The sequence below is a fragment of the Achromobacter xylosoxidans genome, from assembly GCF_002192695.1.
GTDB lineage: Bacteria > Pseudomonadota > Gammaproteobacteria > Burkholderiales > Burkholderiaceae_B > Achromobacter > Achromobacter xylosoxidans_C.
Map to the genome: position 1 here is coordinate 55,338 of NZ_MTLG01000086.1, position 113,108 is coordinate 168,445.

At 66.0% G+C, this 113,108-nt stretch carries 108 protein-coding genes, 1 tRNA gene and 2 pseudogenes (2 of these 111 cut by a window edge); 61 read left to right on the forward strand and 50 right to left on the reverse strand.

All coding sequences use genetic code 11. From position 1 onward, the window contains the following. The 4 genes in view from BRO63_RS21790 to BRO63_RS21805 are tightly spaced (at most 8 nt apart) and all read right to left on the reverse strand, a layout consistent with a single transcriptional unit that may run on beyond the window. A protein-coding gene (locus tag BRO63_RS21790; protein WP_088141804.1) for an acetyl-CoA acetyltransferase crosses the window boundary here: on the reverse strand, positions 1-81 show its 5' end (the start). Its footprint begins 1,125 nt before the window's first position; only the first 81 of its 1,206 coding nucleotides appear in the window; the start codon lies at positions 79-81; the stop codon falls past the left edge of the window. Beyond that, positions 62-1,534: a 3-oxoacyl-[acyl-carrier-protein] synthase III C-terminal domain-containing protein gene (locus tag BRO63_RS21795; protein ID WP_088141805.1), complete on the reverse strand. Its 1,473-nt coding sequence runs from the start codon at positions 1,532-1,534 to the stop codon at positions 62-64. The genes BRO63_RS21790 and BRO63_RS21795 overlap by 20 nt, the downstream gene beginning before the upstream one ends. Further along, positions 1,531-2,406, reverse strand: a complete 876-nt coding sequence (locus BRO63_RS21800; RefSeq protein WP_088141806.1) for a MaoC family dehydratase — start codon at positions 2,404-2,406, stop codon at positions 1,531-1,533. Before BRO63_RS21800 ends, BRO63_RS21795 begins: the two co-directional genes overlap by 4 nt. 8 nt (positions 2,407-2,414) lie before the next feature. Next, on the reverse strand, positions 2,415-3,332 hold the full coding sequence (locus tag BRO63_RS21805) for an SDR family NAD(P)-dependent oxidoreductase (RefSeq protein ID WP_088141807.1): 918 nt from the start codon (positions 3,330-3,332) through the stop codon (positions 2,415-2,417). A gap of 346 nt (positions 3,333-3,678) precedes the next feature. Here BRO63_RS21805 and BRO63_RS21810 point away from each other — a divergent pair, with 346 nt between their 5' ends. The 6 genes from BRO63_RS21810 to BRO63_RS21835 all read left to right on the forward strand — a co-directional run bounded on the left by BRO63_RS21810 (position 3,679) and on the right by BRO63_RS21835 (position 10,049). Beyond that, positions 3,679-4,683, forward strand: coding sequence for a LysR family transcriptional regulator (locus tag BRO63_RS21810; RefSeq protein ID WP_179215177.1), 1,005 nt, complete (start codon positions 3,679-3,681; stop codon positions 4,681-4,683). A 76-nt stretch (positions 4,684-4,759) separates the two neighbouring features. Continuing rightward, a complete protein-coding gene (locus tag BRO63_RS21815) occupies positions 4,760-5,743 on the forward strand; it encodes a Bug family tripartite tricarboxylate transporter substrate binding protein (protein ID WP_088141809.1) in 984 nt (327 codons plus the stop codon). Between the two features lie 206 nt (positions 5,744-5,949). After that, positions 5,950-7,185, forward strand: a complete 1,236-nt coding sequence (locus BRO63_RS21820) for a CaiB/BaiF CoA transferase family protein (protein ID WP_088141810.1) — start codon at positions 5,950-5,952, stop codon at positions 7,183-7,185. After that, positions 7,178-7,963, forward strand: coding sequence for a crotonase/enoyl-CoA hydratase family protein (locus tag BRO63_RS21825; protein ID WP_088141811.1), 786 nt, complete (start codon positions 7,178-7,180; stop codon positions 7,961-7,963). Before BRO63_RS21820 ends, BRO63_RS21825 begins: the two co-directional genes overlap by 8 nt. A 70-nt stretch (positions 7,964-8,033) precedes the next feature. Further along, complete coding sequence (locus BRO63_RS21830) at positions 8,034-9,014, forward strand: Bug family tripartite tricarboxylate transporter substrate binding protein (RefSeq protein ID WP_088141812.1); 981 nt, start codon at positions 8,034-8,036, stop codon at positions 9,012-9,014. A 63-nt stretch (positions 9,015-9,077) separates the two neighbouring features. Continuing rightward, entirely contained in the window at positions 9,078-10,049 is a 972-nt protein-coding gene (locus BRO63_RS21835; RefSeq protein WP_088141813.1) for a Bug family tripartite tricarboxylate transporter substrate binding protein, read from the forward strand. Between the two features lie 16 nt (positions 10,050-10,065). On the opposite strand, the gene BRO63_RS21840 is transcribed toward BRO63_RS21835, so the two are convergent. Further along, on the reverse strand, positions 10,066-10,983 hold the full coding sequence (locus BRO63_RS21840) for a LysR family transcriptional regulator (protein WP_088141814.1): 918 nt from the start codon (positions 10,981-10,983) through the stop codon (positions 10,066-10,068). A 199-nt stretch (positions 10,984-11,182) separates the two neighbouring features. Between BRO63_RS21840 and BRO63_RS21845 the strand changes: the two genes are divergently transcribed. The 14 genes from BRO63_RS21845 (at position 11,183) to BRO63_RS21905 (ending at position 26,797) form a co-directional block, all read left to right on the forward strand. Continuing rightward, entirely contained in the window at positions 11,183-12,343 is a 1,161-nt protein-coding gene (locus tag BRO63_RS21845; protein ID WP_088142026.1) for an acyl-CoA dehydrogenase family protein, read from the forward strand. Between the two features lie 27 nt (positions 12,344-12,370). After that, on the forward strand, positions 12,371-13,432 hold the full coding sequence (locus BRO63_RS21850) for an acyl-CoA dehydrogenase family protein (RefSeq protein ID WP_088141815.1): 1,062 nt from the start codon (positions 12,371-12,373) through the stop codon (positions 13,430-13,432). A 4-nt stretch (positions 13,433-13,436) separates the two neighbouring features. Next, the gene (locus tag BRO63_RS21855; RefSeq protein ID WP_088141816.1) at positions 13,437-14,633 is read left to right on the forward strand and encodes a thiolase family protein; all 1,197 of its coding nucleotides are present in this window, start codon (positions 13,437-13,439) and stop codon (positions 14,631-14,633) included. Between the two features lie 42 nt (positions 14,634-14,675). Then, complete coding sequence (locus BRO63_RS21860) at positions 14,676-15,806, forward strand: CaiB/BaiF CoA transferase family protein (RefSeq protein WP_088141817.1); 1,131 nt, start codon at positions 14,676-14,678, stop codon at positions 15,804-15,806. 176 nt (positions 15,807-15,982) lie between these two features. Continuing rightward, positions 15,983-16,498 (forward strand): sigma-70 family RNA polymerase sigma factor, encoded by a 516-nt coding sequence (locus BRO63_RS21865; RefSeq protein ID WP_088141818.1) that lies wholly within the window; start codon positions 15,983-15,985, stop codon positions 16,496-16,498. Beyond that, entirely contained in the window at positions 16,495-17,451 is a 957-nt protein-coding gene (locus BRO63_RS21870; protein WP_088141819.1) for a FecR domain-containing protein, read from the forward strand. The genes BRO63_RS21865 and BRO63_RS21870 overlap by 4 nt, the downstream gene beginning before the upstream one ends. An 86-nt stretch (positions 17,452-17,537) precedes the next feature. Further along, positions 17,538-20,030: a TonB-dependent siderophore receptor gene (locus BRO63_RS21875; protein WP_088141820.1), complete on the forward strand. Its 2,493-nt coding sequence runs from the start codon at positions 17,538-17,540 to the stop codon at positions 20,028-20,030. After that, positions 20,027-20,299 carry a hypothetical protein gene (locus BRO63_RS34240; protein ID WP_179215178.1) on the forward strand — a complete coding sequence of 91 codons (273 nt, stop codon included), beginning with the start codon at positions 20,027-20,029 and terminating at the stop codon, positions 20,297-20,299. The genes BRO63_RS21875 and BRO63_RS34240 overlap by 4 nt, the downstream gene beginning before the upstream one ends. Continuing rightward, entirely contained in the window at positions 20,296-21,792 is a 1,497-nt protein-coding gene (locus BRO63_RS21880; protein WP_179215179.1) for a PepSY-associated TM helix domain-containing protein, read from the forward strand. Before BRO63_RS34240 ends, BRO63_RS21880 begins: the two co-directional genes overlap by 4 nt. 81 nt (positions 21,793-21,873) lie before the next feature. Next, positions 21,874-22,788 carry a LysR family transcriptional regulator gene (locus BRO63_RS21885; RefSeq protein WP_179215180.1) on the forward strand — a complete coding sequence of 305 codons (915 nt, stop codon included), beginning with the start codon at positions 21,874-21,876 and terminating at the stop codon, positions 22,786-22,788. 153 nt (positions 22,789-22,941) lie between these two features. Beyond that, positions 22,942-23,157 carry a hypothetical protein gene (locus BRO63_RS21890; protein WP_088141823.1) on the forward strand — a complete coding sequence of 72 codons (216 nt, stop codon included), beginning with the start codon at positions 22,942-22,944 and terminating at the stop codon, positions 23,155-23,157. 13 nt (positions 23,158-23,170) lie between these two features. Then, entirely contained in the window at positions 23,171-23,569 is a 399-nt protein-coding gene (locus tag BRO63_RS21895) for a RidA family protein (protein ID WP_088141824.1), read from the forward strand. 12 nt (positions 23,570-23,581) lie between these two features. Beyond that, positions 23,582-25,870 (forward strand): FdhF/YdeP family oxidoreductase, encoded by a 2,289-nt coding sequence (locus BRO63_RS21900; RefSeq protein ID WP_088141825.1) that lies wholly within the window; start codon positions 23,582-23,584, stop codon positions 25,868-25,870. A gap of 6 nt (positions 25,871-25,876) precedes the next feature. After that, a complete protein-coding gene (locus tag BRO63_RS21905; RefSeq protein ID WP_088141826.1) occupies positions 25,877-26,797 on the forward strand; it encodes a bestrophin family protein in 921 nt (306 codons plus the stop codon). A 23-nt stretch (positions 26,798-26,820) separates the two neighbouring features. On the opposite strand, the gene BRO63_RS21910 is transcribed toward BRO63_RS21905, so the two are convergent. Further along, the gene (locus tag BRO63_RS21910) at positions 26,821-27,912 is read right to left on the reverse strand and encodes a hypothetical protein (protein ID WP_088141827.1); all 1,092 of its coding nucleotides are present in this window, start codon (positions 27,910-27,912) and stop codon (positions 26,821-26,823) included. Between the two features lie 150 nt (positions 27,913-28,062). Here BRO63_RS21910 and BRO63_RS21915 point away from each other — a divergent pair, with 150 nt between their 5' ends. Then, positions 28,063-30,981, forward strand: a complete 2,919-nt coding sequence (locus tag BRO63_RS21915) for an autotransporter family protein (protein ID WP_256943376.1) — start codon at positions 28,063-28,065, stop codon at positions 30,979-30,981. Between the two features lie 64 nt (positions 30,982-31,045). Here BRO63_RS21915 and BRO63_RS21920 read toward each other — a convergent pair whose 3' ends face one another. The 10 genes from BRO63_RS21920 to BRO63_RS21965 are packed head-to-tail and all read right to left on the reverse strand — an operon-like array spanning position 31,046 to position 40,554. Then, the gene (locus BRO63_RS21920) at positions 31,046-31,459 is read right to left on the reverse strand and encodes a hypothetical protein (protein ID WP_143219496.1); all 414 of its coding nucleotides are present in this window, start codon (positions 31,457-31,459) and stop codon (positions 31,046-31,048) included. After that, a complete protein-coding gene (locus tag BRO63_RS21925) occupies positions 31,459-33,072 on the reverse strand; it encodes a GMC family oxidoreductase (protein ID WP_088141829.1) in 1,614 nt (537 codons plus the stop codon). Before BRO63_RS21925 ends, BRO63_RS21920 begins: the two co-directional genes overlap by 1 nt. Next, positions 33,069-34,565, reverse strand: a complete 1,497-nt coding sequence (locus BRO63_RS21930) for an aldehyde dehydrogenase family protein (protein ID WP_088141830.1) — start codon at positions 34,563-34,565, stop codon at positions 33,069-33,071. The genes BRO63_RS21925 and BRO63_RS21930 overlap by 4 nt, the downstream gene beginning before the upstream one ends. 9 nt (positions 34,566-34,574) lie before the next feature. Further along, on the reverse strand, positions 34,575-35,588 hold the full coding sequence (locus BRO63_RS21935; protein WP_088141831.1) for an ABC transporter substrate-binding protein: 1,014 nt from the start codon (positions 35,586-35,588) through the stop codon (positions 34,575-34,577). Positions 35,589-35,611: 23 nt separating this feature from the next. After that, positions 35,612-36,436 (reverse strand): ABC transporter permease, encoded by an 825-nt coding sequence (locus BRO63_RS21940; protein WP_256943377.1) that lies wholly within the window; start codon positions 36,434-36,436, stop codon positions 35,612-35,614. Beyond that, a complete protein-coding gene (locus tag BRO63_RS21945) occupies positions 36,433-37,236 on the reverse strand; it encodes an ABC transporter ATP-binding protein (protein ID WP_256943378.1) in 804 nt (267 codons plus the stop codon). Before BRO63_RS21945 ends, BRO63_RS21940 begins: the two co-directional genes overlap by 4 nt. Positions 37,237-37,256: 20 nt before the next feature. Next, the gene (locus tag BRO63_RS21950) at positions 37,257-37,859 is read right to left on the reverse strand and encodes a glutathione S-transferase family protein (RefSeq protein WP_088141834.1); all 603 of its coding nucleotides are present in this window, start codon (positions 37,857-37,859) and stop codon (positions 37,257-37,259) included. 40 nt (positions 37,860-37,899) lie between these two features. Then, on the reverse strand, positions 37,900-38,277 hold the full coding sequence (locus BRO63_RS21955; protein ID WP_088141835.1) for a RidA family protein: 378 nt from the start codon (positions 38,275-38,277) through the stop codon (positions 37,900-37,902). A gap of 1 nt (position 38,278) precedes the next feature. Further along, positions 38,279-39,415 carry an LVIVD repeat-containing protein gene (locus tag BRO63_RS21960; RefSeq protein WP_088141836.1) on the reverse strand — a complete coding sequence of 379 codons (1,137 nt, stop codon included), beginning with the start codon at positions 39,413-39,415 and terminating at the stop codon, positions 38,279-38,281. An 11-nt stretch (positions 39,416-39,426) separates the two neighbouring features. Further along, a complete protein-coding gene (locus tag BRO63_RS21965; RefSeq protein ID WP_088141837.1) occupies positions 39,427-40,554 on the reverse strand; it encodes a cupin domain-containing protein in 1,128 nt (375 codons plus the stop codon). 268 nt (positions 40,555-40,822) lie between these two features. On the opposite strand from BRO63_RS21965, the gene BRO63_RS21970 reads away from it, so the two are divergent. Then, entirely contained in the window at positions 40,823-41,518 is a 696-nt protein-coding gene (locus BRO63_RS21970) for a FadR/GntR family transcriptional regulator (RefSeq protein WP_088141838.1), read from the forward strand. Here the strand turns inward: BRO63_RS21970 and BRO63_RS21975 are convergent. Next, the gene (locus tag BRO63_RS21975; RefSeq protein WP_088141839.1) at positions 41,515-42,408 is read right to left on the reverse strand and encodes a LysR family transcriptional regulator; all 894 of its coding nucleotides are present in this window, start codon (positions 42,406-42,408) and stop codon (positions 41,515-41,517) included. The genes BRO63_RS21970 and BRO63_RS21975 overlap by 4 nt on opposite strands. Before the next feature lie 110 nt (positions 42,409-42,518). Here BRO63_RS21975 and BRO63_RS21980 point away from each other — a divergent pair, with 110 nt between their 5' ends. The 6 genes from BRO63_RS21980 (at position 42,519) to BRO63_RS22005 (ending at position 47,820) form a co-directional block, all read left to right on the forward strand. Beyond that, on the forward strand, positions 42,519-43,877 hold the full coding sequence (locus BRO63_RS21980; protein WP_088141840.1) for an acyclic terpene utilization AtuA family protein: 1,359 nt from the start codon (positions 42,519-42,521) through the stop codon (positions 43,875-43,877). Between the two features lie 2 nt (positions 43,878-43,879). Further along, a complete protein-coding gene (locus BRO63_RS21985) occupies positions 43,880-44,206 on the forward strand; it encodes an AtuA-related protein (RefSeq protein ID WP_088141841.1) in 327 nt (108 codons plus the stop codon). A gap of 11 nt (positions 44,207-44,217) precedes the next feature. Beyond that, entirely contained in the window at positions 44,218-45,135 is a 918-nt protein-coding gene (locus tag BRO63_RS21990) for an SMP-30/gluconolactonase/LRE family protein (RefSeq protein WP_088141842.1), read from the forward strand. Between the two features lie 57 nt (positions 45,136-45,192). Then, positions 45,193-46,164 (forward strand): Bug family tripartite tricarboxylate transporter substrate binding protein, encoded by a 972-nt coding sequence (locus BRO63_RS21995; protein WP_088142028.1) that lies wholly within the window; start codon positions 45,193-45,195, stop codon positions 46,162-46,164. A gap of 7 nt (positions 46,165-46,171) precedes the next feature. Then, complete coding sequence (locus tag BRO63_RS22000; protein WP_088141843.1) at positions 46,172-47,281, forward strand: SDR family oxidoreductase; 1,110 nt, start codon at positions 46,172-46,174, stop codon at positions 47,279-47,281. Between the two features lie 152 nt (positions 47,282-47,433). After that, positions 47,434-47,820 (forward strand): VOC family protein, encoded by a 387-nt coding sequence (locus BRO63_RS22005; protein ID WP_088141844.1) that lies wholly within the window; start codon positions 47,434-47,436, stop codon positions 47,818-47,820. Between the two features lie 425 nt (positions 47,821-48,245). Here BRO63_RS22005 and BRO63_RS34530 read toward each other — a convergent pair whose 3' ends face one another. From BRO63_RS34530 to BRO63_RS22020, 3 genes and pseudogenes are all read right to left on the reverse strand, one after another. After that, entirely contained in the window at positions 48,246-48,677 is a 432-nt protein-coding gene (locus tag BRO63_RS34530; RefSeq protein WP_256943379.1) for a restriction endonuclease, read from the reverse strand. A gap of 144 nt (positions 48,678-48,821) precedes the next feature. After that, positions 48,822-49,031: pseudogene (gene ligD, locus BRO63_RS34535) on the reverse strand (non-homologous end-joining DNA ligase LigD); the annotation flags it as partial. Between the two features lie 31 nt (positions 49,032-49,062). Next, positions 49,063-49,302, reverse strand: a complete 240-nt coding sequence (locus BRO63_RS22020; protein ID WP_143219497.1) for a hypothetical protein — start codon at positions 49,300-49,302, stop codon at positions 49,063-49,065. A gap of 946 nt (positions 49,303-50,248) precedes the next feature. On the opposite strand from BRO63_RS22020, the gene BRO63_RS22025 reads away from it, so the two are divergent. From BRO63_RS22025 to BRO63_RS22050, 6 genes are all read left to right on the forward strand, one after another. Then, a complete protein-coding gene (locus tag BRO63_RS22025) occupies positions 50,249-51,859 on the forward strand; it encodes a bifunctional aspartate transaminase/aspartate 4-decarboxylase (RefSeq protein ID WP_088141847.1) in 1,611 nt (536 codons plus the stop codon). Positions 51,860-51,917: 58 nt separating this feature from the next. Then, positions 51,918-53,606 carry an aspartate-alanine antiporter gene (aspT, locus tag BRO63_RS22030; protein WP_088141848.1) on the forward strand — a complete coding sequence of 563 codons (1,689 nt, stop codon included), beginning with the start codon at positions 51,918-51,920 and terminating at the stop codon, positions 53,604-53,606. Between the two features lie 60 nt (positions 53,607-53,666). Continuing rightward, positions 53,667-56,408: a decarboxylase gene (locus BRO63_RS22035; RefSeq protein ID WP_088141849.1), complete on the forward strand. Its 2,742-nt coding sequence runs from the start codon at positions 53,667-53,669 to the stop codon at positions 56,406-56,408. Positions 56,409-56,523: 115 nt separating this feature from the next. Further along, positions 56,524-57,636: a porin gene (locus BRO63_RS22040; RefSeq protein WP_088141850.1), complete on the forward strand. Its 1,113-nt coding sequence runs from the start codon at positions 56,524-56,526 to the stop codon at positions 57,634-57,636. A gap of 83 nt (positions 57,637-57,719) precedes the next feature. Then, a complete protein-coding gene (locus BRO63_RS22045) occupies positions 57,720-57,977 on the forward strand; it encodes a hypothetical protein (RefSeq protein WP_088141851.1) in 258 nt (85 codons plus the stop codon). 135 nt (positions 57,978-58,112) lie between these two features. Further along, positions 58,113-58,712 carry a BPSL1445 family SYLF domain-containing lipoprotein gene (locus BRO63_RS22050; RefSeq protein ID WP_088141852.1) on the forward strand — a complete coding sequence of 200 codons (600 nt, stop codon included), beginning with the start codon at positions 58,113-58,115 and terminating at the stop codon, positions 58,710-58,712. A 210-nt stretch (positions 58,713-58,922) separates the two neighbouring features. Here BRO63_RS22050 and BRO63_RS34025 read toward each other — a convergent pair whose 3' ends face one another. Next, positions 58,923-59,177 carry a hypothetical protein gene (locus tag BRO63_RS34025; protein WP_143219498.1) on the reverse strand — a complete coding sequence of 85 codons (255 nt, stop codon included), beginning with the start codon at positions 59,175-59,177 and terminating at the stop codon, positions 58,923-58,925. Positions 59,178-59,561: 384 nt separating this feature from the next. Continuing rightward, positions 59,562-59,666, reverse strand: coding sequence for a CrpP-related protein (locus tag BRO63_RS34670; protein WP_373557790.1), 105 nt, complete (start codon positions 59,664-59,666; stop codon positions 59,562-59,564). Between the two features lie 622 nt (positions 59,667-60,288). Between BRO63_RS34670 and BRO63_RS22055 the strand changes: the two genes are divergently transcribed. The 6 genes from BRO63_RS22055 (at position 60,289) to pdxK (ending at position 64,633) form a co-directional block, all read left to right on the forward strand. Beyond that, entirely contained in the window at positions 60,289-61,254 is a 966-nt protein-coding gene (locus tag BRO63_RS22055; protein ID WP_088141853.1) for a Bug family tripartite tricarboxylate transporter substrate binding protein, read from the forward strand. 2 nt (positions 61,255-61,256) lie between these two features. Continuing rightward, entirely contained in the window at positions 61,257-61,898 is a 642-nt protein-coding gene (locus tag BRO63_RS22060) for a glutathione S-transferase family protein (RefSeq protein WP_088141854.1), read from the forward strand. 28 nt (positions 61,899-61,926) lie between these two features. After that, the gene (locus tag BRO63_RS22065; RefSeq protein ID WP_088141855.1) at positions 61,927-62,709 is read left to right on the forward strand and encodes an aldolase; all 783 of its coding nucleotides are present in this window, start codon (positions 61,927-61,929) and stop codon (positions 62,707-62,709) included. A 93-nt stretch (positions 62,710-62,802) separates the two neighbouring features. Further along, complete coding sequence (locus tag BRO63_RS22070; RefSeq protein WP_088141856.1) at positions 62,803-63,357, forward strand: helix-turn-helix domain-containing protein; 555 nt, start codon at positions 62,803-62,805, stop codon at positions 63,355-63,357. A 43-nt stretch (positions 63,358-63,400) separates the two neighbouring features. After that, complete coding sequence (locus tag BRO63_RS22075; protein ID WP_088141857.1) at positions 63,401-63,763, forward strand: cupin domain-containing protein; 363 nt, start codon at positions 63,401-63,403, stop codon at positions 63,761-63,763. A 36-nt stretch (positions 63,764-63,799) separates the two neighbouring features. Further along, positions 63,800-64,633, forward strand: a complete 834-nt coding sequence (gene pdxK, locus BRO63_RS22080) for a pyridoxine/pyridoxal/pyridoxamine kinase (RefSeq protein WP_088141858.1) — start codon at positions 63,800-63,802, stop codon at positions 64,631-64,633. Here pdxK and BRO63_RS22085 read toward each other — a convergent pair. Then, a complete protein-coding gene (locus BRO63_RS22085) occupies positions 64,630-65,922 on the reverse strand; it encodes a phospholipase A (RefSeq protein ID WP_088141859.1) in 1,293 nt (430 codons plus the stop codon). The two genes, pdxK and BRO63_RS22085, sit on opposite strands and share 4 nt — an antisense overlap. Positions 65,923-66,059: 137 nt before the next feature. Continuing rightward, positions 66,060-67,562 carry an L-piperidine-6-carboxylate dehydrogenase gene (gene amaB / locus BRO63_RS22090; protein ID WP_088141860.1) on the reverse strand — a complete coding sequence of 501 codons (1,503 nt, stop codon included), beginning with the start codon at positions 67,560-67,562 and terminating at the stop codon, positions 66,060-66,062. Positions 67,563-67,711: 149 nt separating this feature from the next. Here amaB and BRO63_RS22095 point away from each other — a divergent pair, with 149 nt between their 5' ends. From BRO63_RS22095 to BRO63_RS22125, 7 genes are all read left to right on the forward strand, one after another. Then, complete coding sequence (locus BRO63_RS22095; protein WP_088141861.1) at positions 67,712-68,461, forward strand: amino acid ABC transporter ATP-binding protein; 750 nt, start codon at positions 67,712-67,714, stop codon at positions 68,459-68,461. 142 nt (positions 68,462-68,603) lie between these two features. Continuing rightward, entirely contained in the window at positions 68,604-69,395 is a 792-nt protein-coding gene (locus BRO63_RS22100) for an ABC transporter substrate-binding protein (protein WP_063640959.1), read from the forward strand. Positions 69,396-69,399: 4 nt separating this feature from the next. Then, the gene (locus BRO63_RS22105; protein ID WP_088141862.1) at positions 69,400-70,092 is read left to right on the forward strand and encodes an amino acid ABC transporter permease; all 693 of its coding nucleotides are present in this window, start codon (positions 69,400-69,402) and stop codon (positions 70,090-70,092) included. Positions 70,093-70,094: 2 nt separating this feature from the next. Further along, positions 70,095-70,784: an amino acid ABC transporter permease gene (locus tag BRO63_RS22110; protein ID WP_088141863.1), complete on the forward strand. Its 690-nt coding sequence runs from the start codon at positions 70,095-70,097 to the stop codon at positions 70,782-70,784. An 11-nt stretch (positions 70,785-70,795) separates the two neighbouring features. Further along, positions 70,796-72,088, forward strand: coding sequence for an NAD(P)/FAD-dependent oxidoreductase (locus BRO63_RS22115; RefSeq protein ID WP_088141864.1), 1,293 nt, complete (start codon positions 70,796-70,798; stop codon positions 72,086-72,088). Positions 72,089-72,100: 12 nt separating this feature from the next. Continuing rightward, positions 72,101-72,685: a helix-turn-helix domain-containing protein gene (locus BRO63_RS22120; protein WP_088141865.1), complete on the forward strand. Its 585-nt coding sequence runs from the start codon at positions 72,101-72,103 to the stop codon at positions 72,683-72,685. 95 nt (positions 72,686-72,780) lie between these two features. Next, positions 72,781-72,857, forward strand: a tRNA-Arg gene (locus tag BRO63_RS22125). Between the two features lie 121 nt (positions 72,858-72,978). On the opposite strand, the gene BRO63_RS22130 is transcribed toward BRO63_RS22125, so the two are convergent. From BRO63_RS22130 to BRO63_RS22150, 5 genes and pseudogenes are all read right to left on the reverse strand, one after another. Continuing rightward, positions 72,979-73,374 (reverse strand): type II toxin-antitoxin system HicB family antitoxin, encoded by a 396-nt coding sequence (locus tag BRO63_RS22130; protein WP_088141866.1) that lies wholly within the window; start codon positions 73,372-73,374, stop codon positions 72,979-72,981. 61 nt (positions 73,375-73,435) lie between these two features. Next, positions 73,436-73,522, reverse strand: a pseudogene (locus BRO63_RS22135) (type II toxin-antitoxin system HicA family toxin); the annotation flags it as partial. A 38-nt stretch (positions 73,523-73,560) separates the two neighbouring features. Beyond that, the gene (locus tag BRO63_RS22140; protein ID WP_088141867.1) at positions 73,561-74,601 is read right to left on the reverse strand and encodes an XdhC family protein; all 1,041 of its coding nucleotides are present in this window, start codon (positions 74,599-74,601) and stop codon (positions 73,561-73,563) included. A gap of 2 nt (positions 74,602-74,603) precedes the next feature. Further along, complete coding sequence (locus tag BRO63_RS22145) at positions 74,604-76,895, reverse strand: xanthine dehydrogenase family protein molybdopterin-binding subunit (RefSeq protein WP_088141868.1); 2,292 nt, start codon at positions 76,893-76,895, stop codon at positions 74,604-74,606. After that, positions 76,892-77,365, reverse strand: coding sequence for a (2Fe-2S)-binding protein (locus BRO63_RS22150; RefSeq protein WP_088141869.1), 474 nt, complete (start codon positions 77,363-77,365; stop codon positions 76,892-76,894). The genes BRO63_RS22145 and BRO63_RS22150 overlap by 4 nt, the downstream gene beginning before the upstream one ends. Positions 77,366-77,675: 310 nt before the next feature. Here BRO63_RS22150 and BRO63_RS22155 point away from each other — a divergent pair, with 310 nt between their 5' ends. After that, positions 77,676-78,065, forward strand: a complete 390-nt coding sequence (locus BRO63_RS22155) for an OsmC family protein (protein ID WP_088141870.1) — start codon at positions 77,676-77,678, stop codon at positions 78,063-78,065. Between the two features lie 51 nt (positions 78,066-78,116). Here the strand turns inward: BRO63_RS22155 and BRO63_RS22160 are convergent, their stop codons facing one another. From BRO63_RS22160 to BRO63_RS22175, 4 genes are all read right to left on the reverse strand, one after another. After that, the gene (locus BRO63_RS22160) at positions 78,117-78,722 is read right to left on the reverse strand and encodes a hypothetical protein (RefSeq protein ID WP_088141871.1); all 606 of its coding nucleotides are present in this window, start codon (positions 78,720-78,722) and stop codon (positions 78,117-78,119) included. A 63-nt stretch (positions 78,723-78,785) separates the two neighbouring features. Then, complete coding sequence (locus BRO63_RS22165; RefSeq protein WP_088141872.1) at positions 78,786-79,904, reverse strand: glycosyltransferase family 4 protein; 1,119 nt, start codon at positions 79,902-79,904, stop codon at positions 78,786-78,788. Beyond that, positions 79,879-80,835, reverse strand: a complete 957-nt coding sequence (locus tag BRO63_RS22170) for a glycosyltransferase family 9 protein (protein ID WP_088141873.1) — start codon at positions 80,833-80,835, stop codon at positions 79,879-79,881. Before BRO63_RS22170 ends, BRO63_RS22165 begins: the two co-directional genes overlap by 26 nt. A gap of 185 nt (positions 80,836-81,020) precedes the next feature. Beyond that, on the reverse strand, positions 81,021-81,371 hold the full coding sequence (locus BRO63_RS22175; protein WP_088141874.1) for a hypothetical protein: 351 nt from the start codon (positions 81,369-81,371) through the stop codon (positions 81,021-81,023). Positions 81,372-81,683: 312 nt separating this feature from the next. Between BRO63_RS22175 and BRO63_RS22180 the strand changes: the two genes are divergently transcribed. The 4 genes from BRO63_RS22180 to BRO63_RS22195 all read left to right on the forward strand — a co-directional run bounded on the left by BRO63_RS22180 (position 81,684) and on the right by BRO63_RS22195 (position 83,198). Then, positions 81,684-81,863, forward strand: coding sequence for a hypothetical protein (locus BRO63_RS22180; protein ID WP_088142029.1), 180 nt, complete (start codon positions 81,684-81,686; stop codon positions 81,861-81,863). A 137-nt stretch (positions 81,864-82,000) separates the two neighbouring features. Then, positions 82,001-82,372, forward strand: a complete 372-nt coding sequence (locus tag BRO63_RS22185) for a four-helix bundle copper-binding protein (RefSeq protein WP_256943380.1) — start codon at positions 82,001-82,003, stop codon at positions 82,370-82,372. A 56-nt stretch (positions 82,373-82,428) separates the two neighbouring features. Continuing rightward, positions 82,429-82,827, forward strand: coding sequence for a PRC-barrel domain-containing protein (locus tag BRO63_RS22190; RefSeq protein WP_088141875.1), 399 nt, complete (start codon positions 82,429-82,431; stop codon positions 82,825-82,827). 167 nt (positions 82,828-82,994) lie between these two features. Beyond that, the gene (locus BRO63_RS22195; protein WP_088141876.1) at positions 82,995-83,198 is read left to right on the forward strand and encodes a hypothetical protein; all 204 of its coding nucleotides are present in this window, start codon (positions 82,995-82,997) and stop codon (positions 83,196-83,198) included. A 3-nt stretch (positions 83,199-83,201) separates the two neighbouring features. On the opposite strand, the gene BRO63_RS22200 is transcribed toward BRO63_RS22195, so the two are convergent. The 10 genes from BRO63_RS22200 to BRO63_RS22245 all read right to left on the reverse strand — a co-directional run bounded on the left by BRO63_RS22200 (position 83,202) and on the right by BRO63_RS22245 (position 93,900). Further along, entirely contained in the window at positions 83,202-83,435 is a 234-nt protein-coding gene (locus tag BRO63_RS22200) for a DNA-3-methyladenine glycosylase (protein ID WP_088141877.1), read from the reverse strand. 94 nt (positions 83,436-83,529) lie between these two features. Further along, entirely contained in the window at positions 83,530-84,090 is a 561-nt protein-coding gene (locus tag BRO63_RS22205; protein WP_088141878.1) for a DUF4142 domain-containing protein, read from the reverse strand. Positions 84,091-84,177: 87 nt separating this feature from the next. Beyond that, positions 84,178-84,450, reverse strand: coding sequence for a hypothetical protein (locus tag BRO63_RS22210; RefSeq protein ID WP_088141879.1), 273 nt, complete (start codon positions 84,448-84,450; stop codon positions 84,178-84,180). Between the two features lie 89 nt (positions 84,451-84,539). After that, positions 84,540-85,652 carry an NAD(P)/FAD-dependent oxidoreductase gene (locus BRO63_RS22215; protein ID WP_088141880.1) on the reverse strand — a complete coding sequence of 371 codons (1,113 nt, stop codon included), beginning with the start codon at positions 85,650-85,652 and terminating at the stop codon, positions 84,540-84,542. Beyond that, positions 85,649-87,037, reverse strand: a complete 1,389-nt coding sequence (locus tag BRO63_RS22220; RefSeq protein ID WP_088141881.1) for an FAD/NAD(P)-dependent oxidoreductase — start codon at positions 87,035-87,037, stop codon at positions 85,649-85,651. The genes BRO63_RS22215 and BRO63_RS22220 overlap by 4 nt, the downstream gene beginning before the upstream one ends. Continuing rightward, the gene (locus BRO63_RS22225) at positions 87,028-87,330 is read right to left on the reverse strand and encodes a (2Fe-2S)-binding protein (RefSeq protein WP_088141882.1); all 303 of its coding nucleotides are present in this window, start codon (positions 87,328-87,330) and stop codon (positions 87,028-87,030) included. Before BRO63_RS22225 ends, BRO63_RS22220 begins: the two co-directional genes overlap by 10 nt. Further along, complete coding sequence (locus tag BRO63_RS22230; RefSeq protein ID WP_088141883.1) at positions 87,327-89,012, reverse strand: thiamine pyrophosphate-dependent enzyme; 1,686 nt, start codon at positions 89,010-89,012, stop codon at positions 87,327-87,329. Before BRO63_RS22230 ends, BRO63_RS22225 begins: the two co-directional genes overlap by 4 nt. Further along, on the reverse strand, positions 89,009-90,745 hold the full coding sequence (locus tag BRO63_RS22235; protein ID WP_088141884.1) for a hydantoinase B/oxoprolinase family protein: 1,737 nt from the start codon (positions 90,743-90,745) through the stop codon (positions 89,009-89,011). Before BRO63_RS22235 ends, BRO63_RS22230 begins: the two co-directional genes overlap by 4 nt. A 10-nt stretch (positions 90,746-90,755) precedes the next feature. Next, the gene (locus BRO63_RS22240) at positions 90,756-92,831 is read right to left on the reverse strand and encodes a hydantoinase/oxoprolinase family protein (RefSeq protein WP_179215181.1); all 2,076 of its coding nucleotides are present in this window, start codon (positions 92,829-92,831) and stop codon (positions 90,756-90,758) included. A gap of 124 nt (positions 92,832-92,955) precedes the next feature. Next, on the reverse strand, positions 92,956-93,900 hold the full coding sequence (locus BRO63_RS22245; RefSeq protein WP_088141886.1) for a LysR family transcriptional regulator: 945 nt from the start codon (positions 93,898-93,900) through the stop codon (positions 92,956-92,958). Between the two features lie 136 nt (positions 93,901-94,036). Here BRO63_RS22245 and BRO63_RS22250 point away from each other — a divergent pair, with 136 nt between their 5' ends. Beyond that, positions 94,037-95,002 (forward strand): Bug family tripartite tricarboxylate transporter substrate binding protein, encoded by a 966-nt coding sequence (locus BRO63_RS22250; RefSeq protein ID WP_256943381.1) that lies wholly within the window; start codon positions 94,037-94,039, stop codon positions 95,000-95,002. Between the two features lie 189 nt (positions 95,003-95,191). Then, a complete protein-coding gene (locus BRO63_RS22255) occupies positions 95,192-96,697 on the forward strand; it encodes a tripartite tricarboxylate transporter permease (protein ID WP_088141888.1) in 1,506 nt (501 codons plus the stop codon). Between the two features lie 46 nt (positions 96,698-96,743). Here BRO63_RS22255 and BRO63_RS22260 read toward each other — a convergent pair whose 3' ends face one another. From BRO63_RS22260 to BRO63_RS22275, 4 genes are all read right to left on the reverse strand, one after another. Next, entirely contained in the window at positions 96,744-97,217 is a 474-nt protein-coding gene (locus BRO63_RS22260; RefSeq protein WP_088142031.1) for a DUF4148 domain-containing protein, read from the reverse strand. Positions 97,218-97,375: 158 nt separating this feature from the next. Then, on the reverse strand, positions 97,376-98,725 hold the full coding sequence (locus BRO63_RS22265; protein WP_088141889.1) for a heavy metal sensor histidine kinase: 1,350 nt from the start codon (positions 98,723-98,725) through the stop codon (positions 97,376-97,378). Further along, positions 98,725-99,414: a heavy metal response regulator transcription factor gene (locus BRO63_RS22270; RefSeq protein WP_088141890.1), complete on the reverse strand. Its 690-nt coding sequence runs from the start codon at positions 99,412-99,414 to the stop codon at positions 98,725-98,727. Before BRO63_RS22270 ends, BRO63_RS22265 begins: the two co-directional genes overlap by 1 nt. A 153-nt stretch (positions 99,415-99,567) precedes the next feature. Continuing rightward, entirely contained in the window at positions 99,568-99,909 is a 342-nt protein-coding gene (locus BRO63_RS22275) for a DUF4148 domain-containing protein (RefSeq protein ID WP_088141891.1), read from the reverse strand. A gap of 227 nt (positions 99,910-100,136) precedes the next feature. Here BRO63_RS22275 and BRO63_RS22280 point away from each other — a divergent pair, with 227 nt between their 5' ends. From BRO63_RS22280 to BRO63_RS22300, 5 genes are read left to right on the forward strand one after another with little or no spacing between them, the layout of a single operon-like run. Further along, positions 100,137-101,399: a TolC family protein gene (locus tag BRO63_RS22280; RefSeq protein WP_088141892.1), complete on the forward strand. Its 1,263-nt coding sequence runs from the start codon at positions 100,137-100,139 to the stop codon at positions 101,397-101,399. Between the two features lie 44 nt (positions 101,400-101,443). Continuing rightward, positions 101,444-102,598 (forward strand): efflux RND transporter periplasmic adaptor subunit, encoded by a 1,155-nt coding sequence (locus BRO63_RS22285; protein WP_256942981.1) that lies wholly within the window; start codon positions 101,444-101,446, stop codon positions 102,596-102,598. A gap of 13 nt (positions 102,599-102,611) precedes the next feature. Then, positions 102,612-105,782: a CusA/CzcA family heavy metal efflux RND transporter gene (locus BRO63_RS22290; protein ID WP_088141894.1), complete on the forward strand. Its 3,171-nt coding sequence runs from the start codon at positions 102,612-102,614 to the stop codon at positions 105,780-105,782. Between the two features lie 21 nt (positions 105,783-105,803). Further along, entirely contained in the window at positions 105,804-106,829 is a 1,026-nt protein-coding gene (locus tag BRO63_RS22295; protein ID WP_088141895.1) for a glycosyltransferase family 2 protein, read from the forward strand. Further along, the gene (locus tag BRO63_RS22300) at positions 106,820-108,256 is read left to right on the forward strand and encodes an ArnT family glycosyltransferase (protein ID WP_088141896.1); all 1,437 of its coding nucleotides are present in this window, start codon (positions 106,820-106,822) and stop codon (positions 108,254-108,256) included. The genes BRO63_RS22295 and BRO63_RS22300 overlap by 10 nt, the downstream gene beginning before the upstream one ends. Before the next feature lie 73 nt (positions 108,257-108,329). Here BRO63_RS22300 and ggt read toward each other — a convergent pair whose 3' ends face one another. Together ggt and BRO63_RS22310 are read right to left on the reverse strand one after the other, a co-directional pair. Next, on the reverse strand, positions 108,330-109,925 hold the full coding sequence (ggt, locus tag BRO63_RS22305; RefSeq protein ID WP_088141897.1) for a gamma-glutamyltransferase: 1,596 nt from the start codon (positions 109,923-109,925) through the stop codon (positions 108,330-108,332). Between the two features lie 24 nt (positions 109,926-109,949). Beyond that, on the reverse strand, positions 109,950-110,924 hold the full coding sequence (locus tag BRO63_RS22310) for a Bug family tripartite tricarboxylate transporter substrate binding protein (protein WP_088141898.1): 975 nt from the start codon (positions 110,922-110,924) through the stop codon (positions 109,950-109,952). Positions 110,925-111,079: 155 nt separating this feature from the next. Here BRO63_RS22310 and BRO63_RS22315 point away from each other — a divergent pair, with 155 nt between their 5' ends. Next, positions 111,080-111,736, forward strand: a complete 657-nt coding sequence (locus tag BRO63_RS22315; protein ID WP_013395291.1) for a GntR family transcriptional regulator — start codon at positions 111,080-111,082, stop codon at positions 111,734-111,736. Positions 111,737-111,788: 52 nt separating this feature from the next. Beyond that, a complete protein-coding gene (locus BRO63_RS22320) occupies positions 111,789-112,277 on the forward strand; it encodes a cupin domain-containing protein (protein ID WP_088141899.1) in 489 nt (162 codons plus the stop codon). Here BRO63_RS22320 and BRO63_RS22325 read toward each other — a convergent pair. Then, a protein-coding gene (locus BRO63_RS22325) for a DMT family transporter (RefSeq protein WP_088141900.1) crosses the window boundary here: on the reverse strand, positions 112,274-113,108 show its 3' portion. It continues 50 nt past the right edge of the window; the window shows 835 of its 885 coding nt (coding positions 51-885); its start codon lies off the right edge, out of view; it ends in the stop codon at positions 112,274-112,276. The genes BRO63_RS22320 and BRO63_RS22325 overlap by 4 nt on opposite strands.

A 113,108-nucleotide genomic window follows, 5' to 3' on the forward strand; every position in this document is an offset into this window, starting at 1 on the left:
GGCGCTGCGATCCCAGCGCTCGCCAAAGTGCGAGCAGCCCATCCCCAGGATCACCACCTTGTCACGAATTCCCGTTGCCATGCCTGTTCTCCTTGGGGTCGGCGACGGTCGCCTTCCAGAAATAGCGGGTGTAGCCGCGCGCGGCGTCATGCGCCTTGATCCGAAAGCTCATGCGCAGCGCAAGACCGACAGCCAGCTCGTCTTCGTCCATGTCGGCGTAGTCCATCATCAGGCGGCCTCCGCCCTCGAACTGCACCATGCCGTAGCAGGCCGGCGGATCGGGGGTATAGGCCAGGCGGTCCGCCGTGTAGCTCATGATCCTGGCCGGGGTGTCGGCGAACGGCAGGTCTTCTTGCGTGCCGCTGGCGCCGCAGGCGGGATTGACGCAGATGTCGGTGCGCGGCCACTGGGCCGTGCCGCAAGCGCCGCAACGTCCGCCGACGAAGCCGTGCACCGCCTTGCGGTTGCGGTACTCGACGGAGAGCGGCGTGAGCTTGTCGTTGTCGGCGCGCATGCCGCGTTCCAGCGGAAGCTGGTCGTTGAACACCAGGAACTTCATGTAGTTGTCCTCCGCCTTGCCGCGCGCCAACCAGCCTTGCGCGCCCCGCCGACCGGGCAGGGCGGCCAGGGCCGGGGTGGTGCGCAGGACCAGCACGTCCACGCCCTGGCCGAAGGCGACCAACACCAGCACCTGCCCTGGGGCGGCCGCGCCCAGCGCATGCGCCAGCATCAGCAGCGGATGGGCGCAGCCCGCGTTGCCTACCGTGGCCGCCAGCGTGTCATGCACGCGGTCGGCGGCAATGCCGGCGAGTTTGGCGATCCGCTGCGCCGCGCCCTTTTGCGGCAGCGCCACGCACAGCGTATCCACTTGGCCGGGTTCCAGCCGGGCCTGGCGCAGCGCAGCCGAGATGGCCTGCGGAATCTGCGCGCCGTGTCCTTCCTCGCGTATCCAGCGCTCTTCCCAATAGGTGTCGGTGGCCGCGCCGGCGCCGCGATAATGGTCGGCCATGTCGATGCTGCGGCTCTCCAGCGCCAGGGGCTCGGCGATGGCCTCGCCATCACCCACCAGCACCGCGCCCGCGGCATCGCCGTACAGCAGCTCCTGCGCGCTGGCTACCTTGGCCTTGCGGCGGTCGCTCGCCACGACCAGCGCGCTGCGTCCAGCGCCCCCGCGCAGGGCCTGCATCAAGGCAGAGGTGGCGCCGCGCTGCGAGGATGCGATGTCGATGGCGCCGATGTCCTCGGCCAGATTCAAGGCCTGCGCCACGATGCTGGCGTTCAACCGGCTGGCGTAGGGCAATGAAGTCGAAGCCAGCAGCAGGTCGTTCACGGCGGGCGTATCGAGCCCGTGCAGGCAGTCGCGCGCCGCCTCGACCGCCATGGTGATGGCGTCCTCGTCGTAACCGCACATGGAACGCTCGCCGGCGCGATGCGCCGCCAGCGAGGCGTCGTACCAGGAATGGCTGCGCACGATCGCCTCACGTCGCAGGCGCAGGCGCGGAATGTAGGCGCCGAAGGAAAGTATGCCCCTCATGCGCCTGCTCCCTGGGCCGCGTCGATGATGGCCAGACCGTTGTTCAGCACCACTTTCTGGCGTTCCAGCGCCGTGGCGCGGAAGCGCACTTCGCCGCTGGCGCCCCAGGCCTCGACGCGGATGGTCTCGCCGGGATAGACCGGCGCGCTGAAGCGCACGTCGATGCGCTTGAGCCTGGCCGGCTCGTAGTCGCACAGCATGCGCAGCAGCCCGTGGCAGGCGATGCCATAGGAGCAGAGGCCATGCAGGATGGGGCGCTCGAAGCCGCCCGCGCGCGCAACCTCGGGGTCCGCATGCAGCGGATTCAGATCGCCCGACAGGCGGTAAAGCAGGGCCTGGGACGTCAGCGTCGGCAGGTCGCAGACGTGTTCGGGCGTGCTTTCCGGCAGCTTGGCGGGCGCCGGTGACGGGCCGCTGGCGCCGCCGAAGCCGCCGTTGCCGCGCGCCATCACCGCCTGTTCCACGGTGGCAAGCAGGGCGCCGTCAGGTGTTTCCAGCGTGCGCTCCACGAAGAAAAGCGCGCCCACGTCCGGCCCCTTGTCGAGGATGTCCTTGATCCGCGTGCGGCCGATGACGGTGCCGGCCGGCGCCAGCGGGCGATGCAGCTGCACCGACTGGCTGGCGTGCAGTACCCGGCGCCAGTCTATGCCGGTGTCCGGTTCCTTCATCCAGAAGCCGGGGTAGCCCAGCACCGCGGCCTGGGTCGGCACCGCCAATTGCCGCTCTTCGTAGACGAAGGACAGTTCGCGCGCATCCAGCGGGTCGCGGCCCAAGCCCAATCCCAGCGCGTACAGGATGGAGTCCTTGGCGGTGTAGGTCTGTTCCACCGGTTCGAAGCGGCGCTGCATCAGCTTGTCGGGGTCGAGTCTCATGGCGGGCCTCATACCGGAGTCCAGGCGAAAGCCTCGCGCGCGCTTTCCAGCGGCACCAGGCTGGGCTGCATCGCGGGGATCGCATGCTCGGCGATGGCTTCGACGGTCCAGCCTTCCGAGCGATGCACGCTGCGCACCGGCCGCGGCTGGCTGAACAGCATGATCTCGTTCTTGCGCACGCCGAAGATCTGCCCGCTGACGCCGGCGGCCAGATCGGACAGCAGGTACACGACCATGGGGGCGATCTTGTCGGCGGTCATCTGCTTGAAGCGTTCCAGCCGGCGCTTCTGCTCCTCGGTTTCGTCGGGCAGGGTGCCGATGAGGCGGCTCCAGGCCCAAGGCGACACGCAGTTCGAGCGCACGTTGCAGCGTTCCATTTCCAATGCGATGGAGCGCGAGATCCCGACGATGCCCAGCTTCGCCGCGGAATAGTTGGCCTGGCCGATGTTGCCCACCAGGCCGGCGGCCGAGGTCATGTGCACGTAGGCGCCGGACTGCTGTTCGCGGAACATCGCGGCGGCGGCGCGGCTGACGTTGTAGGCGCCTTGCAGATGCACGTCGATGACCTGCTGCCAGTCCACGTTGCTCATCTTGTGGAACATCCGGTCGCGCAGGATGCCGGCGTTGTTGACCACGCCGTCCAGCCGTCCGAAGTTGTCGACGGCGGCCTGCACCATGCGCGCCGCCGCGTCCGGGTCGGACACGCTGTCGCCATTGGCGACGGCGCGCCCGCCTGCCTGGCGAATTTCCGCGACCACGTCGGATGCCGGATCCAGCGTGCCCGCGCCTTCGCCGTTCGGACTGCCACCCAGATCGTTGACCACCACGGCCGCGCCCTCGCGCGCCGCCAGCAGGGCGATTTCGCGGCCCACGCCGCGGCCGGCGCCGGTGACCAGCACGACTTTCCCTTCAAGCACTCCAGCCATTTCATCTCCTTGGCAGGTTGATCCGCACACCCGGAATCGGGATGGGCCAACTGTAGGCATGGCAGGCGAGCGGGGTAAGCACGCGCAGCGGATGGCAGGTATGCAGGATCGGCAACGCTCAGGCCGATTCGCCGTGATTCGGTCCGTGCTGCGTGGCAGCAAGAACGCTCCAGGAGCTGCTGCGGGTTGATCCCGATCCGGCATGGATGAAGCAGCCGGTCGGCGCGCGCTTGCCGCAACGCAGCACCTTTGACGCGACGCCGCGCCAGGCCGCGTGGGCGCGATACGCCCTGATATGATCAAAAAAAACCAATGCAGGCTGTCCCATCCTGGCAGGAGACAGAAAGTGAAACTGGTGGCCCGCGCAGCCGATGAGCTGAAGATCGAGAACGTGTCCGCTTTCGTCGCGACTGCGGAGTCAGGCAGTTTTTCGCAGGCGGCGGTGCTGCGGGGTTGCTCGCAGTCCATGCTGAGCCGGCGGGTATTGGAACTGGAGGAACAGCTGGGCGGCCGCCTGTTCAACCGCACTGGCCGCGGCGTGCTGCTGACCGAGTTGGGCGTGGCGCTGCTGCCCGTGGCGCAGGGCCTGCTGGATGGCGCCACCGGCTTCCTGGAGCTGGCGTCCTCCACCAATGAGCAGCCGTCCGGCACGGTGGAGATCGCCTTGCCGCGCTGGGCCGCCGAAGGCCCGGTGTCGATGCTGGTGAACCGCATAACGTCCCAGTTCCCCAGGATCCATCTGGTCATACACGAAAGCTATAGCCGCGATGTCATGGACAGGCTGGCGGCGGGCAAGCTCGATATCGGCGTCTTCAACAGCTGCCAGCCCGAGCCGCCCGCCCAGGCGCAGCGCCTGTTCTCGTCCGACCTGGTGCTGCTGGGCCGGCGCGATTCGCCGCTGTTGCGCGACCCCACCGTGCCGCTGGCCGCATTGAACGGCTTGTCCATCGTGATGCCGCCTTCGCCCAATCCCGTGGAGGCCGTGGTGCGTGAACGCACCCGCGACATGCAGCTGGAGTTGCGCGCGGAGCTGGAGATCAACTCCGGCGCGATGATCCGCGAGGTGGTGCGCCGCTGCGGCCGCCATGCCATCACCCAGGTGCATCGCATCGAGGACTATCTGGACGAGGGCGACCTGGCGATTTCCCGCATCGTCGAACCGGCGCTCACCTTGCACACGTTCTGCGCCACCGGCGCCAAGCACCGCATCAACCGCGCCAGCCTTGCGGTCGAACGTTGCCTGGTCGCGGTGCTGGGAGAGCACTTCGTCCGGTTGCAGCAGGCCGCGCAGATGCGCGAGGCGCGCTGGGCCAAGGCTTGGCAGACCGCTGTTCAGACCGCGCATAGCTGATCGTCGGTTCCCGCATGGCACGCCGGAGTTCTTGTCGCTATCGTGACAGGCCACAAGAACCCGAGGAGACGAAACCATGTCCGTTGCCAGAACCGCGTGGCGCGCTGCCGTGCTCGCCTGCACCGCACTGCTTGCTTCGATGCCGGCCGCAGGAGCCGGAGCCGATGCCTATCCTTCACGTCCCATACGTTTCATCGTGCCCATCGGACCCGGTAGCAGCGGCGATACGATGACGCGCACCTTCGCCGAGCACCTGCGCAAAGTGGCGGGCCAGTCGACGCTGGTGGAGAACCGGCCCGGCGCCGAACTCTCGCTAGGCACTCAAGTGGCGCTGAGCGCGCCGGCCGACGGCTACACCGTGGTGTTGATCAGTCCCAGCGCGACGGTGATCAACCCCTTGTTCGTCAAGGACTTGCCGTATCGCCCCGAGGACCTGCTGCCGATGCTCAACGTGACCCGCCACGTGGCCGTGTTGGTCGCGTCCGTGAGTTCGCCCTACAAGAACCTGGGCGACGTCGTCGCGGCGGCCCGCCGCGACAAGGGCGGCGTCAGCCTGGCCACCTACGGCAACAGCTATCGCCTGGGCGCGCTCGACCTGGCCAAGCGCGCGGGCGTGGATTTCAACCATGTCCCGTACAAGGGCGCCGCGCAAGCGGTGGCGGACGTGGTGGGGGGCTCGGTGGACCTGGCGTTGATAGACATCGCCGGCGCCGCGCCCCTGGTCGCCTCGGGGAAAATCCGGGCGCTGGCCGTGGCGGGAGACCAGCGTCATCCGCTGCTGCCCGAGGTGGCGACGGTACAGGAATCCGGCTATCCCGGTTACTCCCTGTACATTTTCATAGGCTTCGCCATACATGCCAAGACGCCTCCGGCGGTAGCCGGCAAGCTTGAAGACATGATGCGGCAGGTCATGGACGATCCGGCGCTGCGGGCGCAACTGGCCCAGCAGAGCGGCGGCGAGGTGGTGGGGATAGGGAGCAAGGAGTTCTCCCGGCAAATCCAGGCCGAAAAGCTGCGGTACGGGGAATTGGCGCGCACGGTCGGCGGCGCGCTGCCCTGAACTAGGGCCGGCTCAGCCGCGATCCCCCGCCAATATTCTGGATGTATCGGCTGACCCAAATATAGTATTTCCGGCGCTTGCAGTTCTTACCTAGGATGTCCGGCAAGGCATTCTGGAATGGGAGCTGTCATGGTCGAAGGTGGTGTTTGCAGGGTATCCGGGCCGCGCGGGATGCGCGTGCGGGCAGGGCGTCCGGAGGGCAGGGAATGAGCGGCCCATTGGAAGGCGTGCGCATCCTAGATGTGACCACGGTGCTGATGGGTCCCTACGCCACGCAGATACTGGGAGACCTGGGCGCCGACGTGATCAAGGTCGAACCTCCGGCGGGCGACAACGTGCGCGGCATCGGGCCGGCACGCCATCCCGGCATGGGCGGGATCTTCCTGCACGCCAACCGCAGCAAGCGCAGCGTCGTGCTGGACTTGAAGCGGCCCGCTGGCCGCGAAGCGCTGCTGAAGCTGGCGGCGACCTGCGACGTCCTGATCTACAACGTGCGGCCCCAGGCCATGGCGCGGCTGGGGCTGTCTTACCAGGAGCTGGCGCAGGCCAATCCGGCGATCCTGTATGTGGGCGTCTACGGCTACGACCAGCGGGGGCCCTATGCGGCGCGCGCCGCCTACGACGACCTGATCCAGGGCGCGGTGGGCATCCCGGCGCTGTCGGTCCAGGCTGGCGGCGAAACGCCGCGATACGCGCCCAGCGCCATCGCCGACCGCATCGTGGGCATCAGCGCGGCCAACGCGGTCAGCGCCGGCCTGTACCACCGGGCCCGGACAGGACAGGGCCAGGCCATCGACGTGCCCATGTTCGAGACCATGGCGCAATTGATTCTGGGCGATCACATGGCAGGCCAGTCCTTCGAGCCGCCCCTGGGCCCTCCCGGCTATCCCCGCATCCTGAACGCCGACCGGCGCCCCTATGCCACGCTGGACGGGCACATCTGCGTGCTGATCTACGCGGACAAGCAATGGGCGGCATTCTTCGAGCTGATCGGCCAGCCGGGACGCGATTCCACCGACCCCCGGTTCCGTGACATAGGCACCCGCACCCAGCACATCCATGCGATCTATCGCCTGGTGTCGGACGAGATCGCCAAGCGCACGACCGCGCAATGGCTCGAGGCCTTCGAGGCGGCGGATATTCCGGCCATGCCCATGCACACGGTGGAGTCGCTGCTGCGCGATCCGCAACTGGAAGCTGTCGGGTTCTTCAACACGGTCGAGCATCCCAGCGAGGGCAAGCTGCGCACGATGGCCGTGCCGTCGCGCTGGTCCGGCACGCCGCCCGACCCTTCGCGGCATGCGCCGCGGCTGGGCGAACACAGCGTCGAAGTGCTGAAGGAGGCCGGCTACCCGGATGAAGCCATCGCCGCGCTGCTAAGGGATGGCGTGACCTTGACGGCGGCCAACGATGCCGCAATGACCGGAGCTGCCCATGACTGATTTCCTGAGACGCGAGCGCCATGGCGCCGTGCTGCTCCTTGCCATGGACCGCGCGGCTACGCGCAACGCACTGTCCGATCCCGACGCGATCGACGCGCTCGTGGACGTCTGCGCCGAGGTCAACGCGGACATGTCGGTGCGCGCCGTGGTGCTGACCGGCGCGCACGGCGTGTTCTCTTCCGGCGGCAATCTCAAGACCTTGTCCGCGGCGGTCGGCGCCGGCCTGGGCGAGCCGGTGCGCAGCCGGCGGGCCTACCGCGACGGCATCCAGCGCGTGCCGCTGGCCCTCTGCAATCTGGAAGTGCCGACGATTGCGGCGGTCAATGGCCCGGCCATCGGCGCGGGCTGCGACCTGGCTTGCATGTGCGACATGCGCCTGGCCGCCGAGGAGGCCCGCTTCGCCGAGAGTTTCGTCAAGCTGGGCCTGACGCCGGGAGACGGCGGCGCCTGGTTGCTGCCGCGGGTGGTCGGCATGTCGCGCGCGTGCGAGCTGGCGTTTACCGGCCGCAGCGTCGACGCCGCCCAGGCGTTGGACATGGGGCTGGTTTCGCAGGTGCTCAGCCAGGAGGCGCTGCTGCCGGCCGCCATGGCCTTGGCACAGGAGATCGCCCAGCATTCCGGCCATGCGCTGCGTCTGACCAAGCGCTTGCTGCGCGAAGGCCAGCACACTCGGCTGGACACCCTGTTGGAATTATCGGCCGGCTTCCAGGCGTTGGCGCACCACACGCGGGAGCACGCCAACGCGCTGGATGCATACCTGGACAAGACGCGCGGCTGAGGCTTGCGCCCTGGCCACGGCAGCCTCGCCGACGCGCAACAGACAACGAGGCGACACAAGGAGGAGATCCATGCAGACAAGGAGAAGAACGCTGGTGGCCGCTTTAGGCGCGCTGGCAGGCCTGCCGCTGGCGCGCGCCGTCGCCAATCCCGCGGCGTGGCCGGCGCAGCCCTTGCGGCTGATCCTGCCTTACGCGGCGGGCGGCCCGACCGATGTGCTGGCCCGGGCCGTGGCGCAGCATGTGGCGCGGCAACTGGACCAGCCCGTGATCGTCGAGAACAAGACCGGCGCCAGCGGCAACATTGCTGGCGAAACCGTGGCGCGTGCGCGGCCCGACGGATACACCCTGCTATACCACTCGTCGGGCCTGGCGATCAGCCCCGCGCTGTACCGGCAGCTGCCCTATGACCCATTGCGCGATTTCGCGCCGGTAGGGCTGACGGCGTCGATCCCTTTGGTGCTGATGACGACCAATGCCTTGCCGCCCAGGGATACCGGGGAATTCATCGCCTACCTCAAGGCGCGTCCCGATGCGCTCAGCTATGGCACCGGCGGGGTTGGCAACATCACGCATTTGAGCGTGGCGCTGTTCCTGCATGCTACCGGCACGCGCGCCGTGGGCATCCCGTACAAGGGCACCAATCCGGCCATGGTGGCGATGCTGGGCGGCCAGGTGCAGTTCATGGTGGATGCGATCAGTTCGGCGCTGCCTTATATCCGTGACGGCAGGGTCAAGGCGCTGGCCGTGACCGGCGCCGAACGGTCGCCCGCGTTGCCGCAGGTGCCGACGCTGCGCGAAGCCGGCTTGCAAGACCTTACGATGAGCACCTGGCAAGGCGTGCTGGCGCCGGCCGCCACGCCGCAGCCGGTGATCCGGCGCCTGAACCAGGCGGTGGCCGCGGCGGTGCGCGATCCGGCCATCGCCGGACCGTTCACGGCGCAGGGGGTAGACCTGCGCAGTTCCTCGCCCGCCGAGTTCCAGGCTTATCTGGGGCAGGAGGTCCGGCGCTGGGGCGACGCGGTCAGGATGGCAGGCATACAGCCTGAGTGAATATGGCAAACGCCATGGCCCCGAGGCCATGGCCATGAATGGAACAGCCTTGCGGAGACAAGCATGAATATCAGGACCCTGGCCATGACGGCGATGCTGGGCGCGGCGCTGGCGCTGGGCGGCAACGCCCGTGCCGCGGAAAAATACCCCTCGCATCCGGTGAAGATCATCGTCTCGCTGCCGCCCGGCAGCGGCGCCGACACCACGGCGCGATTCCTGTCCAAACATCTGGCCGAGCAGTTCGGCCAGCCGTTCATCGTCGAGAACCGGCCGGGCGCCAACAGCTTCATCGCCGCCCAGGCGGTGGCGACCGCCGCGCCGGATGGCTACACGATGTTCGTGGCCAGCAATTCGCCCATGACGACCAACGCCGCCGTCTTCAAGCACTTGCCGTATGACGCGATCAAGGATTTTTCGCCGGTCGCGCCCATCGCGCGTTTTCCCATGGTGCTGGTGGTGCCGGCCAACTCGCCATACCGCAACGTGGCGGATCTGGTGTCGGCCGCCAGGGAAGCGCCCGGCAAGCTGAACTTCGCGAGCGGAACCGCGACCTATCAGGTGGTGCTGGAGCTGTTCCATGAGCAGAACGGGCTCAAGGCCACGCACGTGCCGTACAAGGGCACGTCGGCCGCCCTGGCGGATCTGGCGGGCGGCGTGGTGCAGTACAGCCTGGCCGATGTCAGCGCGGCGCTGCCGCTGATACGCGGCGGCAAGCTGAGGCCGCTGGCCGTCACCAGCGCGAAGCGCATCAAGGACCTGCCGGACGTGCCCACGATGCAGGAGAGCGGCACCAAGGGCTACGAGGCCTATGCCTGGACGGCCGCGTTCTTTCCCGCGAAGGTCGATCCCGCCATCGTGGCGCGCGTGTCGGATGCAGTGCAGGCGCTGGTGCGCAGCGACGAGGGCCGCGCGTTCATGGCCAATCTGGGCGGCGAGTCGTTTGTCGGCGGCCCCGAGACGCTGGCGGCGTTCCAGAGGGACGAACTCGAGTCCATGCGGCGCATCGCCAAGCTGGCCAACATCCAGCAGGAATAGGCGCGTCCAGGCCCTGTCATGCAGGCGCGGCCGCGGCGGGCTCCGGCCGCATCAGGCGGCAGGCCATCTCGACGAAATTGGCGGTGGTCGGCGTGGCGTTGTCCGGATGCACCGCCAGGGCGATGCCCACCTTGATGGTTTCGGCCAGCTGCGAGACATTCACCAGGCGCACATTGCTGCCCGCCTGCCGGCGGGCCACCGCTGGCACGATGGCCACGCCCAGCCCGCTTTCGACCAGGCTCAATATGGTCTGCACCTGGATCGCTTCTTGCGCGATGCGCGGCACCACGCCCGCCTGCTGGAAGGCATACATGACCAGCGCATGCATGCCCGGAACATGCGTGCGCGAATAGCCGATGAACGGTTCATCCGCCAGTTCGCTCAACGCGACATCCTCGCGCAGCGCATGGCGGCTGCCGGCCGGCACTGCCAGCATCAGGTGATCGGGCTGCAACAAGGTGATGCGAGCGGCCGTAGGCTCCAGCACCGGGAATCTCACCAGCGCCACGTCCAGCGTGTGCGCGTCCAGGCGGCGCAGCAGATCGACGGTGGTGGACTCTTCGATGATCAGGTCAACGCGCGGGTAGTCCTTGCGGAACTCCGATAGCAGACGCGGCATCAGCGAGTAGGTGGACGAGCCGACAAATCCCACCTTCAGGACGCCTTGTTCGCCGCTCGCGCCTTCTCTCGCCGCACGGCGGATTTCCTCGGCATAGAACAGCGTGGTGCGCGCATACCGCAGCACGACCTGGCCCGCGGGCGTGGGCTGCAGGCCGGCCGGCAGCCTATCGAAAAGCTGCACGCCGAGCTCTTGTTCCAGCTTCTTGATCGCGGTCGACAGCGGCGGCTGCGCCATGTGCAGCCGTTCGGCGGCGCGATGGAAGTTGAGCGTTTCGGACAGGACCAACAGCTGCTTGAGCTGGCGTAGCTCCACGGGTGTCTCCCTTGATGCGCCGGGCTCGCGATATTTGTGATGTATTACCCGGTCCACATCTAATATTAGACCGCGATGTGCCCCCCGTGTAGATTGCCATGAAGCCCGCGCGCACCGCTGCGGGCTGGGCTTGCACGGCACTTCCGCAAATTGGAATGCGCGCGGCGGCGCCGTGGCGCCGCGCGTTCCGGGGATTACATTGGGCGCTATCAACGAGGCACTGCGGCTTGCCGCGATTCCCGCGCAGGACGAGGCCTTGCGTCCTTCCGTGCGCGCCTTTCTGCGCGAGGCGCTGAAGGACATGCCGGCGGACCGCCGCGCGCGTTCCTGGATGGGCTATGACGCGGAGTTCAGCCGCGCGCTGGCGCGGCAGGGATGGCTGGGCCTGACCTTGCCCGCCGCCTATGGCGGCGCGCAACGCAGCAATTTCGCCCGGTTCGTGTTGAGCGAGGAACTGCTTGCGGCGGGCGCGCCGGTGTCGGCGCATTGGATCGCCGATCGCCAGACCGCGCCATTGATCCTGCGTTACGGTTCGCAAGCGCAGCGCGACTTCTACCTGCCGCGCATCATCCGCGGCGAAGCCTTCTTCGCCATCGGCATGAGCGAGCCCGATACCGGCTCCGATCTCGCCAGCGTGCGCACGCGCGCCACCCCCGATGCCGGCGGCTGGCGGCTCAACGGCCGCAAGATCTGGACCACCAACGCTCACCGCTCGCATTACATGTGCGCGCTGGTACGCACCTCGGGCGTGCCGGAAGACCGGCACAAAGGGCTGTCGCAGATGATCTTCGACCTGTCCTTGCCTGGCATTGAAATCCGTCCGATCCGCGATGTCGCGGGAGACGCGCATTTCTGCGAAGTCCTGTTCGACAACGTGCGCCTGCCGCATGACGCACTGATAGGCGAAGAGGGCAGCGGCTGGCAGCAGGTCACGGCTGAACTGGCGCTGGAACGCAGCGGTCCGGAGCGGATCTATTCCAGCATGGTGCTGATGGACGGCTGGCTCGCGCATCTGCGCCGGGCGTCCTCGCCGGACCAGGCGCAGATCCGCCTGGCGGGGCGCCTGGCCGGACGGCTGGCGGTGCTGCGGGCCATGTCGCTGGCGGTGACGCAGCGCCTGAACGAAGGGGCCGACGCCAGTCTTGCGGCCGTGCTGGTGAAGGACCTGGGCACGGAGTTCGAACAGGCCGTGCCCGAATGGATAGGCCAGGCCTTGCGTGCGGATGCCGGCGCGGCGCCTGACGAGATGCTCGCCCGCACGCTGGCTTACTTGACGCTCATCAACCCGACCTTTTCGCTGCGCGGCGGCACCCGCCATATCCTGCGCGGCATCATCGCACGCGAGCTTGGCCTGCGCTAAGGCCTATCGACCCCTGAAGGAGGGCCCATGCCGGCATCCATGCAGCAAGACCTGTACGACGAATTTGCGCGCGCCCTGGCGGGCTTGTGCCCGCTGGAGCGGGTCCGCGAGATCGAGGCGGCCGGCGACGGCGGCCAGGTAAACAGTTTGGCCGCGCGCACATGGCAAGGCATCGATGCGCTCGGCTATGTGGACGCGTTGACGCCCGCGGAACGGGGCGGCGCTGGATTGTCGCTGGAGGACGCCGAGGGTTTGCTGCGGGCGGCGGGCGCCCTGGCGCTGCCTTACCCGCTGGCCGACACCATGCTCGCGCGCGCCTTGTTGCGCACCAGCGGCCAGACCGTGCCCGAGGGGCCCATCGCCCTGGCCCGGGCGCTGCCCGGGCCGCGCGGCCTGCGGTGCGTCCAGACGCCTGGAGCCGGACTGGCGCGCACCCTGCTGGTGCAGCGTGATGGCTGCCTGTTGCTGGTGGCGGCGCCCGCCGCATCGGATCCTGGCTTGTTCCGGCCGCGCGCGAGCGCCGCACCCGCATGGACGGACTCGCCGGCGGTCCTTGGCCGCATCGCGTTGCCGGACGACGCCGTGCAGGCCTGGCGCAACGCCGCCGACGCCGCCGGAATCGCCGGCGCGATGCAGGCGGTGCTCGACCGCTGCGTCGCCTTTGTCGGCGAGCGCCAGCAGTTCGGCAAGGCGCTGGGGCGTTTCCAGGCGATCCAGCAGGAGATCAGCGTGCTCGCGGAGCAGGTGGCATCCACTGCCATGGCGGCGCGGCTGGCATGCGCCAGCGGCGCCTTGTTTCCCGACGCCACGCTAGCGGCCTGCGCGCGGCTGCGTGCATGCGAAGCCATTCCGCTGGTGTGCGCCCTGGCGCATGCGATACACGGGGCGATCGGGATCACCGAAGAGCTGGCCCTGGGCATGTACACCACGCGGCTGCATGAATGGCGCGCCACCGGCGCCAGCGAAGACGAATGCGCCAGCCTGATAGGCAGGCAACTGCTGGCCGGCGACAGCCCGACCTTGCTGGATTTCGTGCGCGGCGTCATGGCGGCCGCGCATTCTTCGAACCCCCATGCAATCGAGGTATAGACTCATGTCCACCCGTTCAGATCCCGTCGTCATCGTCGGCGCGCAGCGCACGCCCATCGGCGCTTTCCAGGGAGCCTTGTCGCACTACACCGCGCCCGAGCTCGGCGCTCATGCGCTGGCCGCCGCAATGCGTCAGGCGGGCCTGGCGTCCGACGCGGCCCAGGAGGCCTTGATGGGCTGCTGCCTGTTTGCTGGACTGGGGCAGGCGCCCGCGCGCCAGGCCGTGCTGGGCGCGGGGCTGCCAACCACGGTGCAGGCGACCACGCTGAGCAAGATGTGCGGCTCGGGCATGAAGGCCGTGACCCTGGCGCACGACATCTTGACTGCCGGATCGGCGGACCTGGTGCTGGCCGGCGGGATGGAATCGATGAGCAATGCGCCGCATCTGATCCCCCGGGCGCGGCAGGGATACCGGCTGGGCGACGGGCAGTTGCTGGACCACATGTACCGCGATGGCCTGCAGGACGCCTACGAAGGCCATCTGATGGGGCACTACGCCGATCTGGCCGCGCGCGAGCACGGCTTCAGCCGCGCCCAACAGGATGTCTATGCGGAGCAAAGCGTATTGCGGGCGCAGGGCAGCATCGCCTCAGGGGCTTTCGCGGCGGAGATCGCGCCCATCGCGGCGTATGCCCGTCGCGGCATGGCGCCAGGCGCGCTGGTTGCCGACGACGAGACGCCGGGCCTGTGCGATGCGACGCGGCTGGCCAGTCTGAAACCGGCGTTCTCCACTGACGGCACGGTCACGGCCGGCAACGCGTCCTCGATTTCGGATGGCGCGGCCGCGCTGGCACTGACGCGGCATAGCCACGCGGCAACGCTGGGACTGAAGCCGCGCGCGCGCATCGTCGGGCATGCCGCCGCGGCCCTGGCGCCGGGGCAGTTCCCGGTCGCGCCGGTGCACGCCATCGCGCGCCTGCTCGACCGGGTGGGCTGGAGCCGCGACTCGGTGGACCTGTACGAGATCAACGAAGCTTTCGCGGTGGTCGCCCTGATCGCGCTGCGCGACCTGGGCCTGCCCGCCGAGCGGGTCAACGTCGAAGGGGGCGCCTGCGCGCTGGGGCATCCGGTGGGCGCCACCGGCGCGCGCATCATCGTTACGCTGCTGCACTCGCTCGAGCGGCGCGGCCTGCGCCGCGGGGTGGCCAGCCTGTGCCTGGGCGGGGGCGAAGCCACGGCCATCGCCATCGAATTGCTCTGATCCGGCGGTGCGCGCGCCGCCATCACATGGGGAGACCAACACATGGGACCTTTGGCTGGAATCAGGATCATCGAACTGGCCGGCATCGGTCCGGGACCGATGGCGGCCATGCTGCTGGCCGACATGGGCGCGACCGTCCTGCGGATCGAACGCAAGGAGCCTGCCGACCTGGGAGTCAAGCGCGAACTGAAGTACAACCTGCTGCTGCGCAGCCGGCGCTCCATCGCGCTGGACCTGAAGGATCCGCGCGCCGTCGCCCTGGTGCTGCGGCTGCTGCGCAAGGCCGACGGGTTGATCGAAGGATTCCGTCCCGGCGTGACCGAGCGGCTGGGCCTGGGACCGCAAGCCTGCCTGGCGGAAAATCCCCGGCTGGTCTACGGCCGCATCACCGGCTGGGGCCAGGACGGCCCGCTGGCGCAAGTGGCCGGACATGACATCAATTACATTGCCGTCACCGGCGTGCTCGACGCCATCGGCCGCGCGGGCCAGCCGCCCACGCCGCCGCTCGCGCTGGTGGGCGATTTCGGCGGCGGCGGCCCTTATCTCGCACTGGGCATGCTGGCCGCCATCATCGAAGCGCGCCAGTCCGGGCAGGGCCAGGTGGTGGATGCCGCCGTGATGGACGGCGTGGCCTCGATGGCAACGGCGTTCTACGGCCTGGCCGCGTCGGGCGCATGGCAGTCCCAACGGGGCAGCAACATCCTCGATTCGGGCGCGCCGTTCTATGACGTGTACCCGTGCGCCGACGGCCTATGGCTTTCGGTCGGCCCGATAGAACGCCGCTTCCACGAGCTGCTGCTGCGGCAGTTGGGCCTGGACGACAATGCCATCCGCGAACTGGGGGATCACCAAGACAGGAGCACCTGGCCCCGCTTGCGGACGGTGCTGGCCGCGGCCTTCGCCCAGCGCAGTCGCGACGACTGGTGCGAAAGGCTGGCGCACCTGGACGTATGCGTGGCGCCCGTACAGACGCTGAGGGACGCCGCCATGCATCCGCAGGTCAAGGCGCGCGGCACGCTGCTGGAGGTGGACGGCATCACGCAGCCCGCGCCGGCGCCGCGCTTCAGCAGGACGCCCAGCGCCAGGCCGACGGCGCCGCGGCCGCCGGATGCCGAGGCTTTGAAAGATTGGCTGGATCCCGAGGACTTCGAGGCATACGGCAAAGCGCTTTGAACGCGGCCGCCGCTGGCCGTGAGCCGGCGCAGCCTCCCAATCCAATCGGGTTTCGTTCGATCGGCCGCGCCGGCCGGGGTGCGCGCGATCGGAAACCGTGCATTGCCGGTGGGCGGATTTGTGGCGATAATTGCGATTAATTCCCATTATCGAAACAATCGGACCGCGTCTTCGCCATGTCTCCCCCCGACCCGACTTCCGCCGTTGCCGTGCAGCGCATCTACGACGCGCATCACGGCTGGCTGTTCGGCTGGCTGCGCCGGCGGCTGGGCAACAGCGCCGACGCCGCCGACCTGGCCCAGGACACGTTTGTCGGCTTGCTGAGCAGCTATCGCCGGCGCGCCATGCCGGACTTGCAGGAGCCGCGCGCCTACCTGACCACCATCGCCAAGCGCTTGATGGTGGACCTGTACCGGCGCCATGCGCTGGAGCAGGCCTACCTCGACGCCCTCGCGGCCATGCCGGCGCGGCATGCGCCGTCGGAAGAGCAGCGCCTGATGGTGCTGCAGACGCTGCGCGAGGTGGACGCCTTGCTGGCATCGCTGCCGGACAAAGCCCGGATCGCGTTTCTCCTGTCGCAGCTCGACGGCCTGACGTACGAGCAGATCGGCGCCGAGATGGGGGTGAGCGTGCGCACGGTCAAGCGCTACATGGCCGAGGCCTTCAAGCATTGCATCCTGGCGGCGCCATGACGGCCGCGACGGACTCCATCGACCCGAAGATCGCGGGCGAAGCCGCGGACTGGCTGGTGCGGTTGCATTCGGGGCGCTTCTCCGAAGCGGACAAACTGGCCTGCGAGCGTTGGCGCCAGCGCAGCCCCGAGCACGATCGCGCCTGGACCCGGGCCCAGGCGGTCCTGGCCAAGTTCGGCGGCTTGCCGCCGGGTCTGGGGCGGGCCGCCATGAACGCGGGCGCAACGCGGCGCGCGGGCCTGCGGGTGCTGGCGGGCCTGATCGTGGGGTTGCCGGCGGGCTGGCTGGCATGGCGCACGGCGCCCTGGCAGAGCTGGACGGCGGACTACGCCACCGGCAGCGGCGAACGCCGGCAGTTCCAGCTGCCGGACGGCAGCGTGCTGGCGCTCAATACGGCTTCGGCCGTGGACCTGGACTATTCGGCGGAACAACGTCTGGTGCTGTTGCGCGAGGGCGAAATCCTGCTGCGTTCGTCCCATGGGGCGCCGCCGGACCCTCGGCCGCTGCGGGTGCGCACCGCCGAAGGCAGCGTGCAGGCCCTGGGTACATACTTCGGCGTGCGGCAGCTGGATGCGCGCAGCCGGGTTGCTGTGATCGAAGGGCAGGTGCGGTTGCAGCCGCGCGCGGCGGCGGCAGGCGTCGTGCTGGCGGCAGGCCAATGCGCCGAGTTCTCGGACCGTGAGGTCCTGGCGCCTCGCGCCTATGTCCATCCGCCGCAAGCCTGGCTGGATGGCGTGCTTTACGCGGACGGCATGAGGCTGGCCGACTTCCTGCGGGAGCTTGGGCGTTATCGCCCGGGCCTGTTGCGCTGCGATCCGGCGGTGGCCGATCTGCGCATCTCGGGCGGGTTCCAGGTGGACGACACCGACGCGGTACTGCTGGCGGTGTCGCGCAGCCTGCCGGTGCGGGTGGTTTCGCGCAGCCGCTACTGGGTCAGCGTGGTGCCGGCCTGACCCGGATTCGCGGATTCTTGTCCCCTTTTTCCGCTTCGTCCGACAAGTCCATATAGCACCTTCGCTAGCACTTCGTCGGGATCAGCATGTTTTCAAGCAAGAACAACGCGGCCGGGCCAGTTTGCCGCACGAATCGCCGCGCCGCCGCTGGCGCGCTCTGCGCGGCATTGGGGGCTGCGGCGCCGGCCATCCACGCGCAGCCGGCCGTGACTGCGTCCGGCACGGCCGCCCAGGCACGGTTCGACATTCCGGCGGGGCCGCTGGGACCGGCGCTGTCGGCCTTCGCCGGGCTGGCGCGGATCAACCTATCGTTCGATCCAGCGCTGGCCGAAGGCTGGCGCACGGCCGGGCTGCAAGGCGCCTGGACGGTCGAGGCGGGGCTGGCCAAATTGCTGGCGGGCACGCCGTTGGCGGCGCGGCGCGATGGCGCCAACGTCTACACGCTGAGGCGTATTCCCAATGAGCCGGCGGCGGTGCTGCCGGCAGTGCGGGTTGAGGGGGCAAACGAATCGGCCTACGGGCCGGTGGCTGGCCTCGTGGCGCAGCGCAGCGCCAGCGGCACCAAGACCGACACGCCCATCCTGGAGATCCCGCAGACGGTGAACGTGGTCACGCGCGACGAGATAGCGATGCGCGGCGCGCGCAGCATCGTCGAGGCGCTGGCCTACACGCCGGGCGCCTATTCGCCGGGCGGCAGCGCCGATCTGCGCTACGACAACATCTACCTGCGCGGCGGCCACGCCGCCCGCAACAACCTGGACGGCGCCCGCCTGCCTTTTGGCGCCTACAGCTTTGGCATGCTGCAGATCGAGCCCTACGGGCTGGAGCGGGTGGAGGTGCTGAAGGGGCCGTCCTCGGTGCTGTACGGCCAGAACACGCCCGGCGGCCTCATCAACATGGTGAGCAAGCTGCCCACGCCGACGCCCCAGCGCGAGGTCGAGCTGCAGACCGGCAGCTACGGCCGGATCCAGGCTGCCGCCGACTTGAGCGGCCCGATGGACCAGGACGGGCAGTGGAGCTACCGCCTGGTCGCATTGCAGCGCGACGCGGCCCAGTCCGCCCATTACTCGGAAGAGGACCGGACCTTTGTCGCTCCGGCCTTGACGTGGCGGCCGTCGGCGGCCACCTCGCTGACCTTGCTGGGCTTCTATCAAAAGGACCATCAGGTGCCGATGTACGGCAACCTGCCGGCCGCGGGCACGCTTTACTCCAATCCCAACGGCCGTATTCCCCGCGACCGCTACACCGGCGAACCCGGCTGGGATACCTATGAGCGGGAGCAATACTCGGCGGGCTATCTGTTTTCGCACCAGTTCAACGACACCTGGACCGTAAGGCAGCAATTGCGCTACAGCCACATGCGGGGCGAGGCGCGCACCACCGTGGGCTACATGCTCAATCCGGTGGACATGCGCACCTGGTCGCGTTCGATGTCGCAGGGCAAGGGAACCGGGGCGACGCTGAACGTGGATACCCAGGCCATCGCGCGTTTCAACACTGGCCAGGTCGGGCACGAGTTTCTGGCGGGTTTCGACTATCTGGACATGCGCGACACCTACCAGTTCGCCAACGTCATCGCCGGCGTGCCGCCGCTGGATCTCTACGATCCGGTCTATGGGCGGCCCAGGCCGGGCATCTCGGACCTGATTCCCCGCATCGACTCACGCCAGCGCACCGAACAGTCCGGCGTCTACGCGCAGGACCAGATCTCGTATGGCAACTGGCTGCTGACGCTGGGCGGCCGCTACGACATGGCGCGCAGCACGACCCGCAATCTGCTGACGTCCGGCAAGGTCTCGCAGGACGATTCGGCCTTCACCGGCAGGGCGGGCCTGACCTACATGCTGGATAACGGCCTGGCGCCTTACGTGGCCTACTCGACCTCCTTCGCGCCCACGGGCGGCACCGACTACGAGAGCAACCCGTTCCAGCCGACCAAGGGCCGGCAGATCGAGGCGGGATTGAAGTACCAGCCGCCGGGCAGCGACAGCATGGTGACGCTGTCCGCCTATCAATTGACGCAAACCAATGTGCTGACCAGCGATACCACGCCCGGCCGTCCGCCGGGCTTCCAGCAGCAGGCGGGCGAGGTCCGCTCGCGCGGGATCGAGCTGGAAGGCAAGGCCAGCCTCGCGCGCGGCTGGGACGTGATCGCTTCGTACTCCTACGTCGATGCCGTGGTGACCAAGAGTGCCAACGTCGACATCGTCGATGGCGCGCCGCAGTCGCGGCAGGGCAAGAAGCAGTACTACGCGCCGGCGCACCAGGCCGCGGCATGGCTGGCCTACAAGGTGCAGGACGGGCCGCTGCAGGGCCTGGGCCTGGGGGCTGGCGTGCGCTACATCGGCGCGGACTGGGGCGATGCGGCCAACACCTTGCGCATTCCGGCGGTGACGCTGGTCGATGCCGCCCTGTCCTACGACCTGGGCCAGATGCAGCCCGCGATGCGGGGCATGACGCTGTCGCTGAATGCCAGCAACCTGTTCGACCGTACGTATGTGGGCACCTGCGTGACCACCACGTCGTGCACCTACGGCGCCGGGCGGCTGGTGCTGGCCACGCTGCGGTACGCCTGGTGAGGCCGCGCAGCAACTGGGGCGGCGTGGCGGCGCGCGCGGGCGCGGCCACGTTCGGCGCCTACGCGCTGGTTTGGTCCGCTGTGACGGCGGCGGCGCGCCTGCCAGTGGCGCCTGCCGACGCCATCCTCTATCCGGCCTTGGCGGCCATCCCCGCGCATGTGGGCCTCACGATATGGGCTTTCGCGGCCCGCAGCGCGGGCCGGGTGTGGCTGGGCATCGCCGCAGGCTGTATCGGCTGCTGGGCCATAACGTGGGGAACGGCGGCATGAACGCCTATCCAGAAGGAAGCCTGCGCCAGCGCATGGCCTGGCTGCATGCCTGGGTCGGCCTGCTGTTCGGCTGGCTGGCGTTCGCGGTGTTCCTGACCGGCGCGCTCAGTGTCTATGCGCCTGAAATCAGCCTCTGGATGAAGCCGGAGAACGCCGCGGCCGGCCGGGCGGACCAGACCCCAACCCTGGACCGCGCGCAAGATTGGCTGGCGCGCAATGCCGCGACGGCGGACTCCTGGCGCGTCGAGCTGCCGGACGCGCGCCGTCCCCTGCTGACGCTGACATGGGAGGATGACAAGGGCGGCGGCGCCGTGCAGCTCGATCCGGCCAGCGGGCGCGAGATCGTGCCGCGCGACACCGAGGGCGGCGACTTCCTGGTCGAATTCCACTACAGCCTGCATGCGGGCCAGGCCGGCATCTGGGTGGTTGGCGCCTGTACCTTGGCGCTATTGGCGACGCTGGTTTCCGGCGTCATCGTGCACCGGCGCTTCTTTGCGGATTTCTTCCTCTTCAGGCCGCGCGCCTCGCCTGGCCGCGCGTGGCTCGATGCGCACAACGTCCTGTCGGTCCTGCCGCTGCCGTTCCATTGCATGATCCTGCTCACCGCCTTGAGCACGCTGTTGCTGGGGTATCTGCCCGCAGGCGTGCAAAGCCGCTATGGCGGCGACGTGGCGGCGATGGTGGCGGACGTGTTTCCGCAGCCGCCGGCCAGTTCGCCGCGGGGCGGCGCGAGCGCGATGCTGCCGCTGGCCGCCCTGGCGCAGCGCGCCGAGGCGGAACTGGGCGCGGGCAATATCGCCGCGATCACGGTCAGGCAGCCGGGCACTCAAGGCGCGCTTGCGGATGTCTGGCGCCGGTACGACGACCGTCTGCTGGCCTTTCCCGACCGCATCAGTCTGGATGCGGCGACGGGCCGGATCGTCGATGCGCAAACCGACTACCCCGGATCCCTGCAACTGATCCGGACATTGGGCGGGCTGCACTATGGCTACTATGCCGCGCCGCTGCTGCGCGCGCTGTACCTCCTGCTGGCCCTGGCAGGCGCCGCCATGATCGCGACGGGACTGGTCCTGTACACGGCGCGGCCGGCGGCGGCCGCCTCCCGCTTCGGCCGCGCCGCGCACCGGTTGAATGTGGCGATGATCTGCGGCCCGACGTGCGCCTGTGCCGCGTACTTGCTGGCCAACCGCCTGGCCTGGCCACATGCGGCGGGGTTGCATGACCGCGAGGTGACGGTTTTCTTTCTGGCGTGGATGGTTTGCGGCGGGCATGCCTTGGTGCGAGGCGAGCGCCGCCTATGGACGGAGCAATGGCGGACGGCGGCGCTGCTATGGCTGGCCGTGGCGTCCGTGGATCTGCTGGCGATGGCGTTCGACGCGAGCTTGAGGTCGGCCTGGGCACGGCCGCTGCATCTTGCGGTCTGGGCGGCAAGCGCCGCGGCCGCCTGCGTCTTCGGCTACATGGCGCATCGCGCCAGCAAGCGCCGGGAGTAAGATCGGCCGCATGCCTTGCAAGCGGACTTGGACCGCTTGCACCATAAGTCGTGAAGTCAACGATGCAATCCGGGGATGTCCATGTTTATCCGTCAGCTCTCCTATCTCCTGGCCTTGGACAAGTACCGGCATTTCGGACGCGCCGCGGAAAGCTGCCATGTCTCGCAACCGGCCTTGTCCAATGGCATCCGCGAACTGGAGCGCGAGCTCGGGATCACGATCGTCAAGCGCAACCGGACCTTCGAAGGCATCACGCCTGAAGGCGAGCGGGTGATCCAGTGGGTGCGGCAGGTCATGGCCTCGCTGGAGGGGTTGCGGCAGGAAGCCGACCTGGTGCGCAGCGTGCCGCAAGGTCACCTGGCGATAGGCGCGATTCCCACCGCCAACCACGCTGCGACGCTGCTCAGCGCGGAGTACCGCGAAATACTTCCCCAGCTGACCTTGGAAGTCACGTCCCTCAGCACCCCGGAAATCCTGCGGCGGCTGAAGGCCCAGGAAATCCAGCTGGGAATCCTCTATGAACGGTCCGTGCTCATTAGCGCAGACTATGACGCGATGCCGCTGTATTCCGAACGCCATGTGCTGGTGGCGAACGAGCAGGCCTCCCTGCCGCGCCAGCTGGACTGGTCGGAAGTGGGCGAGCTTCCGCTGTGCCTGCTCAGCCCGGACATGCAGAACCGCCAGACCTTGAACAAATGTTTCGAGGCCGTGGAAGCGAAGCCGCGCGTCGTGCTGCAAAGCAACGATATTCGCGTGCTGCTGGCGGAATGCCAGAGCGGACGGGCATTCTCGATCCTGCCCCTGAGCGCCTTGCCCGCCCAGTATGAAGGGGCTGGGCTGCTGGCGCATCCCATCACCCCGGAACACGCCGAGGACGTCTGCCTGGTCAGGTTGCGGCGCGACAACCAGCCTGCGCTGTCGAACGCGGCCTGGCAGATCGCCGGGCAAATGGACCTGGAAGGCGTCCTCAATCACTCCCTGCCTGCAAAGCCTTGATAACCATTGCTTATCAAAAGGTTCACAGGAAAAACTAGATCATTCCTTCCGGTTGCAGCATTCTGTCTTCGGAGCCTTCCAAGGGCGAAAAGCCTGCGGACAGCGCCGGCGTTTGAACGGCACCGCGGCAAGCAGGCCGCCAGGAGACGCATCATGCAGCAGACCCCGGAACAGCAGGAATTCGACTTCTACATCAATTTGGGCAAGCCCACCCTTGGGCTGTATGTCCGTAAAGGAGCGGGCTTGCCCGATCTGGCGCATCCGCAGCAATGGCAGCTCTCCGGCCATGTCTGGCAGAGTGAGCTGCCGCCTGGAATCTTCCAGCAGTTGGCGGCCAACGGACATGCCTTCCAGGAATTGGGCGCTTGAAGGAGCCACAGCCATGACCAGGACACTTGTGAACCCCGACAGCGTGCTCGACACGGCGCAATACGGTTACAGCCAGGCATGCATCGCCACCGGCAGCCGCCGCGTGGTCATCGCCGGCCAGGCCGCCACGGACGTGCATGGCCGCGTGGTCGACATTGGTCTGCAAGGCCAGACCGCGGCGGCGCTAGCCAATGTGGAGCGCGTGCTGGCCGCCGCCGGCGGCAGGATGGAGCAGCTCGTCATGTTGCGGCTGTATGCCTGCGAAACCGTCAGGGAAGACCTCGGGCAGGTCTCCGAGGAATTGCGCCGGCGCTTTCCGGCCAATCCGCCGCCGTCGTCGTGGATCGTCGTCAACAGCCTGGCGATGCCGGAATGGCTGATCCTGATCGAAGCGGAAGCAGTGCTTGAATAAAGAGGTGACACCATGAGCAAACGACGCGAAGTACCCGGCATCCGGCCCTACGATGGCCCGGCGGGAGGGTGGGGGGCGTTGAAGGCCACGGCCCAGGCCGTGCGGCAACAGATGGAGGTGGTGGAGGCTCCCGTGGTCTTGCTGCGCACCAACCAGCCCGCGGGCTTCGATTGCCCGGGCTGCGCGTGGCCGGACAAGGAACACCGCTCCACCTTCCAGTTCTGTGAGAACGGCGCCAAGGCGGTCACCTGGGAGGCGACCAGCAAGCGCGTGACGCCGGATTTTTTCGCCCAGCGCACCGTGTCTTCATTGCTGGAACTGTCGGACTACGAACTGGAGGACTTCGGCCGCCTGACGCATCCGATGGCCTACGACGCGGCCACCGACAAGTTCGTTCCGGTGTCGTGGGACGCCGCGTTCGAGCGCATCGGCGAGGTGCTGCGTAGCCTGGATACGCCCGACCAGGCCGAGTTCTATACCTCGGGGCGGGCTTCCAACGAGGCGGCCTATCTCTTCCAGCTGTTTGCGCGCGAGTTCGGCACCAACAACTTCCCGGACTGTTCGAACATGTGCCACGAAGCCACCAGCGTGGGCCTGCCGCAATCCATAGGCATAGGCAAGGGCACCGTATCGCTCGAGGACTTCGACCATGCCGAGCTGATCCTTTCCATCGGCCACAATCCCGGCACCAATCACCCGCGCATGATGGGCACGCTGCACGAGCTGGCGCGCCGCAAGGTCCCCATCATCGTCTTCAATCCATTGCGCGAACGCGCCCTGGAGCGCTTCGCCGATCCGCAGAGCATCGTGGAAATGGCGACCTTCAGCTCGACCAACATCGCCTCCACCTACTACCAGGTCAGGGCCGGCGGCGACGCGGCCGCGCTCAAGGGCATCATGAAGGCGTTGCTGGCGCTCGAAGCCCAGCGCGGCCAGGTCCTGGATCGCGAATTCATCGCGGAGCACACGCTGGGCTTTGACGCGCTTGCCGCGGACCTGGAGGCGACCTCCTGGACCGACATCGAAACCGAAAGCGGCCTGCAGCGCGCCGACCTGGAACACGTGGCCGAGGCCTACGCCAAGTCCAACGCCACCATCGTCACCTACGGCATGGGGATCACTCAGCACAACACGGGTACGGCCAACGTCAAGCTGATCGCCGACCTGCTGCTCATGCGCGGCAACTTCGGCAAGCCCGGCGCCGGCATCTGCCCGCTGCGCGGCCACTCCAATGTGCAGGGCAACCGTACGGTCGGCATCACGGAAAAGCCCGCTCCGGAATTCCTGGACAAGCTGGAGGCGGAGTTCGGCTTCACGCCGCCGCGGTGGCACGGCCACGACGCGGTGCAAGCCATGGAAGCGATGGTCGATGGCACGGCCCGGGCGCTGATCTGCCTGGGCGGCAACTTCGCCGTGGCCCTGCCCGACCCCGAACTCTGTTTTGCGGCGATGAAGGAACTGACGCTGAGCGTGCACCTGGGCACCAAGCTCAACCGCTCGCATCTGCTGGTGAGCCAGGAAACCTTCCTGTTGCCGGTGCTGGGACGCACCGAACTCGACGTCCAGGCCGACGGCCCGCAATCGGTGACCGTGGAGGACTCGATGTCCATGGTCCATGCCTCGGCCGGCAAGCTCAAGCCGGCATCCGCGGAACTGCGGTCCGAGCCGGCCATCGTCGCCGCCATGGCCCGCGCGACCTTGCCCCACAGCAAGGTGGATTGGCTGGGGCTGGTGCAAAACTACGATCGCGTCCGGGACCTGATCGAACGCACCATCCCAGGCTTCGACGACTACAACGCGCGCATTCGCGTGCCTGGCGGTTTTCGCATGCCCTTGCCGCCGACCGAGCGCAAATGGAACACGCCCACGGGCAAGGCCATGTTCTCGGTGTTTCCCGGGGTGCGCGAGCGCTACGAACCCTGGCCCGACGAGGTGCTGCGGCTGGTGACCATACGCAGCCACGACCAGTACAACACCACGATCTATGGACTGGACGATCGCTACCGCGGCGTCTTCGGCCGCCGCGACGTGCTTTTCATGCATCCGGAGGATCTGGCCGCGCAGGGCCTGGAACACGGCGATCTGGTGGACATTGAAACCGTCTCGCCGACAAGGACGCTGCGATTGGCAGGCATTACGGCGATTGAATACAACATCGCCCGGGGTTCGGTCGCGGCCTACTACCCCGAGGCCAACGTGCTGGTTCCGCTGGACTACATCGACAAGGAATGCGGCACGCCTTCGTACAAATCGATCCCGGTGCGCATCAGAAAGGCCGGGGAGGGGAGCCTGCAGGCGTAACGCGTCATGATCATCCGTCCTCCCTCGCGCTCCCCCTGGCTGCTGCTTTTCACCTTGAAGGGTTCCATCGTTTCCGTCATCTGGAAGCGCGTGGTGGCGATGATGCTGCTGGCCGCCGCCGTGGTGCTGGCGGAGCACCGCCTGCCCTTGAGCGGCGTCGGACTGGGCGCCGTTCCCTTGACGCTGGTCGGCCTGACCCTGGCCATCTTCCTGGGGTTTCGCAACAGCGTTGCCTACGAGCGGTGGTGGGAGGCGCGCAAGCTTTGGGGCGAGCTGCTCATCGTCATCCGCAACCTGACGCGGCAGACGCTGAGCTTCCCCGACGACCTGCCGGCCACCCGCCAGCGCGAACTGGCGCACGGCCTGGTGGCCTACGCCCACGCGTTGCGGCACATGCTCAGGCTGAGCGATCCCAGGGAGGACCTGGAACGATGGCTACCCGCGGATAGCGCGGCCCGCCTCATGCGGGCGGCAAATCCGCCCACCGTCCTGCTGCGCGATCTGAGCCTGGCCTACGCCCGGCTGAGGCGCGAAGGGAAGCTGGACAGCATACTCCTGGCGGATATCGATGGTCAGATCACGCGGCTTTCATACATAGGCGGCGGCTGCGAGCGGATACGCGGCACGCCCATTCCCTTCGCCTACATCCTGCTGCTGCACCGGACCGTCTACGCCTATTGCTTCCTGCTGCCGTTTTGCCTGGTCGGCAGCATAGGCTGGGTGACGCCGTTCATGGTGGGCGTGCTGTCCTACACGTTCTTCGGGCTGGACGCCCTGGGCGAGCAGATCGAGGAACCCTTCGACCGCCTGCCCAACAACCTGCCCCTGGACGCCTTGTGCCGCGGCATCGAAATCAACGTGGGCGAGCTGCTGGGCGACACGGACTTGCCGCCGCCGTTGGCGCCCGAGGATGGAGTGCTGTTGTAGGCGGTAGGTCGTCAGCGCAGTCCTCAGTTGAGCCGGCCGAGGATGTGGGTGCAGTGCGTAAACGGATCGTTGGGCGTGCGCCGGTCCTTGGTGAAATAGTCGATGATCATGCCGCCCTGCAGTTCAAAGCTGACGGTGCACTCGTAGGTGTACTGGTAGCTTTGGCCTGAGCTGCCGGAAGGGGCGCAGCGCGGAGGGGAGTTGGGTCCGTGCGTCAGCTGCATGGACTGTCCCGGCGGGCAGCCGCCGGATCCGGAAGCCTGGGTCGAACGCGCTTCCTGGCGGTAGTACTGCAGCATGCGGTTGCCGTCCCTGTCGCCGGCGCCGGTGGGCGGGCCCCAGACGCGCAGCAACTCCGCCTCGGGCTGGCCGATCCAGGCGTCCATCGTGCGCCGCACTTCGGTTCTCTCGCGCGTGCGGCGCGCGTCGGCTCGCGCCAGCGGTTCCTGTGCCTTGGCGATCTGGCGGCTCGACGCCTTGTCCTGCTCGACCGTCTTGCCGGCAAGAGCGTCGGCCTCCGCCAGCGCCTTCTTGCGGCGCGCGTCCAGATCCTTCATCTCGCGGTCCAGCTCGGCGTCCGAGCGCGGCTTGCTGACGGGCCGGGTGCCATCGGTCCACATGGTGTTCCAGGCCAGGTCGCCGATCGCCCCGGTGTCCAGCGGCCCCAGATAAAGCCAGCCGCGCGCTTGGTTGTCGGCCTTGCGCGCCGCGGTCCGCTGGGTGCTGCTCTTGGGACCCATGTCGCAGGCGAAGTCGATCAAGGCCTGGCCGACGGCGTTCTTGGGCGGATGCGCCGGCTGGTCGGGGGCGGTCGCCAGCTTGCCGCCGCGCGGCGACAGCTGGATCAGCTTTTCCTCCAGCGTCTGCCGCGCGCAATCGATGATCATGTTGGAGGACACCCAGTCCGGCGCCTTGGCGTTCTCCAGGATCGTCAGTGTTTCGAGCTTGTAGGTCTTCTCCGCCATGGGCACGGCGTCGAGGTAGGTTTCGTCGACGGTGACGAAGATGCGGCTGGGCTTTTCGCCGCCGGCATAGACCATCCAGCGTTCTCCCGCGAGGGCGGGCGAGGCAACGACCGTGGCCGCGAGGCCGGCGATGATGAGTAGTCGGTTCAAGAACGGCTCCTGTCCAGGCGGGCGCGAGAGTCCGTCATATTAATGGAAGCCGAATGCATTTTCGCGGGCTGGTAGGTAAAACGACTATTAAGAAATCCTTGCTGCATGCCGTACCGATGAGGGACTACGTCCACTCAGTAAGGATTTTTCGTGAACACCGCGAATGGCTTGTGCAAGGGTTGGTGGAAACCGGCTGTCTTCGTCCTTTATGCGGCGAACTTCGCCATTCCCGCAAATGCCCAATCGGTCTCCGGCTCTGGCCAGGTTCTGCCCGGCCCGGTCCAGACGCCGAATTGGACTGTCGGTGGCGATCTGACCGTCGGTGATTCCCTGCCCGGGACTTTGGTCATCAACGCTGGCGGCTCCGTGATCAATGACTGGGCGTACATAGGGAGCGGCAATGGCTCCGTTGGCGCCCTGACGGTGTCCGGCCGTGACGCCAGCGGCACTGCGTCCAGCTGGACCAGCCTCGGCCCGGTGCTGATCGGAGCCGATTCGGGCAGCAGCGGCACGCTTTCGATCCTGGACGCAGGCGTGGCGCATAGCGACTCGGCCAGAATCGGCGTCGACAATGGCAGCGTCGGGAACGTTCTCGTTTCCGGGGCGGGGTCAACCTGGAATATCAACACCATCGGCGCGTTCGAGATCGGCACGGGCGGCAAGGGCACGCTGCAGATCGACAACGGCGTCGTGCACAGCGGTCAGGCGATCATCGGCTGGGACGTCGGCGGCGAGGGGGACGTCACGGTATCGGGCCCGCAGGCGGTCTGGGACCCGCTGAACAATATATACGTGGGTTTTGAAGGAACCGGCGACTTGCGCGTCCTGGATGGCGCCAGCGTCAGCACCGTCGGATCGACCGGGCCTGGCGCCGCGGCAGCGGTTTACATCGGGAAGAGCGCGGGCAGCGTCGGTACGGTGACCGTATCGAGCGCGACGGCCGATATTTCGACGCTCTCCGCAAGCGACCGCATCGAAATCGGTTCGGATGGCTCGGGCACGCTGACGATAACCAAGGGCGGGGTTGCGGTCGCCGCCCGCAACACGTGGCTTGCCCCTGCCGGCACCTCCACCGGCACGCTGAACCTGACCGGCGATGCCAGCGGCCGCGGCGTGCTGGAGACCGGCTCGGTCATCAAGGGCGCGGGCGACGCCACCTTCAACCTGGACGGCGGCATCCTGCGGGCCAATCGTGACGAAGGTAATTTCCTGAACGGCTTCGACACGCAGGCCATCGGCAGCGGCGGCGCCTGGTTCGATACGAACGGCCGCGACGTGGGCGTGTCCACCGCGTTCTCGGGGGCGTCGCTTTTCAACAAACTGGGCGCAGGCACGCTGACCTTGGCGGGCAACAGCGCGGCGTTCACGGGAAAAACCGAGATTCAGGCCGGAACGCTGCGGGTGGACGGCACCCTGGGCGGTCCGGTGGACGTGCTTGCGGGAGCGCGATTGAGCGGTACGGGACGCGTGGGCGCGACGGTCAATCGCGGCACGATCGCGCCGGGTCCGCGCAGCGGCTTCGGCTCCCTCACGATTGCCGGCAACTATGCGGCGCAGGGCGGCAACCTGGAAATCCGCACGCAGCTTGGCGCCGACGACTCGCCGACGGACAAGCTGGTGATCACCGGCGACAGCGCTGGCACGACGCCGGTCACGGTGAAGAACATGGGGGGCGCTGGCGCGCAGACCCAGCGGGGGATACAAGTCGTGCAGGTCCATGGCCTGTCGGCGGGAAAATTCGATCTGGCTAACGGCGACTACGTCATCGGGGGGCGTCCGGCTTTGGTGGCCGGCGCCTATGGCTATGTGCTGCAACAGGATCCGGCCGACGGCGGCTGGTATTTGCGGTCGTCCTTGACCAATCCAGGCACGACTCCAACCGACCCAGGCACCACTCCGACGGATCCCGGCACGACTCCAACCGACCCTGGCACCACTCCGACCGATCCTGGCACGACTCCGACGAATCCAGGCACGACTCCGACGAATCCTGGCACGACTCCAACCGATCCAGGCACCACGCCGACCGATCCAGGCACGACTCCGACGAATCCGGGCACGGCTCCGACCGATCCAGGCGCTCCCTCGCCCGGCGGGGGTTCGCCGGGCGCCGAACCGCCCTTGCTCTATCAACCCGGCGTGCCGGTCTATGAAGCCTATGCCAGTACGCTGCTACACCTGAGCCAGCTGCCCACCCTGCGCCAGCGGGTTGGCAATCGCCTCTATGATCCGGCGGACGCCGGCCGCAATGGCGTATGGAGCCGCGTGGAGGGCGCGACGGGCCGGCTCGATCCCGCGGCCTCCACCACGGGCGTGCGGCAGGATATCGATAGCTGGAAGGCGCAATTCGGGGTGGACCGTGTCCTGGCCGGTGCGGAAGAAGGTTCCCGCCTGGTGGGCGGCCTGGCCTTTCAGTACGGCAAGGCAGATACGCGCGTGTCGTCGGTGTATGGCAACGGCAAGATCGACACCACCTCCTATGGCCTGACGCCCACACTGACCTGGTATGGCAAGAATGGCCTCTACATCGATGCCCAGGCTCAGGCGACCTGGTTCGACAGCGACCTCAATTCACGGCTGGCAGGCAAACTGAAGGGGGGCCAGAAGGCCCAGAGCTATGGGCTCGGTATCGAGGCGGGCAAGGCTTTCGGGGTGGCGGAGGGGTTCGCCCTGATCCCGCAGGCGCAGCTGACATACGTATCGACCCGCTTCGACCGCTTCAACGACAGATTCGGCGCGCGCGTTGAAAGCGACAAGGGCGACAGCCTGCTGGGCCGTCTTGGTGTTGCGCTGGATTACAAGAGCAATTGGCAAACGGCCGGCGTGAAGCGTGAGTCCAGCGTCTATGGCGTCGTCAACGTGAAACATGAGTTCCTGGACGGAACGCGTGTACGCGTGGCCGGCACGCAGGTCGCCAGTCGCATGGCTCGAACCTGGGGCAGCGTGGGGGCGGGCGTGAACTACGGCTGGGGGGAGCGCTATGCGATCTACGGGCAGGTCGACGCCGACGCGGATTTCTCCGGCAGCTACGTCGTCACCGCTACTGCGGGGTTCAGGATGACTTTCTAAGGTGGATGATGGCGCCGGCAGAACCTCCTTCTGCCGGCGCCACGCCTGTCACGGGGATACGCGGTCAACAGCAATCGCAAAGCAAGACATCGTTGACTACGTTGCGCGGCCGCGACCCCATGCGGCCGAATCCAAAAGCCGCCATCACGTCGTGACAGATCTCCATCGCTTCCCGCTCGTCTTCAGCGCCGGCGACCCGCGGCCAGGTCACCAGCACGCGCTTGGCTTTCATCTGTTCCACGAACTGAGGCGGCACCGCATCGCTGCCCACCACGGTCACTGACTGAATCCGAGCCGGCAGCCCCATTTGCAGCGACGCCAGGTTTGCACCACCGACGATCAGCGCGGCCGTGTCGGGGGGAAGCTCGTCGGCGCGGTTGCAATACTCGACGGAAAAGAAGTCGTCCAGCCGCTGGTGGGCGGTGTGCGCCAGCGGCAGCAGGCTGACACAGCGATGACGCTGCAATGAAAGTCGCATCAGCGCGCCTCCTCAAGTATCCAGTCCGAGGCGCGTTCAGCCAGCATGAGCACGGGTGCGTTGATGTTGCCCGAGGTCAGGTCCGGGATGACCGAAGCATCGACGATGCGCAGGCCTGGAACGCCGATGCAGCGCATACGGCTGTCGACGACTGCCATCGGGTCGCTTTCGCCTCCCATTCTGCAAGTGCCGCCGGGGTGGTGAACCGTGATGGCAGTCTTGCGGACGAATGCGTCGATCGCCGCGTCATCGACTACGCCGCCGCCCGGCGCCAGCTCGATGGCGACGTAATCGCCAAGCGCAGGCTGGTCCAGCAAGGTCCGCGCGATACGCACCGAATCGCGTACCCTGATCCGGTCTGCGTCGCTCGCCAGAAAGTTCTGGTTGATCCGGGGCGGTGCCAACGGGTCCGCGCTGGCGACGGTGATCTTGCCGCGGCTATGGGGGTGCAGCAGCACCGTTCGGACGGCAAACCCGTCGGCGAAAGGCTTGCGCACCGGATTGAACCAGGGATGGGCGTTGAAAGGCGCCGCAGTCAGGAGAAATTGCAGGTCCGGCGTATCCGCGCCGTCTGGCTGCACAAATCCCACTATGCCGCCTGGAACGTCGCCGGCAAAACCCTCGCCGCCGAGATAGGCGCGCGCCATGGAGACGCCGATGCGGTCCAGGCGCATGCCGCGCACGAACGGACCCGGCTCACGGCGGCGCGCGGTGACGATGACAGAGATATGGTCCTGCAGGTTTTCACCCACTCCGGCGCGCTCCAGCCTGACGCGTATACCGGCATCGCGCAAAGTCTGAGCGGGGCCGATCCCCGAGTGCATCAGGATCGCGGGCGTGTTGATGGCCCCTGCGGCAAGAATCACCTCATGGCGAGCCCTGACGGCCGTGGTGCGGCCCTGTCTGGCAAAGCGCAAGCCGACCGCGCGGCTGCCGTCGAAGTCCATGCCGAGGACATGCGCCAGCGTGACCACGGTCAGGTTGGGGCGCCGCAATGCGGGGCGCAAATACGCGGTGGCGGCACTGCATCGGCGTCCGCGCCGGATCGACATCTGCAGGCGCGAGAAGCCGCCTGCTGGCGAGGCGTTGTAATCGTCGAGCCAGGGGTGCCCGGCCTGGCGGGCGGCCGTGGAAAAGGCGTCGAGCAGCGGATCCTGGTAGCGGCAGCGCTGCACCCGCAGGGGGCCGCCAGCGCCACGGTCACTCGTGTGTCCGTCCTCCCAGTCCTCCAGGCGGCGGAAATAGGGCAGGACTTCCTCGAAACGCCACTCGGGCAGATCGTAACGCCGCGCCCAGCGCGCGTAATCCTTGGGATGTCCGCGCACGAACGCCATCGCATTGGTCGACGAACTTCCGCCCACAACCTTGCCGCGCGCGCATTCGATGGCCCGGCCATCGGCGTGCGGCGCAGGCTCGGCGTCGTAACCCCAGTCATGCAGGCGTTGCTGCAGGATCTTGCCCCATCCCAAGGGAATGTGGATGAGCGGGTCTCGGTCCCAGGGGCCCGCTTCGATGACCAGCACTGTGACTGCCGGGTCCTTGCTCAAACGATTGGCCAGCACGCAGCCCGCGGAGCCCGCGCCGACGATGATGTAGTCGTATTCCGCCTTCATGTCGGGCTCACTGGCCTGAAATTGATGTGGACATTCTTTTCCCGGGTAAACGAGATCATCTCGCCGATGCACTCGTCGCGGCCGATCCCTGACTGCTTGACCCCGCCATACGGCGCGCCAAGAAAGTGCTTGCCGACTTCGTTGATCCAGATGAATCCCGCATCGATTTCGCGCGCGAGCCGGTGGGCGCGCGCCAGGTCCGCCGTCCAGATCGCGGCGGTCAGACCGACGTCCAGGCTGTGCACTGCTGAAAGCATCTCTTGCTCGTCATCCCACGGAATGAGGGCAAGCACGGGACCGAAGAACTCCTCGGTGGCCAATGGCGAGGCGGCGGCCACATCTGCAAAGACGGTCGGTTCCAGATAGAAGCCCCCTGCGGGGACGCCGTCTCGGGGGATTCCGCCGCCCGCGATCAGGCGGGCGCCTTGCGCTACGGCGGCATCGATCGCCTGCTTGACGCGGTCGCGGTGTTCGCGGCTGATCATTGCGCCCATGGTGGTGGCCGGGTCGGTGGGGTCTCCCGGCACGAACGCGGCGCAAGCCAGTGCCACCTTGGCGCAGACTTCGTCATAGATGGACCGGTGCACGAAGGCCCGGCTGGTGGACCCGCAGGACTGTCCGCACCACGTGAAGTTCATGCCGTCGACGATCGCGCGCGCCGCCAACGCGGGGTCGACATCCGGGCAGGCGATAAACGGGTTCTTGCCGCCCAGTTCCAGCGCCACCGGCTTGAGTCGCGCCGCCGCGGCCTGCATGACCCTGCGCCCGGTGGGAATGCTGCCCACCAGGCCGATCATGTCGACGTCGGGACTGGCGGCCAGCGCGGCCCCGGCGTCGGCGCCGCCCGGGATCAGCGAAAACACGCCAGGAGGCAAGAGATTTCCGATCAGCTCCGCGCAACGCAGGGCAGACAGGGGCGCCTGCACCGGCGGCTTGATGATCACTGCATTGCCCGCCGCCAGCGGGGCGGCCAGCTTGCCCATGGCGAACAGCAGCGGATGGTTGTACGCAACGATGCGCGCCACGACGCCGACGGGCTCCCGCTCGGTGTAGTCCAGCGCGTCGTGTCCCATCGGGATGGTGTCGCCCTTGAGTTCCGTTACGAGGCCTGCGAAGAAATCCAGCAGCGCCGCGGCAACCATGACGTCGGAACCCATCTCAGATACCGGATTGCCGCAGTCCAACGCGTCCAGGAGCGCGAGCTCCCTTGCGTTGTCCCGCAAGCGCTGAGCCATTTTGCGCAACGTGGCGGCCCGGGCCAGCGGAGCCGTGCGGCGCCATGCGCGGGCTCCGGCTCGCGCCGCCCTGGCCGCGCGCGCCACGTCTTCGGCGCCCGCATCGGCCACGGCCATCAGCCGTTCGCCCGTTCCTGGCGCCGTGATGTCGGTCCAGCGTTCGCTGACGGGAGCGTGCCAGCCGCCGTCATAGTAGAGGCCATTGTTGGCGGGCAGCTGGACATCGCCCGAGGCGGTCTTATGAGTTTTTCCTGCCATGATCTCGCCTCACTGCTTCAGAGCTTGCGCTTTTTCGAGGAAGCGCGTGTCGAAGCCCTGGGTGTCGTCGAAGGAAGGCGACAGCGCGCCTTGCTCCTTGAAGAGCATCGCGGATGAGCGCCACAGGGCCGGATCGATCCAGCCGATGCCATGCGTCCGGGTGTGCTCGCTGAAGAACGTGAAGTCCAGATCCGCGCGCAGCTGCGCCACCAGCATTTCTTTCTTGCCCTTGTACTCGGGGTTGTTCTTGATCAGCGTGTCGGCGGCCGCCTCCGGGTCCTGGATCACGTCGGCGAAGGCCTTGGCATAGGCCGTCACGAACCTCTGGACGAGATCCGGGCGTTGAGCAATATTCTTGTCCGACGTGAATACGCCCGATCCGTAGCTCCGGATGCCCAGGTCCTCGCCGTGCAGGATGGACAGGGAACCCGGCCCTCCAGCCTTGTGTTCGAGCTCGGGAACCTCGGCGTCGATGTAGCCCGGCACCACGTTCACCCGGTTCAGCAGCAACAGGTTTTCGTAGGGCGGCGATACCGTCGACTGCTTGATGTCCGCCAGCGCCAGGCCGTTCTTGGCCAGTGCGGCCTTCAGGAAGATGTAGGTCGAACCGCTGGGGTGCACGCCAATGTTGGCGTCCTTCAGCTGCTTGGCGTTCCGCAGATCGAAGTTCTTCTTCAGCGAAATGATCGCCAGCGGCGTTTTCTGGTTTACCGCCAGCAGCGCCGAATTGGCCACTCCTTGCGACCTTCCGACCATCAGGGTCGGCAGATCGGAAAAGCCGAAGTCGGCGTTGCCGTTAGCCACCAGCCGCAAAGCGTCGGTGGAGCCTGTTCCCTTGCGGATCGCCGTCACATCGATGCCTTGGTCCGCGAAGTAGCCTTTCTCCTTAGCGACGAAGAAGGGCGCGTGATTGCCGCGCACGACCCAGTCCAGTTGCACGCTGACTGCGTCCTTTGCGTGGACGGCGCCGCTGAACAGTGCCAGCACTCCGAAGAGCGCGCTGAATCTCCAACTCGATCTCATGTTTTTCCCCTTGTTGATTCGATTTACTGAGTGGCCCAACCCAAAAACCTGTGTTCGATCAATTCGATGACGTAGTAGAAAAAGACGCCGAGCACCGAAATCTGGACCAGGGCGGCAAACACCAACGCTGTTTCCATCTGGCTGGATGCGAACTGGATCATGTAGCCCAGTCCGGCCGAAGCGCCCACGAACTCGCCCACGATCGCCCCGATGACGCTCAGAGTGATGGCCACCTTCATCCCCGCCATCAGGGCGGGAAGCGACGCGGGGATCTTCACCTGGCGCAGTATCTGGTTCGGCGTTGCGCCGATGGACCTGAGCAGCGCGACCAGGTTGGCATCCGCCGACCGCAGGCCGACCAGCATGTTGAGCGTGACCGGGAAGAAGGCCATGATCACGATCAGGGCGATCTTCGGTAGCAGGTCGTACCCGAACCACAGAATCAGCAGCGGCGCCAGGGCGATCTTCGGCACGTTCTGGAACAGCACGATGAGCGGGTAGCTTGCACGGCCGAACCAGGCGTAGCGGTCGACCAGCAGCGCAATCGCTATGCCCACCAGGCACGAGTACAGGAAGCCATACAGGATCTCCGCGCCCGTGACGAGCGAGGCCTGGAAGAGCTCTGCCTGCCGTTCCAACAGGACGGCCGCGATGTCCGTCGGCGCGGGCACGACAAACGCGGGCACTTGCAGAACGCGGACACAGGCCTCCCAGGCCGCCAGGACGATCAGCACGAGCACGATGCTGGGCATGGCCGAGCCGAGCGCGTGGCGGATTTTTCCCGGCAACCGGGGAACGGCTGGGACCTGCGGCTGTGTCTTGGCTTTCATGGTGCTACCCGCCGTCATGATGCGCTCCCCTGGGCGTGGCCCGTCTTGAGCAGCTGGCGAAGCTGATAGGACTTCTCATGGAATTCGGGCTTGGCGAACGTGGCCTCGCTGCGCGGGCCCGGCAGCGCGACCGGCAGGCAGTCGACGATGCGAGCGGGATTGGTGGCCATGACATAGACCCGATCCGAGAGGTAAACGGCCTCGTCGATGGAATGGGTGACGAAGACGATGGTCTTGCCGGTGCGCTCCCAGATGTCCAGCAGGAAGTCGCTCATGGTTTCGCGGGTGATGGCGTCCAATGCGCCGAACGGCTCATCCATCATCAATACCTCGGGATCCAGGGCCAAGGCCCGCGCGATGGAAACCCGCTGGCGCATGCCGCCAGACAGCTGCTTGGGATAGCGGTCGGCCGCATACTCCAGCCCGACGAGCCGCAGCATTTCGCGGCCGCGCTGGAGAATTTCCTGCCTGGGCCGGGCATGCACCAGGTGCATCAGCGAGCAGACGTTCTCGAGCGCCGTGCGCCAGGGCATGAGCGCGGCTTCCTGGAAGACCATGCCCACGCGGCGCTGGCGCACCGCTTCCGTGGGCGGGACACCGGCCACGCGGACGTCGCCGCCGGTGGGCGGCACCAATCCGGCAAAGACCTTCAACAGGGTGCTCTTGCCGCAGCCGGACGGGCCGATGATGGAGGTGAAGGATCCCTTCGCGATGTCCACGTCAATGTCGTTGAGCACCCGCACGCGTCCGGCGCGGGTGTCGAAGTCGACAGTCAGTCCGCGCGCGCGGATCTGGGAGTCGTCTGGCGGTTTGTGCATGCCGGTCTCCATGGCCGACCTCAACCGGCCGCGACGGCCGTGGCAAAGGCCGGCCTGTCCTCGACCCGTTTCATCCATGCCTTCAGGTTGGGCAATTCGGGTTTGGCGTGCGGGAACTTCAGGCAGCGCCGGACCAGCGGAGCCAGGCAGATATCGGCCAGGGAAATCTTGTCGCCCGCCACCCAGGTCTTGCCTGCGAGGTGGCCATCGAGCAGGGATAGCTCCGCGCCCAGCAGTTTCGTCGCAGCCTCGGTCAGCTCTTCGGGAGGCAGCTTGGCTTCCTTGAAACCCGCCAGGTATGCGACGTTCAGCGATGCCAGGGTCCAGTCCATCCAGCGCTCGACCTGGCTGCGGGCCGCCGGGTTGGCGGGATACAGGGTTTCGCCCTCGTGCGTGTTGGCGATGTAGCGCAGGATCGTGTGCGATTCCCAGATATGGAGGTCGCCGTCGCGCAGCGTCGGCACCTTCTGCGTGGGGTTGATGGCCTTGTATTCCCCGGTGAGCGTCGTTCCTTCGAACGTCTTGCCGTAGTCCTTGCGCAGGTACGGGACCTTCAGCTCCTCGAGCAGGAACAGCACTTTCTGAACATTGCCGGACGTGGCGCGGCCGAGAACTTCCAACATGATGCAACTCCCTTGAAATGTATTCGTTGTCTGATCGAGGTCAAAGCGGCTTGTAGGCCATGCATTCGATCTCTATCTTGGTGTCGATGACGGCGCGCGCTTCCACCGTGGTACGCGCCAGCATGCCGTCGGGGAAGTACTCCTTGAAGACGCCGTTGTAGCGGCCGAAGTCGCGCGCATCTTCCAGGTAGGTCGTGACCTTGACGACGTCCGCAAGGTCGCAGTCGGCGCTCTGCAAGGCGCGGCGCATCGCTTCGATGGTGCTGCGCGTCAGCTGTTCGATGGTCCCTTCCTGCATCACGCCGTTCTCATCCTTGGCGACCTGGCCGGACACGAAGACGAAGTCGCCCGCGCGCACGGCCGGATGGAAGGGAAGGTTGGGATTCTTCTTGCCGAAGGCTTGTTGTAGATATGCCATTTCAGTTTCCGTAGACGGAGCTTTCGATGATGTCCAGCCCGCGCTGCCTGTCCAGCAGATAGAGCAGGCCGCGCGAGTCGGTCGTAACGTCGTTCGACGAGACCCGCTCGAACCCGGCGGGCGTATCCGGCTCGTAATAGCCGACCTCCCTGGGCCTGAAGGGATCGCTGATGTCGACCAGCCGCAAGCCGCGGGCGAACCAGGCAAAGGGCAGGACGCTGCCCGTGAAGCGTTCGGCGGGCTGGTGACAGCCCGACATGGGCTCCTTGGGCGTGCCGTCGGGATCGACGCCATCGACCTGGAACGTCGAGACGGGAATGGGCTGGCGTTCATCGGTGATGTCGAACAGCCAGGTGAAGGCCGGCGCAGACGGGCGCAGCTTGGCGACGTCTTCATCGGCGACGACCAGGATCTGCCGGCCTTTCAGCAACATGGGAATTGGCAGGGCCGTGTGTGTCGGGTGGGGATGCGCCGGACCCGTGTTGAATTGGGATACCAGCTTGGGGCGCGACAGGTCCTCGATGTCCAGGATAAACATGCCGTGGTGCCAATAGGACACGTACAGCCTGTTCCCCATGCGCAGCGGGTGATGGCAGCGCGGCGGAACATAGTTGTCCCACGGATAGTCTTCGCCGGCCTGCATGTTCTGGCCGGGAATCCACCAGCTTCCCACTTCTTCGGGACGCGACGGTTCCTGCAGGTCCAGGATCTTCACGATATTGCCGATGAAGCCGGGAGCCGTAGGCGAAATGTAGGCATAGCGGCCGTCGAAGTCGTAGCGATGCACGCCTCCGCCCTCCGTTCCCGTCTTCCAGTGCTTGATGAGGCGGGGGCGGTCCGGACGGCTGACGTCGTAGATGCCCAAGCCGCCGCCAAAATCGTCCGCGCCGGCGCGGAACTTCTCGTAGTTGACGATCATCAGGCCGTCCTGGGCGCGCACCTTGTGCGAATGCCATCCCATCGGCACCTCGAGCGAGGCCAGCAGCCGGGGCCGCCGCGGATCTGCCACGTCATAGATGGAGGTGCCATAGGGCGGCCGCATATGGGACACGAACATCGTGTTCCCATCCACCCAGACCTGCCCGCCGCCCTCGCAGTCCACATGGGCGACCAACGAGGTATTCCAAGCTTTAGCCAAGACGGGTCTCCTCAGACCAACTCAATGAGGTCGCCCTGCGCGGTGCGGCCCCACTGATGGAAAAGCCCCATTGCGCGCAGCGCCGGCTCGTCGCTGGCGATGAAGAGGATCAATGGTTCGGTGTGGTCGTTGCGGTACTGGACCCAGGTGTCGCTGGGCACGGCCACGGTATCGAAGGGCTCGAGCGGGAAGCTCTCGTCGCCAATCGTCATCGCGCCTTGTCCGGAAAACGGAGCGACCAGGAGATTGGCCGTCTGTTTCAGCGGCAGGGTCTGTTCTCCGGGGCGGACCATTTGCATGAAGAAGGTCATCGTCCGGTACACCGGGCCGCCCCGCAACGGATGCGTATATTCAATGAGCAAGCCTTCGTGCGGAGATTCGTCCCAGTCCCGGAAGCGGTAGAGCAGCTCGCGCATGGCGTCGTAGCGATACACGAACATGGGCGACGAGTCGCCGCCGCCGCGCCGATGGTCGACAAAGCGGGGCGTCAGGCCTCCCACGCCATAGACCGTGCGCGAATACTCGGTCTGGAAGCGGGCGCTCTGCTTGCGCACGACTTCGCCGTTCTCCTGGTAGTCGTGCTTGAAGCTCAGCGCGTTGAGGTTTTCGACCAGCGGATAGTCAAGCACCGACAGGTTGATGGCGGGCTCGTTGCCGAGATTGCCATGGTTGTGCCAGGTGTCGCGCGGCGTGAGCACCATGTCGCCAGGCAGGAAAGTGATGTCTTCACCCTCTACGCCAGTAAAGTTCTGCCGGCCTGTCAGTCCAAAGCGGATGGCGCTCGCGGTGTGCGAGTGCGGCGGCATGATCTCGTTGGGATCGTTCTGACGGTACGCGGTGTAGAGGGTCGACACTGTCGCGCGGCGTGGGGCCAGGCCCGGATTGACCAGGATCAGTGAGCGCCGGTCGGTGTTTTCGGTCGAGATCAGCCGCGCCGATTCGGCAAGCAGGGGCTGGATGTCCTCTTTGTACGACCAGCGGAAGGGCAGGGCCTTGGGGCCGCTGACGAGCTGTTTGATGTCGTCGTGCGCCTCGTTCTCGCGCGCCCAGAACGGAAACATGGATCTCCGCTCGATCTGCTCATACATGGCCAACAAATCCGCTTCGCGAGTGCCGCTGACGGGACGGGTTCCGTGCATACATGTTCCCCTTGAAAGTTATTGATTAACCACATGGCGGAACAAATCTAATAACAACCAATGGTTGTGTAAACGGTATTTTTGGTTCGATATGGAAAACCCCTAAGCGTTAAGGGTGTCGTGTTTTTTAATAATAAAAAATCAATACAAAACAATGGGTTGTAAAAAAATAAGGCTTTATCTGAATTCACAACCGGTTGTTTATTTTCATTGCGACTTAACCGTTTTCGAATCTAAGATGGTTGCGAAAACATGACGCGAGGGAACAATGGCACGCACCCGCCAACCCGAGGTTTCCAATGACATACGCAGGTTGATTACGCAGATCCGAGCGCTGTTGGGCAAAGGAGAAGAACTGCCGTCCGAGCGGGTTCTCGCCGGGCAACTGGACGTCAATCGTCATCGTTTGCGCCTTGCCCTGGACAAGATGCGCGAGGCGTCCGAACTGCCGCGGCCCGCCATTCGCCGCAACGATCCGCCCATCCTCAAGGGCGATGTCGTGGTGCAGGAGACGAATGCGCTTGAGGTGATCGAGCTGCGCATGGTGCTGGAGCCGGCAATCGCGCGATTGGCCGCAATCCGGGCCTCGCCGGTGCAGATCGCCAAAATCCTGGAAGCCGCCACAACGCCATCAGGGGTTGCGCGCTCGACCGGGGATATCGCGTTCCACAAATTGCTGGCGGACAGCTCCGGAAACCAACTGGCGGCTAGCCTTTATGCGTTCTTGCGCCACGTCGGCGCGGACCTGCGCCTGCATATTCCCGCCACGACGCAAACCACGCGAGAGCGCATACAGATGCGCGACCAGGAACACCGCGCAATCGCGGAAGCCATTGCGAGTCGATCGCCGGATGCGGCCGAGCAAAGCATGCGCGTCCATCTGTGGCGTGTGCAGCGTGAGATCGCGGATCGTTTGAATCCGGTCGGAACGGGGGCGCAGACCTCTCTGGCGCCGCGCTCCTAGTCCGGATCCGTCTGCCGCAAGGTGTCCAGGAAGCGCAGCGCCGCCGCCGACAGGGACCGTTGGTTCTTGAGCAATATGCCGATGTTGCGTGATGCGGTGGGCGAGTGCAGCGCCACGCTGCGCAGCCGCGAGGTGTCCATCAGGCGCAGGGCCAGCTGCGGCACCGCCGCTATGCCCACGCCGGCAGCCACCATCGCGCCCACGACCGAAATGTTGTCGGACACGTAGTTCATTTCCGGCAGCCGGCCGGAGGCGGCCAGAATCTGGTCGGTGACCTGGCGGATGCTGCTGGCGGGGCCGCTCGCAACGTAAGGCCTGTCGGCGAAAACGCTCCAATCCACGCGCTTGCGTTGCGCCAGCGGATCGCCGATGGGGCAGATCAGCACGAAGTTCTCTTTCAGCAGCTGCGTGAATTGCACGCTTGCTGGTTGGTCGGGGACCTCGATGGAGATGCCGATGTCGGCATTGCCTTCCGATACTGCCTGCGTGATCTGGCGCGCGGAGACCGCGTGGATGTTCAGGCGCACCTGCGGGTGCGACTTCTGGAAGGCGCGCGTCGCCGCGGGCAGCAGGGCGGAGGCGACGGAGGGGAGGGCCCAGATGTTGATGCTGCCCCGACGGCCCGCGATGAATTCGGACAGATCGCTAAGCGAATCGCGGAATTCCGACAGCATCCGCATTGCAATCGGCACCAGTTCCGCGCCGGCGGAGGTCAGCGCCACGCCATGCTTGTCGCGGTCGAACAGCTTGGCGCCGAGCTTCTGTTCCGCCGCCTGCACGCGCCGGCTGAGCGCCGGCTGGGAAATAGGCACACGTTCGGCGGCCATGCGGAAGTTGAGCGTTTCCGCCACCAACAGCACCGCCTCCAGTTCGGAAATGGTCAGGGTCATGGTCGACGTGATGCGTTTAAGTTATTACGAAGATATAAATATATCAATTTTCAGATCAGGTTGGCCGCAGCATACTAGGCCGCAAAGTAGCAATACGGACGGAGACAGACATGAAAGAACCGCGCAAGCGGCTGCGTATCGGCGTAGGCGCCGGCATGGCGGACGACCGCATCGGTCCGGCCATGCCGCTGCTGGAAGGCTGCGATATCGACTACCTGGTGTGCGAATGCCTGGCCGAACGGACCATCGCGCGCGAAACGCTGTCGCGCAAGCATGACGGCGCTCACGGCTACAACCCGATGCTGGAGGAGCGCATGCGCGCCTTCCTGCCAGCGTGCCGGGAGAAGGGCGTGAGGTTGGTGTCCAATATGGGCGCGGCCAATCCGGCCGGCGCCGCACAGGCCGCGCTGGACATTGGCCACGCCTTGGGATGGCAGGAACTCAAGTGCGCCGCCGTAGTCGGCGACGACGTGGCCGACCGAGTGCGCCTGCATCCCGAACTGCGCCTGCTGGATCGCGATCTGCCGCTGGAAGCGATCCTGCCGCAACTGGCGTCGGCAAATGCCTACCTGGGGGCCGACGTGGTCCGCGATGCGCTGGCCACCGGCGCGCACGTGGTGCTGACGGGGCGGGTCGCCGATCCCTCGTTGTTTCTGGGCGTGGCCCTGCATCATCATGGCTGGAACTACGAGGACCTGCCCAAGCTGGCGGCGGGCACCATCATGGGCCACCTGCTGGAGTGCTCCGCGCAGATCACCGGCGGCTATTTCGCCGACCCGGGCAAGAAAGACGTTCCTCGCCTGGCCGAGCTGGCTTATCCCTATGCCGATCTTTACAGCGACGGCGAACTGTATATCGGCAAGCCGGCTGGCTCGGGCGGCCGCCTCGACCGCATGACCTGCACCGAGCAGGCGCTGTATGAAATCCACGATCCCGCGGCCTACGTCACGCCAGATTGCGTGCTGAGCCTGGAAGGCCTGCATTTTGAAGAGCAGCACGCGGACCGGGTGGCCGTGCGCGGCATGCGCGCCGCGCCGCGCACCGATAGCTACAAGGTCGTGGTCGGCTACTTCGATGGATGGATAGGCACCGGCGAGGTCGCCTATGCGGGCGTGAACGCGATCGCGCGGGCGCGCCTGGCGGCCGACACGGTGAAAGAGCGGTTCCGGCTCGACGGCGGCGCGGCCAGCGAGATCCAGGTAGACCTGATCGGCGTGAGCAGCCTGCATGGCGATCATCCGGAGGCCGTCGCCGGTCATCCCTACGAAGTCCGGTTGCGCGTGGCGGCCCGCTGTCCCGACAAAAAGAGCGCCCATTTGCTGGGTGACCACGTGCGGCAGCTGAACATGCAAGGGCCTTACGGCGCAGGCGGTCCCGTCAACCTGGGCGCCAAGGAGGTCATTGCCGTGGATGCCCTGTTGATTCCGCGGGACTGGGTCACGCCCGAAGTCATTACGGTGGGAGCTTGACCATGAGCATTCTGGTTCATGACCTGGCGCATGCGCGCGCCGGCGACAAGGGAAATACCTCGAGCATTGCCGTCATTGCCTACGACGAGGACGCCTGGCGCCTGCTGCGCCAGGGGCTCACTGCCGAGCGCGTAGAGCAGGCCTTTGCGCATTTGGGAGCAGGGAAGGTCAGGCGCTATGAGGTCGAAAGCCTGAGGGCGCTGAACTTCGTCATTCCGAACGTGCTTGCTGGCGGCGTCACGCGTTCGCTGCGCCTGGATCCCCATGGCAAGTCGCTCAGCTCGTTGATGCTGGGAATCGAACTCCCGGCCAGCCTACCCCAGTCCTGAAAGGAGCCGCAATGTACCCTCCCGCTGAGCCCATGGGCACCGAGGTCTACGCCCGGCTGCCCGAGTCCCTGCACCTGACCGAGCAGGCCTCGACCTGGCTGGCCGCGCGCCACGTGAAGATGCACTCCTTTCTGGAGGGGCCTTCCTTCGATCGCTCGGGCAATCTCTGGTGCGTCGATCTGGCGCATGGACGCATCCTGCGCGTGGATCCGGCAGGTAATTTCGAGGTCGTCGTCAGTTACGAAGGCGAACCCAACGGCCTGAAGATCCACCGCGATGGCCGCATCTTCGTCGCCGACCATCTGCATGGCCTGATGCTTCTGGACCCCGAGGCCCGCAGCATCCGGCCTTACTTGCAGCACGTGCGGCGGGAAGGCTTGAAGGGGCTGAACGATCTGTTCTTCGCGTCCAACGGCGACCTCTACTTCACCGATCAGGGTGAAAGCGCCTTGGAAAATCCCACCGGCCGCGTGTTCCGCCTGCGCGCCGACGGCAAGACGGTGGACCTCATCATGGACGGCCTGGCAGGCCCCAACGGTCTGGTCATGAACAAGGCCGAGAACGTGCTTTACGTGGCCATCACGCACGACAACGCCATCTACGCGCTGCGGCTGGAGCCGGATGGCCAGATGAAGAAGGCCAGCCGTTTCATCCAGCTATCGGGCAGCACGGCCGGGCCGGACGGCATGGCCCTGGACGAGGCCGGCAACCTGGCCATCGTCCACGCGCAGGCGGGCACCGTATGGCTGTTCAGCCCGCTGGGCGAACCCCTCTACCGCATCCGTTCCTGCGCGGGCCTGCGCACCACCAACGTCGCTTTCGGCGGCGAGGACGGGCGTTCCTTGTTCATCACCGAAGCGGAGCAGGGCGTCATTCTGCGCGCCCGGCTGCCGCATCCCGGCAAGCGGATGTATTCGCACCGGGACTGAGCCGCGCGCCACGAACACGATCCGCATAAAAAACCACCATCCATGGGAGACAACATCATGATTCCTTTCCGATTGATCGCCGGCCTGGCCCTGGGCCTGGCCGCCGTCACAGGTGCGCAGGCCGCCGATGCCTACCCCGCGCGCCCCATACGCCTGATCGCCACCTTCGGCCCTGGCAGCTCCATCGACATCATTGCGCGGCTGGTGGCCAAACCTCTGGCCGAGCAGCTGGGCCAGCCGGTAATCGTCGAGAACAAGCCGGGCGCCGGCGGCGACCTGGCCACCGACATCGTCGCCAAGTCCGGCAAGGACGGGTACACCATCGGCTTCGCCTCGGCCGGGCCGATCACGGTCAATCCCAATGCCCGCAGCAAGATGCCCTACGACCCGCTCAAGGATCTGGCGCCGGTTGCCCTGGTGGCGACGGGACCGAACGTCATCCTGGTCAACCCGTCGATTCCGGTGACCAACCTGAAGGAGCTGATTGCCTACATCAGGGCCAATCCGAACAAGGTCAACTACGCCTCGGCTGGCGTGGGCACCAGCGGTCATATCGCCGGCGAGCTATTCCAGCACTTGTCCAAGACCGAAATCCTGCACGTGCCCTACAAGGGCAACAGCGATGCGATTACGGACACCCTGGGCGGGCGCACCCAGATGGTCATCAGCGGCGTCCCGCCCATCCTGTCGTTCGTGAAGTCCGGCCAGCTGCGCGCCCTGGCCGTGGCCGATACCAAGCGTTCGCCCTTGCTGCCGGACGTCCCCACTGTTGCCGAAGCCGGACTGCCCGGTGCGGAGAGCGTCGCCTGGTATGGCATCGTCGCGCCTGCCGGCACGCCGCAGGCGATCCTGGACCGTCTCCACGACGAAATCGTCAAGGCCGTGAACAACCCGGAAACCCAGGAGAAATTCGCCGGCCTCGGTATCGTTCCTTCGGCGGACAGCCGGGCGGACTTTGGCAAGCGCATGGCGGACGAGTACGTCCGTTTCAAGGAATTGTTCAAGCAGATCAACCTGGTCATGGATTGACGGAATCATGTCACGCACCGTAATCGTTACTGGCGCCAGCGGGCTGGTCGGCTCCGCTGCCGTCGATTCATTCCTCAACGCGGGCTGGGAAGTCATCGCGGTTTCCCGCCGGCGTCCGGAGATCATCAGCCAACGGCCCTACACCCATCTGCCGGTCGATCTGCAGGACGCGCAGGCGTGCCGCCGCGCCTTCGGGGACATGCCTGAAGCCACGCACGTTTTCTATGCGGCCGTCTATGAGAAGCCAGGGCTCATCGCCGGCTGGCGGGATCCTGAGCAGATGGCCACCAACCTGGGCATGATCAGGAACGTCATCGAGCCGTTGGCCGCCAGCGGCCGGCTGCGGCATGTCAGCGTGCTGCAGGGTACCAAGGCCTATGGCGTACACCTGCATCCCATCCGCACGCCGGCGCGCGAACGCCAGCCGCGGGACGATCATCCGAACTCGTACTGGTTCCAGGAAGACTACATCCGGGAAAAGGCCGCGCAGTCCGGCTTTGGCTGGACGATATTCCGTCCCACCATCGTGCTGGGCCCCAATGTGGGCGTGGCCATGAACACGGTGCCGGTCATAGGCGTCTACGCGGCAGTGTGCCGCGCCGAAGGCAAGCCGTTCTGCTATCCCGGCCACATTTCCTATCCGCGTGAAGCCGTGGACGCGCGCCTGATCGGCGATGCAGGCGTCTGGGCGGCGGAGAATCCGGCGTCGTGGAACGAGCACTACAACCTTACCAACGGCGAAGTGTTCAGCTGGCATGACCTATGGCCGTCCCTGGTGGAGTTCCTGGACGTTGAAGCGGGCCCGGACCAGCCCCTGCGCCTGGCCGAATATCTGCCCAGCCGGGCGGACCTGTGGAACGAGATCGTCAAGCAGCATGGCTTGCGGCCCTTGACCATGGCGCAGATTCTTGGCGAATCCCATTACTCCGCCGACGCCCGTTTCGGCTATGGCCTGAAGACCCCGCCCGCGCCCGCATTTGTCAGCACGGTCAAGATCAAGCAGGCGGGCTTCACGCAAACCTACGACACCGAGGCATGCGTGAAGCACTGGCTGGGGGTACTGATGGAGCGCAAGATCATTCCGTTCTCCCAAACGAGTGTCGCAGGCCGCGTTTGAGCGTTGATCGCGGCGAGCCGGAGTTGCGCTTGCGGTGCACGAATGCGGAGAAATCGCGAGGCCCGCGTTGCAAACCGAAGCTTCCCTGGCTTGCCAACTGACCTATCCTGATCTTTCTGGCCCGCTGGGGCCGCTTTCCGAAGGGTCAGCGCATGCTGGATCATGTCGAAATTCACGTGAGCGACTTCGAGCGCAGCCGGACGTTCTACCGCAGCGCGCTCGCGGCGCTAGGCTACATACCGCGCAAAGTGCTCGCGACCGGGATGGGCTTCGGAGTAGGCCAGCCTCAAGAGTCTGAAGACCCGGGCGGCGAATTCTGGATCCATCAGGGCACGCCCAGCACCCCGCGCGTGCATCTGGCTTTTCGCGCCCGCAGCCGTGCCGAGGTCGATTCCTTTCACCAGGCGGCGCTGGCGGCTGGAGCGCGCGATAACGGCGGGCCTGGCTTGCGTCCGCAATACCACCCGCATTATTACGGCGCGTTCATCCTGGACCCGGATGGCTACAACATAGAAGCGGTGTGTCACCGCCCGGTCTGATCCGCGTACTTCCCAGTATTGGCACCGCAGCGTCAGCATGACGCTGCGTCTCCATGTGCAGAGACGAGCGCAAGATGCGTGCGCAATGCCGGGCCTCGCGCGCCAAAGCCAAAAGGCGAACTATATTCCTGCGGCCCAGGGTTTGAGTACTGCAAATTAAGTTCGCCTTTTTTTGTATAGGGCATGAGGGAAATCTATGCGTTGCTCAAAGTTCGCCTTTGGCAAAGCCGGCGCAGAAGAGGTGGATTTGCTTATGTGAAAGTTCGCCTCTTACAGGCGAACCACGCATACAGACTCCCGTCGTGCCCTCGGCCTTCTACTTGGAGACGGTCAGGCGCAGCGTCGCATCGGCATTTCCGCCGAACGCAGGAGCGATACATGAGAGATCCATTTAGCCGTCATTCTTCAGCAAGTCGGCAAATCGCTCACCGTCGATAAAGCTCGCGCGCGACCTCTGGCCCGACGGTACGATGCTGTGCCCAACATTTGCACTGGACGATCCACGATTTGTTGTCCCCGTCCACGGCATAGAGATCGACACCTCCATCTCCGTCCCTGTTTGCCGATTGGTGGACCGTGCAAAAGCAGGCCGGGAATGCAGAATCGTAAGTGTCCGCTGCGATATCCCTCTGAATCGCCGACGGAGTACCAAATCCGGCGTCCCAGGTGTATGCGGGTGCTGGATTACGAGAGAAAACCGCCGCGCGCTTGGGGAACCGCTTGTAAGGCGCGCATACGGTCGGTTGCTCAACTGCGATACGCGTCGTTTTTGAATCGATGGGAACTCCGTTGAGCACCTCCCATCGTCGCGCGAGGCCGCCCCGTGCGAGCACGAGCTCGAACTGTTCGGGTCGCATGAGAGACCGGTAGATGACAAATCTGCCGCCGTTGCTCGCCACCGTAATGCCTCTTAAAGGGTCGTGCGCCGGTTGCTAGGGCTGCGCGGTCACATGCTTCCGAACTGCGGCCGCAGATACGCCAACGGCTTTCACCACGTCCTATCGGTCGTGAATGTTCGAGATCGCCCACTGCGCGCCGCTGACTACCTTTTCCAGCTCGTCCGAGTACAAGGGCACTGATACGCCCAACCCTGGTCTCGCACGAGCCGACCAAGCCGCAGCGGTGGTTGCGCCGAAGCCGTTGTGGAGGTAGTCCGTGAAGATCTTGCCGACGCGGTTCGTGGGGCCGTGCTTGGAAAAGAATAGGTGCGGCGGGCGCCCGTACCAAGGTTTTGTTTTTCCATTAGCAGTCGGAGTCGAACACGTTCAGGTCTGGCGCACAGGCGGACAGCAACTGTGCATCAAGCTCCGCCGCTTGGCGCTGATCCAAGATGAAGACCGTTACGTTTGCCTGTTCATCCGGCGGCAACTCGGCCAAGGGTAAGTGTTCGACCCGCATTACGACGGCACCCGTCGCGCCGGTAAGCTTGCCCACCTCGGTAAGAACTGCGCGGCAGATTTTGCCCTGTGTCGGTTCCTTCATGCCCTGGCTCCCTGGTTTCGTCCGCATGGAGACGATGTCACAGCTCAGGCAAGTAGCATGCCTACCGAGCCTATAGGGGGCCCCTCGGCTTTTCTGACCTAACTGTTTCCCAGGGCCTGCCGCACCTCGCCCGAGAGTCGAGTTGAACCGCAGATATCTACGGTTTAGGCGATGTACCAGTCCGGACGACTGTGCCGTCCGGTAGTTGGTACTGCCCGTAGCCCAGCCAACCTACGGCCTGACCATCGGGAAGGCAGCAATAGAAAAATGCTCCGTCGCCTTTGTCCCCGGGTAGGGCGCGGGCCCGTCGCTCGATTCGATATCTCGTACCATCGTCCGCAATCGCCACCACTGCAATGGGACGCTTTACTTGGTTTGCCGGCATTTGGCATCTCCTATTTTTTTACTTGGGATGAGCCGATAAGTTTCGCGCCCTGCGCTCAGCGATGTAAATCCATCCTTTAGTCACATCTACCTTCGACTGTTATCTGTTGCTGTCGCGTGGTGGAAACGAGTGCCGCACCGGGGAGGCCGAGAAGCCTTTGACGACCCCACTTGCACCGCATGCGCAGGGGCCCGACCGCGAGCAGGCCTTTTCCTCCACTCCAGCCATTACGTGGAAAATTCAAAACAGCAGCGCTAATAATGCAACCCGGACGTTTTTATGGCGCGCTATTTCTTTGCACCGCTTCCGGCTAACAGGGATCGCAGCAGTTTGCGGAACTTACGGGGGACGGACAGTATTTAAATACTAGTTTGCTAGTACCTCTTGATGTGGTGTCAAGCTGAGAGTAATTTTCGAACCACGCTTGATGTGACCGTAATCGCTGGAATGCCAGTCACCACCAGCGCGAATCGCCACGTCTTAGTTTGGCACCCGCGGAGCAACCTCTTTCCGCGAGTATCCGTTTTCATTGACCGTTGTAATCGTGCATCGGAGGCTCCAATGAATACCCGCGATACGTCTCACTTAGCTAGTCTTTCTCCGTTCGAACTGAAGGACGAGTTGATCAAATTGGCAGGAAGCGTCACCAACAGGCTGATGCTCAATGCAGGCAGGGGAAACCCGAACTTTCTTGCGACCATTCCCCGGCACGGTTTCTGGCAGCTCGGACTTTTTGCCATGGTCGAGTCCGAACGGTCGTTTTCATATCTTGCCGAGGGCGTCGGAGGATTTCCGCGGCGCGCGGGCATCGAAGAACGCTTCGATCTCTTCGCCCGCAGCCATGCTGACGTGCCCGGTGTGAAATTCCTCGCCAGCGCCGTGTCATTCGTGCGGGATCAGCTGGGATTGGACGGAGGCGATTTTCTCTACGAAATGTGCGCCGGCATCCTGGCCTGCAGCTATCCCGTGCCGGATCGGATGCTGAAGTTGTCGGAAGAAATCGTGAAGCAGTACATCAGGAAGGAAATGATCGGCGGCCATCCGTTCGCGGGCGATTTCGACCTGTATGCCGTCGAGGGTGGCACGGCTGCCATGACATATCTGTTCAACTCGATGAAGATCAATCGCTTGCTGAGGGCGGGCGATGTCATTGCGCTGGGCAAGCCGATTTTCACGCCCTACATCGAAATCCCCGAATTGTCGGAGTTCGGCCTGACTGAACTGGCCATCGATGCCGACGGCGCGCATGGCTGGCAGTACCCGGAAAAGGAACTGGACAAGTTGCGCGACCCGAAGGTGAAGGCGTTCTTCCTGGTTAATCCCAGTAATCCGCCGTCGGTCAAGGTTAGCGACAAGAGTCTTCAATACCTGGCGAGCATCGTGAAAGAGCGGCCCGATCTGATCCTCCTGACGGACGACGTGTACGGGACATTCGCGGACAACTTTGTCTCGCTATTTGCACTGTGTCCTCGCAACACGCTGCTGGTTTATTCATACTCGAAATATTTCGGTGCGACCGGCTGGCGTCTTGGCGTGATTGCGGCTGACAAGTCGAACGTCTTTGACGAAAAAATTGCGCAACTGCCGCAGGAAGAGCGTGACTCATTGAACAAGCGCTACGCGTCGATTACGACCGAGCCCGAAAAGCTGCCCTTCATTGACCGCATCGTGGCAGATAGCCGCACCGTCGCACTCAACCACACGGCCGGTCTGTCCACGCCCCAGCAAGTGCAGATGGTGCTCTTTTCGCTTTTCTCGCTCATGGACACCGCCGAAAGCTACAAGCACGCCATGAAGCGGTTGATCCGCGGACGCAAGGCAGCGCTATACCGGGGCATGGGTGCAGCGCCGGGCGAGGTCGATGAGAACGTGGTCGATTACTACACGCTGCTGGACGTGGAGCATATGAGCCGGGAAGTTGGCCCCGATTTCGTGAAATGGCTGCTGGCATCGATCAAACCCCACGAAATGCTATTCAGACTGGCAGAGGAAACGGGCGTCGTGCTGCTCCCGGGCAAGGGTTTCGGGACGCAGCACCCCTCGGGTCGCGTGTCGCTCGCCAATCTGAATGAGCAGGACTACGTGAAGATTGGCCAGTGCGTTCGCAAGCTGCGCGACGAATACCTGGAGCGATACCGGCAGCAAAAGGGCGGAGCAGGAAAATCAAGCTAGCAACGGGCCGACCGCATGACAAGAAGCGTTCCATCAAGGAATCGTTAAGGAGAAAGTCATGGACTGGTTTGTTGCGACATTGAAAGCCTACCCAGAGATTTCCATCTTTCTGGCACTGGGCTTCGGATACTGGATCGGCGGCAAGAGCTTTAAAGGCTTTAGCCTCGGCGCTGTGACGTCGACTCTGCTGGTCGCAATCGTCATCGGCATCCTCGGGGTCAAGATTTCCCCCAACGTGAAGTCGGTGTTTTTCCTGATGTTCCTCTTTGCCGTCGGCTATGGGGTCGGGCCGCAGTTTGTGCGTGGCATTGCCAAGGATGGCCTGCCGCAGGCGATCTTTGCCGTGGTCATGGCGCTGCTCTCACTGGGAGCTTCAATCGTTGCCGCGATGATTGCCGGATACGACCTTGGTTCCGCAGCCGGGCTCTTCGCAGGGTCGCAAACCATTTCAGCGTCGATGGGCCTGGCAACCGATGCAATCAATCGACTGGGCCGCCCGCCAGAAGAAACGCAGGCGTTGCTGGATGCCATGCCGATAGCCTATGCCGTGACGTATATCTTCGGCACGGTGGGCTCGGCGATCATTCTGGCGCAGATCGGCCCCAAACTGCTTGGCATTGATCTGGTGGCGGCATGCAAGGCATATGAACAAAAACTCGGTGCGGGCCAGGGCTCGGCGGACGCGACCCAGTGGTACGAGTTCGAGGTCCGCGCGTACGCGATCGCTGACAACAGTCCTTTCATCGGCAAGTCGGTAGGCGAAATTGAAGCAGGCACGCAGGCCGGATTCCGGGCCTTCGTCGAAAGGATCCGGCGAGGTGGAAAAATCATCGAAATCGACCAGGCAACCGTCATCGAACCTGGAGACATCGTCGCGGTGGGCGGCAAGCGCGATCAGATGATCGCGCGGCTTGGCCCCAGCGGACGGGAAGTGGAAGACGCCGAACTGCTGGACATCAAGACCGAGGGTGTCGATATTTACGTCTCTAACAAGAAGGTCGATGGCAAACCGCTGGAGGAACTGGCGCACTGGCCTGGGGCGCGCGGCGTGTTCTTGAAGAAGATCCGGCGCGGGCCGACTGAGACGGTGATCCCCATCCTGCCCAAGACGGAACTGTTCCGGGGCGACGTCATTACAGTGGTTGGGCGGACACAGGACATCAATGCCGCGGCCAAGAACCTGGGCTATGTCGACCGGCCTACGACGGTGACGGACGTCGCCTTTGTGTCGCTGGCGATCACCGTCGGCGCGCTTATCGGCGCGATCGTGATCAACGTCAGCGGCATTCCGCTGACCATTTCGACGGCTGGCGGCGCGCTTATTGCCGGCATCGTGTTTGGTTGGTTTCGCGCGATTCACCCGACCTTTGGACGCATTCCCGAGCCGACGCTGTGGTTCATGAACTCCGTTGGCCTGAACGTGTTCATAGCCGTTGTGGGGATTTCCGCTGGGCCGGGCTTCGTCGCCGGTTTGCAGAAGCTGGGCATCAGTCTCTTTTTATGGGGCATCTTCGCGACGACGGTGCCGCTGCTTCTGGGCATGTTCATCGCCAAATACATTTTCCGCTTCGATCCGGCCCTGATCCTAGGTATCTGTGCGGGATCGCGCACCACCACCGCAGCGCTCGGCATGGTGTGTGAAGTCGCCAAGAGTCAGGTTCCGGGGCTGGGATATACGGTGACCTACGCCGTCGGCAATACCCTGCTGACGATTTGGGGAATGGTAGTGATCATGATTCTTGCATAAGGACATTGCGAGCCCGGACCGCGTGGCCAGTGGGCTTGCGCCGACATTCAGGGGGTAGCCATGACTACCGAGACTCACGAGAGCCAACAGCTCGACCATCTGTTTTCCATCTCGGCCGCCCGATTGGACCGATGGCGCGACCTGAACGCCAAGGCGCAGACCTGGGCCGCCGAGATGCGCAGCGGCAAGGGCTCGGGCGGGGCCGGCCCGGTACTGGATGCGTTGCGCGACCTGCGCCCGATGGAGAGCTATTTTGCGTATCCCGGTGCGCAGTTGCTGAGCACGCTCGACGACCGGATCGCCGACGGTGACGCGATGGGCGCCGCGCGATTGGTGCTGCGCATGAGCAACGCGCTGCTGTCGGGCAGCTATCGCTACGACGAGGGCGAGTGGGACGCAGCCGAGGAATCGGGCGCCGATGGGCCCGACCGCACGCCGCCCGGGATGGCCGGCAGCCTGGCACGGCGGCCGTACTTCGAGGCGCTGTTCGTAAGCCCGGCACCACCGGCGCGCGCGGCGGCGATCTGCCGTGAGATTCGTGAACTGCGGCGTCACGACGACACGATGATCTACGAGCCCGTCATGGTAGGCAGCGTCGAGGACGCGCTGCTGGCGACCATCCTGAATGGCAAGCTCGAGGCCGTGGTCATCTATGACGGCATTCCCGTTCCGTCCAAACATGATGCCTCGCTGCTGCGGGATTACCTGTCCGTCTATCAGCACCTGGACACCACGGTCGACTCGCCGCGCGAGATCGGCGTGAAACTGGCTCGGCTGATTGCCAACATCCGGCCCGAGTTGGACATCTATCTGCTGACGGACCGCAAGGTCGAGCAGCTCGCTGGCGACCCCAGTGCATCGGCAATACGGCGCGTGTTCTATGAGGTCGAGGAACCCATGGAGGTGCACCTGAATATTCTGGAGGGCGTGCGGGAACGTCAATCCACGCCGCACTTCGACAACCTCAAGCAATATGCCGCCAGGCCGATCAGCACCTTCCATGCCCTGCCGATCGCCCGTGGCAAGTCGATCATTAAGTCCAACTGGATCCGCGACTTTGGTGAGTTTTACGGGTTGAACCTGTTCCTGGCGGAAACATCCGCCACGACCGGTGGGCTGGACAGCATGTTGGAGCCTACGGGCAACATCAAGGTCGCACAAGAAAAGTTCGCGCGCGCGGTCGGCGCGGACCACGTATTTTTCGTCACGAACGGCACGTCGACGTCCAACAAGATGGTTTATCAGGCGGTGACCAAGCCGGGCGACATCGTCATCGTGGATCGCAACTGCCACAAGTCGCACCACTACGGAATGGTGCTGTCTGGCGCGCAGCCGCTCTATGTGGAAGCATTCCCGATGACGGAGTACTCGATGTACGGGGCGGTCCCACTGCGCACCGTCAAGCAGGCGCTGTTGGACCTGAAGGCTGCGGGTCGCCTTGACAAGGCGGCCATGGTCACGCTGACCAATTGCACCTTCGATGGCCACATCTACAACACCCGCCGCGTCATGGCCGAATGCCTGGCTATCAAGCCGGACCTGATCTTCCTATGGGATGAAGCGTGGTTCGGATTTGCGCGCTGGTCGCCGTTCCTGCGCATGCGCACCGCCATGGGGGCTGCGGCGGCGTTGCACGAGTGGCGAGACGATCCCAAGGCGCAGGAAGCTTGGGATGCCCAGTGCCGCGAACTCGGCGAAGACCTCGACCCCAAGGATCCGCGCCTGCTGGACCGGGAGTTGACGCCGAATCCGCGGACGATGCGGATACGCGTCTACGAGACGGACTCCGTGCACAAGTCCATGTCCAGCCTGCGACAGGGGTCGATCGTGGCGGTGCGCGACGAAGACTACGAGCATCACGTGTCGGCATTCCGCGAGGCGGTGTTCATTCATGCGTCGACGTCACCCAATGCGCAGATCATTGCGTCCCTGGACGTTGCGCGCCGGCAGATGGAGCTGGAAGGCTACGAACTGGTCATGCGCGCCATCGAGGTCGCTTTGGCCATCCGGCGCGAGGTCGCCAAGCATCCGGTGATTTCCAGGTACTTCAGTGTCCTGGGAGCCGACAGGATGATCCCCGAGGAGTTCCGGGCTTCCGGCTTTACCGACTTCCTAGCGCCGGGCATGAACTGGCTGACCGCGGCCAAGGCCCTCAAGGACGATGAGTTTTGCCTGGACCCCACACGCCTGACGTTGGTGTGCGGCACGGCGGGGTATGACGGAACTGCGTTTAAGAACTTGCTGGCCTCACGCTATAACATCCAGCTTAACAAGACGTCGCGCAACAGCGTGCTGCTGCAAAGCAATATCAACAACACGCGCAGCGACGTCGCGTCGCTCATCAAGGTGCTGCTTGAAATCTCGGAAGAGATTGAAACGCGGCTGAAGGAGTCCGGTGAAGCCGGCCGGGCTGCCTTTGCGGAAAAGGTACGGAGTTTGATGGAAGATGTGCCAGATCTGCCCAATTTCAGCCATTTTCACGATGGGTATCGCGACGATCCTGGCAGCATCACACCGGAAGGTAATGTGCGCGCCGCGTTCTTCGCCGCGTACAACGAAGCGGACTGCGAATATCTTCCGCTAGCGAGCCCGGATCTGGACAATCGTCTGGAAGCGGGGCCGGCCCTGGTGTCCGCCAATTTCGTAATTCCCTATCCGCCCGGCTTTCCCATCATGGTTCCGGGGCAAGTCATCGACTCACATACCATCGAGTTCATGCGCAAGCTCGACGTGAAGGAGATCCACGGTTACAACGCCGCGCGAGGGCTCAAGCTCATAAAGCCTTCTGCCATTGGCGTTTGATCATCCTTCGAGAGTATCGCTGGGCTGGATGGATCCCAAAGGGCTTCGACTTCGCTGTGCCGTTGATCAGCCATGTGAAGAACCGGAGCGTGCGCGTAAGACGAAGGGGCTTTCCATGAAGAGAACACTATTGGCAGCAGCGGTCTTAACAGGATTTTGCGGTGCCGGCCAAGCCGCAGATTCTGTGACGCTGTACGGCTTGATCGATGCTGGACTCGGTTACGAAAAGGTGAAGTTCAACGACAATTCGCAAAGCCGATTTGGCGCGGTGCAGGGCGTAAGCAGCGGGTCGCGCTTTGGCCTGCGCGGCATAGAAGACCTGGGCGATGGCCTGCGCGCCGTGTTCACGTTGGAAGGCGGGTTCGGTCCTCTAAACGGCAACTCACAGCAAGGCGGCCGCCTCTTTGGTCGCCAGGCCACCGTGGGCCTGGACAGCGATTCATGGGGCCGCCTGGAATTAGGCCGCCAGACAAACCTGGCGTCCAAGTACTTTGGCTCTATCGATCCGTTCGGGCTTAGCTACAACACCGCCAATATGGGCACCACGTTCGGTAGTGCGAACACGATGCGGCTGGACAACATGGTCATGTACCAGACCCCGAGTATGAGCGGCTTCAAAGCCGGCATCGGCTACTCGTTCAGCGCCGACGACACTGTCAGCGACACGACGCAGACTGGCTTTGCCACGGGCAACAACAACCGCGTTATCACCGCTGGCGTGCAATACGTCAACGGACCGCTGAATCTGGCCGCTTCGTATGACCGCTTCAATCCCTCCAACAATAGCGTGGGTGGCAAGAACGCCGCGCGCATCCAGGAATACATCATCGGCGGTTCGTACGATTTTGAAGTTGTGAAGTTGGCCGCCGCGTTCGGCCAGACCCGCGACGGCTGGTTTGTCGGCCAGAACATGGGCACTACGCCCGAAGGCATGAACAACCTCGGCACATTCAAGCTGGCCGATGGCTTCCGCGCGAATTCGTACATGATTGGCGCGACCGTGCCGCTCGGCCGCCACGCCGTGTTCGGCTCTTGGCAGCGCGCTACTGCCAGCAATGACAAACTGACGGGCGACGACGCGACGTTTAACGTCTACAGCTTGGGCTACACCTATGACTTCACCAAGCGCACTAACCTTTATGCGTACGCCTCGTACGGCGACAACTATGCGTTCCAGCGCGATGCGACAGACACCGCCGTCGCTTTCGGCTTAAGGCACCGTTTCTAACCGATATTGGCGGAAATTGTCACCGGGTAGGCGTCGCCATAGCCAGGCTTCTGGCATTCAACAATCGTCAGTGGAGGCCCCTCATGGCAGAGTTCATTGAAGCTAACCTTGATACGCTGTACACCTTGGCACAGGTTCGCGCAGAAAGCTATCTGCGGGCAGCGGAGACGAAAATCGATGCTGTCTTCGGCAGCGGTTACGCCAAAGAGAATCCAGAGTTAGTGGCAGCTTTTATGAAGACCGCGTCCGATGAGTTCACGCGCACCGCAACGGCAAAGGTCCTGCAGAACATAGGGTACGCCTTGGATTCAATTGCGGAAGCTCTACGAGCCTCGGGCTGATGAGCCGTCCAAATGCGGGCACGCCGTTCGTTGCGTAACCAGTAGCCCGCCCGGCCTTTACGGCGTCTTCATTGCACACATCTAAATTCCTATCTATGTGCAGGTTTATCGCGAAAAGCTCCGAAGGAGAGCCCCATGATCCATGATTTTTCCTCCCATTGGCGTACTGGCTTCGCTATCTTCACTATCAGCGCAGCTGGCCTGCTAGTTGCAGGCTGTACCACGACTCCGCCGTCTAAACCGTCTGCTCCGGCGCAGACCGATACTCGGCAAGCATTGGACAAGGCGGCCAGCGCAACCTTGGACAAACTTTATGAAGCCGCGCCGTCGTCCAGGGAACTCGTGGCGCGCGCCCGAGGTGTACTGGTTTTCCCCGACGTACTCAGCGGTAGTTTCATCATCGGCGCGGAGCACGGGAAGGGAGTGCTCCGCGTGGGCGAGTCGGCGGTGGCCTATTACCGAACCACGTCCGGCTCGATCGGCTTTCAAGCCGGCGCGCAATCAAAGGCTATGGTGCTGCTGTTCATGACGGATGATGCCCTGAATAAATTTCGCAGCAGTAGCGGGTGGACCGTGGGGGCAGATGCCACGGTGGCTATCGTGAATGTCGGTGCCAACGGACGCATCGATACCAACACGGCGAAGCAGCCGATCGTTGGATTCGTAATGAATAATGGCGGCCTCATGGCTGGCGTATCGCTCGAGGGTACTAAAATCTCGAAGTACGAACCCTGATGGCAGAAGATGATGCTCCGCGCCGTGGAGACCCCACACAGCTCAAGATTGTTGTTCAGGGCGATAAAAGCTACGGGGCCATTGAGGCCATGCCGCGGCTCGATTCGGCGCCCGTAGTCTTCGTTCGCTGTTCAAACCATTCCTGCCCCAGTTGATTTGCTAAAACACAAGGCCGGCCATGATGGCCGCCTTGTGCTTTGCACCCGATAGTCAGGTCAAAAAGTGATCGTCGAGCGGGGCTAGAATCGGAAAGCAAAATATTCCCTGCTTTCTGAGCTCCCGTACCGCGAGTGCGGCAGGATGGATAGCTTGTTGACGAATATGCAGATGGGATCGTGCCTGCAGACCAATACCAATTACTTCCCCCTTGATACACGGAGTCGGAATATCTGGATGGCCTTGGGCAACAAGTTTATTTAAAAGCTCCACATACGCCGGGAGCGCGATAGATTTCATTTCAGCCATTGGAGTTCCTCCTCGAAGGTCCATCGCCGAAACCTACTATTGACTAGCCATCTTTGCCGAATCGCGCGCGAGTGAAGATGCTGGACGTGTTGAATCAGTGCACGGGGTGGTCCAGGCATCCGCTGCAGTTACTCCAGATGCGCAACCAGTTCAATGAATGTGATCCCGGCGGGGCGCAAGCGCCCGTTTAGCGGCTAAACAGGGATGCTCGAAAACAAGCGCCCTATTGGGAAGCCTGTTCTCGGCGGACCTCTTAATTTGCCGGAGGCCGGACGCGAGGGAGGCATAAGGACGTTTGGAGCGTTTGGCCCCACGCTATGCCACTTCTCGCTTCCAGCCTTTTTCCCAGGCCGTCACACGCTTGAGCCAATCGCTGGGAGATTCTCAAGTGTGAGCTGGCATCGCGGCGGCCTTCAGATATGGGCAGTTTATAAGGCCCAATCCCTCGCGGGCCGCCTCCGCGCCCATCTTTTGGATGTCATAGAGCATGACGTATCCTCCAAAAGTCGTGAGAGTTCAGTATGCCCGTTAAACACCGTTCGAATTAATAGTGTTTCTGCACGGGCGAAAGGGTGCTTTTACCCGGGGCGCAATCCTGCTGCGGAACTTCAAAGCTGCGCTGGCGCACGACGTGGCGGGCGTGATTTTGGCGCACAACCATCCTCTTGCAGTCCAACAGCAGCTTCTATCCCAAAGTCGCCACTGGCAACGAGCGGGTCGGTGTCATCGATACAAGGCGCGGCGCTTCCTGCTCTGACAATTCCAACTCATAGCCGAGTGCCTCGAGACGTCCGTGTCCCCTTCACACTGCCGCTCCGTCATGTTTCAAATCTGCAGGGTTAGGCTGGGGGCGCTCATTTAATCGCGCTTATCGCGAAGTTCGCCTTTCTTCAATCTGGACGGGCTCCATCTGCGCAGAATAGAAGAAGATCTCCGCACAATGGCTGGTGTTGCCCGCCGAAGCCAAAAGGCGAACTTCAACGAAAAAGGCGAACTTTATTCCTGCTGCTCAGGGTTTTCCCTAAACCCATTTTCCTTGCGGAAAATCAATCTCCTATAGGACACTTCGTGTCATGATGGTGCCGATAGGCGGCGCCCGTAGGGGGATGACATGAAGATTTCGGGAATCGCCGGCGCGCTGGCGTTGGTTGCGGCAATGGCGGGCAATGGGGCCCAGGCGGCCTATCCGGACCGGCCGATCCGGCTGGTGGTGCCTTTCGGCGCGGGCGGGATCACGGACATCGTGGCGCGTCAGGTCGGCAAGGGCATGGGCGACGCGCTGGGTCAGAGCATCGTGATCGAGAACCGGCCCGGCGCGGGCGGAGTGATCGCGGCGCAGGTGGCCGCCACCGCGCCGGCCGATGGCTATACGATCTTCATGGGTACGGTGGGCACGCAGGTGGTCAACCCGCTGATCTACAGCAAGCTCAGCTATGACGCGGACAAGTTCGCGCCGGTGGGCATGGTGTCGGGATCGCCGTATTTGCTGGCCGTGCGTGCGGGCGTGCCGGCCAAGACTTTCGGCGAGTTCGTGGCCTATGCCAAGGCCAATCCGGCCAAGCTGAACTTCGGTTCGGCGGGCAATGCGAGTTCGCCGCACCTGGGCCTGGAGCTGCTGAAGCTGACGGCTGGGCTGGACATCGTGCACGTGCCGTTCAAGAGCGGTAGCGAAGCCGTCAATGCCGCCATCGGCGAGCAGGTCGACGTGGTGATGGACGCCAGCCCGGTGATCATGCCGCATGCGGCGTCTGGCAAGCTGCGCGCGCTGGCGGTGGCCGCCGACAAGCGCCTGCCGTCCGCACCGGACGTGCCCGCCAGCAGCGAGGTGGGCGACGCGGCCCTGCAGATCAGCTCGTGGAACGCGTTCTTCGCGCCCGCAGGCACGCCGCCCGAGGTATTGGAAAAGCTGAACGCGGCGCTGCAGAAGACGCTGGCGTCGCCGGAATTGAAGGACCGGCTGGCGTCGCAGGGGACGCAGCTGTACACGGGCAAGCCGGACGAGTACCAACGCTTCATCGCCGGGGAGAAGGCCAAGTGGACCGAGATCGTGAAGCGCGCCAACATCAAGATGGACTGACAATGAACCAGACTCCGCATCCGCTGGCGGGCAAGCCGCTGGAACTGGCCGATACGTTGCGTTCGGGCAATGCCTGGAAGATCCGGCTGGCCTGCGGCTACATGGGCCTGCCGATCAAGCGGCGTACCTTCGATATCGTGCAGGGCGACCTGGAGACCGAGGCGTTCGCGCGCATCAATCCGTGGCGCCAGGTGCCGGCCCTGCTGACGCCGGAGGGCGAGTGGCTGGCCGAGTCGCAGGCCATCCTCTGGTATCTGGGGCTGGGCACGCCCTGGCTGCCTGCCGGCCGCCTGGAACAGTCGCAGGTCAGCAGTTGGCTCAGCTTCGAGCAGACCCAGCACATGCACGCCTTCGCGCAGCCGCGCCTGCTGATCCATCTGCGCAACACGGCGCAGGTCGATGACCCGGCGATGCGGGCATGGCGCGAGATCGGCATGAAGGCGGCCGCGCTGATGAATGCGCATCTGGCGGGCCGCGACTATCTGGTGGGAACCGCGCCGACCATCGCGGATATCGCGCTGTTCCCCTACACGAGCATGGCGGCCGAGGGCGGTTACGACCTGTCCGGCTTCGCCCATATCGACGCCTGGCTGGCGCGCATGCGTACCTTGCCGGGCTTTACGCCGCTGATCGCAGCGGCATGACAGAGACACTATCTTAGGAGTGACGACGATGGCCGATACGATGCACCTGGGCAAGGACGAATTGATCGCGCGGGCGAAAGCCGAAATGCAGCGCCAGTTCGAGACGCCGGACTGGAGCCTGCGCGAGCGCCTGGCGCTGACCTGCCGCATCCTGTTCGACGGCGGGCATGATTCCGGCCTGGCCGGGCAGATCACGGCGCGCGCGCCGGAGCCTAACCGGTACTACACGCAACGCCTGGGCCTGGGCTTTGACGAGATCAGCGCCAGCAATCTGCTGCTGGTGGACGAGGACCTGCGCGTGCAGGAAGGCGGCGGCATGCCGAATCCGGCCAACCGCTTCCATTCCTGGGTCTACCGCGCGCGTCCGGACGTGAACTGCATCATCCACACGCATCCGCTGCACGCGGCCTCGCTGTCGATGCTGGAGGTGCCGCTGGAAATCTCGCACATGGACAACTGCCCGCTGTACGACGACGTGGCCTTCCTGAAGGATTGGCCCGGCGTGCCGGTGGGCAACGAGGAAGGCGAGATCATCTCGGCCGCGCTGGGTTCCAAGCGCGCCATCCTGCTGTCGCACCACGGCATGCTGATCGCGGCGGGGTCGGTGGAAGAGGCCTGCGTGCTGGCGTTGCAGTTCGAGCGCGCCGCCCGCATGCAGCTGCTGGCCATGGCCGCCGGCAAGATCCAGCCCATTCCGCCGGCGCTGGGCCGCGAGGCGCATGACTGGATCCTGACGCCCAAGCGTTCGCAGGTTGGCTTTTCCTATTACGCGCGGCGCGCGCTGCGGGCGCATCCCGACGTGCTGGCCTGAGGGCGTCTGCGGGCGGGGCCGGCTCGACGGCAGGGCCGGATTAGGGCATGCTTACCGGTCGTATTCCGCGACCGTATTTTTGCAACCCCGTCCATGATAGACCTGCCGCACCGCCTGCGCGCCCTGCGCCGCCAGCAAACCCTGTCCCTGGAACAGCTGGCGCAGCGCACCGGATTGACCAAGAGCTACCTCTCCAAGCTGGAGCGGGGCCTGAGCGAGCCCTCCATTTCCACCGTGCTGCGGCTGGCGGAAGCCTATGGCCTGGGCGTGTCGGAACTGGTGGGCACGGACGATGCCGCGCAAGAGGAATTGGTCAGCGTGGTGCGGGTGGCGGACCGCGAGGCCTTGCAGCGCCGGGGGCTGGGCAGCGAGTATCACTACGAGTCGCTGGCCGGCCGCCGCAAGGTCAAGGCGATGGAGCCTTTCGTGGTGCATCCGCCCCGTGATTTCCCCGATGCGACCGCGGTGTTTCCGCACCCCGGCGAGGAATTCCTGCTGGTGCTCAAGGGCGCCATCGAGGTCCATGTGGGCGAACGCCAGTTCCGCCTGGAGACCGGGGATTCCGTCTATTTCGATTCCGAACTGCCGCACCGCATGCGCACCGTCAGCCGGGCCATGGCCGAGGTGCTGGTGGTGGCCGCGCACTGAGCGGGCCTCCGGACTCATCATCCATCCGCATACAGGAACTGCCATGAAGAATGACCAATCGCGGCTTGCCCGCATCGACGCCGGCCCCATGAAGAATCCGGTGCCCGGCAAGCCGCGCCGTCCGATCTCGGGCGACGCCGCGTTCCGCACCGTGACGGCCTTCGAAGGCAATGGCGGCAAGGCCGAAGCCGGCGTCTGGGAAAGCACTGCCGGCGTCTTCCAGTCCAACACCACGGGCTATATCGAGTTCGGCTACATCGTCGAGGGTTCGGCGCGTCTGGTCGATCCGGACGGCACCGTGCACGAGTTGACCGTGGGCGAAGCCTTCGTCATGCCCGAAGGCTATACCGGCCGCTGGGAAGTGGACCAGTTCGTCAAGAAAATCTATTTCATCACCCGCATGTAGCGCCGCGTAAGCCGCGGCAGCCCAGGAGCCAGTCCCATGAGCGCAATCCCCGCCGTTACCGCGCAGGTGGATATCGTTTCCGTCCAATCCCAGGTCGTGTACGGCTGCGTCGGCAACAACGCCGCCATGCCGGTCTTCCGCAAGGCCGGCCTGCACGCGATCGCGGTGCCCACCGTGATCCTGAGCAACACGCCGCACTATCCGACCTTGCACGGCGGCGCCGTGCCGCTGGACTGGTTCGAAGGGCTGCTGCAGGGCCTGGACGAGCGCGGCGTCACTCGGACGGCGCGCTCGGTGGTCTGCGGATATCTGGGGCAACCGGGGCAGGCCGGGCTGCTGGCCAACTGGCTGCCGTCGCTGCGCGCCTCGCGGCCTGATCTGAAGGTGCATATCGATCCCGTCATGGGCGACCGCAACGACGGCCTGTATGTCAACGAGGGACTGGTCGAGCAATACCGGGACCTGCTGGTGCCGCTGGCCGACGGCATGACGCCGAATCACTTCGAGCTGGAATTGCTGGCGGGGCGCGCCCTGTCGTCGATCGACGAGGTGGTGGCGGCGGCGCGTGAACTGATCGCGCGCGGTCCGGACTGGATCGTCGTGACCAGCGCGGCGCCCATGACCGCCGCGGCCGGCACCTTGCAGCTGGCGGTGGTGACGCGGGATCAAGCCACCGTCGTGACGCATCCGGAGATTGCGATACCGCCCTCGGTCCACGGCACGGGCGACGTGTTCATGGCCGGCGTCACGGCGCGGCTGCTGAACGGGCAGGAGCTGGTCGAGGCGGTGCGCGCGGCCGCCGCCCAGGTCACGGTGGCGCTGGAGCGCACCCGCGAACTGGGCTGGGAAGAACTGGCGGTGGAAGGCTAGGGCACCAGCGACAGGCCAACGCGGAACTGCGATTCGTTGCGCTGGTTGTAGCCCAGCAGCGTTTCGCCGTAGCCGTTGAAGTACTGCAGATGCAGGTAGCCGTTCATGTTCAGCCAGGTGCGCTGCAGCGGCCAGGCGAAATCCAGCTGGGTGGTGCGGCGCTTCTGATCGCCTTGCCGGTACATGGCGGAGATGACGGCGCCGTTGTCCTGCGCCCAACGCAACTGCCAGTCGACGTGGCCGGCGTAGTCGGCATAGTCGCTGTTCTCGCTGGCGACGCCGAAGTAGGCCTTGACCCGAGGCGCAAAGGTGAGCGTGCTGCCGCCGTCGAAACGGTAATGGAAGCGCGGTTCGATGTAGCCGTCGTTGAGCGAGCGCGAATCCGCGCCGTCCTTGCCGTTGGAATTGTGTTCGACGCCGGTGTTCATGCCGAAGCGCCAGTTCTGGCCGGCGGACTGCCAGATATTGTCGGATAGCCAGAAGGCGCTGGGATTGAACGTGGTGTCGATGAAGGGCATGGAATCGCCTTCCAGGTCCCACAGCGAGGTCTGCGTGTACGCCAGGTAGAAGTTCTCGTCCCAGGTCGCCGGGCGGTCGCCAGCGGGGCTGAAGAGACGGTACTTGGCGCTGATCTGAAAGCGCGCGGTGGTCTGGCCGCGGGTGCCGATGTCGAAGTACACCGGCTTGTATTCGGAGATCGAGCTGCGGAAGCGGTCGAACGCGCTCTGCTGCTGCACCGTCGGCACGGCGGAAGCATCGGGCGAGGGGCCGCCCTCGGGTGACGCGCCGACCGCGGCCACGGTTGCGGCGGGCACGGGCTCGCCGCTGCTGGCGTCCACCACCGGGCCGCGCGCGGGCGTGCTGGCCAGGGTGCCGCTGTCGCGGCCAGTGGCGTCCAGCGCCATCATCGCGGGCTGGCCTTCGATGGACACGGCCTGCAGGCCCTGGGCCGTGGCGGGCACGACGGCGGTCCAGGCCATGCGCGCGAAGTTGTTGACGGGCACGCTGAAGCTGGCAGTGCCGCCGCGCAGCTTGGCCAGGCTGCGCACGATCTGGCCGTCCTGGCCGCGCCATTGCAGCACCAGTTCCGGCGGCGCTTCCCAGGTGGAGCGGGCAGTGCCTTCGTTGAAGTACACCGCCTCGATGGTGACGGTTTCGCCGGGGGCGGCCGAGGGGCGATCCAGCCGGTACGACACGCCCGCGGTGGCTACGCCCGCCAAACCCATGGCCAGGGCGGCGGCCAGGGTGCGCAGGGGGAGGGCGGATCGTGCTGGACGGCTTATGGTCATCGGGTCATAACGTAGTTTTGTGACCAGGAAATGTAGCATCGACCCCCGCTACAGTTTGTAAGGCTGACTAATCGTATGTTGAAAGCGTAAGCCCCCGCGCAGGGCGGGGGCTTGCATGGACAGCGTTGCGCGCGGGCTTATTCGCCGAACTTGATGCCCTGGGCCAGGGGCAACTGGCGCGAATAGTTGATCGTGTTGGTCGCGCGGCGCATGTAGTTGCGCCAGGCGTCCGAGCCCGATTCACGGCCGCCGCCGGTTTCCTTTTCTCCGCCGAAGGCGCCGCCGATCTCGGCGCCCGAGGTGCCGATGTTGACGTTGGCGATGCCGCAGTCCGAACCGGCCGCGGACAGGAAGGTCTCGGCTTCGCGCAGGTCATTGGTGAAGATGGCCGAGGACAGGCCTTGCGGCACGCCGTTCTGCAAGGCCAGCGCCTGGCTGAAGTCCCTGTAGCGCATCACGTACAGGATGGGCGCGAAGGTCTCGTGGCAGACCACGTCGGTCTGGCCCGGCATTTCGGCGATGGCAGGGCGCACGTACCAGGCGTCGGGGTACTGCTCGGCCAGCACGCGCTCGCCGCCCGTGACCTTGCCGCCCTGTTCGCGCGCGGCCGTCAGCGCCGCCTGCATGGCGTCGAAGGACACGCGGTCGATCAGCGGGCCGACCAGCGTGCCGCTTTCCAGCGGGTTGCCGATAGTGGCGCTGGCATAGGCCTTGTGCAGGCGCTGCACCAGGTCATCGGCCACGCTTTCGTGCACGATCAGGCGGCGCGTGCTGGTGCAGCGCTGGCCGGCCGTGCCGATGGCGCCGAACACGATGCCGCGCGCGGCCATGTCCAGATCGGCCGTGGGGCCGACGATGATGGCGTTGTTGCCGCCCAGCTCCAGCAGGACGCGGCCGAAGCGTTGGGCCACGCGCGGACCCACCTGGCGCCCCATGCGGGTCGAGCCGGTGGCCGACACCAGGGCCACGGCGTGCGAATCCACCAGCGCCTCGCCGATGTCGCGGCCGCCGATCAGCACTTCGGACAGGCCGGTGGGGGCGTCGCCGAAGCGCTGCGCGGCCTGGGCGAAGAGCGCCTGGCAGGCCAGCGCGGTCAACGGGGTTTTCTCTGACGGCTTCCAGACCACCGCGTTGCCGCAGACCAGCGCCAGCGCGGCGTTCCAGGACCACACCGCCACCGGGAAGTTGAATGCGCTGATCACGCCGACCACGCCCAGCGGATGCCAGGTTTCCATCATGCGATGGCCGGGGCGTTCTGAAGCGATGGTCAAACCGTACAGCTGGCGCGACAGGCCCACGGCGAAGTCGCAGATGTCGATCATTTCCTGCACTTCGCCTTCGCCCTCGGCCACGATCTTGCCGGCTTCCAGGCTGACCAGGCGGCCCAGCTCGCGCTTGTGCTGGCGCAGCGTTTCGCCGAACAGGCGCAGCAGTTCTCCGCGGCCCGGCGCAGGCACGTCGCGCCACGCCAGGCTGGCCTGGCGCGCGCGGGTGATGGCGGAATGGGCCTGGGCCACCGTGTGCTCGTGGACCTGAGCCAGTTCGGCGCCGTCTATCGGGCTGCGCGCGCGCAGCGTGCCGCCAGTGAGCGATTCCGGGTTCAGCCCGAGCGCGCGCAGGATGTCTTGGGGAGTGTCCATGCCGGTTCCTTGGGGTGCCTGCGAAGAGCCTGTCTTCGCTTAAGGGTTATGCCTAAGTGGCGATTCTGGAAAAAAATTTACTATACGAAACTCCAGCGTGAATTGCGAAACCTTTTTAACCAAGGCAGCACTCATACGAAGGTGGATCCGTGGCGGAACCTCTGCTGGTAGTCCAGGCAGTCACCAAGACCTATCAACGCGACGGGCAGGCCCCGCATCTGGCGTTGGACGGTATCGACTGCCAGCTCGGCCGCGGCGAGGTCATGGTGGTGGTCGGCCCCTCCGGATCCGGCAAGAGCACCTTGCTGCGTACGCTCAACGGCCTGGAAAGCATCGACAGCGGCGCCATCCGCGTGGACGGCGTCTCGCTCACGGATCCGGCCACCGACGTCAACCGCTGGCGCACCGAGGTCGGCATGGTGTTCCAGCACTTCAACCTGTTCCAACACCGTACTGCGCTGGACAATGTCGCGCTACCCCAGCGCGTGGTGCGCGGGCGCGCCCGCGCCGACGCCGAACGCTACGCCCGCGAACTGCTGGGCCGCGTCGGCATGGGCGACTACGGCGCGCGCTATCCCAGCCAGCTCTCCGGCGGCCAGCAGCAGCGCGTGGCGATCGCGCGCGCGCTGGCCATGGACCCCAAATTGATGCTGTTCGACGAGGCCACCTCGGCGCTCGATCCCGAAACCGTGGGCGGCATTCTGGAACTGATGCGCGCGTTGGCGCGCGACGGCATGACCATGGCGGTGGTGACCCATGAAATGGGCTTCGCGCGCGACGTGGGCGACCGGGCCTTGTTCATGGACGCCGGCCGCATCGTGGAAATGGGCACGCCGAACGAGGTGTTCGGCCACCCCAGGGAAGCGCGCACCCGCGCCTTCCTGGAAAAGATTCTGTAGTCCCTAGCAGCAAGGAAGCAACGGGTCGTCCGCAAGTGCGGCGCCCGGCGGTAACCAGGGCCGGTCCGGCTGATCCGGGCGCTGCCGGCGCACTGTGCTTTGCCCGGAATGACGTGAGTCCATTCACCACAAGGGGTAGGAAATGCTGAAAATCAAACAATGGCTGGGCGTGGCCGGCATCGCCCTGGCGGCCGCCAGCGTCGCCTTGCCCGCGCAGGCGGACGAACTGGGCGACATCCTCAAGCGCGGCGAGCTGCGCGTCGCGGTGCAGACCTCCGGACCGCTGATGAGCTTCATGGACAAGAGCGGCAAGCGCACCGGCCTGGCGGTGGAAGTGGCCAAGCGCATGGCCGACGACCTGGGGGTGAAACTGGTGCTGCAGGACTATGAGTGGAAGGGCCTGATTCCGGCGCTCTTGTCCGGCAAGGCCGACATGGTGGCGGCCGACATGACGCCCACGCCGCAGCGCGCTGCGCAGGTGCTGTTCTCCACGCCCATGTTCTACGCCGACACCGTGGCGGTGGTGCCGAAGGATTCGCCCTACAAGTCGTACGAGGAACTCAACAAGGACGGCGTGACCGTGGGCGTGCTCGGCGCCAGCACCTATGCGGAAGTGGGCAAGAAGATGCTGCCCAAGGCCACCATGAAGGAATTCTCGGGCGGCAGCGCGCCGGTCGGCCAGGCCCTGTCCAGCGGCCGCCTGGACGCCGGCATCATGTCGCTGTCCACCGCCAACCAGTTCCTGGTCGACTTCGGCAACCTGCGCGTGCTGGACGGCATCATGGTGCGCGAGCCCCTGGCCTTCGCCGTCGGCCCCAACGCCTTCCGCCTGAAGTTCTGGCTGGACAACTGGCAGACGCTGAAGACGGCCGACAACACGCTGCCCGAACAGGTGAAGTACTGGTACTCCACCGACTGGAAGAAAGACCACTGAGCCCATGGACTGGCTGCTCGACTTCTATAACTGGCGCATCGTCAGCCAGTACACGGGCCAGTTCGCCACCGGCCTGGCCAACACCCTGATCGCGGCGGGCGCAAGCCTGGTGCTGTCGGTGCTGGCCGGCATCCCGCTGGCGCTTGCCCATATGTCGCCCCGCGCCGCCGTCTGGCGGCCGGTGGCGGCCTATGTGCAATTCATCCGTTCCACCCCCTTGCTGGTGCAGATCTACCTGGTCTACTACGCGGTGCCCATGCTGGTGCCGGGCGCCAAGGGCTGGAGCGAGATGCTGCTGGGCATCCTTGCCATGACGCTGCACCATGCGGCCTACATGAGCGAAATCATCCGCGTGGGCATTGAATCCGTGCCGCGCGGCCAGATCGAAGGCGCCAAGGCCTGCGGCATGAATTACCGCCAGCGCCTGCGCTACGTGGTGCTGCCGCAAGCCTTCGCCAATACGTTGCCGCCGCTATTGGGCCAGACCGCCGTGCTGATCAAGGACACCTCGCTGCTGTCGCTGATCACGGTGTTCGAACTGGTCGCGGCCGGCGTGCAGATGAACAGCGACCGCATCGTGCCCAACGAAAGCTTCCTGACCATCGCGGCCGGCTATCTGCTGATCTATGCCTGCATGCTGCTGCTGTCGCGCGGCGTGAGCACCTGGCTGGCGGGTCCCGCCTGGAACGCGAGGTAAGCATGCTCGACTCCTATATTTCCACCGCCGGCGTCGTGCTGCCTTTCCTGCTGAAGGGTTTCTGGGAGACCTTGAAGATCTCCTTCGTGGCGATCATCGCGGGATCCCTGCTGGGCTTCGTGATCGGCGTGATCCGCAGCTACCGGATCCGCGGCGTGCACCAGCTGCTGGGCCTGTATATCCACATCCTGCGTGGCACGCCGTTCCTGGTGCAGCTCTACATCTTCTATTTCGTGCTGCCCAGTACCGGCATTGAAATGCTGCACTGGGATTCCGGCACGGCCGCGTTCGTGTCGCTGTCGGTCTACACCTCCTGCTATGTGGCCGAGATCGTGATGGGCGCGATCCAGGCCGTGCCGCGAGGCCAGACCGAAGGCGCCATGACGCTGGGCCTGAGGCCGTTCCAGATCCTGCGCCTGGTCATCCTGCCGCAGGCCATGCGTCTGATCGTCCAGCCCATGAGCGGCGTATACGTCATGCTCATCAAAAGCACGGCCATCCTGTCGGTGGTGGGCATCACCGAGCTGACGCGGCAAGGCGAGGTCTTCATCATCACCTTTCCGGCCAAGTCCTTGTTCATCTACGGCATGATCGCCGCTATCTACTTCATCTACTGCTACCCGCTGCTGCGCCTGGCCAACTGGCTGGAAAAGCGCCTGACGGGCGGCCTGCAGGGCGCGGGGCTGAATTGACGCCGACCACCATGGCTTCCGAGTACATCGACACCTACTACAAGCGCACGCTGGCCGACAGTGGCACCCGCTATGCGTCCCTGTCCGGCGCGTCCAGCACCGATGTTTGCGTGGTCGGGGCGGGACTGGCGGGCCTGTCCGCCGCGCTGGAGCTGGCCCGCCGCGGCCGCGACGTGACCTTGCTGGAAGGGCGGCGCATTGCCTGGGGCGCGTCCGGGCGCAACGGCGGCTCCGTCTCGCCGGCATTCTCCGCCGGGGCCGACGCCATCAGAAAGCACGTCGACGAAGACCACTACCGCAAGCTCTACCGACTGTCGATGGAAGGTGTGGAGATCATCCGAAACAACATCCGAGATCTGGATATTGCCGACGCCCGCAAGGTCGACGGCCGGTTGCGCGTGGTGCGCTACGAGGCGACTGACGCCCTGCGGCAGTGGTGCGACAGCCAGCAACGCGACTTCGGCCGCGACGTGCGCCTCTTGAGCCGCAGCCAGGTCCGCGAACGTCTGCTGTCCGACGTCTACTTCCAGGGCGTGGAGGACCCCACGTCCTTCCACTTCCACCCGCTGAACTACGCCCGCGCGCTGGCCCGGGAATGCGCGCGCCTGGGCGTACGCATCCACGAGGACTCGCCTGTCGTACAGGCGTCGCTGGACGGCGCCGTAAAGCGCCTGAAAACAGAGCGAGGCCAGATCGATGCCCGCACCGTGGTGCTGGCCACCGGCGGCTACACCGAGGGCGTGGTCCCGGCGCTGCGCCGCGCAATGCTGCCCATCGCCACCTACATCATGCTGACCGAGCCATTGGGCGACCGGGTGTGGGAAGCCATCCGCACCACCGCCGCCATCGGCGACGACCGGCGCGCCGGCAACTATTACCGCGTGCTCGATGGCGGGCGCATCGGCTGGGGCAGTAGAATCACCACCCGTGTCGACGACCCGCCCGATCTGGCGGAGTCGCTGCGCCGCGAGCTCCTCTCCGTCTACCCCCAATTGCAGGGGCTGCGCGTGGAGACGGCGTGGTCGGGACGCATGGCCTACGCGCGGCATCTGATGCCGCAGATCGGCCAGCTGTCGCCGGACGTCTGGTACTGCACGGCGTTCGGCGGCCACGGCATGAACACCGCGTCGATCGGCGGGCGGGTGGTCGCCGAAGGCATCGCGGGCGACACCCAGCGCTACAAGCTGTTCGCCCCGTTCGGGCTGGCCTGGAACGGCGGCAGCCTGGGCACGGCGGCGGTGCAACTTACTTATTGGTCTTACCAGGCGCGCGACTGGTGGCGGGAGCGGCGGTCGCGGGCATGACAGGGTGCATAGATGGAAGGCAACAAACAGAGCGTGTTGGCACAACGGCTGCGAGCCTTGCGCCAGGCGCGGGCATGGACCTTGAAGCAGGCGGCCGCGGCCACCGGCGTGTCCGCGTCCACGTTGTCCAAGATCGAGAACAGCCTGCTGTCGCCCACCTATGACAACCTGATCAAGATCGCGGCCGGCCTGGAACTGGACGTGGCCGAACTCTTCATCGCGTCCGACGCCCACATGGGCACCGGCCGCCGCAGCCTGAGCCGCCAGGGGGAAGGGCGCCAGTACGAAACCCCGTACTACGACCACCGCCTGCTGTGCACCGCGCTGTCGCACAAGCGCATGATGCCGTTCCATACCCGCGTCAAGGCCCGTTCCTTCGACGAGTTCCACGACTGGAGCCGCCACCGCGGCGAGGAATTCGTCTACGTCCTGGAAGGCGAGGTCGAGCTCTACACCGAGTTCTACGAGCCCGCCCGCCTGAAGGCAGGGGAGAGCTTCTATATAGACAGCCGCATGGGCCACCGGGTGATCAGCCTGAGCCCGGAGGATGCGCTGGTGCTGTGGGTGTCGACCCATGCGGACATAGGCGAAGAGTAGGGGCCAAACCCCGGTATGGCGGGCCGGGCGCCCAAGCCGCCCGCAACAAGGTAAAATGCGGCGCCCGGATCCTTTCCGGGCCATCACCACATCGCGCGGCAGTAGCTCAGCTGGATAGAGCACGGGCCTTCTAAGCCCGGGGTCGGGGGTTCGAGCCCCTCCTGCCGCGCCAGAATCTCCACTGGAATCAAGCGCTTACAATGACGCGTACCCCGGCGGGGTACAAACAAGCAAGCCCCGACACGGATATTCCCGTCGGGGCTTTCTGCTGAGTGAATCCGACTCTACATGCTTCATCTGGCTGTCATGGCGAGATGCGCGATATAGCTGCTGCAGCTTTCACCTGCGGCGCGAGCGCGGTCATCCAAGTGCTTGAGAATGCGGCGCGGAATGGTGATGTTCACGCGCTCAACAGTTTCATTGAGGACCGCAGGATCTACATCAGCAATCGCCCAAATCCAGTTTGCAAATTCCGGATTGGCTTGATGATTGGCAATACTGGTTGCCGGAGGAATGGGATCGCCGGAGTCGATGGCCATTTCAATCCACAATTCAATGGCTTCCTTGGCGTTTTCGATGGCTTGGTCAATCCCTTCGTCCGCTGCCGAGAAGCAGCCGGGCAGATCAGGGACCACGCCCCCCCATGCGTGAGTGTCGCTGCCGGGTTCAATGGCAATGGGATATTTCACTTTAGTGTGCTCCTTGTGTGGCATGGTCTAGCAGGCCTCGGATTGCTCCGGGGGCTGTGCCTCACTTCAAACCAGCTGCTTTGAGGATGCTGTTTAGTAGTCCGATGCCGAGGTCCTTTTTAGGGTGAGGGACGCTGATATGGCCGGGACTTTTTGTTTACCCTTTCACTACCCAGGGCGCGATGCTCATGGCGTCAGGGGTTGGGTCATCACCGCGGGACAGTGTGCTCCAGGTAGCACCCGGCAAGAACCATCGATGGCGGCAGGCAATCCAACCCCGTTCTTGACGGCAAGTATCTCCGCCATGATGCTCACCGCGATTTCCGCGGGCGTCCTGCTGCCGATGTGGATGCCGACTGGCGCATGCAGCCGTTCCAGGGATGCGGCGGTTTCGCCGAAGTGCTCCATGAACCGTTGCCTGCGGATGCCCGTATTGCGGCGTGAACCGATGGCGCCCACGTAAAACGCCGGGCTGTGTAGCGCTTCCAATAGCGCGAGATCGTCCAGCTTGGGATCGTGGCTCAAGGCGACGATGCAGGTGCGCGTGTCGGGGGCCAGCGCCAGCACGGCGTCATCGGGCATCTCCCGGGTGATGTGCACGCCGGGCACGGACCAGCTGCCCGCGTGTTCCCCGCGCGGATCGCAGACTGTCACGGCAAAGTCGTTGAACAAGGCCATGGTGGCCAGGTATTCCGCCAATGCGCCAGCGCCGATGAGCAGCATCCGGTACTGCGGCCCCAGCGTGGAACAAAGCGTCGCGCCGTCGAATTGCACCGCGGCGGGCGTCGAGGACGGCGCCAATGTCACCGCCCCGGTGGCTACGTCAACGGTGCGCTGGACCAACTGGCCGGACTCGAGCCGCCGGACCAGGGCATCCAGCGTTTCGGAGTCCGGCTGGAACTCCAGCAGCAGCTCCAGGGTGCCGCCGCAAGGCAGTCCGAACCGGCGCGCTTCGTCGGCTTCGATCCCGTAGCGCACCAGTTCAGGCGCGCCTCGCGCAATGGCGCCTGTGCCATAGGCGCGGGTGTATCGATGAATCAGGTCGTCTTCGATGCACCCGCCGGAAACAGAGCCGACGCAGCGCCCGTCTTCGCGTAGCGCCATCATGGAGCCGACGGGGCGCGGGGAGGAGCCCCAGGTCTTGACCACCGTGGCCAGCAGCAGCCTGTGCCCGTCCATCAGCCAGGCGCGGGCTTCGCGCAACACGCGGACGTCGACCGTCTCCATGCCTAGGCCACCCTGCGCACCGGCAGGCTGCGGATCCGCTTGCCGGTGGCGGCAAAGATGGCGTTGCACAGCGCGGGCGCCACGGGTGGAACCGGCGGCTCGCCCACGCCGCCCGGAGGCAGGGTGTGATCGTCGTTGACCAGATGCGTGCGGATCACGCGCGGCGAGGCATTGTGGCGCAGCACTTCATAGTCGTGGAAGTTGCTCTGCTTCACGCGGCCGCGTTCGAACGTAATCTCGCTGGCAAGGGCAAGGCCCAGGCCCATGATGGCGCCGCCCTCCATCTGCGCGCGGATGCGTTCGGGGTTGATTTGCGGGCCGCAGTCCATCGCCATGTCCACGGCCACCACGCGCACCTCGCCTTTTGCGTCCACGGCCACCTCGACCACGGTGGCGGTGTAGCTCATGAAGCTGTAGCAGAATGCCAGCCCGAGGCCATGGCCCTGGGGCAGTGTCCTGCCCCATTCCGCGCCTTTGCAGGCCGCTTCGATCACGCCGCGCAGGCGGCCCGTGTCATAGGGGTAGCGCTCGGGGGACTCGGAGTAATTCCAGGTGTCGGCCATCGTGCCCGGGTCGATCCTGCGCGCCGGGCCGATGAGGTCGAGCGCGAAATCCTTGGGGTCCTTGCCCGCGCGGTGGGCCAACTCGGCAATGAAGCACTGGGCCGCGTAGGCATGCGGAATGTTGGCCACCGAACGGAACCAGCCGATGCGGGCATGGGCCTCCACTTCGGCCGTTTCCACCCGGACGTTGGGAATGCGGTACGGCATGTTGATGGCCGACATGGCCGATTCGAATAGCTGCTGGCCCTTGGCGCCTTCGGAGAACAGCGAGGCGATGGTGGGGGCGGCGCTACGGTGCAGCCAGGACTGGACCTGGCCGCTCTGGTCCAGGACCGCCTCCAGGCGCTCGACCGACACGGTATGCAGGTAGTCATGATGAATGTCGTCCTCGCGAGTCCACACCAGCTTGACTGGCGTGCCTTCGGGCATGGCGCGGGCGACGATGGCGGCCTCGTCCACGAAATCGGGCTTGGACTTGCGGCCGAACCCGCCGCCCAGCAGCAAGACATTGACCGTGACCTTGGCGGGCTCCAGTTTCAACCGGGCGGCGACGGCATCGCGCGCGGCGATGGGGTTCTGGATCGACGTCCAGACCTCGGCGCGGCCATCCCGGATCCGGACGGTGGCCGCCGGCGGTTCCATCGAGGCATGGGCCAGATGGGGAACGTAGTACTCCGCGGCGACGCGCTCGGCTTCGGGCGCCTTGGCCCAGGCTTGCGCGGCATCGCCCTGGCTGCGCATGGTCTTGCCGGGCTTGCGCGCCGCCAATTCCAGCGTCTGGCGGTAGGCGCTTGAGTCATAACTGCCGTTGGGGCCGTCGTCCCATTCGATTTCCAGCGCGTCGCGGCCTTGGCGGGCCGCCCAGGTGTTGCGCGCGACGATTGCGACGCCGCCCAGGGGCTGGAACGCGGGCGCCCCTTGCATAGGCGGAATCTCCACGACCTTCAGCACGCCGGGCACGGCCAGCGCCTTGGCGCTGTCGAGACGGCGCAGCTTGCCGCCGACGACAGGAGGACGCGCGACGACGGCATAGACCATGCCGGGCAGGCGCATATCCATGCCGTAGCTCGCCTGGCCCTTGCCGATGGCCTCCAGGTCCACCAGGCGCACCTGGTCCTTCCCGATATAGCGGAACTCGGCCCGATCCTTGAGTTTGAGCGCATCGCCTGCGGGAACCGGCTGTTTGGCCGCGTCCGCCGCCAGTTCGCCATAAGTCAACCGGCGCCCGGAGGGCTGGTGCAGCACTTCATGCTGCACCGCCTTGACCTCGGCCACGGGAACCGACCAGCGCGCCGCCGCCGCGGCTTCGAGCATCTGGCGGGCGGCCGCGCCGACGCGCCGCATGGGCATCAGGAAGTGGCGCACGCTGCGCGAGCCATCCACGTTCTGGTTGCCGTAGCGCACTTCATCGGCCTGCGCCTGTATGACTTTCACGCGCTCCCAGCGCGCTTCCATTTCGTCGGCCACCACCATGGGCAGGCTGGTGCGCACGCCCGTGCCCATTTCGGCGCGGTGCGCGACGATGGTGACGGTGCCGTCCGCGGCGATGCTGACGAAAACTAGCGGATCGTCGACGGTGCCGCCGGGCATGCTGTCAGCGCCGTACTTCTGGGCGGGAGGCTCGGCGGCCCAGGCTGTCGAGACCAAACCCCTGGCCGTGACCGTCAGGGTGAGCGCGCCCAAGGCGCCCTGCAGAAAGCCGCGCCGGGAAAGTTGAGCAGTGTGCGTCATTGCTTGCCTCCCTGGGCCAGGAGCTTGGCAGCCTGCTGGATGGCTGCGCGGATGCGGGGGTAGGTGCCGCAACGGCAGATATTGCCGCTCATGGCGTCCTCGATGTCTTGATCCGTCGGCTGCGCCGAGACCTTGAGCAGGCTTACCGCGGTCATGATCTGGCCCGCCTGGCAGTAGCCGCATTGGGCCACGTTCTGTTCTATCCAGGCTTGCTGCACCGCCCGGCCGACCGCATCCGCCTCCATCCCTTCGATGGTCGTGATGCTGTGGCCAGCCACGGCGGAGAGCGGGGTGACACAGGACCGGATCGGCGCGCCGTCCATGTGCACGGTACAGGCGCCGCACAATGCCATGCCGCACCCGAATTTGGTGCCGGTCATGCCGAGTTCATCCCGTAACGTCCAGAGCAAGGGTGTTTCGCCCGGGACGTTGATATCCTTGGCCTGGCCGTTGATTTGAAGTTGGGTCATGGAGGAATCCTTGGAGGGCGGGCATGGCAGGAGAAAGCTTGCCTGAATCGTGAGTGAATCACTTCTTTAAATCGGAATTCTGCCTAAAAATTCAAGAATCCTGCCTAATTGTTCTAAACAGAACTCAAGCGCGAAGCGCCTGAGCCGGTGGCGGGAGTGCGTTGCGTCCGATTGACTTCTTATTGCAACCGCTGCCGCGATGCATTGACGGCTACCCTGTCACCTCCCATACCAGCATCTCCGCTGGCCTTCCCCGGTGCTCGATCCAGGCCTAGCCTGTCGTCTCTTTCATCCCCGACAGGAGACCCCTATGGTGACGGCGAAACGGCTGGGCGAGCCCTATGGCGTAGAAGTAACGAACGGCCACAATGTTCTGCGTTCGGACACGCAAAAGGACGGCAAGGGAGGTGTCACGGGCATGCGGCCGCACGAACTTCTCGAAAGCGCGCTTGCGGCCTGTGTCTGCATGTCCATCGGCATGGCCGCGGACCGCGCCGGCGTCGCGTTGCCCGAGGCGACGGTGCAGGTGGCCATCGACCGTCAGGATGACGAAACCGGATTCGAGGTGAGTCTGCGCTTCGCGGCGGCGCTGACGGCGGCGCAGCAGGATCTGGTTCGCGCCGCGGCGCAGTTGTCGCCGGTCGCGCGCACGCTGGGCAAGACGGTGCGGGTCCGGCCTGCCGCAATCCTGGCGGGTTGACCAGGGCTAGCCGTTGGAGGCGGGCAGAACGCGCTTCTGCCCGCGGCTCAGTTACTGGCTGAACTCAAACACATAACTGTTGGCCGACCCCGCCGCGCGGTTATACAGCGGGCACCAGCCGTTCACCGGCGCAACCTCGCAATACCGGTTGCGGCCGTACACCTGGGCGATCTTCCAGTCCTGCTTCGCATCGGCGCGTTCCAGCAGGTACTGCATGCGCACGCCGCGTTCCTTGCGGTCGCGCTCATCGTTGTCCACGGGAAAGCCGGGCGTCGAGGGCGTGGCGTTGCGGATCTGTGCAACGACGAAGGCGCGCGTGTCGGATTGGACGTCGACGTTGACCACACTGCGCTCGTAGGTCTCGACGCTGCATTTTTCGTCGCCGTTTTGCCGGGCCTGCAATTGCGCGGTGCTCAGGGCGTCCTCGGCAGTGCTGAACGGACGGTACAGCTCGGCCAGTTCCTTGCAGGCGGTGGCGGTGTAGCGGTCATGCGCGTCACGAACCTGCCACCAGGATTTCACCGCCGCTTCCGGCGTGTTGGCGGCCAGCTGCAGCTGCGGCGTGGCGGCTTGGAGCCGTTCCCAGGGTGTTTCTTCCTGCTTGGAGCAACCCGCCAAGGCGATTGCCAGGACGAGCAGTAGGGCGGGCTTGGTCACGGTACTGAATCGGGTAAATAAATCGGGGCACCATGATACCTCTTCCACCTTGGCGGCCGCCGGTCAGCCGGGACGCAGCGCCCGTTTGTACGCTTCCAGGGTGCTGTACATCTTGCCCGCGAGCCGGAAGTTCGCGTCCGCGAAGGCGCGGGCGTTGCCGACCATGGCCGCGGTCTGCACGGGGTTGCCGCGGATTCGCATGATGCGCTCCGCGTAGGCGGCGATGTCGCCTGGCGGCGCCAGCCAGCCGGTCTGGCCTGGCGTGACGATTTCCGGCAGGCCGCCGACGTCGCTGGCGACCACCGGGCGGTGCGCGGCGAACGACTCGGGTACGACGCGGGACCAGGCTTCGGTGGCCGAAGGCACCAGCACCACGTCGGCGGCGCGGATCATTTCTGCAATATTGTTGCGATGGCCGGCAAATACCACATGCTCGGATATGCCCAGCTCGACGGTCAGCTGATGCAGCGCATAGGCGTAGGGCTTAGTGCTGGCCGTGGGCATGCCGACCACCAGCGCGGTGGCGGGCAGGCCCTGGACGTGCAGCCGCTGCACCACGCGCAGCAGGTCGGCCTGGCCCTTCTCGGGGCGCAGCATGCCTATGGTGGCGATGACGCAGGCGCGGTCGGGAGCGCGCATGCCCAGGGCTTGCCGGGTGTGCAGGCGCGCCTGCGGGTTGTCACCCGTCTGGAAGAACTCGTCGGCGGCCCATTCTCCGACCACGCTGATTTGCTCGGCGGTGGCCAGGCGTGCGGCCAGGATTTCCTGCTTGCCCAATACGCTGGTCGCGATGACGTGGTCGCAACCCAGTTTCCATTCCAGCCGGCGCCGGGGCGAGCTGCGCATGGGCTTGGCGAAATGGCGCGTCCTGACGACTGCGCACAGATCGCGGCATAGCGCGGCGGTCTTGCCGTCCGCGCGGCTGTGGCTGTCGATGATGTCGATACGCAGCGTCTTGACCGCGCGCCGCAGTTTCAGGACCGTGGCCGGCGAGTAGGCGGAGTCGAAGTCTATGTCCACCGCGCGCAGGCCGCGCTGCCGCGCTTCGCGTCCGATTTCGCTGTCCGCTGGAGCGGCGATCGCCACTTCGTATCCATGGCGCTGCAGCCATGCCGATTGCTCGAGGACGCGGAATTCCAGTCCGCCCAGGCTGCGCTCAGCCAGCGTATGCAGGATGCGCATGATGCTCCAGGACCTTGCGGCAAGCGCCCAGCACTTCGTCGGGCGTGATGGAATTGATGCCGTCGCGGGGATGGCGGGGAACGACAGCGGCAGAGTAGGGGCGGTCCCAGAACCATTCGGGATTGGACTCGTTGAACACGCCGACATAGGGCACACAGGCGCCTTGCGCCACATGCGAGGGGCCGCAGTCGTTGGCCACGATCAGGCGTGCGCGCAGCATGATGGCGCTGAGCTCGGGCACCGAGCGGCAGTAGGCGATGGAAAATTCCGGGCGCCGCATGGCTTCGAGCTTGTCGCGTTCGGCCGTCTCTTGTTCTCCCAGCACGAACAGGAAGCGGGTGTCCTGGCCCAGCAGCAGTTTCAGCCTCTCGGCCAGGCGCAGATAGTTCAGCAGGCTCCAGCGCTTGAACGCTCCAGAGCCCCCGCCCGGGATCATGACCACGTCGGCCGCTTGCCCGGTATGCCGATGCGGGTAGGCCAGTGTCTCGAAGCAGCGGCGCGCCGCGGCCTCGGCGTCGAACTGCCGGTACGACGCCAGCAGCCGGAGATTTGCCAGGCCGATGTATTCGGCAATGCTCTTGCGATGGGAGTGCGTCCAGGCCAGGTCGCTCATCCGCTCGTTGCGAAAGCCGAAGCGCAAGGCCGGCCGACGCAGCAGATTGAGCAGGCCGAAGCGCTCGCTGCTGTGATGCAGGCTGACGCAGACCGGGGTGTTTTTGCGCAAGGTGCGCAGGTAGTCGCCAAACGTGGCGGCGCGCACGAACTCATCGACCCAGGGCACGCTGCGGTAGAAGCCCGCCAGGTCGTCGCGGGCGACCACCCGGATTCGACTGGATGCCCACCAGGTTTTCAGTTGATAGAGCGCCGGCAGGGCGACGATCTGGTCGCCTAGCCGGGGCTGGCTTCTGATATAGACAACGATTTCCGGCATAGGCAACCTCGTTTGCACGGCAGGGGTTTTTGAGGTCCGGGGGACCGCTGCCGCGCAATGTATCGATCCAGTCGAACGAATCTTTCCGAGGTTTTTTAAGGAGTGTGAAGAACCGATAGGGTTTGGTGCACACAACTAAACAATTGGGCCCTATGGCGTTTTCCGCTCATGCCGTCGTGGCGCGGCTACTTGGAGCCGCCCGTGTTCGGGTACCCAGGAGGCGGCGTGGCGCCACTGCCCTTGGTGGTGGGCACGTTGTCGTTGGCCTCGCGGTGACGACCCTGCTTGTCGGTCGTGTGCTTGTCGGACCGGGTGTGGTCGCCCTTGTTCAGATTGGGCGGGTTGGTCGGCGTGTTCGGCGTCGCATTCGGGGCGGGCGGCTTCTGTCCGGGAGGCACCGGCTGGTTGGGGGGAACGGCGGTGCCGTCGTTTGGCGTGTTGGACGGCGAGGTGGGCATGGCGGACTGCGCCAGCGCACCGGCCGAAGCCAGTCCGGCGGACAGGGCCAGCGCGTAGGTGAAGGCTCGGAATTTCATGAGTACGCTCCTATGTGGGAAATGCGGGAACGTATCCGCAAGCGGCATGCCTGGCAGGACCCTGGTCCGCGCCCGCCCGCAGGGGCGGCCTGGGCGCGCCGGAAAAAAATACCGATTCAGGATTCCTCTTCCTCCAGGGTGGACGCGCCCGTATTCCCAGACCTGATCGGACAGATGCGCCGCGGTTCCAGCAAGCGGCGCAATGCAGGAACGTGGTAACCCCGTCGTGCCGCATCCGGGCGGCGCCGGCGCCACCTCTGCCGGGGCATGGCGCTTGCTGAGATCCCGCAATCCACCGCGAGGACGCCAGCCATGAAATCCAAAGACCATAAGCCCAACCCGTCGGCCGACGACACCGACCGTGAACTCCAGGCCAGCCACCGCGATGAGCAGAAGCGGACCAAGAAGGAAGGCCACGTAAGCCAGATAGGCACCGGACAGGATCAGCAAAGTCGGCGCAATCGGGGGGCCGGGGCGCGCAGCAAGGGCTGAGCCGCCGCATGCGCGGCGCTAATCCGCAGGCGGCGGCGTGTGGAGTAAGGCCGCGATGTCCCATCCTCACTATGCGCAGCTCGGCGGAATGGTATGGCCGCTGTTCGCGGCGTTCTGCCAGGAACCGGGCATGGCGCTTGCTGAAAGGGTCCACCCGGATTGAGCGCAAGGAGGAAACGATGGCTGGAAGTGACAAGGAAATCGAGGATTGCACGCGCCTTTGCCTCGATTGCTATCGGAGCTGCCAGCAGACCGCGTCGCAGCACTGCCTGGAGGCGGGCGGCGAGCATGTCGAGCCAGGGCATTTCCGCCTGATGCTGGCCTGCGCGGAGATCTGTCGCAGCGCTGCCCACACGATGCTCATAGGCATCGAGCAGCACGGCAGGATCTGCGCCGCGTGCGCGGAAATCTGCAGGGCATGCGCGGAAAGCTGCGCCGGCCTGGATGGCATGGCGGAGTGTGAAGAAGCCTGCAAGCGTTGCGCGCAGGCGTGCGAAAGAATGGCGTAGCGATACAGCCATGACCGTGGTTCAACGTGGGGCAGGTCCCCGCATAGGAGAGACGCATGGAGCATCAAACCAATATCGTTGGCGGCCCCAAGGATTCCCCGACCGGGCCGGGTCCCGAGATCATGGCGGCGGACACACTTGACGGCAACGACGTCGTCAACGCCTCGGGGGAAAGCCTGGGGTCGATCAAGGACATCATGATCGACGTGCCGCGCGGACGCGTGGCCTACGCCGTGCTGTCGCGCGGCGGCATCCTGGGCATGGGAGACAAGCTCTTCGCCATTCCGTGGACAGCGTTGACGCTGGACACCGATCGCAAGTGCTTCATCCTGAATGTCGACAAGGAGGCGCTGAAGAACGCGCCGGGTTTTGACAAGGACGATTGGCCCAGGATGGCGGACGAAAGCTGGGCATTGAGCGTGCACAAGTACTACAACCAGGATCCCTATTGGTAGCGCGCGGCCACGAAGGGCGGCCCCAGGCCGCCCTTTTTCGTGGCCGTTCTGTTCTTCGCGTGCCGGTGGCTGGCCTTGTCCATACGAGCCTCGTGCCGCGCCGCCCCTGTGCAAACGCGGGCATGCCGCTTGCTGCTGCACTTCACCCAGCCTTCAGGAGTAGCGTCATGAACAAGTTCGAACGCGATACGGCGGCGCCCGTCGAGGTTTTGAGCGAAGGTGAACTCAGGGCGCGGCGCACGCTCGAAGCTGCGAGGCGACTGCTGGATCCCCAGGCGGAGCCAGCCGCGACGGTCTCTTCGGTCGAGGCGGAACTCAAGCGCTACGTCCGGGAGACGTATCGCAGGCGCTCGTATGGCTCCTATAGCTGAGCGCTACGATTGCTGGTCGTCCCAGACCGACGTGTGCCGGTATTGTTCGGCGCGTGCCAGCGTGCGGTAAAAATCCGCGCCGACCCGTATCAGCCTTTCCAGTTCCGCCGGCCGCAGCTTGGGCTGCAGCGCCATCAGGCATTCGGCGTAGTTGGCCAATACCTCGGGCCAGTCACGGAAGTCCCGGTCGACCGCTGGCGTGGCGATCATTTGTGCCAATAGTTTCTCGCGATCCATAAACATATTCCGCAGCAAACGTACTGGTTGCAGATGCGCCTGCAGTTATGCGCATCAGTTTCTTCGCGGGTATCGAAGTTCAGGGGAATGGCTCCTATTTCTTGGTGGCCTCCATGCGCTGTTGGATGCCGGTTGCCATTTCCAAATGTTGTTGGAGTACCGGCAGGGTCTCGATCGCGAATTGCCTGACGTCGGGATCCTTCAAGTCGTTCGACGCCTTCTCGAAAAGCTTCACCGCGTCCTGGTGCGCGGAGACGCCGATCTCGTCGACATACGCCTTGTCGAAGCTATCGTCGCGCAAGCCCAGGGCCTTGAGCTTGGCCTGCTGGACCAGCGATGGTTCGGTGGGCGCTTGATAGCCTTTGCTTTGCGCGAGCGTTGCCAACTGCTGGCCGGCCTTGCCGTGGTCATCGACCATTTTTTGCGCAAAGGCCTTCACATCCGGGTCGCGGGCTTTCTCCAAGGCGAGCTTGCTGCCGGCGACTTCGAGATTGCCAGCCTGCGCAGCATTTTCAAGGAAGTCCCGGTCGGCGCTGTCCAGCTTCGCTTGCGCAGCCATGGGGGGAGCGGAGGGTGCTGTCTGCGCCTGTGCGGCATGGGCGGCAGCCAACGTCATCGAGGCGAGGATGGTGGCGGTCAGATAGCGGGTTCTCATGGAAACCTCCAGATTTGGGCGCAGGACGCTGTTATGGGTGGGAAGCCAGCATCCAGCAGCAATCGCTGTTCCCGACTGCCGGCGGCTTCAGCGGGGCTTGGGCTTGCCCATCAGCTTGCGCGATACGCCGGCATGTTCCGCGTCGGTGACCCGGTCCGCGCCTATGTCGGCGCCTTCGTGGTCGCGGTCGCGCGGATTGGCGCTTTCGCGGTCGCCGGTGCCTTGCGCATCGCTATCGGTGTGGACCAGGTCCTGGGGCAGGTCGCTGGCCGAGTCCGACGAATCGCTGGGGCCCAGGTCGGGCCGGGGAGACGCGTCAATCCCGGGATCGGGCAGGAAGGTGATGGGCGTGCTGGGCATGATGGTTCTCCGTGGGGCTGCATACGGTGCCATGGATTCTGCGCAGCAAGCGGCATGCCTGACGTTGAGACTTCTCAGCCGCGGTGTGGTTAGGCGGCCTCCCACCGACTGGCCGAGAACTTTTCCGTCATCATCAGGCCCCCGCGTCCCGTCGCCATCTCGGCGATGACCTCGCCCACCGCCGGCGCGATTTGAAACCCCCCGCCCGAGAAGCCGAAGGCATGCAGCAGCCGCGGGACCCGCGGGCTGAAGCCGATGACCGGGTTCTTGTCGGCGAAGTAGCCTTCGATGCCAGACCAGCAACGGATCACGCTGGCGCAAGCCAGAGCGGGCAGGACGGACGGAGCGGCGCGCCCAAGTTCGGCGAGCGCCGCGCGGCCGGGCCGGCTGCGGTCGCCCGGCAGCGCGCTGCCGTAGCCGCCACCCATGACGATGTTGCCGCGCGCGACCTGGCGGGCATAGAAGCCGCCGCCTTCGACGCCTAGCGACACGCCGATCTGGGGCGTGAGCGGTTCGGTGACCAGCATGGTCGGATACTTGACCTGCAAGGGGAGGTCGTCGCCGAACCAGCGGGCCACCGCCGCTCCCCAGGCGCCCGCCGCATTGATGACCGCGGCGGCGCGTATCCGCCGGCCGTCGGCGGCCGTCAACAGGAAATCGCCGCCCCGGGTGTCGGCGTGGGTGATGGCGCAGTGTTCGAGCAGGCTGGCGCCGGCGCGCGCGGCGGCATGGGCGAATGCGGGCGACACCAGGCGCGGATTGGCCTGGCCGTCTTCCGGACATAGCGAGCCGCCGGCAATGCCCGGACCCAGCGCGGGAAAGCGGCGGCGCAGCTCGGCGGCGCCGATGATCTCCAGGCCCAGGTCGAAGTCGCTGACCTTGTCGCGGTAGGCACAAAGCTTGTCCAGGTCGGCCTCGGAGCGCGCCAGCTTCAAGTGGCCGCTGCGCAGGTATTCCGCATCGGTGCCGATGAGTTCCGGCAGGCGCGACCAGATGCCGTGCGCGCGTTGCGCCAGATAAAGCTGTTCGATCGAGCGGCCCTGCCGGCGCACGCCGCCGAAGTTGACGCCGCTGGCGCGGGCGCCGCTGGCGCCGCCGTCGATCAGCGCCGTGGCGACGCCCATGCGGCGTAGCGCCAGGGCGGCGCTGGCGCCCACCAGGCCGGCGCCGATGATGGCGACTTCCGTGTGCAGCGGGTTCATGGTTCCGCCTTGCCCAGCATGGCCAGGTTCAGGGGTTTTACGGGCGCCTGGCCGCGCAGGCGGCCTATGTCCGCCAAGGCCAGTCCACGGCAGTCGGCCAGCAGTTCGGCCGCGCCCGCCTGGCACATGCGCCCCTGGCACAGTCCCATGCCGATGCGCGTCAGCGCCTTCAAGCGGTTGAGATCGTTGATGGCGTACTGCGCGGCTGCGGCACGCAAGGTGCCGGCGCGCACTTCCTCGCAGCGGCAGACCATGACCGAGTCGTCGCAGGCGGCGCTCGCGCCGGGCAGGGGAAAGGCCCGGTCCAGGCCGCGCCGGAACCTGGCCCATCGGGCCTGGCGGCGGGTCAGCCACCGCACCCTGGCGGCGCTGACCGCGACGCCGCTGTCTGCCAGCATGGCCAGCGCGGCGCGTTCGCCCGCAAGCTCGGCCAGCACGGCGCCGCCTATGCCCGCGCCGTCGCCGGCCAGGTAGACGCCGGCCGTTGACGCGCGGCCGTCGGAATCGCGGCGCGGCAGCCAGGCGCGCTGGGCCGCATCGAAGCCAAAGTCGCAGTCCAGCAGGTCGGCCAGCTGCGTTTCGGCGCGCAGACCATGGCCCACCGCCAGCGCATCGCAGGCAATGGAGCGAGCCTTGCCGTCCAGGGTCGCGAGCACGCCCTCGACGCGCCCTGCGCCTTGCGCTGCGTCCAGCCGCGCGTCATGGTGCACGGGCACGCCGTGGGTGCGCAGCCACCCCAGGTAGTACAGGCCCTTGGCCAGCATGGCGGGCTGGCTCAGCAGGGCCGGCGCGGCGCGGGCCTGTGCGCCCAGGGGCGCGCAATCCAGCACGGCCTGCACCTGGACGCCGGCGCGCGCATATTGGTAGGCGACCAGATAGAGCAGGGGGCCGGTGCCGGCGAACACGATGCGCGGCCCGAACGCGCAGCCCTGGCTTTTCAGCGCGATCTGCGCGCCGCCCAGCGAGTAGACGCCGGGCAGGGTCCAGCCCGGGAAGGGCAGCACGCGGTCGGTGGCGCCGGTGGCGAGCAGCAGGCGGGAGTAGGGCAGGGTTTCCAGCTCGCCGTCGCGGACCAGGTCCAGGCTGCCCGGCGCGGCGTTCCATACCGCGGTTGCGGCGCGGTAGTCGGCGCGGGCGGCCAGGTCCGCGCCTGCCGCGTGTATGGCTTGCGCGCGCTTCCATTCGAAACCATAGCGCTGGCGCGCAGTGCCGCGCTGTGTTGCGCCCTGGCGATAGATCTGGCCGCCGGGCAAGGCGGCTTCGTCCACGATCACCGGACGCACGCCGTGGCGCAGCAGCGTCTGCGCGGCGCGCACCCCTGCGGGGCCGGCGCCCACCACCACCATGCGCGACGCGCTCTCGGCGCCGGGCGGATTCATTTGCATGCGAGTTCTCCGGGCTGGGCGCTGACCAGCTCCATGCCGTCTTCGGCCTGGGTGGAACAGGCGCGCAGGCGCGCGCCGTCCGCGGTCTGCACCCAGCAATCCTGGCAGGCGCCCATCAGGCAGAAGCCGGCGCGCGGCGCGCCTTCGCCCAAGGTGACGCGCAGTTGCTGCGCGGCCAGCAGCAGCGCCGTCAGCACGGTGTCGCCTTCGTGGGCCAGCAGCGGCAGGCCGTTCCAGGTCAGGCGCAGCCGCGCGGAGGCGGGCGCCGACACGCGGCGCAGCAGCGGTTTCATGCGGCGGTCTCCGCAAGGCGCAGTTGCGACAGGGTACGGTCCGGCAGGATGATGTCCGCGTCGTAGCGCAGCTCCACGATGGCCGGCATGCGATGCTCCCGGGCATGCGCCAGCGCCGCGTCGTAGGCCGGCGCGAAATCCTCCGTGCGTTCGACCGCGGCGCCGTAGCCGCCGTAGCTTCGCGCCAGCGCCGCGAAATCGGGGTTGACCAGCTCCGTCGCCAGGGCGCGTCCAGGATAGGCGCGTTCCTGATGCAGGCGGATGGTGCCGAACAGGCCGTTGTTGAAGACCAGCACCACGATGCCCAGCCGGTACTGGGCCGCGGTGGCCAGTTCCTGCATGGTCATCTGGAAACAACCGTCGCCGGCGAAGCAGACCACGGCCGCATCGCGGTCGCGCAGCTTGGCTGCGATGGCCGCGGGCAGGCCGTAGCCCATGGCGCCGACGGCGGGCGCGAGCTGGCTGCCTGGTCCTTTGAAAGCGATATGCCGGTGAGCGTAGAGCGCATAGTTGCCCGCGCCGACGGTGACGCACGAGCGCCGGGGCAAGGTGGCTGCGACGTGGCGCGCCGCCGCGTTCAGGTCCAGCGGGCCGGGCGTGGGCGCCAGCGCAGGCGCCACCTCCACTGCATCAGCGCCGCGGCGGCGAGGCTGCCAGCCCGGCGTCGGCGAGAGGCTGGCAGCGGCCTGCGCAAAGCCGGCGACGCTGGCGACCATGCCCAGCGCCGGGGTGCACAGTCGCCCGATCTCGTTGGCGTCCGGGTGGATGTGGACCAGGGTCTGGCGCGGCGAGGGCGAGGCCAGCCATTCGTAGTTGATGGTCGTCGGCTCGCACAGGCGGGTGCCCAGCGCGATCACCAGATCGCTGTCCAGCACGGCGCGTTTCTGGTGCGCAGGCATGCTGGCGCTGACCTGGCCCACGAAATTGGGATGGTCGTTGTCGAACAGCTCCAGGCGGCGCCAGGCGGTGGCCACGGGCAGGTCGAAGCGCAGCGCGAAGTCGCGCACGGCTTCGCGCGCGGCGGCCGGCCAGCGCGAGCCGCCCAGCAGCAGCAAGGGCCGCTGCGCCGTTTCCAGTAGTTCTCGCAGGCGCAGCATGTCGGCGTCGGCCGGGCGGGCGCAGGGTGGCTGCGGCGCAGCGGCCAAGGCCACCTCGGCGACGCTGGACAGCATGTCTTCGGGCAGGGAAAGAACCACGGGCCCTGGCCGCCCGCCCGTGGCGATGGCCCAGGCGCGCGCCAGGTATTCGGGGATGCGGTCGGCCCGCTCGATCTGCGCGACCCATTTCGCCAGCGGCGCGTACATGGCGCGGTAGTCCACTTCCTGGAAGCACTGGCGGTCGGAGGTGTCGCCGCCGACCTGGCCGATGAACAGGATCATGGGCGTGGAGTCTTCCCTGGCCGTGTGCACGCCGATCGCCGCGTTGGTCGCGCCCGGACCGCGCGAGACGAAGCAGATGCCGGGCTGGCCGGTCAGCTTGCCGTGCGCCTCGGCCATGTAGGCGGCGCCGCCTTCCTGGCGGCAGACCACCGCTTCGATCGTGTCGCGCCTGGCGTAGAGCGCGTCGATGCAGGGCAGGAAGCTCTCGCCTGGCACCATGAAGACGCGTTCGACGCCATAGACCTGCAACTGCGCGACCAGCAATTCACCGCCGCTGCACGGCCCTGGGGCGGGCGCGCTCATGCCGCATCTCCTTGCAGTGCGCGCGCCACGCGCTCCGCCCCGTAATCGCGTTCGGCCGCGGCCCGGCTGACCTTGCCGCCCAGCACATCGTTGCGGATGGCGGCCGCGCCACGCTCAGCGGGCGCGCCATAGCCGCCGCCGCCGGGCGTCTCCAGGCGCACGGACTGGCCGCTGGCCAAGAGGTGGCCGGCAATCTTGTTGGGCAGCCGCTGCTCGTCCGGGCGGCCCGGATTCTGCACCACGCGCGAGGTGCCTCCCGTCAATCCGCCGTTCAGGCCGGCGGCGCCGAACAGCGCGGCGTCGCAGCGTATGGTGCAGATCAGCTGGTCGTGCAGCGAGCGGATCTGGCGCGCGATGCCCATGCCGCCGCGGTGGCGGCCCGCGCCGCCGCTGTCGTTGACCAGCGCGTACTCTTCGACCAACAGCGGGTATTCGATCTCCAGCGCTTCCGCGGGCAGATTGGAGGTATTGGTCACGTGCACCTGGATGCCGTCCATACCGTCGCCCTGCGCCCGTCCGCCCGCGCCGCCGCCCAGCGTTTCCAGGTAGACGAAGGTGCCCTTGCCGTCCTGCATGGGCACGGAGAACAGCATGGAGGGCATGACGTCGTTGCACGAGGCCATGGCGCGGTCGGGCGGCAGCAGCTGGCCCAGCGCGCCGATGACGGTGCCGGCCACCCGTTGCGCGGTGGTGACGCGCGCGCCCACCGCCGCCGGAAAGCGCGGGTTGGTGATGGTGCCTTCGGGCGCGGTGATGGTGATGGGCTGGAACAGGCCGTTGTTGGGCATGAGTTCCGGGTCGAGCATGGCCTTCACGGCGAAGTAGACGCTGGCGTTCAGGGCGCTGGCGGGCAGGTTGAAGGCGCCGCGCGCCTGCTTGCTGGTGCCGGTGAAATCGACATGGAGCTGGCCGTCGCGCGCCTGCACGTTGGCCTGGATGGTGACCGGGTCGCCGCCCATGCCGTCGTCGTCCATGCGCTCCGTAAAGGTATAGGTGCCGGCGGGCAGCTGTGCGATGCGGTTGCGTAGGCGCCGTTCCGTGTACAGCATGATGCTGTCGATGGCGGACAGCACGGTCTCCAGGCCGGACTGCTGCACCAGTTCCAGCATCAGCCTGGCGCCCTTGTCGTTGGTGGCGATCTGGGCGCGGATGTCGTGCATGCGGTTGTCCGGTTCGCGCGTGTTGTGCGCGATCATCTCCAGCAGGTCCATGTCCAGCTCGCCTTCGCGCACGATGCGCATGGCCGGCAGCCGGATGCCTTCCTCCCACACCGTCTTCAGGTGGTGCGAGGTCGAACCCGGAACGGCGCCGCCCACGTCGGTGTGGTGGCCGATGTTGGCCGCGAAGAAGCGCAGCACGCCTTCATGGAAGATGGGGGTGATGACGGTGATGTCGGGCGCGTGCGTGCCGCCCGCGAGGTAGGCGTCGTTGCACAGGAAGGCGTCGCCCTGGCGCACGCCGGCCGCGCCGTAGCGCCGCAGCACGGCGTCTATGCCGCCGGACAGCGATCCCAGGTGCACCGGCACGTGGGCCGCCTGCGCCACCAGGCGGCCGGCGGCGTCGAACAGCGCCACGGAGCAATCCTTGCGCTCCTTGATGTTGGTGGAAAAGGACGAGCGGATCAGCGTATTGCCCATTTCCTCGGTGATGGACAGCAGGCGGTTGCTGAAGACCTCCATTTCAATGGGGTCGAAGGTGTCCGTGCCAGCGGCGGAAGTCGAACGGTTGGTCATGGCGTGCGCCTTAGCTGTTGAGGTTGACGACGAGGTTGCCGTATTCGTCGGCGCGCGCCTGCTGGCCCGGCAGCACGACGGTGGTCGAACTCATTTCCTCGATCACGGCTGGCCCTTCGATGGCGGTTCCCACCGGCAGCAGGGCGCGGCGCAGGATGGGCGTATCCACCCAGCCGGTTCCCTCGAAGTACACATTGCGGCGTTCCTTGAGGGCGCCGGCCAGGCTGGCGCCGCCCGCTACCCGGGCCAGCGGCGCGCGCGGCACCAGGCCGGTGGCGCGCACGCGGCAATTGACGATCTCCACCGGACGGCCGGCGGCGTCATAGCCATATTCGCGCACGTGCGCCGCGCTGAATGCCGCGACGAATTCGTCCAGCGGCATCAGTTGCATGCCATCCAGCGGTACGGCGATCTCGAAGTTCTGGCCCTGGTAGCGGGCGTCGATCACGGCGGCAAGGCGTTGTTCAGACTCCTTCACGCCTTCGCTGGACAGCCAGGCCCGCGCCTTGCCGGCTAGGGCTTGCAGCGCCTGCTGCACGGCGGTCCAGCCGCCGGCGGTGGCGTGCGCCATCAGCGTCTGCACGAAGTCCATGGAGATGTCGGACAGCAGGATGCCGCGCGCGCACATGGTGCCGGGTTCCTGCGGAATCAGCAGGGTGCCGATGCCGCAGTCTCGCGCCAGCTCGGCGGCGTGCAGGCCGCCGGCGCCGCCGAAGGCGCAGAGCGCGAACTTGCGGATGTCATGCCCCCGTTCGGTGGAGACCGCGCGCACCGCGCGCGCCATGTTGGAGTTGGCGATGCGCAGGATGCCGTAGGCCGCTTCCTCGATGCTCAACCCCAGCGGGCGGGCGATCTGCGCTTCCAGCGCCTCGCGCGCCTGGCGGGCATGGACGGCCATGCGGCCTTCCAGTAGCGCGACCGGATTCAGGCGGCCCAGCACGACGTGGGCATCGGTGATGGTCACGACCTGGCCGCCGCGGTTGTAGGCGATGGGGCCGGGCACCGCGCCCGCGCTCTGCGGGCCGACCTTCAGCGCGCCCGCATCGTCGATGCGCGCGATGCTGCCGCCGCCCGCGCCGATGACGTGCACGTCCACCATCTGGGTCTTGACGGGATAGTCGGCCACCAGGCGGCTGGAGGTGAACAGCGGCCGCAGCTCGGCCACCAGCGACACGTCGGTGCTGGTGCCGCCCACGTCGAAGGTGATCAGATTGGGCAGGCCTGCCACGCGGCCCAGTTCGGTGGCGCCGATCACGCCGGCGGCGGGGCCGGACACGCAGGTGCGCACGGGCGCCGTCAGCACCGATTCCACCGACATCAGGCCGCCGTTGGAATGCACCGTGGTCGGCTCGGCCGCCACGCCCATGGCGCGCACCGAACTCACCAGGTTGCGCATATAGCCCGCCATGCGCGGGCCGACATAGGCATTGAGCGCGGTGGTGGACATGCGTTCGTACTCGCGGAACTCCGGCAGGATCTCGCTGGACACGCTCAGGTAAACGCCCGGCAGGTGTTCGGCCAGGATGTCGCGGGTGCGGCGTTCGTGCGCATCGTTGCGGTAGCTGTGCATGAAGCAGATGGCGACGGACTCGACTCGGGCCGCGGCCAGCTCGCGCGCCACCGCCACCACTTCGTCCTCGTCCAGCGCCTGCAGCACGGCACCGTCGGCGCCGATGCGCTCGGTCACTTCGAAGCGCCACTCGCGCGGCGCCAGGGGCTGCGGCTTGGTCACGTTGTAGTCGTAGAGATGGGGGCGTGTCTGGCGGCCGATTTCCAGCACGTCGCGAAAGCCGCGCGTGGTGACCAGCGCGCAGCGCGAACCCCTGCGTTCGATCACCATGTTGGTGGCCACGGTGGTGCCGTGGCCCACGTGCGCCAGCTCGGAGCCGGCGATCTCGTGTTCGCGGATCAGGTGGGCCAGGCCTGTCTGGATGGCCTCGGACGGATCGTGCGGCGTCGAAGGCACCTTGAAGTAGTGCAGTTCACCGGTGTGCTCGGCGAGCAGGGTGAAATCGGTGAACGTGCCGCCTACGTCGAAGCCGACGCGAAAACGGCGGGCGCCCGGGGCGGATGCGGTCTGGGTCACGCTGGTCTCCAGGATGCTGGCGCGCAAGGCGCCGGGAGTGGGATGACCAGAATGCTATTGACGCACCATCATTCGGTCCAATCAAAGATTGGTATCAGTGATTATCACTGTAGTGAATGAAGCGCTAGTACGGATGCGACTCCGCCGGCGGAGCCTGGTCGAACACCATGCCCTGGGCCTGGCAAACCTTCAGGATCTCCTCGCGCAGCCAGCGATGCGCCGGGATGTTGTCCGAACGTTCGTGCCAGATCAGGTTGACGGTGCGCTGGGCGAAGGGAAAGGGCGCCTCGACCGCTTCCAGCAGATGGCTGTAGGGACTGTTGCGCACGGTGTTCATGGGCACCACGCAGATCAGGTCGGTCTCGGCCAGCAGGCGCGGGGCCAGCGCGAACTGGTTGATGGTGAGCACCACGTTGCGCTTGTAGCCGTGGGGCGCGAGTTCATGGTCGATCAAGGTGGGCGTGCCCAGCAGGCTGACCATCAGGTGCCGAGCGCGCAGGAAGCTGTCCAGCGTGAAGCGCGGCTGCGCCAGCAGCGGGTGCCCCTTGCGCATGGCGCAGACATAGGTCAGCGTTTCCAGGGGCAGGGTGCGCAGCGACGAGCCGAAGTTCGAATACACGCCGGCCGCCATGTCGACTTCGCCTTTCTCCAGCAGCACGCCAGCATTGTCCAGCGAGTAGGGGTGCAGGTGGATGCGGACGTTGGGCGCCACCGTCTGCTGCTCCACGAACAGCGGCCGGATGACCTGGTCCGCCACATAGTCGGACATGGCCATGCGGAACACGGCCTCGGAGCGCGCCGGGTCGAAATCGTTGCGCTCCAGGGTGTCCGCGATGCGGGCCAGCGCGTCGCGGATCGGCGGCCACAGGAGTTCGGCGCGCTGCGTGGGCAGCACGCCGCCCTGGATCTTCACGAACAGCGGGTCCTTCAGGGTCAGGCGCAGCCGGTTGATGGCATTGCTGACCGCGGGCTGTGTCATGTGCAGCGCCGAGGCCGCGCGCGTGACGTTGCGTTCGGTCATGACCGCATCGAAGATGCGCAGCAGGTTCAGGTCCATCGAGGTCAGCATCGCAGTCTCGGATCATTATCAATGTTGGTGATAGAGATCTATTTTAATTGTTGATTAGCCATATAACGCAGGACCGCTTAATCTTCCCCCGGTGCAAGCGCAGTCGATACACCACGAGGGGAAATCATTGATGGTCATGCATCTGAAAACTCTGGCCGCTGCCTGTCTGGCGGCCGGGATCGCCGCGCCCGCGATGGCCGCGGATACTTATCCCAGCAAGCCGATCACGATCGTCCTGCCCTATGCGACGGGCGGGTCCGCCGACATGCTGGCGCGCTTCGCCGCGCAGGCTTTACAGACTGAACTGGGCAAGCCGGCCATCGTCGAGGCCAAGCCGGGCGCGGGCGGCGTGCTGGGCACCGAGTTCGTCTCGCGCGCCGAGCCCGACGGCTACACGCTGGCGCTGACCGCCAGCGGCACCATGGCCGTCAATCCCTATGTCTACAAGCTGCGCTACAAGCCGCTGGAAGACTTCAAGCAGATCACGGTGCTGGTCGACCTGCCTTTCGTGGTGGTCACGAACAATGAGTTCCCGGCCAGGAATCTCAAGGAATTCATCGACTACGGCCGCAAGAATCCGAACAAGATCACCTTCGGCAATGCCGGCCTGGGCACCCAGCAGCACCTGACCCAGCTCATGTTCGCGCGCGCCGCCGGCATGCAGGTCAACATCGTGCCCTACAAGGGCAGCAGCCCGGCCATGAACGATCTGCTGGGCGGCCATATCGACGCCGTGCTGGACAACACGGGCGTGCAGACGCCCTTCATCAAGGCGGGCAAGGTACGGCCCTTGTTCGTGACCAACCCGGAACGCGTGGCGGCCTTGCCCGACGTGCCCACCGCGCCCGAAGCCGGCCTCCCCGGGTTCTCGGCGGTCGCCTGGTTCGGCCTGGCCGCGCCCAAGGGCACGCCGGACGAGATCGTCGACAAGATCCAGCAGGCTCTGGCGCGCGAGTTCGCCAAGCCGGAAATGAAGCAGCGCCTGCTGGACCTGGCGATGATTCCGCGCGTGTCCACGGCGGCTGAGACCACGGCCCGGGTGAAGAGCGACCTGGAGACCTTTGGCAAGATCGCCAAAGAGGTCGACCTGCAGCCGATGTGACGGGACGGCCTTGCCGCGTCAGCGGCAGGGCCTCCGTATCGCGCTTTCGCGAACGGCGCGCGCAGCGTCCAAGCGCGCCGATCCGTCCTGAACTACTCATCTCCAGTCCGTAAAAACCCGGGTTCCTCGGCTTTTTATATCGTATTACGATCTATTTTCGTATGACGATAAAAACACCAAGGAGCGGGGATGGAACTTGTCGATAACCTCATGCTGGGGTTTTCCGTGGCGTTCACGCCGGAGAACCTGCTGTATGCGCTGTTGGGATGCGTGCTGGGCACGCTGGTAGGGGTGCTGCCTGGCCTGGGACCCGTGCCCACCATCGCGATGCTGCTGCCGATCACCTACGTGCTGCCGCCCGTCGCGGGGCTGATCATGCTGGCGGGCATCTACTACGGCACGCAGTACGGCGGTTCGACGACCGCCATACTCGTCAACCTGCCGGGAGAGACATCGGCCGTCGTCACAGTGCTCGACGGCCACCAGATGGCCCGCAACGGCCGCGGCGGCGCCGCGCTGTCGCTGGCCGCCATCGGTTCCTTCTTCGCGGGATCGGTGGCCACCATGCTGATCGCGGCATTCGCGCCGCCGCTGGCCGAGGTCGCGTTCAAGTTCGGACCGGCCGAGTACTTTTCCCTGATGACGCTGGGCCTGGTCGGGGCGGTGGTGCTGGCCTCCGGTTCGCTGGTCAAGGCGATCTGCATGATTCTGCTGGGGCTGCTGCTCGGCCTGGTAGGCACGGACGTCAATTCGGGCGTGGCCCGGTACGACTTCGGCATCCCCGAATTGCAGGACGGCATCAATTTCGCGATCGTGGCGATGGGCGTGTTCGGCTTTGCGGAGATCATGAACAACCTGGAGCTGAAGGACAAACGGGTCGAGATCACGGACAAGGTGGGCTCGCTGTATCCCAATCGCCAGGAGATCCGCGAGGCGGCGCCCGCGATCGTGCGCGGCACCGCGGTCGGATCGATGCTGGGCATCCTGCCCGGCGGCGGCTCGGTGCTGTCGGCCTTCGCTTCCTACACGCTGGAAAAGAAGCTGTCCAAGGAACCCGGGCGTTTCGGCAAAGGGCACCCGGCCGGGCTGGCCGGGCCGGAATCCGCCAATAACGCCGGGGCGCAGGCGTCGTTCATCCCGCTGCTGACGCTGGGTATCCCGGGCAACGCGGTAATGGCGCTGATGGTGGGCGCGATGACCATCCACAACATCCAACCCGGCCCCCAGGTCATGACCAGCCACCCTGAACTGTTCTGGGGTCTGATCGCATCGATGTGGATCGGCAACCTGATGCTGGTCATCCTCAACCTGCCGCTGGTCGGGCTTTGGGTCAAGCTGCTCAAGGTTCCCTACCGCGTCCTGTTTCCGGCGATTCTGGTGTTCTGCACGATCGGGGTGTATTCGCTCAACTACAACACCTTCGATCTGTACATGACGGCCTTCTTCGGCGTCGTCGGCTACATCTGGAGCAAGCTGCGCTGCGAGGGCGCGCCGCTCCTGCTTGGCCTGGTGCTCGGCCCGATGATGGAAGAGAACTTCCGTCGCGCGCTGCTGCTGTCGCGCGGCGATTTCACCACCTTCGTGGAACGGCCGCTGTCCGCGTCCCTGCTGGGCGCGGCGGCGGTGCTGGTCGTGCTGGTCGCGCTGCCGAACATCCGCAAGAAGCGCGAGGAGGCGTTCGTCGAAGAGGACTGAGGCAGGGCCGCTCCCGCCCTCCGGCGGGTCGCGCTGCGGGCGGTCTCTACCGCCTGCCGTTCTCGATCTCCAACTGCTGCCGATATTCCGCGCCCGTGCGCATCCGCACATACTCCGCGTAGCGCTGGCGGTACTTGAGGCTGAACACGTCGGGCTCCTGCGATCCGCGGTACAGATCCTCCATGCCCGAGCGCTGCCATAGCTTCAGGTCGGCGCGCACTTCCGCGCGGGTCTTGGTCGCGGTGGCCGGCAGGGACGGCGGGTAGTCCAGCTCGCCGTAGGTGACCAGGCCGGCGGCCTTGGCGCGTTGCAGTTCGTCGGCCACCTGGGCGCTGGTCTTGCCGGCTTGGGAGGGCGCGATGGCGGGCGGATAGTCCTGCTCGCCGTAAGTGACCAGGCCGGCGTTCTTTGCCTGCTCGAGTTCGAGCCTGACCTGTTCGCGGGTCTTCGGCTCGGCCTGGACGGCAGGGGCCGCGGCGGCAACGGAAACGGCGAGGATCAACAGGGTCAGACGGTTCATGATTTCTCCATGGAACATAGTCCGGCAATCTCAACAATCTAGGGGAGGCAGATGGCCTCCCTGAGGCCGGAGCCCTCGAAAGCCGCGGTGGCGGCCGTTGTTCGAGGGGCATGGAGAAATTCTAGGGAACGGGGGCGGACAGAATCCGGACAGGCGGATTAGCTTTCTGTAATGTCGGCCGCCGCGATGCTGAAGCCTATGGTGGTGGTCCGGTTGGCCGACCTGGCGTAACTGCGGCCGCCGTGCATGCGGGCGATGGCGGCGACGATGGCCAATCCCAATCCATGATGATTGGCATCGAACTCGCGCGAGGTGTCGCTGCGGTAGAAGCGGTAGAAAAGCCGCGGCAGGTGCTCCGCCGGTATGGGCTCGCCGGTGTTGCGCACGGAGACCAGGATTTCGCCAGCGTCGCCGCGGGAGATATCGACCTCGATCACGCTGCCGGCAGCGGCATAGCGCACTGCGTTCGAGACCAGGTTCGACACGGCCCGCTGGAACAGCGCGCGATCGACCTGGGCCGGCGCATCGCCCAGCACGGCGATATCGACCCCGGCGTCCAGGGCCTCGGCCTCGTGGTACTGCGTAACCTCCTGCACAATGGCGGCCAGGCTGGCCTGCCAGCTGCCCCTGGCCTGCGCGCCGCGGTCGGCCTGCGACAGGAACAGCATATCGTTGACGATGCTGGAGAGGCGCTGCAGTTCTTCAAGGTTGGAGCCCAGCGTTTCGCGCAAGGCCTGCGGCGACGGGCGCGTGCTCAGCGCCAGCTCGGTCTCGCCGATCAGCGTTGCCAGCGGCGTGCGCATCTCGTGGGCCACGTCGGCGTTGAAACCTTCCATCTGCACATAGGCGCGCTCCAGCCGCTGCAGCACCGCGTTGAACTGGCGCACCAGGGGCCGGATCTCGCAGGGCTGGCCGCTTTCGTCGAGCCGTTCGCCGATGCGGTCCGGGGATAGCTGCGCCGCTTGTTTTCCCAGCGCATCCAGCGGCGCCAGTCCTCTGCGCACCAGCAGGGTTCCGACCGCCGCCACGACGATGGCGCCGGCCAGGGCGCAGGCGAACAGGGTCCAGGCCAGCGCCTTGCGCAGGAGGATATCGCTGGAGATGTCCAGCACCAGCTCGGCGTTCATGGCGTCGCCGGGCGCGCCGGGGTAGGGCAGCGTGAAGGCGATGCGCCGCTCATGGTGGAAATTGTTGTCGCCGGCGATGGGACTGCCGTAGTAGACCTTCTCGCCGTCTATTTCCAGCACCAGGGAGAAGTCGGGGCGGCCGTAGAAGAAGTCGCTGAGCTTGTGGCGCAGGCGGGTGGAGTCCTGGCTGGCGGCGTTTTCCTCGATCAGATGCCGCACGACCTCGACCTTCTGTTGCAGCAGGGCTTCCTGGCGGCTGGCCAGGTTCAGGTTGGTCGCGTAATAGACCGCCGCGCATACCAGGCCGAGCGCGATGAAGGTCTGGATCGCCAGCCAGCGCGACAGCCAGCGGTGCAGCGATTTGGGGCGCTGCCCGGACATCAGTCGCTCCGCGGTTCCAGCACGTAGCCCATGCCGCGCACGGTATGCAGCAGCTTCTTGTCGAAGGGCTCGTCGACCTTGCCGCGCAGGCGGCGGATCGCGACCTCGACCACGTTGGTGTTGCTGTTGAAATTGATGTCCCACACCTGTTCGGCCAACTCCAGCCGCGACAGGACTTCACCCTGCTTGCGCATCAGCAGGGCCAGCAGAGTGAACTCCTTGGCGGTCAGGTCCAGCCGCACGCCGTCGCGGCTGGCGCGCCGGCGCAGCAGGTCCAGTTCCAGGCCATCGATGCGCAGCACATTCTGGGCGACGGTCTCGGTCTGGCCATGGCCGCTGCGCCGGCCCAGCGCCAGCACGCGGGCCAGCAGTTCCGACAAGGCGAACGGCTTGGCCAGGTAGTCGTCGGCGCCGTCGCGCAAACCCTTGACGCGGTCTTCGAGCTTGTCGCGCGCCGTCAGCATCAGGACCGGGACGCGGCTGGTCTTGCGGATCTCGGCCAGCACGGAGAAGCCGTCCATCGCGGGCAGCATGACGTCCAGCAGGACCAGGTCGTATGGGCTTTCACGGACCAGATGCAGTCCGGTGACGCCGTCCTGGGCCACGTCGACCACGTAGTTGTGTTCGGTCAGGGCTCGCCGCAAGTACTCGGCAAGTTTTTTTTCGTCTTCGATTACGAGTACTTTCATGTCAGCGGAATAAAAAGAGTGCGCGGAAGTCCTCGGATCCTGCGTCTATTCTAGGCGGAATCGTCCCGGGGGAATAAACGCAAGCAGGGCGGCCCAGCCGCCCTGCGCAGCGCTGGCAGGCACGCGGGGCGCGTGCGCCATGGGCCCGGGCGCTCAGCCCGGGGTGTAGATCTCGTCCAGGCGGGCGCGTTCGGCCGGCGTCATGGCCTCGAGCTCCGCCATCGCGTCGGCACGGGTGCGGGAGGTGCCTTGCTTGACCCAGCCCGGCTTGGCGGCGTTGAGGTTGGTCAGGAACCACTGCTTCGGGTCGGACTTGGCGACGGCGAGTTCGGTCTTCACTTCTTCACGCGTCTTGCCGCCGGCGGCATGGTCCGGCGCGATGGCGTAGCCGATCTCCGTGTTGGTCTGGTGCCAGGTGCTTGATGCGCTGGCGGCAAAGGGAAAGGCCAGCGCGGAACCCAGGGCAAGGGCGGCGGCAACGGTTTGGATCTTCATGGATATCTCCCAGGTTGGGCGCGGCGCCGGCCGCGGTTTTGCGTCGGCGCATACACGCTGTTTGTGTAGCGACGGTGACACTCTACGGACCCCTGCCCGTCAATTCACGGACACCCTGATTACGTTTTCGTAAGGCCCGGGAACCTTACGGAAATGTCATTTTTCTGTCGGTCGATTGACGCGCCCGTCTGGATACATTGCCGGCTCGCCCCTTTCCTGGTTGAACCATGCATGTATCCGCTATGCCGCTGATCCTGGCGGCCCTGATGATCGCCGCGTCTGCCCCCGCGTCCGCCCAGGACGCAGGCCCGGCCCGAACTCCCGTACCCGATGTGCAGGGCCAGAACGGCGCCGTGCTGACGCTGGAGGGCGCCCTGTCCGCGGCGCTGGAGCGCAACCCCGGATTCGCCGCGGCGAAGAACGAGGCCGCCGCGAGCGAAGGCCTGCTCACGCAGGCGGGCGTGTTGCCCAACCCCTCCATCGACGTGAGCGTGGACGACACGAAACCGGCCACGCGCACCACCACCGCCATGCTGAATGTGCCGGTGGAGACCGGCGGCAAGCGCTCCGCCCGGGTCAAGGCGGCGGGGCTGTCCAGGGACCTGGCGCGCCAGGGCGTGGCGGACACGCGGGCAGGACTGCGGGCGGCAGTCATCGCGGCTTATTTCGATGTGGCGGTGGCGCAGGAATCCGTGCGCGTGGCGCGCGGCACCGTGGATATCGCCAGCGGCGCCCTGCGGCTGGCCGAGAGGCGCGTGGCCGCCGGCAAGGCGCCGCCGCTGGAGGGCAGCAAGGCCCAGGTGGCGCTGGCCAACGCGCGCATCGAGGCGCGCGCGACCGAGGCCGCGCTGCTGGGGGCGCGCCGCAAGCTCGGCCTGCTCTGGGGCGAGGCCGAGCCCGGCTTCGCCAGCGTGGGCGCGGACCTGAGCGCGCTGCCGGATCGGGCATCGATAGACGAGCTGCGCGCCGGACTGGCCGCATCGCCCAGGATGCAGGGCGGCAAGCTCGCCGTCGACCTGGGGCAGGCGCAGCTGGAAGTCGAGAAAAGCAAGCGTTATCCGGACATCACGCTGAGCGCGGGCGTGGCCCGCGACAACGAAGCGGGCCGCAACAAGGCCCAGCTCGGCGTGTCCATTCCGCTGCCGATATTCGACCGCAACCAGGGCAATGTGTACGCCGCCACCATGCAGGCCTACAAGGCGCAGGACCAGTACCGCGAGCTGGAGTCCGGCTTGATGGGAGAACTGCTGCAGGCCGTGACCCGCTTCGATCTGGCGGTGGGTTCCGCGCGCGAGTACCGGAGCGCGGTGCTGCCGGGCGCCACCCAGGCCTATGACGCCGCGCGCAAGGGCTTCGAAGCGGGGAAGTTCGGCTTCCTGGAAGTGCTGGACGCGCAGCGCACCCTATCCGACGGAAACATCGCCTACCTGACGGTGCTGGCATCTGTGTACCAGGCTTCCGCGGATATCGACCGCATTCTCGGACGTTGAAACGAGCATAAGAAATGGCAAAACACAAAAACAAGCAACCCCCCATGATGTGGACCGCGGCAGGCCTGTGCGCGGCGCTGCTGCTGGCGCCCCTGTATCCGGCGTACGCCGCGGGCGAGGCCGAGCACGGTCATGCCGAGACGGAACAGGGCGCGGAGCCGGCGAAGGAACAGGAAAAAATCGCGTTGACGCCCGAGCAGATCGCGGTGGCCGGCATCAAGTCCGAGGTCGCCGCGCCCGCCGCGCTGGCGACATCGGCGCAGTTCCCGGGCGAAATCAAGTTCAATGCGGACCGGACCGCGCACGTGGTGCCGCGCATGGCCGGCGTGGTGCAGAGCGTGTCGGCGGACCTGGGCCAGCAGGTCAGGAAGGGCGAGCTGCTGGCCGTCTTGTCCAGCTCGGCGTTGTCCGAGCTGCGCAGCGAATGGCTGGCGGCGGCCAAGCGGCGCGATCTGGCCGCCCAGACCCACAGGCGCGAACTGCGCCTGTGGCAGGAAAAGGTATCCGCCGAACAGGACTACCAGGCGGCCCGCACTGCGCTGCAGGAGGCCGAGATCGCCGTGCAGAACGCGGAGCAGAAGCTGCGCACCGTGGGCGCCGAGCCGCGCTCCAAGGACCTGGGCAGCCTGGAGATCCGCGCGCCCTTCGACGGCGTGGTGGTCGAAAAGCACATCGCGCTGGGCGAAGCCCTGCCCGACAACGCCAGCATCTTTACCCTGTCGGACCTGCGCACCGTATGGGCCGAATTCGTGATCGCGCCCAAGGACCTGCAGGACGTGCGCGTGGGCGAAGCGGCCAGCGTGAGCTCCGCGGCCTTCGCCGGCAAGGCCGAAGGCACGGTCTCGTACATCGGCTCGTTGCTGGGGCAGCAGACGCGCACGGCCACCGCGCGCGTCACGCTGGAGAACCCGGACATGGCCTGGCGTCCCGGGCTTTTTGTTTCCGTGGACGTGGTGACCCGGATGTCGGACGCCGCGGTGACAGTGGCGGCCGACGCGGTCCAGACCGTCGACAACGAGCCCACCGTGTTCGTGGAGGTGCCGGGCGGCTTCCTGGTGCAGCCGGTGAAGCTGGGCCGGGCCTCGGACGACCGGGTCGAGGTGCTGTCGGGCCTGGCTCCCGGCACGCGCTATGCGGTCGAGAACACCTTCGTCCTCAAGTCGGAGCTGGGCAAGGCCGGCGCCGAGCACGCGCACTGAGACGGGGCGGAACATGTTTGAACGCCTGATCCGTTTCGCCATCGAACAGCGCTGGCTGGTGCTGTTCGTCACCCTGGGCATGGCCGCCATCGGGGTCTACAACTATTCCCGGCTCGCCATCGACGCGGTGCCGGACATCACCAACGTCCAGGTCCAGATCAATGCCGGCGCGCCGGGCTATTCACCGCTGGAGACCGAGCAGCGCGTCACCTACCCGATAGAGACGGTAATGGCCGGGCTGCCGGGACTGCAGCAGACGCGTTCGGTGTCGCGCTATGGCCTGTCGCAGGTGACCGTGATCTTCAAGGACGGCACCGACATCTATTTCGCCCGCCAGCTGGTGAACCAGCGCCTGCAGGAAGCGAAGGAAAACCTGCCCGAGGGCGTGACGCCCATGATGGGGCCGATATCCTCGGGCCTGGGCGAGATCTACCTGTGGACGGTGGAGGCGCAGGACGACGCCAGGAAGCCGGACGGCACCTCCTACACCCCCATGGACCTGCGCGAAATCCAGGACTGGATCATCAAGCCGCAGCTGCGCAACATTCCCGGCGTCACCGAGATCAACGCCATCGGCGGCTATGCCAAGGAGTACCAGGTGGCGCCCAGCACCGAGAAGCTAGCCTCCTACGGACTGGCGCTGACCGACATCATGGCCGCGCTGGACAGGAACAACGCCAACATCGGCGCGGGCTACATCGAACGCAAGGGCGAGCAGTACCTGATCCGGGCGCCAGGGCAGGTCCGGTCCATGGACGACATCCGCGACGTGGTGCTGGCAACCGTGGAGGGCCAGGCGATCCGGATACGCGACGTGGCCGAGGTGTCCATCGGGCGCGAGCTGCGCACGGGGGCTGCCACCAGCAACGGCGAGGAAGTGGTGCTGGGCACGGTGTTCATGCTGATAGGCGAGAACAGCCGCGCGGTGTCGCAGGCCGTGTCCGTCAAGCTGGAAGCCATCAATAAATCGCTGCCGGCGGGCGTGCAGGCGGTGACGGTCTACGACCGCACCAACCTGATCGACAAGGCCATCGCCACGGTCAAGAAGAACCTGCTGGAAGGCGCGGCGCTGGTCATCGTCATCCTGTTCGTGTTCCTGGGGAACATCCGCGCGGCGCTGATCACGGCGATGATCATCCCGCTGTCCATGCTGTTCACCTTCACCGGCATGGTGAGCTACAAGGTCAGCGCCAACCTGATGAGCCTGGGCGCGCTGGACTTCGGCATCATCGTCGACGGCGCGGTGGTGATCGTGGAGAACTGCGTGCGGCGCCTGAGCCATGCGCGGGCGCACCACGGCAGGCCGCTCACGCGCAGCGAACGCTTCCATGAGGTGTTCGCGGCCGCGCGCGAGGCCCGCAGGCCGCTGCTGTTCGGCCAGCTGATCATCATGGTCGTGTACCTGCCGATCTTCGCCCTGAGCGGGGTGGAAGGGCGCATGTTCCATCCCATGGCGCTGACCGTGGTGCTGGCGCTGCTGGGGGCGATGATCCTGTCCGTGACCTTCGTGCCGGCCGCCGTGGCGCTGTTCATGGGCAATAACGTCTCCGAAAAGGAGAACCGCCTGATGGCCTGGGCCAAGCGCCGCTACGAGCCCTTGCTCGAGGTTGCGCTGCGCCGCACGCCGTTGATCCTGGCCGGCGCCACCGTCTTCGTGGTGTTGAGCGGCGTATTGGCGGCGCGCATGGGCAGCGAGTTCATCCCCAACCTGAACGAAGGCGACATGGCGATCCAGGCATTGCGGATCCCGGGCACCAGCCTGACGCAATCGGTCGAGATGCAGAAGCAGCTGGAAACCCGCTTGAAGCAGAAGTTCCCGGAGATCGAGCGCGTGTTCGCCCGCACCGGCACGGCCGAAATCGCGTCCGATGCCATGCCGCCCAGCATCTCCGACGGCTACATCATGCTCAAGCCGATCGACCAGTGGCCCAGCCCCAGGAAGACCCGCGCCGAGCTGCTGGCGGCGATCCAGGAGGAAGCCAACCAGGTTCCCGGCAATAACTATGAGTTCTCCCAACCCATCCAGCTGCGTTTCAACGAGCTGATCTCGGGTGTGCGCAGCGACGTGGCGGTGAAGGTGTTCGGCGACGACAACGACGTGTTGAACCGCACGGCCGCCGAGATCGCCGAAGTCCTGCAGACGATACCGGGCGCCTCGGAAGTGAAGGTCGAGCAGACCACCGGCCTGCCCATGCTGACGGTCAACATCGACCGCGCCCGCGCCGCGCGCTACGGGCTGAGCATGGCGGACGTGCAGGACACCCTGGCCATTGCCGTGGGCGGCCGCGAAGCGGGGACCTTCTTCCAGGGCGACCGGCGCTTCGACATCGTGGTGCGCTTGCCCGAGGCCGTGCGCGAGAACCTGTCCGCGCTGAAGAAGCTGCCCATCGCCCTGCCCAGGCAGGAAGGGCAGGCGCAGGCGGCCTACATCCCGCTGAGCGAAGTCGCCACCTTCGACCTGGCGCCAGGGCCCAACCAGATCTCGCGCGAGGACGGCAAGCGCCGCATCGTGGTCAGCGCCAACGTGCGCGGCCGCGACCTGGGCACGTTCGTGTCCGAGGCCACCGCCGCCATCGGGGAAAAGGTGCAGGTGCCCGCGGGTTATTGGACCTCCTGGGGCGGCACCTTCGAGCAACTGCAATCCGCCGCCAAGCGTTTGCAGATCGTGGTGCCGGCGGCCTTGCTGCTGGTGTTCGCGCTGCTGTTCGCGATGTTCGGCAACGTCAAGGACGGGTTGCTGGTGTTCACCGGCATTCCCTTTGCGCTCACCGGCGGCGTGATCGCCTTGTGGATGCGCGGCATACCCCTGTCCATTACCGCGGCGGTGGGCTTCATTGCGCTGTGCGGGGTGGCGGTGCTGAACGGGCTGGTCATGCTCTCGTTCATCAGCGGCCTGCGCGTGGAGGGCAAGTCCGTGGCCGAGGCCGTGCGGATAGGGGCGCTGACGCGCCTGCGTCCGGTGCTGATGACGGCGCTGGTGGCTTCGCTGGGCTTCGTGCCGATGGCGATCGCCACCGGCACGGGCGCCGAGGTGCAGCGCCCGCTGGCCACGGTCGTGATCGGCGGCATCATCTCTTCCACCATCCTCACGCTGCTGGTGCTGCCGGCCCTTTACCGCCTGGCGCACAGGAATGACGACGCCGACGAGCTTGAACTGTCGAAACCGGCGCTTGCCCGGGAATAGGTCCGATAGAGAGGCGATCCGATGAATGCCAGACCCGATATCGATATTGCTGTGCTGGGTGCAATCAGCCCGATACAGCTGTCCGTCATCATTCCGTTCCTCAACGAGATGGAGGTGCTGCCGGCCTGCCACGAGCGCTTGCGGCGGGTGTTGAAGACGCTGGGGCTGTCCTACGAGATCGTGTTCGTCGACGACGGCAGCAGCGACGGCAGCGCCGAATACCTGCAGACGCTGCTGCGCGAGGAGCGCGGCATCAAGCTGGTCAGGCTGAGCCGGAACTTCGGCAAGGAGGCCGCGATGACGGCCGGGATAGAACATGCGGCGGGGGCCGCGGTCATCATGCTGGACGCCGATCTGCAGGATCCGCCCGAGGCCATCCCCGCCATGGTCCGCGCCTGGAAGGAGGGCGCCGACGTCGTCAGCATGCGGCGGCGCAGCCGCGCCGGAGAAAGCGTCCTGAAGCGGTTCTCCGCGTATGCGTACTACCGCCTGTTGAGCCGGCTGAGCAAGGCCGCGATTCCGCCCGACACCGGCGATTTCCGGCTGATGAGCCGGCGCGCCGTGACGGCGCTGATGCAGCTGCCGGAACGGTGCCGCTACATGAAGGGCCTGTACGCCTGGGTGGGCATGCCGACCCGGATCATCGATTACGACCGCGAGCCCCGCGCCGCCGGCACCACCAAATGGAGCTACCTGGCGCTGTTCCGCCTGGCCATGGAAGGCATCACCTCGTTTTCCACCGCGCCCCTGCGCTGGGCGACGGGGCTGGGCGCGGCCGCGGCCCTGGGCGGCGCGGTCTTCGGCGCCGCGATCATCTTCAAGACCTTGATGTTCGGCGACGACGTCGCCGGCTATCCCTCGCTGATGGCGACGATGACCTTCATGGGCGGCGTGCAGCTCATCACCATCGGCCTGTTGGGCGAGTACGTGGGCAAGACCTATATGGAAAGCAAGCAGCGGCCGGTCTATCTGGTGCGGGATGTGCAGAACAGCGGACCCGCAGGCACGGCGCCATCGGACCCGGGGAGGGATGCGGCTTGCAGCTGAGCGCCCGGACCCTGGCCGCCGGCCTGGCGGCAATATTGGGCGTGCGCCTGCTGGCAATGGCCCTGGTGCCGTTTGCCGACACGTCCGAGCCGCGCTATGCGGAGATCGCCAGGCTGATGGCGCAAACAGGCGACTGGATCACGCCCTGGTTCGAGCCGGGCGTGCCGTTCTGGGGCAAGCCTCCATTGGGGTTCTGGGCCGAGGCGCTGTCGATCCGGCTGCTGGGGTTGAGCGAATTCAGCATCAGGTTCCCATCGCTGCTGGCCACGGCGGCGACGCTCGCCATTCTGCATGCGCTGGGCCGCCGCCTGTACTCGGTGCAGGCGGCCCGCTGGGCCGTGCTGGTGTATGCGTCCATGTTTCTGCCCCTGGTCGCGGCCGGAGCGGTGCTGACCGATCCGTTCCTGGCCCTGGGTGTCACGCTGAGCATGGCGTCATTCGTCCTGTCGCGCGGGCCGGCGGCGGGGTTCTGGCGCTACGGATTCTTCCTGGGGCTGGCGATCGGCCTGTTGTCCAAGGGACCGCTGGCCGTGGTGCTGGTGGCGGGCGCTATCGTGCCCTGGATGCTCTGGCACGGGAATGTCCAAGCCAGTCTGCGGCGCCTGCCATGGGCGGCGGGAGGCGTGATGACGGCGGCCCTGGTGCTGCCCTGGTACGTGGCGGCGGAGATCAAGACGCCAGGCTTCATCCAGTACTTCATCGTGGGCGAGCACTTCCTGCGCTTCGTGGATCCGGGCTGGACCGGGGATCTCTACGGATCGGCGCACAGCAGGCCCTACGGCGCCATCTGGCTGGACGGGATCGTGGCGTCGTTGCCCTGGGGAGTGTTCGGCGTCTGGCTGCTTGCGCGCCGCTGGCGCGGGCCGGCGCGGCGGGCCGGCAGATGGCTGCGGCGGCCGCGCTGGACCTATCTGTTGGCCTGGGGCGCGGCCACGCCGCTCTTCTTCACGCTTTCGGGCAACATCCTGTGGACCTACGCCCTGCCGGCTCTTCCGCCGCTGGCGTTGGCGATAGGCGCGTGCCTGAGCCGCGCCCGCGCCCAGGCGCCAGCCCGCGTGGCGACGGCCTGCATGGCGCTGGGGCCGATGGCGGTGATCGTCTTCTGCGGCTTATTGCTGGCCAACCCGGAACGGCTCAAAACGGAAAAGCAGCTGATCGCCCGGGCCGACGCGCTGATGGCGCCCGGCGAAAAACTCTATTTCATCGACAGCCTGCCGTTCTCGGCGCGCTACTACTCGCGCGGCGCGGCCGGGCGGGTGCCGCTGGATGGCCTGGCGGCCGTGCTGCCCAAGGACGGCAGGGTATTCCTGGCGGTGGAGAAAGCGGATCTGCGTCGGGTGCGCGAGCAGAGCGGCGCGGCGCTTGCGCCGCTCTACTCCAGCCGGCGCTACACCTTGGTGATTGCCGGTGAGCCGGCGCCGCCCTAGGGCGGCGTCGGCCTGCGCGATCAGGCTGACGACTTCGGGCAGATTGCCCTCGGTGATCAGCGGCCGGCCAGACTCAGAAGCCCACGGCCTGGCCGTCGCGGCGCGAGTCCGAGGCGGCCACGTAACCGCCTTGCGGCAGGCGGCAGATCAGCTGCGCCGAACCGAACTCCAGGCTGTCGGCGGGCGCCACCGCGACGTTGTGGCCGCGCGCGCGCAGCGCGTCGACCGCGTCCGCGGGCAGGTGCGATTCCACATTGACCACCGGGCCTTTTTCCACGCGGAAGCGCGGCGCGTCGCTCATGGCCTGCGGGTTCTGGCCGAACGCCGCCAGGCGCGTGATCATTTGCAGATGGCCCTGGGCCTGCATCGATCCGCCCATCACGCCAAACGACATCAGCGGCTGGCCGCCGCGCGTGACGAACGCCGGAATGATGGTGTGCATCGGCTTTTTGCGCGGCGCGACCTGGTTGGCGTGGCCGGGCGTCAACACGAAGTTCAGGCCGCGATTGTGCAGGCTGATGCCGGTGTCGGGCACCACCACGCCGGAACCGAAGCCGTGGTAGTTGGACTGGATGAAGGACACCATGGTGCCGCTGGCGTCGGCCGCCGTCAGGTACACGGTGCCGCCGGTGGCGGGGGTGCCCGCGACCGGCACGCTGGCGCGGTCCATGGAGATCTGGCGCGCGCGCTCGGCCAGGTAGGAACGGTCCAGCAGGGCGGCGGCGCTGGTGCGCATGTGGCGCGGATCGGCGACGTGGTGGTGCAGGTCCGCGAAAGCCAGCTTCATCGCTTCGATGCTGACGTGGTAGTAGTCCGCGCTGTCGCGGCCCATGCTCTCCAGGTCGAACTGTTCCAGCATGCCCAGCGCCATCAGCGCCGAGATGCCCTGGCCGCTGGGCGGGATCTCGTGCAGCTCGTAGCCGCGGAACGATTGCGAGATCGGCGCGACCCATTCGGGGCGGTGTTCGGCCAGGTCGTCGGCGCTGAGCGCGCCGCCGGTCTGGCTGGCGAAGTCGGCGATCTTGCGGGCGAGCTCGCCGCGGTAGAAGCTTTCGCCGCCGCTTTCGGCGATGGCGCGCAGCGTCTTGCCTTGCGCGGGAAAGCGCCACCATTCGCCGGCCTGCGGCGCGCGGCCCCCGGGCAGGAAGGCGGCGGCAAAGCCCGGTTCCTGCGCCAGCTTGGGCGCTTGCGTGGCCCACTGGCGGGCGATGGTGGGCGAGACCGCGAACCCTTCCTCGGCATAGGCGATGGCGGGTTCGAACAACTGCGCGAAAGGCAGCTTGCCGAAGCGCTCCGACAGCGCCTTCCAGCCCGCGACCTGTCCCGGCACGGTCACCGTGCCCCAGCCGGTGCCGGGCATGGCGTCGCGTCCGGCGAAGTACTCCGGCGTCCACGCGGCGGGCGCGCAGCCGCTGGAATTCAGGCCATGCAACTGGCCGTCATGCCAGACCAGCGCGAACATGTCGCCGCCGATGCCGTTCATGACGGGTTCGACCACCGTCAGCGCGATGGCGGTGGCGATGGCGCTGTCCACGGCATTGCCGCCGGCCAGCAGCATGCGCAGCCCGGCTTGGGCCGCCAGCGGCTGGCTGGTGGCGACCGCGTTGGCGGCCAGGACCGGCATCTTGCGGGAGGCGTAGGGGAAAGACCAATCGAAGGGTAAAGACATGGATGCGGGAACTCGTGAAGAAGATTACTGCGGCGTGATGCCGGCCTGATCGATCAGCTGCTTGGTGCGCGGGATCTCGGCCTTGATGAAAGCGGCGAATTCCTCGCGGCTGCCGCCGCGGGGCTCCGCGCCGGCTTCCGCGAGCTTACTGCGCAGCGCCGGATCGGCAAGCACTTTGTTGACGGCGCGGTTGAGCTTGTCGAGCACCGGAGCGGGTGTGCCTTCGGGCGCGACCAGACCGTACCACGGCGCGATGTCGTAGCCGGCGTAGCCCTGTTCCGCGATCGTGGGGATCTCGGGCGCCAGCGCCGAGCGCTTGGCATTGGACATGCCCAGCGCCAGCAGCGCGCCGCTCTTGGCCTGGGGCAAGCCGGTCATGATGGTGTCGAAGTACATCGAGACCTGGCCGCTGAGCAGCGCGGGGATGGCTTCGCCCGCGCCCTTGTACGGCACGTGCAGGATGTCGATGCCGGCCACCGACTTGAGCATTTCGCCCGCCATGTGGGAAGTCGTGCCGGTGCCGAACGAGGCGTAGGTCAGCTTGCCCGGATTGGCGCGGGCGTAGGCCACCATTTCCGGCAAGGTCTTGAACGGTTGTGACGGGTTGGCTAGCAGGATGTTGGGGGTGTAGGCCACCATGGACACCAGCGCGAAGGCGTCGGGGTCGTAGGACAGGCGCTTTTGCAAAAAGCGGTTGGTGACGATGGCGGCCGGGCCGCCCATCAGCAGCGTGTAGCCGTCGGGGGTTGCGCGCGCCACCGAGGCGCTGCCAATGGCGGCCGCGGCGCCCGGGCGGGCCTCGACGACGAAGGGCTGGCCCAGTTCCGTCGACAGCGCGGCGCCCAGCTGGCGCGAAATCAGGTCGGTGGCGGAGCCCGCCTGGAAGGGCACGACGATGCGCACCGGATGCTGCGGCCAATCGGTCGCCTGGGCGCCCGCCTGGGCGGCGCAAGCCATGGCGGCGGCGCCTGCCAGCGCCCGGATGAGACGAAACTTCATGAAATCCCCTTGATCGCGTTATGGAGTGCGTGCAGGGATTAGACGCAAGTGGGCGGCGCAGGACTATTAGGATTTGCATCCATGGATCACTGGATCCAATTTGTGTTATTTTTGCGTTTATCTATCATGGCGGCTTTCCCAGCCCTGGATCTCCAATGCTGCAATTCCAGAAGACAGCGATCAGCGCCGAAGACGAAGCCTACCTGCACCTGCAGCGCGAAATCCGCCTGGGCCGCTACGCGCCCGGCCAACGCCTGGTGCCCGAGGTGGTCGCGGCCGAGATCGGCACCAGCCGCATGCCGGTGCGAGGCGCGCTGCGCCGGCTGGCCTCCGAGGGGCTAGTCGAGATCCGCGCCAACCGCGGCGCGGTGGTGCGCGGCCTGAATCAGCAGGAAATGCTGGAAGTGTTCGAAATGCGCTCCGTGCTCGAAGGCCTGGCCATGCGCAACGCGGTGCTGCACATGGGCGCCGAGCACATCCGCCGCCTGTCGTTGCTGCTGGAACAGCTGGAGCAGGGGCCGGGCGAACACCTGGACTGGATCACCGCGCACCGCGAATTCCACGAATACCTATGTAGCTTCTGCCAGCAGCCGCGCCTGCTGCGCCAGATTTCCGAGCTGCATTCCGTCGTCGAGCCCTACATGCGCCTGTGGGTGGCCCAGCCCGGCCGCGTGCTGCGGGTGCGCGAATCGCACCAGGAATTGATCGCCGCGCTGCAGACGCGCGACCCGGCGCGCTGCGAAGCGGCCATGCGCCAGCACGTGCTGAACACGGTGCCGGCCCTGCAGGCGTTTCTGGAGCAGGCGGCCTAGGACGCGCGGCTTTGCTCTAGACTGGCGCCATCCTCCACGCGCCCGTCCTGCCATGACCGCATCCGCCGACCTCATCCGCCGCCTGGACCTGTTGCCGCACCCCGAAGGCGGCTACTACCGCGAAACCTATCGCGCCACCGATGCCGTGACGCGCGGCGATGGCGCGCAGCGTTCGGCCAGCACCGCCATCTACTACCTGTTATGCGACGGCGCCTGGTCCACCTGGCATCGCATCCGGTCCGACGAACTCTGGCATTTCCATGCGGGCGATGCGCTGCTTGTCCACGTGCTGGCGCCGGACGGCGCTTACCGCTGCCTGCGGCTGGGCGATGCGCTGAAGGACCCTGATGCCGCGTTCCAGGCCGTGGTGCCGGCCGACAGCTGGTTCGCGGCGGAGCTGGCCGACCCGGCTGGTTACGCGCTGGCTGGCTGCACGGTGGCGCCAGGCTTCGAGTTCAGTGAGTTCGAGCTGGCCGACGCCGCCGAACTGCAAGGGCTGTACCCCGCGCAGGCCGGCCTGATCGCGCGCCTGGCCCGCTAGTCGGCACCCTGTGCTTGCGGCTTTTTCCTGCGGGTGAACTTGGCCTCGCTTGCCAGCACGCCCGCCACGATCAGGCCGGCGCCCACCAGCGCCAGCGCCGGCAGCCGGTCGCCGGCCAGGCGTCCGACGATGCCGCCCCACACCGGCTCGCCCGCATAGATCACGGTGGCGCGGGTGGGCGATACGGATTTCTGCGCCCAGTTCATGGTCAGCTGGATGATGGCGCTGGCCAGCCCCAGGCCGATGGCGGCGCCCGCCCACAGCCATGAGAATTCGGGTATCGCCTCGCCCATCACCGGCATCAGCGCGAACGACACCAGGCCGGCCGTCAGCAACTGCACGAAGGTGACGCGGCGGCTGTCGACCTTCTTGGCATAGTGGCCTATCAGGATGATCTCGGCGGCGATCGCCGCAGCCCCGGCCAGAGTCGCGGCTTCGCCCGCGCTGAAGTTCAGGGCGCCCGCCTGCGGCCCGGCCAGCAGGATCAGGCCCGCGAAGGCCAGCGCCACGCCCACCCAGCTCATCAGGCTCGGCGGCTTCTTCAGCACGGCCCATTGCAGCAGCGGCACGATGGGCACGTACATCGCCGTGATGAAGGCGGACTGGCTGCTGGTGATGGTCTGCAAGCCGTAGGTCTGCAGGAAGTAGCCCAGGAACAGGGCGCAGCCGATGGCGATGCCGGCGCCGACCTCCTGGCGGGTGATCGCGGCCATGTGCTTGCGGAACATCAGCAGCGCCATCAGGCCGGCGATGGTGAATCGCACGCCCACGAAGAACAGCGGCCCGCTGTGCTGCATGGCAATGTGGATGATGAGGAAGGTGCTTCCCCAC

Bases quoted from the DNA above. Each gene is read 5' to 3' on its own strand.
- BRO63_RS21795 (WP_088141805.1), bottom strand. From the start codon at position 1,534: ATGAGGGGCATACTTTCCTTCGGCGCCTACATTCCGCGCCTGCGCCTG.
- BRO63_RS21800 (WP_088141806.1), bottom strand. From the start codon at position 2,406: ATGAGACTCGACCCCGACAAGCTGATGCAGCGCCGCTTCGAACCGGTG.
- BRO63_RS21805 (WP_088141807.1), bottom strand. From the start codon at position 3,332: ATGGCTGGAGTGCTTGAAGGGAAAGTCGTGCTGGTCACCGGCGCCGGC.
- BRO63_RS21815 (WP_088141809.1), top strand. From the start codon at position 4,760: ATGTCCGTTGCCAGAACCGCGTGGCGCGCTGCCGTGCTCGCCTGCACC.
- BRO63_RS21820 (WP_088141810.1), top strand. From the start codon at position 5,950: ATGAGCGGCCCATTGGAAGGCGTGCGCATCCTAGATGTGACCACGGTG.
- BRO63_RS21825 (WP_088141811.1), top strand. From the start codon at position 7,178: ATGACTGATTTCCTGAGACGCGAGCGCCATGGCGCCGTGCTGCTCCTT.
- BRO63_RS21830 (WP_088141812.1), top strand. From the start codon at position 8,034: ATGCAGACAAGGAGAAGAACGCTGGTGGCCGCTTTAGGCGCGCTGGCA.
- BRO63_RS21835 (WP_088141813.1), top strand. From the start codon at position 9,078: ATGAATATCAGGACCCTGGCCATGACGGCGATGCTGGGCGCGGCGCTG.
- BRO63_RS21850 (WP_088141815.1), top strand. From the start codon at position 12,371: ATGCCGGCATCCATGCAGCAAGACCTGTACGACGAATTTGCGCGCGCC.
- BRO63_RS21855 (WP_088141816.1), top strand. From the start codon at position 13,437: ATGTCCACCCGTTCAGATCCCGTCGTCATCGTCGGCGCGCAGCGCACG.
- BRO63_RS21860 (WP_088141817.1), top strand. From the start codon at position 14,676: ATGGGACCTTTGGCTGGAATCAGGATCATCGAACTGGCCGGCATCGGT.
- BRO63_RS21865 (WP_088141818.1), top strand. From the start codon at position 15,983: ATGTCTCCCCCCGACCCGACTTCCGCCGTTGCCGTGCAGCGCATCTAC.
- BRO63_RS21870 (WP_088141819.1), top strand. From the start codon at position 16,495: ATGACGGCCGCGACGGACTCCATCGACCCGAAGATCGCGGGCGAAGCC.
- BRO63_RS21875 (WP_088141820.1), top strand. From the start codon at position 17,538: ATGTTTTCAAGCAAGAACAACGCGGCCGGGCCAGTTTGCCGCACGAAT.
- BRO63_RS21880 (WP_179215179.1), top strand. From the start codon at position 20,296: ATGAACGCCTATCCAGAAGGAAGCCTGCGCCAGCGCATGGCCTGGCTG.
- BRO63_RS21885 (WP_179215180.1), top strand. From the start codon at position 21,874: ATGTTTATCCGTCAGCTCTCCTATCTCCTGGCCTTGGACAAGTACCGG.
- BRO63_RS21890 (WP_088141823.1), top strand. From the start codon at position 22,942: ATGCAGCAGACCCCGGAACAGCAGGAATTCGACTTCTACATCAATTTG.
- BRO63_RS21895 (WP_088141824.1), top strand. From the start codon at position 23,171: ATGACCAGGACACTTGTGAACCCCGACAGCGTGCTCGACACGGCGCAA.
- BRO63_RS21900 (WP_088141825.1), top strand. From the start codon at position 23,582: ATGAGCAAACGACGCGAAGTACCCGGCATCCGGCCCTACGATGGCCCG.
- BRO63_RS21905 (WP_088141826.1), top strand. From the start codon at position 25,877: ATGATCATCCGTCCTCCCTCGCGCTCCCCCTGGCTGCTGCTTTTCACC.
- BRO63_RS21920 (WP_143219496.1), bottom strand. From the start codon at position 31,459: ATGCGACTTTCATTGCAGCGTCATCGCTGTGTCAGCCTGCTGCCGCTG.
- BRO63_RS21925 (WP_088141829.1), bottom strand. From the start codon at position 33,072: ATGAAGGCGGAATACGACTACATCATCGTCGGCGCGGGCTCCGCGGGC.
- BRO63_RS21930 (WP_088141830.1), bottom strand. From the start codon at position 34,565: ATGGCAGGAAAAACTCATAAGACCGCCTCGGGCGATGTCCAGCTGCCC.
- BRO63_RS21935 (WP_088141831.1), bottom strand. From the start codon at position 35,588: ATGAGATCGAGTTGGAGATTCAGCGCGCTCTTCGGAGTGCTGGCACTG.
- BRO63_RS21940 (WP_256943377.1), bottom strand. From the start codon at position 36,436: ATGACGGCGGGTAGCACCATGAAAGCCAAGACACAGCCGCAGGTCCCA.
- BRO63_RS21945 (WP_256943378.1), bottom strand. From the start codon at position 37,236: ATGCACAAACCGCCAGACGACTCCCAGATCCGCGCGCGCGGACTGACT.
- BRO63_RS21950 (WP_088141834.1), bottom strand. From the start codon at position 37,859: ATGTTGGAAGTTCTCGGCCGCGCCACGTCCGGCAATGTTCAGAAAGTG.
- BRO63_RS21955 (WP_088141835.1), bottom strand. From the start codon at position 38,277: ATGGCATATCTACAACAAGCCTTCGGCAAGAAGAATCCCAACCTTCCC.
- BRO63_RS21965 (WP_088141837.1), bottom strand. From the start codon at position 40,554: ATGCACGGAACCCGTCCCGTCAGCGGCACTCGCGAAGCGGATTTGTTG.
- BRO63_RS21970 (WP_088141838.1), top strand. From the start codon at position 40,823: ATGGCACGCACCCGCCAACCCGAGGTTTCCAATGACATACGCAGGTTG.
- BRO63_RS21975 (WP_088141839.1), bottom strand. From the start codon at position 42,408: ATGACCCTGACCATTTCCGAACTGGAGGCGGTGCTGTTGGTGGCGGAA.
- BRO63_RS21980 (WP_088141840.1), top strand. From the start codon at position 42,519: ATGAAAGAACCGCGCAAGCGGCTGCGTATCGGCGTAGGCGCCGGCATG.
- BRO63_RS21985 (WP_088141841.1), top strand. From the start codon at position 43,880: ATGAGCATTCTGGTTCATGACCTGGCGCATGCGCGCGCCGGCGACAAG.
- BRO63_RS21990 (WP_088141842.1), top strand. From the start codon at position 44,218: ATGTACCCTCCCGCTGAGCCCATGGGCACCGAGGTCTACGCCCGGCTG.
- BRO63_RS21995 (WP_088142028.1), top strand. From the start codon at position 45,193: ATGATTCCTTTCCGATTGATCGCCGGCCTGGCCCTGGGCCTGGCCGCC.
- BRO63_RS22000 (WP_088141843.1), top strand. From the start codon at position 46,172: ATGTCACGCACCGTAATCGTTACTGGCGCCAGCGGGCTGGTCGGCTCC.
- BRO63_RS22005 (WP_088141844.1), top strand. From the start codon at position 47,434: ATGCTGGATCATGTCGAAATTCACGTGAGCGACTTCGAGCGCAGCCGG.
- BRO63_RS34530 (WP_256943379.1), bottom strand. From the start codon at position 48,677: ATGCGACCCGAACAGTTCGAGCTCGTGCTCGCACGGGGCGGCCTCGCG.
- BRO63_RS22020 (WP_143219497.1), bottom strand. From the start codon at position 49,302: ATGAAGGAACCGACACAGGGCAAAATCTGCCGCGCAGTTCTTACCGAG.
- BRO63_RS22025 (WP_088141847.1), top strand. From the start codon at position 50,249: ATGAATACCCGCGATACGTCTCACTTAGCTAGTCTTTCTCCGTTCGAA.
- aspT (WP_088141848.1), top strand. From the start codon at position 51,918: ATGGACTGGTTTGTTGCGACATTGAAAGCCTACCCAGAGATTTCCATC.
- BRO63_RS22035 (WP_088141849.1), top strand. From the start codon at position 53,667: ATGACTACCGAGACTCACGAGAGCCAACAGCTCGACCATCTGTTTTCC.
- BRO63_RS22040 (WP_088141850.1), top strand. From the start codon at position 56,524: ATGAAGAGAACACTATTGGCAGCAGCGGTCTTAACAGGATTTTGCGGT.
- BRO63_RS22045 (WP_088141851.1), top strand. From the start codon at position 57,720: ATGGCAGAGTTCATTGAAGCTAACCTTGATACGCTGTACACCTTGGCA.
- BRO63_RS22050 (WP_088141852.1), top strand. From the start codon at position 58,113: ATGATCCATGATTTTTCCTCCCATTGGCGTACTGGCTTCGCTATCTTC.
- BRO63_RS34025 (WP_143219498.1), bottom strand. From the start codon at position 59,177: ATGGCTGAAATGAAATCTATCGCGCTCCCGGCGTATGTGGAGCTTTTA.
- BRO63_RS34670 (WP_373557790.1), bottom strand. From the start codon at position 59,666: ATGCTCTATGACATCCAAAAGATGGGCGCGGAGGCGGCCCGCGAGGGA.
- BRO63_RS22055 (WP_088141853.1), top strand. From the start codon at position 60,289: ATGAAGATTTCGGGAATCGCCGGCGCGCTGGCGTTGGTTGCGGCAATG.
- BRO63_RS22060 (WP_088141854.1), top strand. From the start codon at position 61,257: ATGAACCAGACTCCGCATCCGCTGGCGGGCAAGCCGCTGGAACTGGCC.
- BRO63_RS22065 (WP_088141855.1), top strand. From the start codon at position 61,927: ATGGCCGATACGATGCACCTGGGCAAGGACGAATTGATCGCGCGGGCG.
- BRO63_RS22070 (WP_088141856.1), top strand. From the start codon at position 62,803: ATGATAGACCTGCCGCACCGCCTGCGCGCCCTGCGCCGCCAGCAAACC.
- BRO63_RS22075 (WP_088141857.1), top strand. From the start codon at position 63,401: ATGAAGAATGACCAATCGCGGCTTGCCCGCATCGACGCCGGCCCCATG.
- pdxK (WP_088141858.1), top strand. From the start codon at position 63,800: ATGAGCGCAATCCCCGCCGTTACCGCGCAGGTGGATATCGTTTCCGTC.
- BRO63_RS22085 (WP_088141859.1), bottom strand. From the start codon at position 65,922: ATGACCATAAGCCGTCCAGCACGATCCGCCCTCCCCCTGCGCACCCTG.
- amaB (WP_088141860.1), bottom strand. From the start codon at position 67,562: ATGGACACTCCCCAAGACATCCTGCGCGCGCTCGGGCTGAACCCGGAA.
- BRO63_RS22100 (WP_063640959.1), top strand. From the start codon at position 68,604: ATGCTGAAAATCAAACAATGGCTGGGCGTGGCCGGCATCGCCCTGGCG.
- BRO63_RS22105 (WP_088141862.1), top strand. From the start codon at position 69,400: ATGGACTGGCTGCTCGACTTCTATAACTGGCGCATCGTCAGCCAGTAC.
- BRO63_RS22110 (WP_088141863.1), top strand. From the start codon at position 70,095: ATGCTCGACTCCTATATTTCCACCGCCGGCGTCGTGCTGCCTTTCCTG.
- BRO63_RS22115 (WP_088141864.1), top strand. From the start codon at position 70,796: ATGGCTTCCGAGTACATCGACACCTACTACAAGCGCACGCTGGCCGAC.
- BRO63_RS22120 (WP_088141865.1), top strand. From the start codon at position 72,101: ATGGAAGGCAACAAACAGAGCGTGTTGGCACAACGGCTGCGAGCCTTG.
- BRO63_RS22140 (WP_088141867.1), bottom strand. From the start codon at position 74,601: ATGGAGACGGTCGACGTCCGCGTGTTGCGCGAAGCCCGCGCCTGGCTG.
- BRO63_RS22145 (WP_088141868.1), bottom strand. From the start codon at position 76,895: ATGACGCACACTGCTCAACTTTCCCGGCGCGGCTTTCTGCAGGGCGCC.
- BRO63_RS22150 (WP_088141869.1), bottom strand. From the start codon at position 77,365: ATGACCCAACTTCAAATCAACGGCCAGGCCAAGGATATCAACGTCCCG.
- BRO63_RS22155 (WP_088141870.1), top strand. From the start codon at position 77,676: ATGGTGACGGCGAAACGGCTGGGCGAGCCCTATGGCGTAGAAGTAACG.
- BRO63_RS22165 (WP_088141872.1), bottom strand. From the start codon at position 79,904: ATGCGCATCCTGCATACGCTGGCTGAGCGCAGCCTGGGCGGACTGGAA.
- BRO63_RS22170 (WP_088141873.1), bottom strand. From the start codon at position 80,835: ATGCCGGAAATCGTTGTCTATATCAGAAGCCAGCCCCGGCTAGGCGAC.
- BRO63_RS22175 (WP_088141874.1), bottom strand. From the start codon at position 81,371: ATGAAATTCCGAGCCTTCACCTACGCGCTGGCCCTGTCCGCCGGACTG.
- BRO63_RS22180 (WP_088142029.1), top strand. From the start codon at position 81,684: ATGAAATCCAAAGACCATAAGCCCAACCCGTCGGCCGACGACACCGAC.
- BRO63_RS22190 (WP_088141875.1), top strand. From the start codon at position 82,429: ATGGAGCATCAAACCAATATCGTTGGCGGCCCCAAGGATTCCCCGACC.
- BRO63_RS22195 (WP_088141876.1), top strand. From the start codon at position 82,995: ATGAACAAGTTCGAACGCGATACGGCGGCGCCCGTCGAGGTTTTGAGC.
- BRO63_RS22200 (WP_088141877.1), bottom strand. From the start codon at position 83,435: ATGGATCGCGAGAAACTATTGGCACAAATGATCGCCACGCCAGCGGTC.
- BRO63_RS22205 (WP_088141878.1), bottom strand. From the start codon at position 84,090: ATGAGAACCCGCTATCTGACCGCCACCATCCTCGCCTCGATGACGTTG.
- BRO63_RS22210 (WP_088141879.1), bottom strand. From the start codon at position 84,450: ATGCCCAGCACGCCCATCACCTTCCTGCCCGATCCCGGGATTGACGCG.
- BRO63_RS22215 (WP_088141880.1), bottom strand. From the start codon at position 85,652: ATGAACCCGCTGCACACGGAAGTCGCCATCATCGGCGCCGGCCTGGTG.
- BRO63_RS22220 (WP_088141881.1), bottom strand. From the start codon at position 87,037: ATGCAAATGAATCCGCCCGGCGCCGAGAGCGCGTCGCGCATGGTGGTG.
- BRO63_RS22225 (WP_088141882.1), bottom strand. From the start codon at position 87,330: ATGAAACCGCTGCTGCGCCGCGTGTCGGCGCCCGCCTCCGCGCGGCTG.
- BRO63_RS22230 (WP_088141883.1), bottom strand. From the start codon at position 89,012: ATGAGCGCGCCCGCCCCAGGGCCGTGCAGCGGCGGTGAATTGCTGGTC.
- BRO63_RS22235 (WP_088141884.1), bottom strand. From the start codon at position 90,745: ATGACCAACCGTTCGACTTCCGCCGCTGGCACGGACACCTTCGACCCC.
- BRO63_RS22245 (WP_088141886.1), bottom strand. From the start codon at position 93,900: ATGCTGACCTCGATGGACCTGAACCTGCTGCGCATCTTCGATGCGGTC.
- BRO63_RS22250 (WP_256943381.1), top strand. From the start codon at position 94,037: ATGCATCTGAAAACTCTGGCCGCTGCCTGTCTGGCGGCCGGGATCGCC.
- BRO63_RS22255 (WP_088141888.1), top strand. From the start codon at position 95,192: ATGGAACTTGTCGATAACCTCATGCTGGGGTTTTCCGTGGCGTTCACG.
- BRO63_RS22260 (WP_088142031.1), bottom strand. From the start codon at position 97,217: ATGAACCGTCTGACCCTGTTGATCCTCGCCGTTTCCGTTGCCGCCGCG.
- BRO63_RS22265 (WP_088141889.1), bottom strand. From the start codon at position 98,725: ATGTCCGGGCAGCGCCCCAAATCGCTGCACCGCTGGCTGTCGCGCTGG.
- BRO63_RS22270 (WP_088141890.1), bottom strand. From the start codon at position 99,414: ATGAAAGTACTCGTAATCGAAGACGAAAAAAAACTTGCCGAGTACTTG.
- BRO63_RS22275 (WP_088141891.1), bottom strand. From the start codon at position 99,909: ATGAAGATCCAAACCGTTGCCGCCGCCCTTGCCCTGGGTTCCGCGCTG.
- BRO63_RS22280 (WP_088141892.1), top strand. From the start codon at position 100,137: ATGCATGTATCCGCTATGCCGCTGATCCTGGCGGCCCTGATGATCGCC.
- BRO63_RS22285 (WP_256942981.1), top strand. From the start codon at position 101,444: ATGATGTGGACCGCGGCAGGCCTGTGCGCGGCGCTGCTGCTGGCGCCC.
- BRO63_RS22290 (WP_088141894.1), top strand. From the start codon at position 102,612: ATGTTTGAACGCCTGATCCGTTTCGCCATCGAACAGCGCTGGCTGGTG.
- BRO63_RS22295 (WP_088141895.1), top strand. From the start codon at position 105,804: ATGAATGCCAGACCCGATATCGATATTGCTGTGCTGGGTGCAATCAGC.
- ggt (WP_088141897.1), bottom strand. From the start codon at position 109,925: ATGTCTTTACCCTTCGATTGGTCTTTCCCCTACGCCTCCCGCAAGATG.
- BRO63_RS22310 (WP_088141898.1), bottom strand. From the start codon at position 110,924: ATGAAGTTTCGTCTCATCCGGGCGCTGGCAGGCGCCGCCGCCATGGCT.
- BRO63_RS22315 (WP_013395291.1), top strand. From the start codon at position 111,080: ATGCTGCAATTCCAGAAGACAGCGATCAGCGCCGAAGACGAAGCCTAC.
- BRO63_RS22320 (WP_088141899.1), top strand. From the start codon at position 111,789: ATGACCGCATCCGCCGACCTCATCCGCCGCCTGGACCTGTTGCCGCAC.